This is a genomic window from Pseudomonas sp. GW821-FHT02A11 (genome assembly GCF_059421985.1).
Window position 1 is genome coordinate 199,780 of the sequence record NZ_JBWKWB010000002.1, and the last position, 115,343, is coordinate 315,122.

The following is a 115,343-nucleotide window of genomic DNA, read 5'->3' on the forward strand; positions in this document are numbered from 1 at the left end:
AATGCGGTGGCTCAGCTACATCAATGCCGCCTGACACACCGCGTTCGCGGCCGTCGTAACCTCCGACTGCTCCTACAGGGAACTGCGGCGTGCCTGCAATGGCTGACAGACTTGAAGGCTTTATTCAAACGTGAACATCGACACCCGCATCAAATTTCGTCATCTGGTGTGTTTCCTCGAAGTGGCGCGTCAGGGCAGTCTGGCCAAGGCGTCGGACAAGCTCGCGATCAGCCAGCCGGCCCTGTCCAAAACCCTCAAGGAACTGGAGGGGCTGCTGTCGGCGAGCCTGTTCGAGCGCAGCAAAAGCGGCGCCGCGCTGACCGAGGCCGGCGTGGCCTTTATGCGTTATGCCGGGCCCAGCGTGCAGGCGTTGCGCGAGGGGGTTAACAGCTTGCGCTCCGGTGAACATGAGCCGGTGGCCGTGCGCCTGGGCGTGCTGTCCACTGTCGAAAGTCTGTTGGTGCCTGAGGTGATCTGTCGCCTGCATGCGCGTCACCCGGCGCTGGTGGTCAGCGTCGCCACCGGGCCCAGTGCCTATCTGTTGTCGCAGTTGCGACTGGGCGAACTGGATCTGGTGGTCGGACGCATGACCGACAGTCCGCAGATCCTGGGCTTGAGCTTCGAGCACCTGTACAGCGAATCCATGACCCTGGTGGTCCGCGACGGCCACCCGCTGCTGGCGGGCGGTGACAGTCGCGCCTCGCTGGAGGACTTCCCGCTGGTGTTGCCGTCGGCAGGCACCACCATCCGCAAATTCGCCGACAGCCTGTTCGTGCAGCACGGCATCAACCCGCCTCGTCAGCGTCTGGAAACCCTGTCGCTGACCCTCAGCCGTCGCTACGTACAATGCAGCGACGCCGTGTGGATCGCGCCGTTCGATGCTGTGCGACAGGACCTGACCCGTGGAGAGCTGGTGGAACTGGAGTTGGGCATTCGCGAACCGGGCGGTTCGGTAGGGCTGTGCAGCAACCCGGCTTTACCGCTGTCGCTCGCCGCGCAGTGGTGCGTGGACGTGCTGCGGGAAGTGGCACAGGCCTATCGGGAAGGGGCTTATCCATAACCATTTGGTTATGGATGGTCGCGTTAATTTCAGTTTTAGCCGGGGCGAGCGCGGGAGACACTGGGGTCATCGCCTGCTGAAGCTTCAGACAGGCGCGACCTCCAATAATGACAACAGGAGACTGGCATGTCTGACGCCCACGACAGCCGTTTCGCCATTCGCGACCGTAATTGGCACCCCAAAGCCCTGACGCCCGACTACAAGACCTCGATCCTGCGCTCGCCGCGCCAGGCGTTGGTCAGCATTGCGCAATCCGCCTCGGAAACCACCGGCCCGGATTTTTCCCACCTGCAATTTGGTCGCCATGACGCCGACCTGCTGCTGAACTTCAACAACGGCGGCCTGCCCATTGGCGAGCGCATCATCGTCGCCGGTCGAGTGATCGACCAGTACGGCAAGCCGATCCCGCACACCCTGGTGGAGATGTGGCAAGCCAACGCCGGCGGGCGCTATCGCCACAAGAAAGACGCCTATCTGGCGCCGCTGGACCCCAATTTCGGGGGCGTTGGCCGTTGCCTCACCGACCGCGACGGCAACTACATCTTCCGCACCGTCAAACCCGGCCCATACCCATGGCGCAACGGCCCCAACGACTGGCGGCCGGCGCACATCCACTTTTCCATCAGCGGCCCGTCGATTTCCACCAAGCTGATCACCCAGCTGTATTTCGAAGGCGATCCGCTGATCCCGATGTGCCCGATCGTCAAGTCCATTGCCGATCCTGAAGCGGTGCAGAGCCTGATCGCCAGACTCGACATGAGCATGGCCAATCCGATGGATTGCCTGGCTTATCGCTTTGATATCGTCCTGCGCGGCCAGCGCAAGACTCACTTCGAAAACGTCTGAGGAGGGTTGCCCATGCCCGTTCAAATTCTGCCGGAAACCCCTTCCCAGACGGCTGGCCCTTACGTGCACATTGGTCTGGCCCTGGAAGCCGCCGGCAACCCGGCCCGCGAGCAGGAAATCTGGAATGAAATGGCCAAACCCGGTGCACCCGGCGAGCACATTGTGCTGCTGGGGCACGTCTACGACGGCAACGGCCACCTGATTCGGGACTCCTTCCTGGAGCTGTGGCAGGCCAATGCCGACGGCGAGTACGACAGCCAATACAGCCTGAGCAAACCCTTCAACAGTTTCGGCCGCACCGCCACGACGGATGAGGGCGAATGGGTGGTCAAGACCATCAAGCCGGGTGTGGTGCGCAACGCTGCCGGTGTGCCGATGGCGCCCCACATCAACGTGTCGCTGTTCGCCCGGGGCATCAATATTCATCTCCAGACGCGCCTGTATTTCGACGACGAAGCACAGAGCAACGCGGTGGACCCGGTGCTGAACCTGATCGAGCAACCGGCGCGCAGGCAAACATTGGTGGCCAAACGGAGCACGGTGGACGGCAAAGTCGCCTATCGTTTCGACATCCGTGTGCAGGGCGAAGACGAGACCGTGTTCTTCGATTTCTGACCACGACAGGATGAACGCTATGGACGAGTCGTCAGGAGCAGTACGTTGAGCAGATCCGGTAACCAACTCTTCGACCGATATTTCACCCAGCAGGCCATGTCGCAGATCTTCTGCGATGAAGGAAGGGTGCAAGGCATGCTCGATTTCGAGGCTGCGCTGGCGCGGGCAGAAGCCGCTGTCGGGGCGATTCCCGTCGAGGTGGTCGGCGACATCGTGGCCGCCTGCGATGCCTCGCTGTATGAATTCGACGCCCTGGCCGTGGCCATCGGCAACGCCGGCAATTCGGCGATCCCGCTGGTCAAGGCGCTGGGCAGGCAGATCGCCTCGCGCAACGAACACGCCGAACGCTACGTGCACATGGGCGCCACCAGCCAGGACGTGATGGACAGCGGGCTGGTGCTGCAACTGCGCAACGCGATGAACCTGCTGGAACAGGACCTGGCCAACCTCGCCGAAGGCCTGGCGCAACAGGCCCAGCGCCACGCCGGTGTGCCCATGGCCGGGCGTACCTGGCTGCAACAGGCCACCCCGGTGACCCTCGGCGCGAAAATCGCTGGCTGGCTGGGCGCGGTCACGCGTCACCGCCAGCGCCTCAAAGAACTCAGGCCGCGCCTGTTGTGCCTGCAGTTCGGCGGGGCATCGGGCAGTCTTGCGGCGTTGGGTGAAATGGCGTTTCCCATCGCCGAAGCGCTGGCCAAGGACCTCAAGCTCAACCTGCCGGACCAGCCCTGGCACACCCAGCGCGACCGTCTGGTGGAGTTCGCCAGCTTTCTGGGCCTGATCGCTGGCAGTCTGGGCAAGTTCGGCCGCGACATCAGCCTGTTGATGCAGACCGAGGCCGGTGAGCTGTTCGAGCCTGCCGCAGCGGGCAAGGGCGGCTCATCAACGATGCCGCACAAACGCAACCCAGTGGGCGCGGCGGTGATGATCGCGGCAGCGACCCGCGCGCCAGGGCTGGTGGCAACCATGCTCAGTGCCATGCCCCAGGAGCACGAACGCAGCCTGGGCCTGTGGCATGCCGAATGGGAAACGCTGCCCGAGCTGTGCTGTCTGGTCTCGGGCTCGCTGCAACAGGCACTGGCGGTCATTCCCGGGCTTGAGGTGGATGCCCAGCGCATGCTGCACAACCTCGACCTGACCCACGGCCTGGTGCTCGCTGAAGCCGTCAGCATGGCCCTGTCTGGACGCATCGGCCGCGACGCCGCGCACCATGTCGTCGAGCAGTGCTGCCGCCGGGCGGTGGAGCAGGGCAAGCACTTGCGTGAGGTATTGGGCGCCGAGCCCGGTGTCACGGCGCAGCTGTCGGCATCCGCGCTGGACAGCCTGCTCGATCCCACGCATTACCTGGGTCAGTCCAGGCGTTGGGTCAAACGCGCGGTGGCTGATCATCAGGCATTCAATCTTCGTTAATCCGACTGGACCGAAAATGGACGAGAAACAACGTTACGAAGCGGGCATGAAAGTGCGCCGCGAAGTGCTGGGCGATGCCCACGTGGACCGCAGCCTGGAAAAACTCACGCCATTCAATGGCGAGTTCCAGGAAATGATCACCCGCCACGCCTGGGGCGACATCTGGACCCGTCCGGGCTTGCCGCGCCACACCCGCAGCCTGATCACCATCGCCATGCTTATTGGCATGAACCGCGAAGGCGAACTGCGCCTGCACCTGCGCGCAGCCAGGAACAACGGCGTGACCCGCGATGAGATCAAGGAAGTGCTGATGCAGAGCGCGATCTACTGCGGGATTCCGGCGGCCAATGCGACGTTTCACCTGGCCGAAGAGGTGTGGAACGAGCTGGGGGTTGAGTCGTTGCAGGAATAAAGGTTTAGGTGTTCGCAATCTGAGGCGGGCACTGTACCCGTGGGAGCGAATGAATTCGCTCCTACAGATGAATGCGGTCCCCCCTGTGGGAGATGAACGCGGTCACCCCTGTGGGAGCGAAATTCATCCGCAAATCGGTTTGTCGGCAATGCCTCTCCAGCGGACGTGCCGCGCTCTCGCGAATGAATTCGTCCCACAGGGGCTCTGCGAATGACAAAATCGACATCGGATAGCTCACGATCAACCGGTTTTCGTCGAACGAATGGGTGCTGAAGCCCCGGCGCATGGTCAAGTTGCGCCAGCGCACCGACAGGTTCTTGAAACTCCCCTGCCGGAATCACGTACCCCAGCTCCGACTCCCGCGCCCATTCGTCGCCATCGGTAATACTGCCGGTGTGCACGTTGTCGCCCTTGATGTAGCGATTCATCAGGGTCGGCCCCGGCACGCCCAGGGCTGCGAAGTCGAAGTCGTGACGCCCCTGCCAGGAGCGCTCTTTGGCGTTGTCGAAACTCAATTATGGTTTTTCTATGCTCGTGGGTTTTTTTCACACTGGACGGGCAATGGCTAAACGACCCGCTACTGAGCGTTCAGAAAAATGACCAAATGTGTCAGGTATGTTTGGTTATCTGACGACGCCTTCTATATGCTTTCTGTGTCTACCCTAATGCCCGGAGAGGCAGCGGACCGACCACGCACTCACGCAAGGCCAAAGGACAGCTGATGAGTACCACCAGCACGCCGCTCTCCGGCGTCAACAAGCCGCTCAAGGGCATCGCATTGATTGTCCTGGCGACGTTCCTGTTTTCCAGTCACGACACCCTCTCCAAATACTTGTCCGGCATTTACCCGATCATGATGGTGGTGTGGGTTCGCTACGTGGTGCACACCGCGCTGATGGCCTGCATCTTCATGCCCTCGTCCGGCCTGCGCGTGCTGCGCACGAAAAAGCCGGGCTTGCAGGCTTTGCGAGCGGCTTGCTTGCTGGGCACCAGCCTGTTGTTCACCAGCGGGCTGATGTTCATCCCGATTGCCGAGGCCACGGCGGTCAACTTTCTTGCGCCTTTGCTGGTGACAGCTTTGTCGGTGCCGCTGCTCAAGGAAACCGTCTCGCGCGGGCAGTGGATTGCCGTGCTGGTGGGGTTCAGCGGGGTGATGGTGATCGTCCATCCAGGCGGTGAGCTGTTCACGCCGGCGGTGTTGCTACCGCTGGGTTCGGCGTTGTGTTTTGCCTGTTATCAGCTGCTGACCCGTTTGGTCGCGGCCCATGACAGCCCGACCACCAGTAACTTTTTTGCGGGGCTGTTCAATAGCCTGTTGATGAGCGCGATCGTGCCGTTCTTCTGGCAATCACCGCAGTGGCAGCACATTCCGTTCATGCTGGCGCTGGGCACCTGCGGGATGGTGGCGCATTTGATGCTGACCCAGGCGTTTCGCTTTGCCGCGCCGGCGTTGCTGGCGCCGTTCGGCTATTGCCAAATCGTATTTGCAGGGCTTTGGGGGTATGTGGTGTTCAATCACGCGCCTTCGCTGACGGCGCAGGCGGGGATTGCGATTATTTGTTTGAGTGGGTTGGCGGCGGCTTGGCAACAGAGGAGGTCGGGGGGATAAGGGACGCGTTGGCTCGCAGGTTTGGGTGTATATCCATCGTCTCGGGTGGCGCTGATATGGGTTCCGCCCTTACAGCAGGTTCTGCCGTTAGGCAGAATCCGATCAGCATCACCACCGCCAACGGATATACACACAAACCCACCCCCAAACAGCAAAAAACCGCGCCATCTCTAGCGCGGTTTTTGCCAACGATTCAAACCCTCACTCCAACTCAACCTTACGCGGCGCCATAAAGTACAACCAGGTCAAGGCAATGAAATACATCGCCGGAATCAACGTAAACAACACGTTGTAGTTATTGTTCGTCGCCGTCAGGATCGCCCCGACAATCTGCGTCATGAACATCCCGCCAATCGCCGCACACATCCCGCCAAAACCGAACACCGTGCTCATCATGTGCTTGGGCGTGTAATCCATCACCAGACTCCAGATGTTCGCCGTCCACGCCTGATGCGCACCCACCGCCAGCGCGATCGCTGCCACCGCCACCCACAACCCGCTGGCGTTGGCCGCGAACACCACACAAATGATCGTCAGCGCGAAAATCAGCATCGACACCAAGCGCGACGTGGTCGCACGCATGCCACGGCCAATCAGCCAGGACGACAGAATCCCCCCACCGATGCTGCCGAAGTCCGCCGTCAGCCAGATCAGAATCAGCGGAATGCCCATCTGCGTCACGCTGATGCCCAGGCTGTATTGCTGATTGAGGAACGGCGGCAGCCAGTACAGGTAGAACCAGAACACCGGCGCGGTCATGGCGTAGGCCAGGGCAAAGGCCCAGGTGCCGCGCATTTTCAGGATTTTCGAGAACGGGACCTTTTCCTCAACCGGCTCCGGCTCGTTGCCCTGATTGATGTAATCCAGTTCGCTCTGACGCACGGTTGGGTGTTCTTCAGGGTTGTAGTACTTCAGACGCCAGGTGATCACCCAGATCAGCCCCAGCGAACCCATGCAGATGAACGCCGCTTGCCAGCCCCAGACCGTCAGGATCAAGGGCAGCAGCGCAGGCGTGACCATCGCGCCAACGTTGGTGCCCGCGTTGAAAATACCGGTCGCAACGGCACGTTCACCGGCCGGGAACCACAACCGTGTGGTCTTGACGCAGGCCGGGTAGTTGGCCGCTTCCGTCAGGCCGAGGATGAAGCGGCAGACCATGAAACCGACCGCCGAGGTCGCCAGGCCGTGGGCGCCGGTGGCGAAGCTCCACAGCAGTACGGCGAGGAAGAACGCGCGCTTGACGCCGACCCGGTCGATGAACCGGCCCTGGAGTACGAAGCCGATCGCGTAACCGACCTGAAACCAGAAGTTGATGTTGGCGTAGTCCATCGCCGTCCAGCTCATTTGTTTGGCCAGGATCGGCTGCATCACGCCCAGTGCGGCGCGGTCGATGTAGTTGAGGGTGGTGGCGAAGAACACCAAGGCCAGCATGCCCCAGCGGGTCTTGCCGATGGCGAGGGCGCCGCGGATCTTTTCACCGATCCCGGCGTGAGGGTGCGCCGGCGTGGCGGCGGTGGGCGCAGGGGAAGCAGGGTATGAGCGCATGAGCATTTAACCTGTCTTGGAATTGTTATGGTTGTTGTCTGTGTAACGCTTGAACCGATGCAAGGCGGCATCGGTGTAACGCTGAGCCTTGTCCGACAATGTGAGGACGATGGTGGAGCGCGTCGGTAGGGGCGTCAATTGACTCACGGCACTTCTGGGCGATTATCGAACACAATACTAACCAGTCCGTACATTTAAATTGCGATCACAGAACACCGGGAGAATAATCGCTTTACACCTGAACATCAGCCACAGAACTGCCCGCCGGGTGCCTTTACCCAGGAGTCAGATGATCATGCAACGCTCGATTGCCACCGTTTCCTTGAGCGGAACCCTGCCGGAAAAACTCGAAGCCATTGCCGCCGCCGGTTTTGATGGCGTGGAAATCTTCGAAAACGACCTGCTGTACTACGACGGCAGCCCGCGCAACGTACGCCAGATGTGCGCCGATCTGGGCATCGCCATCACCTTGTTCCAGCCATTTCGCGACTTCGAAGGGTGCCGCCGTGATCGCCTGCAACGCAACGTCGACCGCGCCGAGCGCAAGTTCGAGCTGATGCAGGAACTGGGTACTGACCTGGTGCTGGTGTGCAGCAACACGGCTGCGGACTCCCTGGGTGAAGAAAACATTCTGCTGGGCGACCTCGCGCTGCTGGCCGAACGGGCGGGCGCGCGCAAGCTGCGAGTGGGTTATGAGGCGCTGGCCTGGGGCCGCCATGTCAACACCTGGCAGCAGGTGTGGAAGCTGGTAAAGCAGGTCGATCATCCCGCGCTGGGCGTGCTGCTCGACAGCTTCCACACCCTGTCACTCAAGGGCGATCCGAGCGCGATTGCCGACATTCCGGGCGACAAGATCTTTTTCGTGCAAATGGCCGATGCGCCGATTCTGGCCATGGACGTGCTGGAGTGGAGTCGTCACTTCCGTTGCTTCCCGGGCCAAGGTGAGTTCGACCTGCCGGGCTTTTTGGCGCCGATTCTGCGCAGCGGCTACATCGGCCCGCTGTCGCTGGAGATCTTCAACGACGGTTTCCGCGCCGCGCCACCACGGGCCAACGCCGCCGATGGCCTGCGTTCGCTGCTGTACCTGGAAGAGAAAACCCGCGACCTGTTGGCCAAAGAGGCCCAGCCGGTTGCGCCCGAGTTGCTGTTCAGTCCTCCGCCTGCCAGCACGTACGACGGGGTCGAGTTTCTCGAATTCGCAGTTGATGACGCCCAAGGCGCGCGCCTTGGCACCTGGCTGCAGAGCCTGGGTTTCGCCAAGCTGGGCCAGCACCGCTCCAAGGCCGTGAGCCTGCTGGGGCAGGGCGATATCAAGATCGTGCTCAACGCCGAACCCTACTCCTTCGCCCACAGCTTCTTCGAATCCCACGGCCCGTCACTGTGCGCCACGGCCTTGCGCGTCGAGAACGGCAACGCGGCGCTGGAGCGCGCGCGGCAGTACAAGGGCCAGCCGTATCGTGGCCTGGTCGGGCCGAACGAGCGGGAGATTCCGGCAGTGCGCGCGCCAGATGGCAGCCTGATTTATCTGGTCGAGCCTGCTGCGCCGGGGCAGTCGATCTATGACAGCGATTTCAACATCAGTGCCACGTCCAATACCAATGGCGGCCTGCAGCGCATTGACCACATGGCCATGGCGCTGCCTGCCGACAGTCTCGACAGCTGGGTGCTGTTCTACAAAAGCCTGCTGGATTTCGAGGCCGACGACGAAGTGGTGCTGCCAGACCCGTACGGCCTGGTCAAAAGCCGCGCATTGCGCAGTCGCTGCAGCACGGTACGTCTGCCCTTGAACATTTCGGAGAACCGCAACACCGCCATTTTCCACGCGCTGTCGAGCTATCGCGGCTCGGGCGTGCACCACATTGCCTTCTCCTGCGAAGACATTTTCGCTCAAGTGGCGCGGGCGAAAGAGGCAGGCGTGCAGCTGCTCGACATCCCGCTCAACTACTACGACGACCTGGCGGCGCGCTTCGATTTCGATGATGAATTCCTCAGCGAGCTGGCCTATTACAACGTCCTCTACGACCGCGATGCCAACGGTGGCGAGCTGTTTCACGTCTACACCGAAGCCTTCGATGACCGCTTCTTCTTCGAAATCCTGCAACGCAAGAACGGTTACGTTGGTTACGGCGCGGCCAACGTGGCGGTGCGTCTGACGGCGATGGCCAAGTCGCGCAGTGGGGTGTCGCGGCAGGCGCGATTGTGACGGGCTGATGGCATGCTGGCATATGCCGCTTCCGTAACAGGGCGGCGCGGCTCATAATCGCGCGATTCCACCGTGGTCGTGAGCCAAGTATGAAAACTGTCGACGACACTCTTCTCCAAGCATCCGTAGAGACGCCACGAAAGAGCCGCAAGAACAACCCCGAGAAAACCCGCGACGGCATCCTTCAGGCCGCCGTCGCCGAGTTCGTCGCCCAGGGCCTGTCAGGCGCCCGGGTCGACGCCATCGCTGAACGCACGCAAACCTCCAAACGGATGATCTACTACTACTTCAACAGCAAGGAACAGCTGTACAGCGAAGTACTGGAGAAGTTGTACGGCGACATTCGCCATACCGAAAGTGGCCTCAATCTCGATGTGCTGTCGCCGATGGAGGCGATCCGGCGGCTGGTGGAATTCACCTTCGATCACCACGACCGCAACGTCGATTTCGTGCGCATCGTCTGCATCGAGAACATCCACAACGGCGAAAACGTCAAGCAATCACCGACGATCCGCGCGCTCAGCCAGCATGTGCTGCTGGCGCTGGACGAGACGCTACGTCGCGGGGAAAAGGCAGGGGTGTTCCGTCAAGGCGTGCAGGCGGTCGACCTGCACATGCTGATCAGCTCGTTCTGCTTCTATCGCGTGTCCAACCGTCACACCTTCTCGGAAATCTTCCAGATCGAACTGGAAGACGCCGAGGTCAAGGCGCGGCACAAGGAGATGGTCTGTGATTCGGTGACGCGCTACCTGGCGCCCTGAGTCCGATCCGTGGGGCTCGGTCGGACGAGCCTCTGTAGGAGTAACTGGAGCTGTGCGACAGTCGCGAAAGCGGTCTTACTGACCCACCGCATTCGCTGCCGTCGTAACCTCCGACGTCTCCTACAGGTTCTGTAGCGACTTCAGGCATCCAGCGATCTGAAAAACGCCTGCATCCGCGCTGCATCGGCCTGCTCACCGGTAAACAGCTCGAACGCCTTGACTGCCTGAAACACTGCCATGGTGCTGCCATCCAGCGTGCGGCAGCCCAGGCGTCGGGCGTGGGCGAGCAGTTCGGTTTCCAGTGGGAAATAGATGATTTCCGCGACCCACAGTTTTACGTGCAGCAGTTCCGGCGGCAGCGGTATGCCGGGCAGTTTGGCCATGCCCACCGGCGTGGTGTTGACCAGGCCATCGGCAATGGCCATCGCTGATGGCAAATCATGACCCACGCGCGCGCGCCCGGCACCGAAGTGGGCGTTGAGGTTATCCACCAGACTCTGGGCCCGGGCCGGGTCGACCTCGAATACGCTCAATTGCTCGACGCCCTCGGCCAGCAGGGCATACGCCACCGCTGCGCCCGCACCGCCGGCACCCATCTGCACCACGCGTCCTCGCGCGACCTCACCCAGGCCACGGCGCAACCCTTCGGCAAACCCCAGGCAATCGGTGTTATGGCCGATACGCTTGCCATTTTTGAACACTACGGTATTGACCGCGCCGATGCTGCGCGCCTCGTCCGACAATTCATCGAGCAGCGGCATGACCGCCTGCTTGCATGGGAAGGTGATGTTCAGGCCGGTAAAACCGCAGCGTTGAGCGCCGTCGATCAATTGGGGCAGGGCGGTGACGTCGAGCTTTTGCGCGTCCAGATCGATGATCCGGTACAGGTAGCGCATGCCTTGGGCGTCACCCTCGTGTTCGTGCAGTGAAGGGGTACGGGAGGCCTGGATGCCTGCGCCGATAAGGCCTGCGAGGATGGAGGGTTTCGGGGTGAATGACGTCATGACGATGGGCTCTTGTTATGGGGCTGCCGGTGGCGGAAGCCTTATATGAGCAAAATGTACCAGATAGTTAATTCCGCAGAAGTACCTCTGGGCCATTCATTTGCCAATCTGTTCGGTAATCGCCCAATTCCTTGGCGCGCTGAGCACTGAGGTCATTTCGCCGTGCGCGTAATACCTTGAAACAGATACCCTAGAGCGCTGTAAGCCGTTTTCGGATCAAGGAATGCCGCCGATGTCGCAACGCCAATCGACGCTGATCGCTCTGCTGGTCGCGGTTACGTTCTTCATGGAAAACCTCGACGCCACGGTAATCGCCACCGCCCTGCCACAGATGGCCGGGACCTTTGGCGTCGCCGCGGTGGACCTGAACATCGGCATGAGCGCCTACATGCTCGCGATTGCTGCGTTCATTCCCATCAGCGGCTGGCTGGCCGATCGTCTGGGGTCGCGTCTGGTGTTTGGCGGGGCGATCGTGCTGTTTACCGCTTCCTCGCTGTTGTGCGGCATCAGCACCAGCCTCGAAGCCTTCGTTGCCGCCCGGGTATTGCAGGGCATCAGCGGGGCGATGATGGTCCCGGTCGGGCGCCTGGCCGTGATGCGCGGGACTGAAAAGAAGGACCTGGTGCGGGCGATTTCGCTGATCACCTGGCCAGGCCTGGTGGCCCCGGTGCTTGGCCCGCCGCTGGGCGGGTTGATCGTCACCCACGCCTCCTGGCCGTGGATTTTCTACCTGAATTTGCCGCTGGGTATTCTGGCGCTGATCGCCACCTGGGTGCTGATCCCCCGGCGTAACGAGGTCAGCCAGCGCGCCTTCGATTTCGGCGGTTTCGTGCTGGTGGGCGTGGCCTGCATGGCGATCCTGTACGGCATGGAAATGCTCGGTCAGGGGCGCGCCAGTCAATGGCCGGGCCTGTTGTTGACGGGTGTCGGGCTGGTCAGTGGCGCTCTGGCGTGGATGCACATGCGCAGGCGCAACGAGCCGCTGATGAACGTGGCGGTGATCAGCATTCGCACCTTTAGCGTCAGCCTGCTGGGCGGGTCGCTGTTTCGCATCGCCATCAGCACCTTGCCGTTTCTGCTGCCGCTGATGTTTCAGCTTGGTTTTGGTCTGTCTGCGTTCGACGCCGGTTTGCTGGTGCTCGGCGTGTTCGCGGGAAATCTGGCGATGAAGCCTTTTACCAGCGCGATCATGCAACGCTGGGGTTTTCGCCCGGTGCTGATGGTCAATGGCTTGATTGGCGTGGTGGCCATTGCCGCCTGCGCGCTGCTCGATGAGCGCATGGGCTGGCCTTTGATCCTGCTGATCCTTTTTGTGGGCGGCCTGTCTCGCTCCATGCAGTTCACCGCGTTTAACACCTTGGGCTTTGCCGACGTGCCCAAGGCGCAGATGAGCGATGCTTCGACGATGTTCAGCATGTTCTTTCAATTGAGCATGGGATTGGGGGTGGCGATTGCGGCGTTGTTGCTGCGCGGCTCGATGTTGTTGCACAGTAATGCAGGGCAGGCACAGACCGCGGATTTCCAGCTGACGTTTGTCTGGGTGGCGCTCATTGCGCTCTTGGCGTTGCTGGATAACCGACGGCTGTCGGCGCAGTCGGGGGAGGCCGTGCTGCAGCGCAAGGCGTGATTTAGCTGCCGCGACGCAGATCAATCGCTGTGGGAGCGAACTCATTCGCCAGAGGCCAATACAGCCGAGAAACAGGCGTCGGATGTACGAATGTCTTGCGAATGAATTCGCTCCCACCGAATCGACTGCCGATCTGATGTGGCTAAAACCGTCACCCGGGTTGCGCGCTTTGACTATTGCCCATCGCCGCAGCAGGGCGGAGTATTTCCTCACTCAAACAATAAAAGTGTAAGGAAGCCACAATCATGCAGATCGAAGGCAAGGTGTTTCTGGTCAGTGGCGGCGCTTCGGGCCTGGGCGCGGCGACGGCGCAGATGCTGATCGAGGCGGGTGCCAGGGTGCTGCTGGTGGATGTCAATGCCCAGGCGCTCGACGCGCAGGTGCAAACGCTCGGCGCCAATGCCCGCGCCAGTGTCACCGACATCACCGATGAACAGGCGGCCAAGGCAGCGGTCGACAAGGCACTGGCCGAGTTCGGTCAGGTCAACGGCCTGATCAACTGCGCAGGCATCGTGGGTGCCGAAAAAATCCTCGGCAAGGAAGGCCCTCACGGTCTGGAGAGCTTCAGTCGAGTCATCAACGTCAACCTGATTGGCAGCTTCAACCTGCTGCGTCTGGCTGCTGCAGCCATGGCCGAAGGCACCCCGGATGGAGACGGCGAGCGTGGGGTGATCATCAACACCGCGTCGGTCGCCGCGTTCGATGGCCAGATTGGCCAGGCGGCTTACGCGGCGTCCAAAGGCGCCATCGCCAGCCTGACATTACCTGCCGCCCGTGAACTGGCGCGCTTCGGCATTCGCGTCATGACCATTGCCCCCGGCATTTTCGAAACACCGATGATGGCCGGGATGACCCCGCAAGTGCGCGAAAGCCTGTCTGCCGGTGTGCCGTTCCCGCCGCGCCTGGGCAAACCCGACGAATACGCCGCGCTGGCGCGCCATATCATCGAGAACAGCATGCTCAACGGTGAGGTGATCCGTCTCGACGGTGCCCTGCGCATGGCTGCCCGCTAATCGAGGACGTTCCATCATGAGTTTGAACCCCCATCAACACGACCCGGTTGTTATCGTCAGTGCAGTGCGCACGCCCATGGGCGGCTTTCAGGGTGACCTGAAGAGCCTCACCGCGCCGCAACTGGGCTCAGCGGCCATTCGCGCCGCCGTTGAACGCGCCAGCCTCCCGGCCAGCGAGGTCGAGCAGGTGTTGTTCGGCTGTGTGCTGCCTGCGGGGCTGGGCCAGGCGCCAGCCCGTCAAGCGGCCCTTGGCGCGGGCCTGGGCAATGGCACCCTGTGCACCACGTTGAACAAGATGTGCGGCTCGGGCATGCAGGCGGCGATCATGGCCCACGACCTGTTGCTGGCTGGCAGCGCCGACGTGGTAGTCGCCGGGGGCATGGAAAGCATGTCCAACGCCCCGTACCTGCTGGACAAGGCGCGCAGCGGCTACCGCATGGGCCACGGGCAGGTGATCGACCACATGTTCTACGACGGTCTGGAGGACGCCTACGAGCGCGGACGTCTCATGGGCACGTTTGCCGAAGAGTGTGCGTCGTTCGAGGGTTTCAGTCGTGAGGCGCAGGACGCCTTCGCCGTCGCTTCCCTGACCCGCGCCCAGGAAGCGATGAAGCAAGGCCGGTTCGAGGCCGAAATCGTGCCGCTTGAAGTGACCGTCGGCAAAGAGCAGAAGAGCATCAGCCAGGACGAGCAGCCGCCCAAGGCCAGGCTGGACAAGATTCCCCAGCTCAAACCGGCCTTTCGTGAGGGCGGTACGGTGACCGCAGCCAACTCCAGCTCGATCTCCGATGGCGCCGCTGCCCTGACCCTGATGCGTGAGTCAGAAGCGCAACGGCGAGGCTTGACGCCACTGGCGGTGATTCGCGGGCACGCCGCTTACGCCAGTAAACCCGGCCTGTTCCCGACCGCCCCCATCGGCGCCATTGAAAAGTTGATGAGCAAGACCGGCTGGTCGCTGGGCGAGGTCGATCTGTTCGAGATCAACGAAGCCTTCGCCGTCGTCGCGTTGGTGACCATGAGCAAGCTGGCGCTCTCCCACGAGAAGGTCAACGTCAACGGCGGCGCCTGCGCGCTGGGTCACCCCATCGGTGCCTCAGGAGCGCGAATACTGGTGACGCTGCTGTCTGCTCTTAAACAGCGTGGATTGAAGCGTGGCGTGGCGGCGATCTGCATCGGCGGCGGTGAGGCGACAGCGATGGCGGTTGAGATTTATTAATTTATAAAAATCAATCGCTTAAAAGCACTTGTTAAAGCTGGATAACATAGTTTCGAGATGCGCAACCAGTCCACTAAATGGATAAATAACAATGAGTTACAAAACAATCCTAAAAGAAGTCAAAGGTCGCGTTGCGCTGCTTACGCTCAACCGTCCGCAGGCACTTAATGCCCTGAACGCACAGTTGATCAGCGAACTCAACCACGCCCTGGAGGAGCTGGAGCAGGATCGTGGGGTGGGCTGCATTGTCCTGACCGGCTCCGCCAAGGCCTTCGCCGCGGGTGCGGATATCAAGGAAATGGCCGAGCTGACCTATCCGCAGATTTACCTTGACGACCTGTTCAGCGACAGCGATCGCGTCGCCGCCCGACGCAAACCGATCATCGCGGCGGTGTCGGGTTTCGCCTTGGGTGGCGGCTGTGAGCTGGCGCTGATGTGCGATTTCATTCTGGCGGCCGACAACGCAAAATTCGGCCAGCCGGAAATCAAGCTCGGCGTGTTGCCGGGCATGGGCGGCACCCAGCGCCTGACTCGTGCTGTCGGCAAGGCCAAGGCCATGGAAATGTGCCTGACCGGGCGCATGATCGATGCCATCGAAGCGGAGCGTTCGGGACTGGTTGCGCGCATCGTGCCCCAAGAGCAACTGCTCGAAGAGGCCCTGAAGGTCGCCGAGGGCATCGCCGCCAAGTCGCTGCCGGTGACAATGATGGTCAAGGAGAGCGTCAACCGTGCCTTCGAAGTCAGCCTGTCCGAAGGTATTCGTTTCGAGCGCCGCGTGTTTCATTCAGCGTTTGCCAGTGAAGATCAGAAAGAAGGCATGGCGGCGTTCATCGAAAAGCGCGAACCGGTGTTCAGACATCGTTGATCACGCGTCCTTGGTGGCCAAGGGGCTGTAATGAACGCCGCCTTCTGTGATGTTCAGTGTGGCTTTGGCGCTTCTGAGCCTCAGCGGCCTCTGGCTGTCGATGCTCAGTCCCGCCGTTTGGGGCGTCTGTGGCGTGGGCGCGGCTTCGTCCAGCACGCCACACACCAGCGGTTGGTCGGGGTCACCCTCGAAAAACCGCACGCTGAGCCTGGCTCCCGCAGGCTGGCGATCCAGGCGACTGACCGTTCGGGCGTGGCTGGCCTGGGGAGCATCCTCGGTTTGCCAGTCATAGCGGATTCGCACACGGCCCGTGCGGTCGGGTTCGTCGCCCAGTTGCATGGCCCGCTCCGCGCCGGTGGCCAGCGCTTTGGGATGGTTCAAGGCCGGACGAAACGGCATCGTCCATGGAAGGACCTGAAAATGATTCTCGTAATGCGCAAGCGGCGATTTCATCCCGGCAGGCTTGAGCGCCAACACGCCGGGGGTGCCTTTGATGGCGCTTGCAGACGCCATCGCCTGCACCATGTGCATCACTTCGCGGGCCGAACACCTGCGCAGTGGCGCCAGTTGCCAGGCCGTGTGCCGTACGCCAGTCAGCAGCCATTGGTCGTTGAACAGCGGATCAGGGTGATGTTCGACCCGAATCACCTGACCACTGCGCAGGGAGGGCTGAACACTGCTCCCGATGATGTCCCGGCGCTCGCAGCGTAGACGCTCCAGCAAGCGCCCGCGCACCTGCCCCAGCCGCTCGGGGGAGGTATTCAGCCCGTAGGGCATCCAGCGTTTTTGGTTGTCGGCGTCCGCCTTCGCTGACGTGGCGCCTGTGCTGGGCGGGGAGTAATACTCGCCTGCGTGAGTGCTGTAGCAGTCGCGTGCCGAAAGACGCTCGGCAAGATGGTCCACCGCTGTGGCAGCGGGCCATTCAGGAAACCCTGTCGGGTCATCGGAAAACACCAGCACGTGGCGATCGGGAGCGTGTTCGAAGCGAAAGCTGATGCCTTCTTCCTCACACAGTCGACAGAGAAAGTGCATGTCGCTTTCGTCGTATTGCAGGCAGTGTTCGCGCGGTGGATAGACGCCGAAAAAACGCTCGAAGCGAAAGCCGCTGTCAGGAAGCTGGTGATGATGTAGCAACGTGGCAATGATGTCGGGCACGCTCAGGCCGTTGAACACTTGGCGCCGGGGCGCTCCGGCCAGGTGTTGCAAGGCGGGCATCAACAGCAGGCGATACAGGCTCAGCGGCTGACCTGCGTGTAACTGATGCATCTGCTGAATCCGTCCGTGTATGCCGTCGCCAACGTCGTCACCGCGAGCCAGTTGCAGCCAGGCACTGCGTTGCACAAACGAGTGGCAGGCCAGCGCAGGGGCAGCGCTCACCAAGTCGACCTCGAAGCAGAACGGTGCGTTCAGTTGATCGCGGCCGTTGACCCCGATGACCTGGAAATCGTGCGGGCCGCCGTCGATGGCCAAGGTCATTGTCACGTGCGAGTCGTCGCGCATCTGCTGGTACACCCTGAAATTTCGAGGTGCAGAGGGTACGTAAAGCCACAGAGCAAAAGGGCGCATTCTCGATTTTCGGAAATGGCCTACAGGTCGGATCGACTAATCTCGGCCGTTGCGGCGATGTTTTCCTCGAAACTTATTGGCCTCTGCTTGATCGATGGCAGCACGTCGGGGGTTTCATCTGGCGCCCGCGCGTATAAAATGCGGCGGGCGCCCGATTTCGTCGTGGCGCGTCGACGTACCGATCACCCTATTCAGCATTAATCGTCTGCTGTCCTGCGCGCCACGCAGGGCGCATCGCGACGGTCAATCGCCATTGAGACAAGAGAGCAATCATGGGCGCACAGTGGAAGGTCAAACACAAAGAAGCAGCAGCCAACGCCAAGGGCAAGATTTTCGGCAAGCTATCCAAGGAAATCATGATTGCCGCGCGCGCCGGTGCCGACCCGGACATGAACTCCCGTCTGCGTCTGGTGGTCGAACAGGCGAAAAAAGCCTCGATGCCCCGTGAAACCCTGGAGCGTGCGATCAAGAAGGGCGCGGGTTTGCTGGGCGAGCACGTTCACTTCGAAAAACTCACCTACGAAGGCTTCGCGCCGCACCAGGTGCCGGTGATCGTCGAGTGCCTGACCGACAACGTGAACCGCACCGTTGCCGAGATCCGCGTACTGTTCCGCAAGGGCCAACTGGGCGCTTCGGGTTCCGTGACCTGGGATTTCGAACACCTGGGCATGATCGAAGCCACTGCCACCAAGGCCGACGCCGATCCGGATGAAGCGGCGATCGAAGCCGGTGCTCAGGACGTCGAAGCCGGTGATGATGGTGTAACCCTGTTCTACACCGAGACCACCGACCTGGACGCCGTGTGCAAGGCGCTGCCTGATCAGGGTTTTAACGTGGAGTCGGCAAAAATCGGCTATCGCCCGAAAAATCCGGTGTCGGGCCTGAGCGATGAACAAATGGCCGAGGTCGAGGCGTTTTTGGAGGCCATCGACAGCCATGATGACGTGCAGGAATTCTATGTAGGTCTGGCGGGCTGATTCGACTTAGATCGATCGTTTTCTGTGGGAGCGAATTCAGTTGCGAAAAGGCTCCAGACACCAGTGATGTGTCGCCGGAACTGCCTTCTCGCGAATGAATTCGCTCCCACAGGTTACGCGTCCGTTGTATCGGTTCAGGGTCCACGTCAGGGAGCCAGCAGGCCTTCTATTTCTGCAAAGGCCGGGCGCCCCATTGGCGCTGACTGAACACAGCTCGCCTGCAATTCCCGTAGCGCTGCGGTTTGCTCATCCGTCCCGTCGCAACACGTCAGCAACTCCCCCAGCAAGATTCCGAATGCTTGCACCTCGATGCGCTCGAGCAGCAATCCCGTATCCGCATCGGGATAAAACGCCGCCGCGCCAAAGTCTCCCAACAGACTCTCGCCGCTTTCTTCCCACAGCACGTTGTGGGCGTACAGGTCGCCGTGATTGATGCCGTGGGCATGCAAATGGCGGCAGGCCGAAGCGATCCCACGAACCATGCGTCTTAAGGTCGGCACACTCAGCCGCGTGCCGTTGTAGACATCCCGGGTGCAGGATTCCAGGCTCGGCGGCCGGGCCAGGGTGAGAAAGCTTGGGGAGATCAGCTGCATCACCAGTCCGCGCGCCTGCTGCGGATGACCGAATACCTGGCCTTCGACCGGGATCAGATTCGTGTGCTGGCCTGCCGCGATGCAGGCGGCCATCTCGTTCGAAGGCGTGCCATCGCTGGTCAGCTCGCCCTTGTAGAGTTTGACGGCCACTTGCTGCGCAATGCCGTCTTCATCGAGCCACTGAGCTTGCTGAATCACCCCTGAAGCCCCTTCGCCGAGCAGTTTGTGCAGCGTCAGTTGCTGCCAGGGAATCTGCCGGATCGGTGCTTCGGTGTGGATGTCATTGAGCGGGTTGCCGGAGAAGGCCAGCCAGGCGAGGGAGGGCATTTGCAGCAGCCACCGCGGCAATTGGCGAATCCGGTTGGAGGCGATGCGCAGCAGTTCAAGACGCGTGCAGTGTTGCAGGGATTGCGGCAGCTGCTGCAGGCGATTGCCCGAAAGCATGAGCTTTTGCAGGTGCCTGCACTGGCCCAGCTCGTCCGGCAGCGACTCGAGGCGGTTGTCGGTCAGTACCAGGGAGCTCAGGCTGGGCGGCAGGGCGCGAGGGGACACCTCGCTGATGCGGCAGGCCTTGAAGCCGATGAAAAACAGATTCTCGCACTGACCGAGGGCTTCCGGCAGCCGGGTGAACGGGTTGTTGGAGCAGAACAGGATTTTGAGATGCTTGAGCCGGTGCAGATCGGCGGGCAAGTCGGTCAACTGGTTGTCGGTCAGGTTCAGCACTTCCAGCGAGTCGCTGAGGCTGAAAATCTCGTCAGGAAATGCCGTGAGGCCGCAGCTGAGGTCCAGCCGCTTGATGCCCGCCAGTGTGCCGGCGCGCAGATCTGCGAGGGTGTGCATAAGGGTGAGGCCCCCAGAGTCCGTTGGCCCGCCATCATAGCGAGTTGGCAGCGTTTGCGCTCAGCCCAGGCAGCGATCAAGCAACTGGTGCATGCGTGCAAGAGTAGGGGCCGACTCGGCGTAGAGAATGCGGTAAACCATCGGCGCCACCACGGCGTCGATCAATTCATCGGCGCATGGGCTGCGTTCGCCGCGCAATTGCGCACGATCGATGATGATTTGCAGCTGATCGCGGACCATGTTCAGGCACTTGCCCGAGCACAACGTGGCGCTGCTGGCCACCACATCGCGCATCATTTCTCGGCCCGGCGCCGAGTTGGTCTCTTCCAGATAGACCTCGACCCAGGTGCGCAGGTCGTCGCGCAGGTTGCCGCAATCTACCGGTTCGTCAGGGCGAAGGCGCTCGACTGCGGCATCGGCGAGCAATGAAGTGAGGTCGCCCCAGCGCCGGTAAATGGTCGACGGCGTCACGCCTGCGCGGGCAGCAATCATGGGCACGCTGAGCGCCGAACGCTCCTGTTCCTGCAGCAGATCGCGCACTGCGGCGTGGATCGATGTCTGCACCCGGGCGCTGCGCCCGCCAGTGCGTATACCTTCTTTGATAGCCATGGAGCGGACCTTAACACAAAGTATTTGCTTTAAGCAGAATCTGCTCGCACACTCTCTAACGCAAATTCGTAGCTTTTGTGGTGTGCTTTTTCGGGAGAGTGTACTCGTGTCTGATTCTTTGCAGAACCCGCAACACGATGGTCGGGGCCCAAGCCACCTGGTTTACCTGGCGTTCGTGATGCTGTGCTTTTTCGCCGCCTCCAGCGCGCCGACGCCGCTTTATCACGTTTACCAACAAGCCTGGGGCTTTTCCTCGGCTCTGCTGACGCTGATTTTTGCCGTGTATGCCTTGAGCCTGCTGGCGACGCTGCTGGTGTTCGGTTCACTCTCGGATTATCTGGGGCGGCGTCCGGTGATCTTCGCGGCGCTGGTGCTGGAGATTGTGTCCCTGCTGCTGTTTATCAGCGCCACCGATGTCAGCTGGTTGATTGCTGCTCGCGTGTTGCAGGGCATCGCCACGGGGATCGCCACCAGTGCCCTCGGCGCTGCAATGCTCGACACCTCGCAAACCCAAGGGCCGCTGATCAACAGCATCGCGCCCATGTTCGGCATGGCGTTGGGCGCGCTCGGCACCAGCGCACTGGTGCAATACGCGCCGTGGCCAATGATACTGGCGTACGCGTTGCTGCTGGCGGCGTTCGTTGGGCAGTTGCTATACCTGTGGTGGGTGCAGGAAACCGTGACGCCGCAGCCCGGTGTGCTGAGAACCCTGAAGCCGGCGCTGTCGGTGCCGCAAAGGGCGCGCAGCACCTTGCTGCTGGTATTGCCGGCGGACATCGCGGCGTGGGCGCTGGGAGGCTTCTTCCTGTCGCTGGCGCCTTCATTGCTGGCGGCGGCCACTGGGTCGACCTCGGTGCTCAACGGAGGCCTTGCCGTGGCCGCGCTGACGATCAGCGGTGCGATTTCGATCATGAACCTGCGCCTCAAGGCGCCGCGGCTGGCGCTGTTGGTCGGCTGCAGTTTCCTGGCGGTCGGGGTTTCGGTGGTGCTGGTGGCAGTGGATCTGGGCTGGCTCTGGCTGTTCTTCACTGGCGCCGTGGTGGCAGGCATCGGTTTTGGCGCAAGCTTTCTCGGGGCGCTGCGTCTGTTGCTGCCCCTGGCTCATGCTCACGAGCGGGCCGGTCTGATGTCGGCGTTCCTGGCGCTGAGTTACCTGGCGTTCTGCATCCCGGCGTTGCTGGCGGGGCTGGCGGTCAAGACCGAAGGCCTGATCGTCACCACCAACGTTTACGGCGCTGTCGTGGTCGTGCTGGCCCTGCTGGCGCTGGGCGGTCTGCTGATCCGCCGCAGTGCAGACGCCAGGGCGGCCTGATCTGGCGTGGCGGGCGCTCGAGCTTCTGCTAGTTTCTTTGCTGTGTTGTCAGCCCTCATAAAAACAATCACAGGGAACCACGGATGAATGACAGAAGCGACGCGCCCGCCAGCGCGCATTACACCCGGCATCATCAGCAGTCCATTGAGGCCCCCGAAGCCTATTGGGCCGAGCAGGCACGGCAGGTGGCCTGGTACCACGCCCCCACACAAACGCTGCAGGCCATGCCTGACGGCACCCATCGCTGGTTCGCCGACGGCCAGCTCAACAGTAGCTATCTGGCGCTGGATCATCAGATCGAGTTGGGGCGCGGCGACCAACTGGCGCTGATCTACGACTCGCCCGTCACTGACCATCAGGCCAGTTTCACCTTTGATCAATTGCGTGACGAGGTCGCACGGCTGGCTGGGCTGCTGCGCCAGATGGGCGTGGAGAAGGGCGACGGCGTGATCATCTACATGCCGATGATCCCCCAGGCGGCCATGGCCATGCTCGCCTGTGCACGGATCGGTGCGGTGCATTCCGTGGTGTTTGGCGGCTTTGCGCCCCACGAACTGGCCCTGCGCATCGATGACCTCAAACCCCGTTTGCTGCTCACCGCGTCCTGCGGGCTGGAGTTCGACCGGGTGATTCCTTACAAGCCTTTAGTCGACAAGGCCCTGACCCTGACGCGGTTTCAGCCTGAACACATGCTGCTCTGGCAGCGCCCGCAATGCGTCGCGCCGTTGCAGGCGGGCAGGGATCTGGACTGGCAACAGGCGCTGGAAGGTGTCGAGCCGGTGGGGCCTGTGCCGGTATCGAGCCTCGATCCGCTTTACATCCTCTATACCTCCGGCACGACCGGCAAACCCAAAGGCATCGTGCGCGAAAACGGCGGCCATGCCGTGGCAATGCGCTACACCCTGAATCAGGTGTACGGCATGCGCGCCGGGGACGTCTGGTGGGGGATTTCCGATGTGGGCTGGGTGGTCGGTCATACGCTGATCGTCTACGGGCCGCTGATGGCTGGTTGCACGACGATTTTCTACGAAGGCAAACCGATCCGGACCCCGAATGCCGGGGCGTACTGGCGTATTATCGAGCAGTATCGGGTCAATGCGCTGTTCTGCGCCCCGACCGCGATGCGCGCGATTCGCAAGGAAGACCCCGAAGGGCGCCTGCTTGAGGGGCGTGACTTGAGTTCGATTCGCCAGCTGTTTCTGGCCGGGGAGAAACTCGACTCCAGCACCCACCACTGGCTTGAACGGCTGACCGGCAAGCCGGTGCTCGATCACTGGTGGCAGACCGAAACCGGCTGGCCGGTGACCGCGCCGTGCCTGGGCCTGGAAGGCCATGAACCGGCTCCGGGGTCAAGCAATCGCGCTGTGCCGGGTTATGCCGTTCAGGTGGTCGATGAAGAAGGACGCCTGCTCAAACCGGGCGAACAGGGCTCGATCGTCATCGCCTTGCCCTTGCCGCCGGGCTGCAGCCAAACGCTATGGGGCGACCATTCGCGCTACCTGCAGGCGTACTTGCAAACCTTCCCCGGTTACTACAACACCGGAGATGGAGGCTTCATCGACGAGCAGGGTTTCGTCTACATCATGGGGCGCACGGATGATGTGATAAACGTCTCGGGGCATCGCTTGTCCACGGGCGAGATGGAAGACTTGGTCGGCCAGCACCCCGCAGTCGCAGAGAGTGCGGTGATTGGCGTACACGACGAGATCAAGGGTCAGGTGCCGCTGGCGTTGGTGGTGCTCAAGGATGGTGTGGAGCAGGGTGCAGAAGAGGTACAGCGAGAACTGATCGCACGGGTGCGTGAACGTATCGGCGCGCTGGCCTGTTTCAATCGGGTGGTCATCGTCAAGCGCTTGCCAAAAACCCGCTCGGGCAAGACCTTGCGTGCGGTGCTGCGCAAGATCGCCGATGGCGAGGCGTACACGGTGCCCGCGACCATCGACGATCCGGCGATTCTGGGGGAAATCGCCAGCGCTCTGGCTTGAGCAGGGGTTTGTAGAAAAATGTGTCACGGACGATACATTTGCTTCAAGTTGTCATGGCGGCGGCCGACATGCTTGGCAGGACAATAACGATCCGTTCAAGCATGGAGCTGCCATGACAGCGATTTCTTCGATCTCGGCCACGCAACCCCTGGTTGTTGCGAACACAGCGGCGACCACCCCGGTAGTCAGCGCGTTCGCCGAATCTGCAAGCACGGCTGCCTCACCCTCGTCGGTCGTGACCCTGGGCGAAGACACCCGCGTCGCCGCTGCCCAGACCTACAGCGTGCGCAGCCTGTTCGCCAATGCCGCCGTGGCGCCTGCCTGGGAATACACCCGGCAGGACAAGGTCTCGCTGAACATGATGGGCAACTTCAACACCACGTATGGCGCTGCCCGCTTTCAAGGGCTGGGAGCAACGCTGCTCACTCAGCTTGCGCAGACCGGCCAGAACATTTCCCAGTCGGTGATTCGCTCAACCACCGGTTCGGCGCTGGAGCCTGCCGAGCTGTCAGCCGCCCAGGCAAAATTGCGCAGCGACACTCCTGACAACAACACCATCAGCCTGACCCTCAAGACCGCCAGTGGCAAAGCCGTGCAATTGACCTTGTCCGCCAGCGACAACGGCCTGGCGGTCAAGACGGATGTCAGTGGTGGCGAACTGAGCGATGATGAACTTCAGGCCTTGGGCAAGATGGCCGATGGTTTTCAATCGGCCATCGACGGCCTGACGGCCAAGCCGCCGCAACTCAAGCTCGACGCCTTGACCCAGTTCGACAGCCAGGTGTTTTCGTCGATCGACCTGAACACCCGCTTCAAGCTCGACGACGGCAGCATCCAGACCTTCTCGCTGCAGGCCGATGAAGACCAGCGTTCGGTGCGCCTGAGCGGGCCGTCCGGGGACCTGGATGTGTCCGTGGACCTGAAAAATGCCGCGATCATCGGCAACAGCGACCAGCAGGACAAGGCGTTGAAGGGGTATGTCAGTCAGATCGAGGCGGCGCGCAAGCGAGGCGACGGCGATCCTGCGCTGTTGTCCATGTTCGAGGATGCCTTCAAGACCCTGCACAGCCACTACCCAGGCGTGCGCGAGTCGACCGCGCCACAGACGGTCAACTCGATCCAGCTTACCGACACCGATCACGGCCTGCTCACAGGCCTGGCCGACTTCAGCGCGTCGGTCAAAGAGAAAACCGAAGCCAGCAACCCGGCGCGCCCCGACGAGCTGGACAGCTTTGCTTATGATCTGTCGCAGAAAACCCAAGCCAAGGGCCGTGATCAGCTCAACCGCACCGTGGTGCAGGACCAGCAGTCGCATCTGGTCGCGGCTTATCACAAGCCGCTGACAGCCGGGCAGAAGCTGGAATTGAGCCGCGACCCGAAATCGCAGAACTACCTGTATTACGAGATCAACGATTCTGCCAGCAGCAAGGCCAGCATCGGCTACGACAAGGGAGCGCTGGTGCAGGCGTCTGTCACTCAGTCGGCGAGTCAGTCCACGCGTATTTCCAAATATGTGATGGGTCATCTGGAGAGTCAGACCCTGACTCCATCGTCGTCGAATAAAACCCGTAACTTCCTCAGCGTGCTGCAACAGGCGCTGCAGCAAGACAAGGAAGCGAAACTGGGGCGGGGCACGTCGACGCTCAAAGAGACCCTGGCCGGGATTCAAAGCCAGGTGCTGCTGCAGAACGATCCGGGCAAGCTCGATAGCTGAGGTTGAGGTACGGCCAGCACATTGATTTCTGAACTCGCCAATCCCTGTGTAGCGAATTCATTCGCGAGAGGACGGTACAGCCGACACATCTCTGTCAGCCGTACCATTTTTCGCGAATGAATTCGCTCCCACAGGGGCGTGCAAATTCTGTCAGATAGCAGGCGCAGCGATACCGCTTCTTCAGATCGGCTGCTTCAACGCCTGACGCGCCGCCTGGGCGGCCGGGTCATCCGCAGGCCCGACCACCGCATAGTTGTAACCCCCTCCTGACCAGTAATTGGCCTGTAACTCGCCATCGCGGCGCGTCCCCGGTGGCAGCAGATGATTGTTCGCACCCGGCGGACGGATGTAGAAGCTCAATGTGCGCCCCTGCTCATCCTTGTACACCACCATCGCCGCCGCGCCCTGTTCGGTGCTGATCAGGCGTCCGCTCACCGGTTTGAAACCCGCCGATTCCAGATCGGGCAGGCGATTGGCCTGGGCGAAGTTCTTGTCCAGCCAGACCTGCACGTTGTTCGGTTTGGCAGTGTTCCAGTCGCTGGCCATGTTGTCGTTGACCGCAAACATGCGATACGCCTGCACCGCGTCGGCCATGGGCAGCACGTTGTTGGCCAGGGTCATCTCTCGGGCCTGCCAGCCGCTCAGGCCGCCGACGCTGACGGCGATCAGCAACACCGCGGCCATTGCCAGGTGTCGCGTACGGTTGCGCCGCAGACGCTGGCGGATGTAGGCCGGGTCCAGTTCCGGGTTGACCGGTCTATGCAGCTCGCCGCTGAGGCCGGCGCGCAGATTCTGTGCGTCCAGCTGCCAGGCCAGCACCTGTCTGGCCATCTCCGGGTTGGCCGTCAGCCAGGTTTCCATGGTTTGTTGATCGGCATCGTTGAGCAGGCCATCGACGTAGGCGTGCAAGTCGCGTTCGCTGGGGGGCAAGGTGATCATTTCAGTATCCGCAGGGCAGGGGTGGTGATTTCGCCTTCGCTGAGCAGGCGCAGGGCCTGACGCGCGCGAGACAGGCGGGACATGACGGTGCCCACCGGGACGTCGAGGATTTCTGCGACCTGGTTGTAGGTCAGGCCTTCGACCGTCACCCACAACAGCAGGGCGCGCTGTTCGGTGTTGAGGCGCTCGAACGCCTGCAAGGTGGTCTGGGCCACCACCGTACGCTCCACGGAAGGCTCGTAATGCTCCTCCTTGCCCCCCGTGAACAGCTCGAGCATGCGGCTGTATCGGCGCGAACGTCGATGAGCATCGAGAAATTGCCTATAAAGAATGGAGAAAAGCCAGGCACGCAGGTCTCCGTCCGGCCGTTTGCTGTCCCAGGCTGACAAGGCTTTTTCCAGGCTCGACTGCACCAGATCGTCAGCGCTGCTGTAATCGCGGGTCAGCGATACCGCGAAGCGGCGCATTCGCGGCAGCAGTTCCCGGAGTTGATCGTCGACATCGTTCATTGCAGGGTTTCCAGGTCGATCGGCAGGATCGCTCGAATCGTAGACCTGCCAGACGCTCGCCAGTGCAGGTTATTCCGCTGCAGAAAAAATAAATATCGATCGCTGGAATAAAGCTTCGCGCACTACGTCCCACCGCAACATCTATTGACAGAGGCCCAAGGCCCGGAGAATGACCGATGATTGACCGTGAGCCGCCGTATCCCCGCAAGCCACCCCTGAGTACCCCGCAGAAACTCGTGCGCCTGGCCGGCATCGGCCTGGTCGTGCTGGTGGCAGTCGGGGCGTTTGCCTACGTCAATGGCAGCCTTGACCCACAGCGTCTGACGCCTGCGCGCGTGGTCGACGTGTTCGAGCACAACAACGGCATCCACCCCGGTTACCGCCGCAATCACCCCAAAGGCATCTGCGTGGCCGGCTACTTCGAGAGCAATGGCGCTGCGGCCAACCTGTCCAGGGCGCAGGTGTTCGCCAGCGGCAAGACCCCGGTCATTGGCCGGCTGGCCTTGCCCACGGGCAACCCGTATTCACCCGACAGCGCCGCGCCCATCCGCAGCTTTGCCGTGCAGTTCACCCAAGCCAACGGCCAGCAATGGCGCAGCGGCATGAACAGCATGCCGGTGTTCCCGGTGGGCACGCCTGAAGCGTTTGTCGATCTGCAGAAAGCCACGGCGCCCGATCCCAAGACAGGCAAGCCCGACCCGGCCAAGCCACCTGCGTTCTTCGCCGCGCACCCCGAAGCCCAGCCGTTTCTGGCCTGGGTCAAGAACGCCAAGCCGTCGGCCAGCTTCGTGACCGAAACTTACAACAGCGTCAACGCGTTCGTACTGGTCGATGGTCAGGGCAAGCGCCAAGCGGTGCGTTGGAGCCTTGTGCCTGAGGCCAAGGGCGATGCCCCGGCGCCGGATGCCAAGGATTACCTGCAGCAGGATCTGAGCGACAAACTCGCCAGCGGCCCGCAGCGCTGGAGCCTGGTGCTGACCCTGGCCAACGCGCAGGACCCGACCAACGATGCGTCCAAGGCGTGGACCGGTGAACACAAGACCGTCAACGCCGGGACGCTGGTGGTGGAAAGCGACAGCGCGCAACTGGACGGCAATTGCCGCGACATCAACTACGACCCGCTGGTGCTGCCAAGCGGCATCGAAGGCTCTGACGATCCGCTGCTGGCGGCGCGCTCTGCGGCCTACGCCTCGTCCTACATGCGTCGTACCAGTGAAGTCGATCAGTTGAAAGCCGCGCCTGCACAGGAGAAACAGCCATGAATACGCCAACTACGCATTTCTCGCCGCTGGCCCGGGCGCTGCACTGGCTGATGGCGCTGATGGTCATCGCCATGTTGTTTATCGGCGCCGGCATGGTGGCTTCGGTGTCCGAGCGCCACGAGTGGCTGTTGAACCTGCACAAACCCTTGGGGATCGCCATTCTGGCGCTGGTCATCGTGCGCCTGATCGTGCGCTTCACCACGCGTACGCCACCGCTGCCTGCCGACCTTCCTGCGGTGCAGGTGCTTGCGGCCAAGCTCTCGCACTACCTGCTGTATGCGCTGATGCTGGCGATGCCCTTGATTGGCTGGGCGATGATTTCAGCAGCGGGTGATCCGGTGATGCTGGGCAGTTCAGTGCGTCTGCCCTCGATTGTCGCTGCCCACGCGGAAACCTTCGCGTTTTTGCGCAAGGCTCATCGGTATCTGGCGTATCTGTTTTTCCTGACCATCCTCGCGCACCTGGCGGCGGCGCTGTTTCATGGATGGGTGCGCAGGGATGAGGTGCTGGACAGCATGTTGCGGGGCAAGACGCGGGGTTGAGGTGTTACGCAGCCCTGGACGGTGTGGAATCTGTGGGAGCGAATTCATTCGCGAGAAGTTGATACAGACCACGCAGCTCTATCGGCAGTACCATTTTTCGCGAATGAATTCGCTCCCACAGACCTCAGGTCACATCTGGCAGGTCACGGGTTTGCGTGCGGCTGCGTTGAATCTGTAGGAGTTGTACCTGTGGGAGCGAATTCATTCGCGAGAAGTTGGTACAGACCACGCAGCTCTGTCGGCAGTACCATTTTTCGCAAATGAACTCGCTCCCACAGACCTCAGGTCACATCTGACAGGTCACGGGTTTGCGTGCGGCTGCGTTGAATCTGTGGAGTTGTACCATTTTTCGCGAATTCATTCGCGAGAAGTTGGTATAGACCACGCAGCTCTGTCGGCAGTACCATTTTTCGCGAATGAATTCGCTCCCACAGACATCAGGTCCCATCTGACAGATCACGGGTTTGCGTGCGGCTGCGGTCCGGTTGTCAGCGCAGCACCGAAACCATCTGCCCCAGCACGGTCAACACATCCCGTGCCAGTTGCATCGAGCGTTTGCCCGACCATCCCGTAACGACATCCGGCGCGTCGTCGTTGTCCTTGAACGGCATTTCCAGGGTCAGCGCCAAGCATTTGTAGCGCTCGCCGACGCTGTTGCAGGCCAGGTTCATGTTGGCCTTGCCAGGCGCCGCCTTGGGGTAGCCGTAACGGGTCTGGAAGTCCTTGGTCAGCCCGCTCAGGCGTGTGCGGAAGTCAGCTTCCAGGGCCTTCTGCTGCTCGGTATAGCCCGGATTGCCCTCGCAAGCAGCGGTGAATACGTAGGGGATTTCCTCGTCACCGTGTACGTCGAGGAACATGTCCACGCCGTACTTTTCCATCTGCTCCTTGACGAAGAACACCTCCGGGCTCAGCTCCGGCGTCGAATCCTGCCAGGCGCGGTTCAGGTCCTTGCCCTGCGCATTGGTACGCAGGTGGCCGTGGAACGAGCCGTCGGGGTTCATGTGCGGGACCAGATACAGATCCGCCGAAGCGAGCAGGGCCTGCAGTTCGGCGTCGTTCTGTTGCAGGCGCTCGATCACGCCCTCCATGAACCACTCGGCCATGTGCTCGCCGGGGTGCTGCTGGGCGATGATCCAGATCTTGCATTTGCCCGGTACGCCGTCGCCTTTGCGCAACAACGGAATGTCGCGGCCTTCGACGCTTTTGCCGCTGGCCAGCAACTCCGTGCCGGCCTTGTTCAGTGCCTGATCGATCAGCCAGTCGTGGCGTTCGCGGCTGTAGGGTTCGAAGTAGGCGAACCAGATCTGCGGTTGCTCGGGGGCGAGTTCGAAATTCAGCGCCTTGCCATCAAAGCTGCTCGGCACGCGGAACCAGGTTTTCTGGTCATAGGAGGCGGCAGCGTTGTAGCCGGTCCAGGCGCGGTTGTAGCTCGATTCGCTGGCGTTGGTCAGGCTGAAGGCGTGGGGCTGGCCGATCTGCATGCCCTCGACCTTGAAGTGAAACCATTGGAAATGCGGGCTGCGGGTGTCCGGGCGAATGGCCAGTTGCACGTTCTGCGCGTTGCTCGCATCGAGCACGACGATGTTGCCACTGTCGAAGTCGCAGGTGATGGAAAGGGCGGTCTGAATCACGGAAAGGTCCTGAGTACGTTAATGCCGACGCAACGCCATTCAATGGCTGTTATGGCAGCTACTTTACACGCATCACAAACCCGGACGGCGACAGAAACGGTTGACGATGGGACTCAGCATCGGCTGGCCGCCTCAGGTAAAGGCTTCTGCCGTGACCAAGAGGCTGCACAGGAACGCCGTCAGCATCAGCCAGCCGATGTACAGCCGACGCTTGCGCCGATGCCAGCCGCTGGCGCCCATCACCGCCGCCGGAGCCTGAAGCCGACGCCACGAGCGTTCGACGTTCTGGAAGCCATCCAGATGAAGAGGGTTGGCGTCCAGCCAGTGGCGAAACTCGATACGCTGACTGGGCGTGGCGCGGGGGCTTTGCAGGTGTACGTACCAGCGCAGGGCCTGCAGATTGATCGCCTCGGGAACGCTTGGGGTGTCGTCGCTGCACTGTTCGAGCAGACGCACCATAGAACGCTCAACGGACTTCACATCCACCTCAAGCAGCTGAGCGATGTCGGCGTAGGAAAGTTGATCAAGACGACTGAGCAGAAACACCTGCTGGGTGCGCCGCGGCAGCTTCTGTATGCGACGGCGATACGTGTCGGTCTCCTGGCTGACGGGGAGGTCAAGCGGGTGAGTAGGCGGCGAAAACGCAGAGGAGATCTGATGGGTCATGGCATGTCACTCGCAGTCGTCCGTGGGCCATCCTAAGGGAGAGGAGTGGGGGCATCTTCCGTGACGCGAACCGATGTTAGTGCGTATGAGATTCGTTCTCAAGAAATAAGCGGGTTTACTGATGATTTTTTTACCAGATATGTCACTTTTGACCTCGCGGGCAGTTCAGCACTCATTTTTCTTTTGCTATGATGCGCGCCATCGCAAAGGCGACCGCTCTTCATTAGCCTGAAGATCGCAACACCCCGACCCAAGCAGAAAAAACGAATCAGACCCTTCAAGGGCACGAAAAAAAAGACCCGGCAAAAAGCCGGGTCAAAAACCGTGATTAGCCTGATGAGGAGATAATCCGGAAGCCGACCTAAGGCTTCTGGGTTACCCAACCGATCTTTCGATCGGTTGCGCTCAATAATAATCATTATCATTTGCACGTCAATGGTTTTTTTGCGTATTCGCGAAAAGATTTTTCGTGCCCCGTAACACATCCCTTCGCTACTCAATCCAGCGGCAACTCTGTCGTGCGCTTCACCACGCTCATCGCAATGTTCGAATGCGCCTCCTGCACGTGCGGACTTTGCAGCAGGTGATCGCGCAGAAAGCGCTCGTAGCTGGCGATGTCCTGCACCACGACCTTGAGCATGAAATCCATGTCCCCGGCCATGGTGTAGCACTCCAGCACCTCGGGGTAGCCGGTGATGGCGTCTTCGAATTCGGTGAGATAGCGCCGCCCGTGGCCCGACAGCTTCACATCGACGAACACCGTCATGGTCAGCCCCAGCTTGGCGGGGTTGAGCAGGGCGACCTTGCGTTCGATCACCCCTTCTTCCTGCAGACGATTGATCCGCCGCCAGCACGGCGACTGCGACAGCTCCACCCGCTCGGCAATTTCGGCGGCGGACAGGTCGGCATCGTGCTGCAACAGGCGAAGGATTTTGCGATCGAGGAGGCTTAGCTTGACCTGCATGAATTGACCCTTTTTTATTCTTGAATGGAAACAGGCATGCAGGATATGAGCAGATTTCGGCCAAATTAGAAAGAAAAAGCCTGCGCGGCACAGGCAGTATTGAATCCGTGAGCGCCGGGTTGAACCGTCCCGGCGATCGAGCAGCAGGACTACGGTCCACAAGGCCTGCGACGCCACTGCTCGCCACATTCAAAACGCACTAATAAAAACAAAGGAGTGCCTGAATGTCTTTGGCTGATATTCGTCTGGACGATAAGTACCGACTCGCAACCGGCAATCTGTACCTGACCGGAACCCAGGCGTTGACCCGCTTGCCGATGCTGCAAAAACAGCGCGACGAGGCCCGTGGTCTTAACACGGCAGGTTTCATTTCCGGCTACCGCGGCTCGCCTCTGGGCAATCTCGACAAGAGCCTCTGGGACGCCAAGGATTACCTTCAAGAGAACGCCATCCATTTCCAGCCCGGGGTCAACGAAGAGTTGGCGGCCACGGCTGTTTGGGGCAGCCAGCAGGTCAATCTGTTTCCCGAAGGCAAGTACGATGGCGTGTTTGCGTTGTGGTACGGCAAGGGCCCGGGCGTTGATCGCTGCGGTGACGTGTTCAAGCACGGCAATTCGGCAGGGTCGGCGAAAAACGGCGGGGTGCTGATCCTCGCGGGTGACGATCATGGCTGTAAGTCGTCGACCATCGCCCACCAGAGCGAACACGCGTTCATCGCCTCGATGATCCCCGTGCTCAACCCGAGCAACGTTCAGGAAATCCTCGATTACGGCATCATCGGCTGGGAGCTTTCCCGTTACAGCGGATGTTGGGTGGCGATGAAAACCATTGCCGAAAATGTCGACTCCTCTGCTGTTGTCGAAGTCGATCCGCTGCGCATCGAAACGAAGATCCCCGAAGACTTCCAGCTGCCCGAGGACGGCCTGCACATTCGTTGGCCCGACCCGCCGCTGGCCCAGGAAGCACGCCTCAACACGTATAAGATCTACGCCGCCCGGGCCTTCGCCCGCGCCAACCACCTGAACAAGGTCGTCATTGACTCGCCACAGCCACGGCTGGGCATCATCACCACCGGCAAATCTTATCTCGACGTGCGTCAGGCCCTGGAAGAACTGGGCATCGACGAAGAACTGTGCGCGTCAGTGGGCATTCGTGTGCTCAAGGTCGGCATGAGCTGGCCGCTGGAACCGGTATCGGTCCATGACTTCGCCGAAGGCCTGGACGAGATCCTGGTGGTTGAGGAAAAACGCAGCGTCATCGAAGACCAGTTGACCGGCCAGTTGTACAACTGGCCGGTGGATAAGCGCCCTCGTGTTGTCGGCGAGTTCGACGAAGAAGGGCGCTCATTGCTGCCCAACCTGGCTGAATTGACCCCGGCCATGATCGCCCGGGTCATCGCCAAACGCCTGGCGCCGATTTACTCCAGCGCAAAAATCGAAGCGCGCCTGCAGTTCCTGCAAGACAAGGAAAAAGCTCTGGCCGCGCCGCTGTTCAAGACCCAGCGCACACCGCATTTCTGCTCCGGTTGCCCGCACAACACCTCGACCAAAGTGCCGGAAGGCAGCCGCGCGCTGGCGGGGATCGGCTGTCACTACATGACCATTTGGATGGACCGGGAGACCGACACCTTCACCCAGATGGGCGGCGAGGGCGTGACCTGGATCGGCCAAGCGCCTTTCACCGAAACGCCCCATGTGTTCCAGAACCTGGGCGACGGCACCTATTTCCACTCGGGCCACCTGGCGCTGCGAGCGGCGGTGGCGTCCAAGGTCAACATCACTTACAAGATTCTTTACAACGACGCGGTGGCGATGACTGGCGGCCAGCCCATCGACGGCATCCTGCGGGTCGATCAGCTCAGCCGGCAGGTGTTCAACGAGGGTGTGCAGCGCATCGCGCTGGTGTCGGACGACCCGGACAAATACCCGAGTCGCGAGGCGTTTGCGCCCATCACCACTTTCCACCATCGCCGCGATCTGGACAGCGTGCAGCGCGAATTGCGCGAGTTCAAGGGCGCCTCGGTGATCATCTACGACCAGACCTGCGCCACCGAAAAACGCCGCCGTCGCAAGCGCGGCACGATGCTCGATCTGGACAAGCGCGCGATCATCAACCCGGCTGTGTGCGAGGGCTGCGGCGATTGCGGCGCGAAATCAGGCTGCCTGTCGATCCTGCCCAAGGAAACCGCACAAGGGCGCAAGCGCGAAATCGATCAAAGCGCCTGCAACAAGGACTTCAGCTGCGTCGAAGGTTTCTGCCCAAGCTTTGTAACGGTGCATGGCGGCAAGCTGCGCAAACCTCAATTGCCGAAGCAGGCGCAGGCGTTTGCCGAGCTGCCTGAGCCGACACTGCCGAGCCTGGATCAACCTTTCAACATTCTGTTGCCTGGGGTTGGCGGCACCGGTGTTACCACTGTCGGTGCGATGCTGGGTTACGCCGCGAACCTGGAAGGCAAGGGCTGCAGCGTGCTTGATCAGGCCGGGCTGGCGCAGAAGTTCGGCCCGGTGGTGAGCCACATCCGCATCGCCGCGCGTCAGGACGACCTGTTCGCTGTGCGCATTGCGGCGGGTGAGGCACATCTGCTGCTGGGCTGCGACCTGTTGGTGGCTTCCGGCCCCGATGCCATCGCCAAGCTCAACAGCGCGAAATCCCACGCTGTGGTCAACAGCCAGCAAACGCCGACTGCGGAATTTACTCGCAATCCGGACGCTGAATTCCCGGCCGACGCGATGATGCAGACCATTCGTGAAGCAGTGGGCGAAGACAAAACCCACTTCGTACCTGCTACTGATCTGGCCACCAAACTGATGGGCGACAGCATCGCCAGCAACCTGTTCATGCTCGGCTTTGCCTTCCAGAAGGGCCTGATTCCGCTGACCTCGGCAGCCATTGAAAAGGCCATCGAGCTGAACGGCGTGGCGGTAAATCTCAACCAGCAGGCGTTCCTGTGGGGCCGTCGTGCCGCGTTTGATCTGGCAGCCGTTCAGGCGGCGGCCAACCCTGAAGCGGTTGAGGTGTTCGAGCCAGAGGCCTTGAGCCTGGAGCAGCGCCTGGCCAACAACAGCAAGACCCTGGGCGACTATCAGAACCGTGCCTACGGCGAGCGTTATCTGGCGCTGGTCTACAAGGTGCGCGAAGCGGAAAGCCGTCTGTTCCCCGGCGAGCAACTGGCGCTGACCGAAGCGGTGGCGTTCAACTACTTCAAGCTGCTGGCCTACAAGGATGAGTACGAAGTCGCACGGCTTTACAGCAACGGCGAGTTCACCCGTCAGTTGCAGGCGCAGTTCGAAGGGGATTACCGCCTGGAGTTTCATCTGGCGCCGTCGTGGCTGGCCAAGCGCGATCCCAACAGCGGCGCGCCGCGCAAACGCAGTTTCGGGCCGTGGATGCTGAAGGCATTCGATGTCCTGGCAAAATTCAAGTTTCTGCGCGGGACCGCGTTCGACCCGTTCGGTCGCAGCCTGGAGCGGCGTCAGGAGCGCGAGTTGATCGACAGCTATGTCGGTGACATCGAGCTGATCCTCACTCATCTCACGGCCAACAATCGTCACACCGCCCTGAGTCTGGCGCGCTTGCCTGAGCGTATTCGCGGATATGGTCACGTCAAGGAAAGCGCGATGAAGGCTGCGGCCCTGCAGGCGGCACGGATGCGTCAAAGCCTGGTGAGCGGTGAGGTTGAGCTGCCAAAGCTGTATGAGGTGGCGGCTTAAAGTACAAAAGGCCGCGAGGATCATTGATTCCGCGGCCTTCGCATATCCAGTGCCGAACGTGATACCTGTAGGAGCGAATTCATTCGCGAGGCGGTGGTACATCCGTTGAAGATGTATCGGTTTCGCCACCGTCTCGCGAATGAATTCGCTCCCACAGGTTTTGCGTATTGCTCAGGAACCGGTGAGTTCGACCAACACGGTTCCTTCACTGACCATTTCGCCCTCGGCGCAATACAGCGCCGCAACTGTCCCGGCCTGAATGGCGCGAATGCTGTGTTCCATCTTCATGGCTTCCAGCACCACCAGCGGCGTATCAGCCTCCACTGTCTGCCCAACCTTGACCAAGACCCGCACGATGCTGCCGTTCATGGGTGCGCTGAGGCCGCCTTGCTGGGTATGGCTCGCCTCGACTGCGGCAATCGGATCGAGGCGCGTAACGGCGTACAACTCACCCTGCCACTGCAAGTACAAGGTGCCTTCGCGGCGGAACGCCCGCGCCTGACGACGCACGCCATCCTGTTCCAGCGTCAGCTGTTCACCTTGCAAATGAATTGTGGGTGACGCTCCGCGCAGGGGCACCTTACGGGTTTCGCCGGCGCAACTCAGGTGCAGGTCGACCTCGGCCAGAAGGCCCAGACGCAACCCTGTCACGCCGGACCAGGGTGAATGAGGATCATCTTCACGCACAGGGTTTGACGCGCTTTGGCGATAGGCCTCGGCGGCCAGGCTCCAGAATTGCTCGGACAAATCCTCGGCGGGCGGCAGCAGATCGGCCTGGTAACGCGGAATGAAGCCGGTATCCAGTTCAGCCTCAGCGAATGCAGGGTGCGCGATGATCCGGCGCAGAAACGCCAGGTTGGTGCGCAAACCGCCGATGGCGAATTCATCGAGCATGGCCAGCAAACGCAGGCGCGCCTGTTCGCGGTCTTCGCCCCAGGCGATAAGCTTGCCGAGCATCGGGTCGTAAAACGGCGAGATTTCATCACCTTCATCTACGCCACTGTCGACACGACGGCCCGGCCCCGGCGTCGATTCGCGATACACCTTTAAGGTGCCGGTGGCGGGCAGGAAATCATTGGCCGGGTCTTCGGCGTACAGGCGCACCTCGATGGCGTGGCCTTTGAGCGGCACCTGATCCTGGGAAACCGGCAGGGGTTCGCCCTGCGCCACGCGAATTTGCCAGGCCACCAGATCAAGGCCGGTAATGGCTTCGGTGACCGGGTGCTCGACCTGCAGGCGTGTGTTCATTTCCATGAAGAAGAACTCGCCGCGAGCATCCAGCAGAAACTCCACCGTGCCCGCGCCCACGTAGCCAATAGCCTGGGCGGCGCGCACAGCCGCTTCGCCCATGGCCCGGCGCAGTTCGGCGCTCAGGCCTGGGGCAGGGGCTTCTTCGACGACTTTCTGGTGGCGGCGCTGAATCGAACAGTCACGCTCGTTCAGATACAGGCAGTTGCCGTGCTGGTCGGCGAACACCTGTATTTCCACGTGGCGCGGCTTGAGCACGTACTTTTCCACCAGCATGCGCGAGTCGCCAAATGACGACTGCGCCTCACGCTGCGCCGAGGCCAGGGCGTCAGCCAGATCCTCGTCGCGTTCGACCACTTTCATGCCCTTGCCGCCGCCACCGGCCGTGGCCTTGAGCAGTACCGGGTAGCCGATGCCCGCTGCAGCTTCGCGGAAGGTGGCGGCGTCCTGGGCTTCGCCGTGATAGCCCGGCACCAACGGCACGCCAGCGGTTTCCATCAGGGATTTGGCCGCTGATTTACTGCCCATGGCGTCGATGGCTGAGGCGGGCGGGCCGAGGAAAATCAGGCCGGCCCGCTCGACGGCGCGGGCGAACCCTGCGTTTTCCGAGAGAAAGCCGTAGCCCGGATGAATCGCCGAGGCGCCGCTGGCTTTGGCGGCGGCGATTAATTTGTCGATTTGCAGGTAACTGTCGGCAGCCTTGCTGCCGCCCAGGTCGACGGCGATGTCGGCCTCGCGCACGTGCCGCGCGTTGCGATCGGTGGCGCTGTGAACGGCCACGGTGGTCAGGCCCATGGCTTTGGCCGTGCGCATCACGCGGCAAGCGATTTCGCCGCGGTTGGCCACCAGCACAGACGTCAGGGCAGTGTTGTTCGGGCCGCTCATCAGCATGATTCTCCATTGTCACTAGGGGCTGCGCGCCAGGCCGGTTCGCGTTTGTGCAGAAAGGCGCGCAAGCCTTCCTGGCCTTCGGGGCTGACGCGGATGCGCGAGATGGCGTTTTCGCAGTAGCGGCGCAGGGCAGGGCTCAGCTCGCCGTGGCCGACTTCACGCAGCAGTTCCTTGCTGACGCGCATGGCTTGCGGGCTGTTGAGCAGCAGGTTCGAAACCCATTGCTCGACCTGCTGTTCCAGTTCAGCGACCGGGTAGGACTCAGCCAACAAGCCGATCTCCCGCGCCCGCTGGCCGCCGAAACGCTCGGCGGTCAGGGCGTAGCGGCGGGCGTGGCGCTCGCCAATGGCCTGAGTGACGAAGGGGCTGATCACCGCCGGCGCCAGGCCGATTTTCACTTCAGAAAGGCAGAACTGCGCATCGTCAGCGCCGATGGCCATGTCGCAGCAACTGATCAGCCCCAGCGCGCCGCCATAGGCTGCGCCTTGCACCACGGCGAGCGAAGGCAACTTGAGCTTGGCGAGGTTGTACATCAGCTCGCCCAGCTCCCGGGCGTCGCCCAGGTTGGTGTTGTAGTCCAGGTTGGCGGATTCCTGCATCCAGGCCAGGTCCGCGCCTGCACTGAAGTGCCGGCCTCGCGCACGCAGCAGCATGAAGCGCAGGCTGGCGTCGCCCTGAATACGGTCGAGGGCGATGATCAGCTCGCGAATCATCTGGGCGTTGAAGGCATTGTTCTTTTCCGGGCGGTTGAGCCACAGGGTGACGAAACCGCGCGGGTCGTGTTCGAGTTCCAGCGTGTCGAAATCGGTCATGGTCAGGTCCTCGGGTCACATGCGGAACACGCCGAAACGCGTCGGTTCGATGGGGGCGTTGAGGGCGGCGCTGATGGCCAGGGCGAGGATGTCGCGGGTCTGCGCCGGGTCGATCACGCCGTCGTCCCACAAGCGGGCGCTGGAGTAGTAAGGGTGACCCTGATGTTCGTACTGATCGAGGATGGGCTGTTTGATTTCGGCTTCCTGCTCGGTGCTGAAGGCCTGACCGTTACGTTCAGCCTGCTCGCGCTTGACCTGCACCAGCACCCCCGCGGCCTGTTCGCCACCCATCACGCCGATGCGCGCGTTGGGCCACATCCACAGAAAGCGCGGGTCGTAGGCACGGCCGCACATGCCGTAGTTACCGGCGCCAAAGCTGCCACCGATGATCACCGTGAACTTCGGCACGTTGGCGCAGGCCACGGCGGTGACCAGTTTGGCGCCATGCTTGGCGATGCCGCCAGCCTCGTATTTCTGGCCGACCATGAAACCGGTGATGTTCTGCAGGAACAGCAACGGAATGCCACGCTGGCAGGCCAGTTCGATGACGTGCGCGCCTTTCTGCGCGGCCTCGGCAAAGAGGATGCCGTTGTTGGCGAGAATCGCGATCGGGTAGCCGTTCAGGTGCGCAAAACCACAGACCAGGGTGGTGCCGAACAGCGCCTTGAATTCATCGAACACCGAGCCATCCACCAGGCGCGCGATCACTTCGCGCACATCGAATGGCTGTTTCGGGTCCGCTGGAATCACGCCATACAGCTCATCGCTGGGGTACAAAGGCGCGACCGGGGTGCGTACCTGCAGTTGGCCCTGCTTGCGCCAGTTGAGGTTGGCGACGCTGCGTCGCGCCAGTTCCAGCGCGTGTTCGTCGCTGCCGGCGTAATGGTCGGCCACCCCGGAAATCTTGCAGTGCACGTCGGCGCCGCCCAGTTCCTCGGCGCTGACCACCTCACCGGTGGCAGCTTTCACTAGGGGCGGGCCGGCGAGAAAAATCGTCGCCTGCTGGCGCACCATGATCGCTTCATCGGCCATGGCGGGCACGTAGGCGCCGCCGGCGGTGCAGGAACCCATGACCACGGCGATCTGCGGGATGCCCTGGGCGCTCATGTTGGCCTGGTTGAAGAAGATGCGACCGAAGTGCTCGCGATCGGGGAACACCTCGTCCTGGCGCGGCAGGTTCGCACCGCCTGAGTCCACCAGATAAATGCACGGCAGGCGATTCTGCTGGGCGATGGTCTGGGCACGCAGGTGTTTTTTGACCGTAAGGGGGTAGTAGGTGCCGCCTTTGACCGTCGCGTCGTTGGCGATGATCATGCATTCGACGCCCTCGACGCGGCCAATCCCGGCGATGACGCCTGCTGCGGGCACGTCTTCGCCATACACCCCGTGGGCGGCGAGCTGGCTGATCTCAAGGAAGGGCGAGCCGATATCGAGTAGGCGGTTGATGCGCTCGCGGGGCAACAGTTTGCCCCGCGAGGTGTGGCGTTCCTGAGCCTTGGCGCCGCCGCCTTGGTGCACCTGAGCGAGCAGTGTGTGCAAGGCGTCGACCTGGGCGCGCAGGCTTTCGCTGTTGGCGCAAAACTGCGCCGAGCGCGGGTTGATGCGGGTGTGCAGGGTAGTCATGCAGCCTCCGATGCGCTCAGCGGGTTTCGTTGAACAATTCGCGACCGATCAGCATGCGACGGATCTCGCTGGTCCCCGCGCCGATTTCGTACAGCTTGGCGTCGCGCAGCAGACGTCCGGCGGGGAATTCATTGATGTAGCCGTTGCCGCCGAGGATCTGGATCGTGTCCAGGGCCATCTGCGTCGCACGCTCGGCGCTGTAGAGGATCACCCCGGCGGCGTCCTTGCGCGTGGTCTCGCCGCGCTCACACGCCTGGGCCACGGCGTAGAGGTAGGCGCGGCAGGCGTTGAGTTGGGTGTACATGTCGGCGACCTTGCCCTGAATCAGCTGGAATTCGCCGATGCTCTGGCCGAACTGTTTACGGTCGTGGATGTAAGGCAGCACCACGTCCATGCAGGCCTGCATGATCCCGGTCGGGCCGCCGGAGAGCACGACGCGCTCGTAATCCAGGCCGCTCATCAATACCTTCACGCCGCCGTTGAGGGTGCCCAGCAGGTTTTCTTCCGGGACTTCCACGTTATCGAAGAACAGCTCGCAGGTGTTGGAGCCACGCATGCCCAGCTTGTCGAACTTGTTGCTGCGCGAGAAGCCTTTCCAGTCACGCTCGACGATGAACGCGCTGATGCCGTGAGGGCCTTTTTCCAGATCAGTCTTGGCGTAGATTACGTAGGTGTTGGCGTCGGGGCCGTTGGTAATCCAGGTCTTGCTGCCGTTGAGCACGAAGCGGTCGCCACGTTTGTCGGCGCGCAGTTTCATCGACACCACATCGGAACCGGCGTTGGGTTCGCTCATGGCCAGCGCACCGATGTGCTCGCCGCTGATCAGCTTGGGCAGGTACCGAGCTTTCTGTTCAGGGTTGCCGTTACGGTTGATCTGGTTGACGCACAGGTTGGAATGCGCGCCGTAAGACAGCGCCACCGACGCCGAGGCCCGGCTGATTTCTTCCATCGCCACCACGTGTGCCAGATAGCCCAGGCCCGCGCCGCCGTACTGTTCATCAACGGTAATGCCGAGCAGACCCATCTCGCCGAACTTGCGCCACATGTCGGCGGGAAACAGGTTGTCCTTGTCGATTTGCGCCGCGCGGGGTGCCAGTTCAGCGGCGACAAAGGCGTGTACCTGGTCACGCAGCATGTCGATGGTTTCGCCGAGGCCGAAATTGAGGGTGGGGTAATTCATGAGACTGCGTTCTCTTGTTGTTTTTGGAGGGGCTGTCAGAGGGCAATACTCTGTATCACCTTTACGTTAACGTAAACCTGCGGGCGTGAGGATGTCAACGAGGGCCGATGAAGGGGGAGGATTGAGACTCGCTCTTGTAGCAGCACGGCTTGCCGGCGGCAGCGATTGTGCAGACGCCACCGCCGGCAAGCCGTGCAGCTGCAGCGAGGGAGTTCAGCAAAGAGGGGATTTTACAAACGCCAGACAGCACGAAGGGGAGCCAGGGCTCCCCTCCAAGTTATTTCAGTTGCATGCTCTTTTTTGTTTTTAGGCGGCCTGTTGTTGTTTTTGGTGGCCAAACCTTTTTTGCTTTTTTGAGCGACCCCCATCCGGGGTCAAGAGCAAACGTATTTTTTTGAGCGCTGATGCTTTGATCTTGCGATTCATCCGGTACGGGAGCGACCTGAAGGTCGTTTTATTGTTCTCTGCCCGGTCGAGAGGCCTGAGCCTCACAAAGCGATCCACTCCAAAAAAATCAGTTAGCTGCGTCTCTGTCCGTCTTGTTCTTGTTATGGCAGAGCCGATACGTCGTGTTTTTATTGGGTTACTGCGATTTTTTATTTTTGTTGTACGTAAGACATAGCAGAAGCCATGCCAATTTTTACGATGGCCCGGAAACCGTGGCTTCCAGAGAAACGGCCCGATCAGCTCATCACCGAAATCATGATCGGTGTTTCCGTGTTACCCGTTTCCCGCGCTTCAATGCCAAGCAGGGTAACACTGTGTGACAACTTGTCGCACATCAGCCCGACAAACGTGCCTTCGCCACTCGTGAGCCGTTGGCACGGCCCAGCACGTCGCTGATGCGCTGACCGGCAGCAATCAGCTTTGCGAGATCGACGCCGGTGCCGATACCTAGGCCATCGAGCATGTACAGCACATCTTCTGTCGCGACATTGCCTGTCGCGCCTTTGGCATAAGGACAGCCGCCCAGCCCTGCGACCGAGCTGTCGAACACCTGGATGCCCTCCAGGAGGCTTGCGTAGATATTGGCCAGCGCCTGGCCATAGGTGTCATGGAAGTGCCCGGCCAGCCTGCCTCGGGGAATCTGCCCGGCCACGGCGTCGATCAACTCCCGGGTGGCGCCCGGTGTACCGGTGCCAATGGTGTCGCCCAGTGACACTTCGTAACAGCCCATGGCGTACAGCTCGTTGGCCACCGAGGCCACCTGTTTCGGCGCCACGGCGCCTTCGTACGGGCAGCCCAGCACGCAGGACACATACCCACGCACCTGGATGCCGTGCAGGCGCGCGGCTTCCATGATCGGCAGGAAGCGATCGAGGCTTTCGCTGATCGAGCAGTTGATGTTGCGCTGAGAAAACGCCTCGGACGCCGCGGCAAACACGGCCACTTCCTTCACCCCCGCAGCGAGGGCATCTTCGAAACCGCGCAGGTTGGGCGCCAAAGCGGCATAGGTCACCTCGGCCTTGCGTTGAATGCCGGCAAACACCTCGGCGGAACCGGCCATCTGCGGGACCCATTTGGGCGATACGAAACTGCCGACTTCAATGTAGGAAAGGCCTGCCTCGGTGAGGTCGTCCACCAGACGGACCTTGTCCGCCACCTCGATGGGGCGGGATTCGTTCTGCAGGCCATCGCGGGGGCCAACTTCGACCAGGCGTACGCGTTGTGGGAGCGGCATAGCGGGTTTCACCTCGAATCGATTTCAGGTATGTGCTTTATCATGTTGTTTTTAAAGGCAATGACTAAGCGCAGCCTTGCAGCGCTCTTCGGCGGTGTCCAGCTCCAGCTGCATCTGCTGAATGTCGAGCAACTGCTGATCGAGCTGCGCGCGGCGTTCGGCGATTTTTTCCAGCATGGTGGTGAGCTGCTTCTGGTTATCGCCGGTGGGGTCGTACAGGCCGATCAGGTCGCGGCACTCGGCGAGGGAGAAACCGATGCGTTTGCCTCGCAGGATCAGCTTGAGGGTGACCTTGTCTCGCGCGGAGTAGACACGCTCCAGCCCGCGCCGCTCGGGGCTGAGCATGCCTTGCTCTTCATAAAAGCGAATGGTGCGAGTGGTGATGTCCAGCTCGCGGGCCAAGTCGGAAATGCTGTAGGTCGGGTGGCTCATGGGAAGGCTCGAACTGAGGAGGCATCGAGCTAACGTACGGCGACCTTGACGTTAACGTCAAGGTATAAGGCGTATTCCGAACGGTCATGACCTGTGGGAGCGGTGCAGGTCGATTATTTGACTGCGACTTCAAGCTCTTTCTCAAGCTTGCGTTCCTGCGCCACCACTTGTTGACACAACTCGATGATCTGCTCGCGCATCCAGCGATTGGCCGGGTCTTGGTCAGTGCTTTCATGCCAGTACAGGTGGGTTTCCACGCTAGGCACGTCGTTGACCGGCAGCTGCACGAAATGCAAGTCGTTGCGACGGGCAAAGCGTTCCGGAACGGTCATGACCATGTCGGTCTGATGCAGCACCTGGGAGGCCATCAGATAGTGTTGCGAACGCAGGGCAACCTTGCGCTGGATGCCCATTTTGCCCAATGCCAGGTCGACGTAACCCAAGCCGCTGCGACGGCTGGAAATGTGGATGTGCGCCACCGATAGATAATCGTCCAGGGTGATCGAGCCTTTTTGTGCCAGTGGATGGCCCTTGCGCATGGCGCAGACATAGCTGTCTTCCATCAACTTGACGTGACGCACCTGTGGGTCGGTGTTGAGCGGCGCATCCACGGCAAAGTCCAGACGCCCGGCGGCCAACTCTTTGGTGGTTTCCCGGCGTTTGGACAGGAAGCTTTCGATGGTCACCGCCGGGGCCAGGCGGCGCAGGCGCTGAAACAGCGCGGGCAGGATAATCGCCTCGGTAAGGTCGGTCATGCTGATGCGGTAATTCTTGTTCGCCTGCTGGGGGTTGAAAATCCGGCTTTCCTGCACCGACACCCGCAACAGCGACAGGGCGTTGCGCACCGGGCCGATGATGTTCTGCGCCATGGGCGTTGGCACCATGCCTTGAGCGGTGCGTACGAACAACGGATCGTTGAAGGTTTCCCGCAGGCGGGCCAGCGCGTTGGACACGGCGGGCTGGGTGATGCCGACAATCTGACCGGCGCGGGTCAGGTTGGCTTCGGTGTAGATGGCGTCAAAGACAATAAAGAGATTGAGATCGACCTTGCTCAGGTTCATTGCTGTGCGCCTCACGCTGTTTTTGTTGTTGGGACTTTCGTACAGAAACGGGTCGATCATATATCAGTGATGAATGTTAATACACGCCGAGAATAGGTTAGATAAATAGAGAGCCCTCATCTAGCATCCTCGTCATGTCTTGAAACACCTCACCAGAAGGTAGCTGCCCATGGATTTCGCTTACTCCCCCAAGGTCCAGGAACTGCGCGAGCGCGTCACGGCGTTCATGGACGCCTATGTCTATCCGGCCGAGCCGGTATTCGAGCGTCAGGTGGCTGAAGGGGATCGCTGGCAGCCGACCGCAATCATGGAAGAGCTCAAGGCGCGTGCCAAAGCCGAAGGCCTGTGGAATCTGTTTCTGCCGGAGTCGGAGCTGGGGGCAGGGCTGACCAACCTGGAATACGCACCCCTGGCCGAAATCATGGGTCGGTCGCTGCTGGGGCCTGAGCCCTTCAATTGCTCCGCGCCCGACACCGGCAACATGGAAGTGCTGGTGCGTTACGCCAGCGAAGCGCAGAAACAGCAGTGGCTGGAGCCATTGCTGCGCGGGGAGATTCGCTCGGCTTTTGCCATGACCGAACCGGATGTCGCCTCGTCCGACGCCACCAACATGGCCGCCCGTGCCGTGCGCGACGGCGACGAATGGGTCATCAATGGCCGTAAATGGTGGACCTCTGGCGCCTGTGACCCTCGCTGCAAGATCATGATCTTCATGGGCCTGAGCAACCCTGACGGGCCGCGTCATCAGCAACATTCGATGATTCTGGTGCCCACCGATACGCCTGGCGTGAAGATTGTGCGGCCACTGCCGGTGTTCGGCTATGACGACGCCCCCCACGGTCACGCCGAAGTACTGTTCGAAAACGTCCGCGTGCCGTACGAAAACGTACTGTTGGGTGAAGGCCGGGGCTTCGAAATCGCTCAGGGGCGTCTTGGGCCGGGGCGGATTCATCATTGCATGCGCTCCATCGGCATGGCTGAACGGGCGCTGGAATTGATGTGCAAACGTTCGGTGCAGCGCACGGCGTTCGGTCGTCCGTTGGCGCGTCTGGGCGGCAACATCGACAAGATCGCCGACTCGCGCATGGAAATCGACATGGCGCGCCTGTTGACCCTGAAAGCGGCCTACATGATGGACACAGTCGGTAACAAGGTGGCCAAAAGCGAGATCGCGCAGATCAAGGTCGTCGCCCCGAACGTGGCCCTACGGGTGATCGATCGGGCGATCCAGATCCACGGCGGCGCCGGGGTGTCGGGGGATTTTCCGCTGGCCTACATGTACGCCATGCAGCGCACGCTGCGTTTGGCGGACGGCCCGGATGAAGTGCACCGCGCAGCGATAGGCAAGTACGAAGTGGGCAAATATGTGCCCAAAGAGCTGATGCGTAGCGAGCATCACTAAAACCTACGCAGTGTAAAAACTGTGGGAGCGAATTCATTCGCGAGAGGCCTGTCCAGCCGATGCAGATGTGTCGACTGAAGGATTTTTCGCGAATGAATTCGCTCCCACAGATTCATCGGTGTTGGCTGCTTCGATTTGTCTGCCTGCTACTCCACCCACACCTCGACCCGGCGGTTCTTGATTCGTCCCTCATCGGCATCGTTCGCCGCCACGGGCATTTCGTCGCCGAAACCGCTTACATCACGCAGGATTACGTTGTCTTTGAGCAACTCCCGCCGCACGGCCATCGCACGCAATCTGGACAGCAACTGTGCCCGTGCGGGGTCGCTTTTCGCATCGCCAAAACCCACCAGCGTTACTTTCTGATTCAGTTTGTCGTTCGCCTTTAGGTAGTCCACCACCCGCTTGAGATCCAGGCGTGCCTTGGTGTCCAGCGTGGCGCTGCCCTGGGCGAAGCGGAAATTCACTGAGAGGCGCTCTGCTTCACGGGTCAGCTTTTGATAATCGGCCGGCATATCGGAAGTGGCGCGCACCTTCATCGCCTGAACGGTCTGCGCGACAAAGCCATACTGCGCGACGATTGACTGCCCCTGCGGGCTCTGGGCGAAGCGCACCAAGGCGTTGGCCCAGCGCTGTTTCGCGTCGGGCGGCAGGTAAAAATACAGCCGTCGCGACAGGGGGTAGTCTTCGGTGGCGATGAGGCTGATGGTCGGCAGCATCGGCTTCGATTCGCCATCGACGATTGCCACCGCCCGGGCCCGGCGCACATAGGGCAGGCCGATGAAACCGATGGCTTGGCGGTCCTGGCTGACGTCGTCGGACAGCGCTTCGCTGGATTCGAACCGCTTGGCATCCTGGGCAAGCTTCTTGCCGGACTTGGCCAGGACCAGTTCATTAAAGGTGTCGAACGTACCGGATTGTTGATCACGTGCGTACAGGTGAATCGCGCCACTCGCGCCACCCAATTCCGCCCAGTCACGTATCTCCCCGGAAAATACCTTGGCCAGTTGCGCGATGCTCAGCTCGCGAAGCGGGTTGGACGGGTGCAGGATCACTGCCACGCCGTCGATGGCGATCACTTGCTCGGCGTCAGGGCCACGTAGATCTCCAAGGTTCGCCAGTTCGTTGGCTTCGCTGGTCTTGATCGGGCGGGAGGAGGCGGCAATATCCGCGTGACCGGCTTTGAGCGCCGCGAAACCGGTGCTGGAGCCATGGGCCGCCACGTCGATGCTGACTTGCCCGGAAGGCAGGCCACCGACGATGCGCATCTCGTTGGGTTTGGCCCCGGTTTGCAGCTGAATGCCTTGCGCGCCTTGCTGAGCCAGCAGGCCCATGACCAGCGCCGGCCCCAACTGTGCGCCAAGGGTGTTTGAGCCCTGAATGCGTAGCGCGGGCGTGCCGTCGGCAGGTGCGGGCAGGGCAGCCGCACAGGCCCAAAGCGGGAGGAAAAAGGTCAGAAGTCCTGCATGGAGGGAGCAGAAAAAGCGGGTGCGCTGCATGGGCGGCATCTTATTAATGGCCGAAAGTGGCCGGAGAATAAGACAGATGCGTTACCGGTATATGACAAATGCTTTCATGCTCTGTCGGGAGCTGCATGTGATTCTGGCCGGAGGCCGTAGGGGTTCAGCTTGCTGACAATCCAGCGCGAAGTGGTAGTAGCACCTTCACTCCGCGCTTGTTCAGATACACCGCATTCGCCGGTTTCACCGCTGCTGCGCAGCGCATCGTCGGCAAGCCAGACGCCTACGCCCTTCGGGCAGAAGCAATCAGCTCAATTCAAGCCAGATCGGCGCATGATCCGAAGGTTTTTCCATGCCGCGCAGATCGTAATCCACGCCCGCCGCCTTGATGCGCGGCTGCAGGCCGTGGGAGGCCAGAATCAGGTCGATACGCAGCCCGCGCTTGGGCTGGTCCTCGAAACCGCGGCTGCGGTAGTCGAACCAGCTGAACTGATCGATCACTTCGGGGTAGAGATGGCGGAAGCTGTCGACCAGACCCCAGTTCTTCAGTTTGGCCATCCACTCGCGCTCCTCGGGCAGAAAGCTGCATTTGCCGGTTTTCAGCCAGCGTTTGGCGTTGTCAGGGCCGATGCCGATGTCGCTGTCTTCCGGAGAGATGTTGACGTCACCCATGACCACCAGCGGTTGGTCATTACGGAAACGTGTTTCCAGAAGTTGCTGAAGATCGGCGTAAAACTTGGTCTTGGCCGGGAATTTGGTCGGGTGGTCGCGGCTTTCACCTTGGGGAAAATAGCCATTCATGACCGTCACCGGCAGGCCGTTGCGATCGGCGAAGGTGCCCCAGATGAAACGGCGCTGAGCCTCTTCGTCATCGGTGTCAAAACCCTTGTGCATGCTCAGCGGCGCCTGGCGCGAGAGCAGGGCGACGCCATAGTGGCCTTTCTGGCCATGGAAGTGCACGTGGTAGCCCAGCGCTTCGATCTCGGCCTGGGGAAACTGATCGTCCGAGACCTTGGTTTCCTGCAGGCCGATGACATCAGGCTGGTGTTTTTCAATCAGCGCCGCCAGTTGATGCGGACGGGCGCGCAGGCCGTTGATGTTGAAAGACACAATTTTCATAGACGGCAGTCCTGGCAAAAATCAAACAGCGATGCTAGCTGACCTGCCTGTCGACGGCCAGCGCTGCAAGCCAATCGACCTGAGCAGCGGGGCTGCTACGCTGAATGCAACGACCGCAGAATTCGCTGGAACTGTCTTTACGGGCTACCACTCGAACCCCTTGACGCCATACCGCTTGCCTGCCACCGCGAATCCGCCCGAACGAGGCGGTCGGTTACTGAAAGGAACTCGATCCCATGCCTGAATCCGCCCACGCACCGGCCCAGATTCGCCAGCTGGACAGCGGCTACTTCCGCGAGTCGCGCTCGCTGCTGTATCAGGCCTATCGCCATGAGCCGAGCTTCGCTTATCTGTTTGAATCCGGGCGCTCGGGTTACGAGCAGCGAGTGCGCGCAACCATTCGAGAACTGGTCAAACAGCATTTTCTGCAGGACATGCCGGCGCTGGGGCTGTTCGTTGAAGACCGCCTGGTAGGCGTGGCACTGATCGCGCCGCCCCAGCGCCGACTGGGCATCACCGAAAGCTGGGCGTGGCGTCTGCGCATGGTGATGGGCACGGGGTTGCGTTGCACCCAACGGTATCTGGAGTACTACCAGGCCGTGCTGGCTTGCCTGCCGTCAGACGCCGTGCATGTGCTGCCGCTGTTCGGCATTCATCCGGATTTTCAAGGGCAGCACTACGGCGAACAGCTGTTGCAGGCTCTGCATGACTGGTGCGCGGTGGATGAGCATTCCCAAGGCATTGTTCTGGACACGGGCAATGGACATTACCTTGAGTTCTACAAGCGACAGGGCTATGAGGAAATCGGCGAAATCGCTGTAGGACCTATCCGCGAGCACGTGTTTTTTCACCCCAACCCCCAGGCTTCATTGGGTTCGATGGCTTGAACGCGCGCCATCTCACTCCTTTTGCGGGTTCCAGACGTCCCCGCCGTACGTGTTAGCATCCGCGCCTATGAAGTTTCCCGGTCGATTCACCAGCGGTTTTCTCCTGATGTTGTCCAGCTGTGCGGCATTCGCCGATGCCCAGCTGGACGTGCGGATCAAACCCTCCAACTCCGAGCTCAAATCCAACATTGAAGGGTACGTGGGCAGCCTTGGCGAGCGTGATGAGCAGGCGCTCGAGCGTTTCAGCGTGGGCGCCGTCGAGCAGGCGCAAAAAGCCGCCCAGGCCCTTGGCTACTACCAGGCGCAGATCGACAGCGAGGTCAAGCGCGTCGACAAGGACCTGCACCTGGTCCTGACCGTGCAGCCCGGCGAGCCGGTGCACCTGCGCAACGTCACGGTGCGCATCGAGGGCCCTGCCAGCCAGTTGAAAGCCTTCAAAGTCCCAAAAAGCGACGCGCTCAAATCAGGCGCGGTGCTCAATCACGGTCACTACGACGATGCAAAAAAGCTGATCCAGAATCAGGCGGCGCGTTATGGCTTCTTCAACGGCCGCTTCGTGACCCAGCGTCTGCTGGTTGATCCACGCGCCGGGGTGGCTGACATCGAGCTGATCTACGACAGCGGCCCGCGTTTCTCGTTGGGCAAGGTCACCTTCAGCGGCGATGCGCCTTTCGACGAAGACCTGCTGCTGCGCATGGTGCCGTTCAAGCAGAACACCCCTTACGATTCCGAGCTGATCGCCGACCTCAATCAGGCCATGCAGTCCAGCGGCTATTTCGAGGGCGTGCGCGTGGATGCGTCGCCCACCGCCGCGCAAGGTCAGGTGATTCCGGTCGATGTCCAGTTGCAGACACGCAAGCCCCGCACCATGGGGCTTGGCGTGGGGTACTCGACCGACGTCGGGCCACGGGTGAAGGCCAACTGGACGCGGCACTGGGTCAATCCGCAGGGCCACAGCTACGGCATCGAATCGGAGCTCTCGGCCCCTCGGCAGAATGTCGGGCTGTTCTACGACATCCCGCTGGACCCGCCGCTCACCGACAAACTGCGCTTTGCCGGCGGCTATCAATATGAAGAAATCGCCGACACCGACAGCCTGAGCAAGCTGCTGACCGTGGGGCCGGAGTGGCACAGCAAATTGCCCAGTGGCTGGGAGCGGGTGATTTCCCTCAAATGGCAGCGTGAAGAATACCGGCTGGGCAATGACGAAGGGCTGAGCACCTTGCTTATGCCCGGCATCAGCTATTCCTACCTGCGCAGCGACAACCGCATCGACCCACACAACGGCTATCGCCTGCAATTCGAAAGCGAGGTCGCCAAAGAAGGGCTGGGGTCAGACGCCAATGTGCTGCATGGCACTGCACTGATCAAAGGCCTGACGACGATTGCGCAGAATCATCGCTTGCTCGGCCGGATTCAGGTGGGCGGCACGGCCACCAACGGTTACAAATCCATCCCGCCGTCGTTACGGTTCTTCGCCGGTGGCGATCAGAGCGTGCGCGGCTATGACTACCAGTCGCTGTCCCCGGAGAACTCCGACGGCGATAAGATCGGCGGTCGCTACATGGTCGCCGGCAGCGCCGAGTACCAGTATTCGATCGCTGAAAAGTGGCGCGTCGCAGCTTTTGTCGATCAAGGCAACTCCTTCAACTCTCTGGACTTCCCCAGCCTGAAAACCGGCGTCGGTATCGGTGTTCGCTGGGTTTCGCCCGTTGGCCCTCTGCGTCTGGACCTGGCTCACGCACTGGACGACGACGGCGGTATACGTCTGCATTTCTCGATGGGACCTGAACTGTGACGCGTACGGCACTGTTGAAACGTATTGCTGTTTATTTCGCGCTGGGCCTGCTCGGGCTGGTGCTGTTGATTGCGCTGACACTCTGGGTCGTACTGGGCACGCAACCTGGCAGCCGCTGGGCGTTGGAGAGGGTGCCAGGTTTGCAGGTGCAGAACTTCTCCGGGCATCTGGGCGGCCAGTGGCAAGCCGATTCGCTGGTCTGGCAGCAGGGTGACAGCAAAGTGGAAGTGGACGCGCCGGTGTTCGCCTGGTCGCCGTCTTGCCTGGCGCGCATGACCCTGTGCATCGACAATCTGCAAACCGGCGACATTCGCCTGCACTTCGCGCCGTCCGCGGGCGAAGAGAGCAGCGGCCCGATCACGCTGCCCGACCTCAAGTTGCCCGTGGCACTGGAGCTGGGGCGTGTGCAGGTGGGCAGCCTGTATCTGGATGGCACCGAGCAGGTGCGCGATGTGCAGCTGGCTGCGCACTGGACCGCCGACGGGCTGAAGATCGATTCGGTCCACGCGCAACGGGACGACATCGTGCTTGACCTGACAGGCCTGCTCAAACCGATCGCCGACTGGCCATTGACGGCTCAGGGCCAGGTCAAGCTGCCGGATGTCGATGGCCAGCCGCTTTCGCTGACCTTGAACGTCGACGGCGACCTGCTCAGGACCCTGAACCTGAACGCCCAGACCCACGGCTACATCGACGCCAGGCTGGTGGGCCAATTGCAGCCACTGGTGGAAAACCTGCCTGCGCAACTGGCGATCACCAGTGACAGCTTCAAGCCGAGCGCGGACCTGCCGGACACCCTTCAGCTCAACACCCTGACGCTGAACGCCACAGGGGATATGGCCCATGGTTACGGGATTGTCGGCAACGCGACGCTGCCCGCCGAACAAGGCCCGGTTAGCCTGGCATTGCAAGGCCGCGTCGATGCTAACGGCGCGGACATCGCCACGCTGGATCTGACTGCCAGTCCGGAACAGCGCCTGAAAGTGAGCGGCAAGGTCGACTGGCAAAAGGGGCTGAGCGCCGACGCTAAAATCGACTGGCTGGACTTCCCGTGGCATCGCCTGTACCCGGTGATCGACGAACCACAAGTCAGCATTCATACCTTCACCGGCGAAGTCTCCTACACCGACGGCAAATACCTCGGCAACTTCGCCGGGGCATTCAAGGGGCCTGCCGGACCGTTCAGTCTGACCAGCCCGTTCAGTGGCGACCTGAAACAGATCTTCCTGCCACAACTGGAGTTGGTCGCGGGGCAGGGCAAGGCCAGCGGTCACGTCAACGTCGGCTTTGCCGATGGCGTGTCCTGGGACACCGCGCTGGACCTCAGTGCCATCGATCCTTCGTTCTGGGTGGGCGAATTGCCGGGGTCGCTGGCAGGCCCGCTGCGCAGCAAGGGCGCGTTCAAGAACGAGCAACTGAACCTCAATGCCGATCTTGACCTCAAGGGCCGTCTACGGGGCCAGTCTGCGGTACTGCAAGCCAAGGCCGACGGCGCGGGAGACAAATGGAACCTCAGCGCGCTGGATATTCGCCTGGGTGACAACCGCATCCAAGGCAGCGGCAGCCTGCAACAGAAGCTAGCCGGCCAACTGGACCTGAACCTGCCGCATCTGGGCCAGCTATGGCCACGCTTGCAAGGTCAGGCCAAGGGCCGTCTGGATCTGGCGGGTACATTGCAGGCGCCTCAGGGGCAGCTTGCCCTGCAAGGCTCCCAACTGGCCTACGAGGCCAACAAGCTGCAAAGCCTGACCCTGGCGGCAAAACTGGACGGCGCTCAACGGGCGAATATCGATTTGAAAACCACCGGCATCCAGACCGGCGACACCGCGTTGGGCACGCTGACGGTCAACGGCCAGGGCGATATCAAAAAGCAACAGCTGAAGCTGGACCTGCAAGGCCCGCTGCTCAAACTCGCACTGGCGCTTGACGGCACGCTGGACAAGGGCAACTGGCGCGGGCGTCTGACCAGTGGCGATATCCAGACTGGCGGCCAGGACTGGAAGCTGCAACAACCGGCCAGACTGGAGCGTCTGGCGGACGGCAAGATCAATTTTGGCGCCCATTGCTGGGCGTCCGGGCCGGCCAGCCTGTGTGGCGAAGATCAGCGCCTGATGCCTGACCCGCGCCTGCGTTATCACCTCAAGCAGTTCCCGCTGGAAAGCCTGGCGCAATGGCTGCCCAAGGATTTCGCCTGGAAGGGCTCGCTCAACGCCGACGTTCAACTGGACGTGCCAGCGGCAGGCCCCAATGGCCAGATCGTGATCGACGTCAGCGGCGGCACCCTGCGGGTCAAGGACAAGGATCGGTGGCTGGATTTTCCCTATCAGACGCTCAAGCTGACCAGCAGCCTGACGCCGAAAAAGGTCGACTCCAGCCTGGACTTTCGTGGCGGCAAGCTCGGTGATCTGCTGGCGCGGTTGACCATCGACCCGCTGGCCAAAAACAAGCCGGTCAGCGGCGATTTCAACCTGAGCGGGCTGGACGTGTCGGTGGCGCGACCCTTCGTGCCGATGATCGAGAAGCTCAACGGCAAGCTCAATGGCAGCGGGCGTATTTCCGGCACGCTGCTGGCGCCGCAGGTCAACGGCAACGTCGCCTTGAGCGGCGGCGAGGTGTCGGGTCCGGAACTGCCGATCAGCCTGGAAAAACTCAATGTGCAGGCGTTGATCGCAGGCGAGAACGTGCAGCTCAAGGGCAACTGGACCAGCGGGCCGACTGGGCAAGGCAGCATCGGCGGGCACATTGGTTGGGCCGAGGCGCTGGACGTTGATATCAGTCTGCAGGGCTCGCGGCTGCCGATCACCGTCGAGCCCTATGCCAAGCTGGAAGCGGCGCCGGATCTGAAAATCACCCTGCAGGGCGACAAGCTCGCGGTGTCCGGCAAGGTGCTGATCCCCAAAGGCGAGATCACTGTTCGCCAGTTGCCGCCGTCAACGGTCAAGGTGTCAGACGACACCGTGATCGTCGGCGCGCAGACCAAAGAGGGCAAACCGCCGATGGCGATCGCCATGGACGTCAACGTCGAGGTCGGTCAGGAAACGCTCAGCTTCAGTGGTTTCGGGCTGACAGCCAATCTGGCGGGGCACGTGCACATCGGTGACAACCTCGACACCCGAGGCGAGCTGAGCCTCAATGACGGCCGGTATCGCGCCTACGGCCAGCGCTTGACCATCCGCAAGGCGCGACTGCTGTTCGCAGGGCCGGTGGATCAGCCTTACCTGGACATCGAGGCGATACGTCAGACCGATGACGTGATTGCCGGTATTCGCCTGAGCGGCAGCGCCGAGCAACCCACGACAACGGTGTTCTCGGAACCGGCCATGAGTCAGGAGCAGGCGTTATCGTATCTGGTGCTGGGTCGCCCATTGAGCACCAACGGCGAGGACAACAACATGGTCGCCCAGGCGGCACTGGCGCTGGGGCTGGCGGGCAGCTCGTCGACGGCAGGCAAACTCGCGTCGGGCCTTGGGATCAAGGATTTCGATCTGGACACGTCGGGCAGTGGCGACAAGACCGCGGTGGTCGCCAGCGGCAAAATCACCGACAAACTCAGCCTGCGTTATGGGGTGGGGGTGTTCGAACCGGCCAACACCATTGCCTTGCGCTACATGCTGAGCAAGAAGGTTTATTTGGAAGCGGCGGGTGGCGTGGCGAGCTCGCTGGATATCTTCTACAAACGGGATTTCTAGGCGTTCAGGCTCTGATGCGCAAGCGCGCTTGTCCGCGATGTGAATAACCCGACACCCCACTGATGTCTGGCACAACATCATCGCGGGCAAGCGCGCTGCTACAGACGGATTCAGCCATTCACCAGCTTCATCGCCGCTTCCGGATAACGCCCACCGGCTACTGCGGCGACCGGGAACAGCGCCTTCAACGCCTGCAGTTCCGCCGCGCTGAGCGTTACGTCCAGCGCCGCAACGTTCTCCTCCAGATACTTGCGCTGCTTGGTGCCCGGAATCGGGATCACGTCATTGCCCTGAGCCAGCACCCAGGCCAATGCCAGTTGGCCTGCGCTGACGCCTTTGTCTGCGGCCAGTTGCTGAACCTTTTCCACCAGCAACAGGTTCTTGGCAAAGTTCTCACCCTGAAAACGCGGGCTGCTGCGGCGATAGTCGTCGGCAGCAAAATCATCCGGGCTTTTCAGGGTGCCGGTGAGAAAACCGCGTCCCAGCGGGCTGTAAGGCACGAAAGCGATGCCCAAGCGACGGCAGGTTTCCAGCACGCCGTTTTCCTCGGGTTCACGGCTCCACAGCGAATATTCGGTTTGCAGCGCAGCGATCGGGTGGACTTTCTGCGCCCGTTTCAGGGTATTCGCCGAGGCCTCGCTGAGCCCCAGGTACCGCACCTTGCCTTCCTTGACCAGATCAGCCAGCGCGCCGACCGACTCCTCGATGGCTATCTTCGGGTCGATGCGGTGCTGGTAATACAGGTCCAGGGTGTCGATCTTCAGTCGCTTCAATGTGCCGTCGATAGCGTTGCGAATGTATTCAGGGCTGCCGTCAACGCCTCGGGCCGCGGCGTCGCCGGGTGTGCGCACGATGCCGAACTTGCTGGCGATGAACGCCTGATCCCGCTTGCCCGCCAGGGCTTTGCCCAGCAGTTCCTCGTTGGTGTGGGGGCCGTACATGTCGGCGGTGTCGAACAGCGTGACGCCCAACTCCAGCGCGCGATGGATCGTGGCGATGGCTTCCTGGGTGTCGCCGCCTGTGGTGTAGAAATCGGTCATGCCCATGCAGCCCAAGCCGATGGCCGACACGTTGGGGCCGTTTTTGCCGAGTTGACGCGTTTGCATGAGGGGTTCCTTCTGGCTGTTGTAGACAGGATTCGATACCTGCCCATTGTTGCCTCTCGACAGATTCGGGATAAACCGGCTAAAAGTGCTTTCACTATTCTTATTTTCTAAATAATGACCCCACCAGGAGCCGGCATGGACCGATTCAACGCCATGCGCGCCTTCACCCGCATCGTCGAACTGGGCGGTTTCGGCAAGGCTGCAGACAGCCTGCACATGCCCCGCGCCTCGGTGACCATCCTGATCAAACAGCTCGAAGCCCACCTCGGCGTGCAGCTTCTCCTGCGCACCACCCGGCAGGTCACGCCGACGTTGGACGGCCAGGCCTATTACCAGCGCTGCGTCAGCCTGCTTAACGATCTGGATGACACCGAGTCGGTGTTCTCTTGCGTGGCGAAAGCGCCGGAAGGGGTGCTTCGGGTCGACATGCCTGCGGGGTTCGGGCGTCTGATTCTCATGCCGGCGCTGCCCGAGTTCACCGAGCGCTACCCCGGGCTTGAGCTGGAAGTGGGCATGACGGATCGCCCGGTGGACCTGATTCGTGAGGGTTTCGATTGCGTGATTCGCGGCGGTCAGGCGCTGGATCACTCGCTGGTGGCGCGCCCGCTGGCGCAGATGCGCCAGGTGGTGTGTGCCAGTCGCGGCTACCTCGAACGCTACGGCACGCCTTTGACCCTTGAGGACCTGGCGCGGCACAGGGTCATCGAATATTTCTCCAACACCACCCATAAACGCTATGGCCTGGAATTCGTCATAGAGGGCAGGGAGCAGGAACTGAGCCTGCCCAAGAGCCTGGCCACCAACAGCGCCGATGGTTATCTGGCGGCGTGCAGCGCGGGGTATGGCCTGGTGCAGACGCCGTATTACCACGTTGCCGAGCCTTTGCAGCGTGGCGAGCTGATCGAGGTGCTGGCCGAATATCCGCAAACCCGGCTGCCCCTGACCGCGCTGTACCCGGCTCATCGGCAGATGTCGCGGCGGGTGCGGGTGTTCGTCGATTGGCTGGTGGAGCTGTGTGCCCGGCCGGGGTTGCTGGACAAAGCCGGGGCAGGGCACCACAACGGACAATAAATTCATGTACAGCGGTAGGTGGCTTGTCTGTTTCGTGGTTAACTTCCGGTCTTGATCGCAAACCCGCAACCTCAAGAATAAGGACTCAGCTCATGGCTCAAGTGACTCGTAGAGGCTCCCCGGTACAGATCAGCGGCGAGCTGCCGAAAGTCGGCAGCAAGGCCCCGGCCTTCAAACTGGTTGGCGCGGACCTGTCCGACGTGACTCTGGAAACCTTTGCCGGCAAGCGCAAAGTGCTGAACATCTTCCCAAGCGTCGACACCCCGACCTGCGCCACCTCGGTGCGCAAGTTCAACGCCCAGGCCAACGATCTGAACAACGCCGTGGTCCTGTGCATCTCCGCCGACCTGCCGTTCGCCCAGGCCCGTTTCTGCGGCGCTGAAGGTCTGGAAAACGTGAAAAACCTCTCCACCATGCGCGGCGCCGAGTTCCTGGAGAGCTACGGTGTGGCCATCGCCGACGGCCCCATGGTTGGCCTGACCACCCGCGCCGTGGTGGTGCTGGACGAAAACGATACCGTCCTGCACAGCGAACTGGTTCCGGAGATCGGCCAGGAGCCGAACTACGAGGCAGCACTGGCTGTTTTGAAGTAACACGCTGTCGGTTGCGTATTGACCCAGCTTGCGGCAATACATGGCAACATATTACGGCCTGATCTGATCAGGCCGTTTTTATTTGCAGTTCAGCACCTTACCCAAGTAAGCACTCGGTAAATTGCCGGTAAAGGCCCTTTGCTTGGCACGTAACTATGCTTATTGTTCAGCCTCCCGAAGACGCTCACGCGCACACTGGTTGACTTATTCATGCAATCGTCTGGTCCTCGTAACTCCCGTCGCTGGCTTATCAGCCTGCTGGTTCTATTGATTGTCGCGGGTGTCTGCTGGCATTACTGGCCAGGCTCAGCCAGCAAAACCGAGCCCACCGCACAAAATGGCGAGACCCCACGCAAGGGCGCCAGCCGCAGTGGCGGTGCCGGCAAAGTGGCCGGTGCCGCGCGTCCGGGCTTTGGCGGCTCGACGGGTCCTGTCCCCGTGCGCGTGGCGGCGGCGACCACTGGCGAGTTTGCGATCTACTACAAGGCGCTGGGCACCGTGACTGCGTTGAACACCATCAACGTGCGCAGTCGCGTAGCGGGCGAGCTGGTCAAGATCAACTTCCAGGAGGGTCAGCAGGTCAAGGCTGGCGACCTGTTGGCGGTGATCGACCCGCGCAGTTATCAGATCGCACTGCAACAAGCCGAGGGCACGCTGATGCAGAATCAGGCGCTGCTCAAGAATGCGCAGATCGACGTACAGCGTTATCGGGACCTGTATAAAGAAGACAGCATCGCCAAGCAGACCCTGGACACCGCCGAGTCCCAGGTCGGCCAGTACCTGGGCACCATCAAGACCAACCAGGCCGCCGTGGGCGATGCCAAGCTCAACCTCGACTTCACCCAGATTCGCGCCCCGATCTCCGGGCGTATCGGCCTGCGTCAACTGGACGTGGGCAATTTGGTCGCGGCCAACGACACCACCGCGCTGGCCGTCATCACCCAGACCAAACCGATTACCGTCAACTTCACCCTGCCGGAAAAAGACCTGGCCGACGTGCTCAGCCACTACCGCAACGGCGACAAACTGCTGGTGGAAGCCTGGGATCGCGGCGACACCAAACTGCAGGCTCGGGGCGTGCTGGCGAGCATCGACAACCAGATCGACATCACCACCGGCACCCTGAAATTCAAGGCGCGCTTCGATAACAACGATGAAGCGCTGTTCCCCAATCAGTTCGTCAATGCGCGCTTGCTTGCCACCACGATGAAGAACGTCGTGCTGGTGCCTTCGGCGGCGGTGCAATTTGGCGTCAACGGCACCTTCGTGTACGTCATGGACGGCGAGAAGAAAGTGCGCATTCGTCAGCTCAAGACTGGCCCGGCCGATGAAAACTCCACCGTCATCACCGAAGGCCTGGCCGCAGGCGATCGCGTAGTGCTGGAGGGCACCGACCGCCTGAAGGACGGTAGCGACGTCGAGATCGTCAACGACAGCAAGCAAGTGCCGACCACGCCAGGGCAGAAACTGCAGGGCAATCCGTCGAAAGCGTCCAGTGAGTCGGCGGACGCAACGCCGGTGAAGAAAGGCAACGTATGAACCTGTCACGCCTTTTCATCCTGCGGCCGGTCGCTACCACGCTGAGCATGCTGGCCATCGTTCTGGCCGGCCTGATCGCCTACACCTTGTTGCCGGTGTCGGCCTTGCCACAGGTGGATTACCCGACCATTCGCGTCATGACGCTGTACCCCGGTGCCAGCCCGCAAGTGATGACCAGTGCCGTGACCGCGCCGCTGGAGCGCCAGTTCGGGCAGATGCCGGGGCTGACACAGATGGCCTCGACCAGCTCCGGCGGCGCCTCGGTGATCACCCTGCGCTTCAGCCTCGACATCAATATGGACGTTGCCGAGCAGGAGGTGCAGGCCGCGATCAACGGCGCCACCAACCTGCTGCCCAATGATCTGCCAGCGCCGCCGACCTACAACAAGGTCAACCCGGCGGACACCCCGGTGCTGACCCTGGCGATCACCTCCAAGACCATGCTGCTGCCCAAGCTCAACGATCTGGTCGACACGCGCATGGCGCAGAAGATCGCCCAGATCAGCGGCGTCGGCATGGTCAGCATCGCCGGCGGTCAGCGCCAGGCGGTGCGCATCAAGGTCAACCCCGAGGCGCTGGCGGCCAACGGTCTGAACCTGTCCGACGTACGCACGCTGGTCAGCGCCTCCAACGTCAACACACCCAAGGGCAACTTCGACGGCCCGACCCGGGTGTCGATGCTCGACGCCAACGACCAGCTCAAGTCCCCCGAGGAATACGCCAACCTGATTCTCGCCTACGCCAACGGCGGCCCGCTGCGGCTAAAAGACGTGGCGCAGATCGTCGATGGCGCGGAAAACGAGCGTCTGGCTGCCTGGGCCAACGAAAACCAGGCCGTATTGCTGAATATTCAGCGTCAGCCGGGGGCCAACGTCATCGAGGTGGTCGACCGGATCAAGGCGCTGCTGCCGAGCATCACCGACAACCTGCCCGCCGGGCTCAACGTGGTCGTGCTCACCGACCGCACCCAGACCATTCGCGCGTCGGTCAGCGATGTGCAGCACGAATTGCTGATTTCCATCGTGCTGGTGGTGCTCGTCACCTTCCTGTTTCTGCGTCGCCTGAGCGCGACGATCATCCCGTCGGTGGCGGTGCCGTTGTCGCTGATCGGCACTTTTGGCGTGATGTACCTGGCCGGTTTTTCGGTGAACAACCTGACGCTGATGGCCATGACCATCGCCACCGGCTTTGTGGTGGATGATGCGATCGTCATGCTGGAGAACATCTCCCGCCACCTGGAGGAGGGTGAGACCCCGCTGCAGGCCGCGCTCAAGGGCGCGAGGCAAATCGGCTTCACACTGGTGTCATTGACCCTCTCGCTGATTGCGGTGCTGATCCCACTGCTGTTCATGGCGGATGTGGTGGGGCGCTTGTTCCGCGAATTCGCCATCACCCTGGCCGTGGCGATCCTGATTTCCCTGGTGGTGTCCCTGACCCTCACGCCGATGATGTGCGCGCGCTTGCTCAAGCGTGAGCCCAGGGAAGAGGAGCAGGGGCGTTTCTACCGTGCCAGCGGCGCGTGGATTGACTGGCTGATCGCTGCCTATGGGCGCAAGTTGCAATGGGTGCTCAAGCACCAGCCGCTGACTCTGCTGGTGGCCATTGCGACGCTGGGCGTCACCGTACTGCTGTACCTGGCGGTGCCCAAAGGCTTCTTCCCGGTGCAGGACACCGGGGTGATCCAGGGCATTTCCGAGGCGCCGCAGTCGGTGTCGTTCGCTGCCATGAGTGAGCGTCAACAGGCGCTGGCGAAGATCGTTCTGCAAGACCCTGCCGTGGCCAGCCTGTCGTCCTACATCGGTGTCGACGGCGACAACGCCACGCTCAACAGCGGGCGCATGCTGATCAACCTCAAGCCCCACAGCGAACGGGATGTATCGGCGACGCAGGTGATTCAGCGCCTGCAGCCGGAAGTCGATCAGCTGTCCGACATCCGCCTGTTCATGCAGCCGGTGCAGGATCTGACCATAGAAGACCGCGTCAGCCGCACCCAGTACCAGTTCAGCATGTCGTCGCCCGACGCCGAGTTGCTCAGCGAGTGGAGCGGCAAGCTGGTGGACGCCCTGGCCGAACGCCCGGAGCTCACCGATGTTGCCAGCGACCTGCAGGACAAAGGCCTGCAGGTGTTTCTGAACATCGACCGCGACGCCGCCAGCCGCCTCGGGGTGAACGTGTCGGCCATCACGGATGCGCTGTACGACGCCTTCGGTCAGCGGCAGATTTCCACCATCTACACCCAGGCCAGCCAGTACCGTGTGGTGCTGCAAGCGGCGGCCAGTAATGATCTGGGCCCGCGTGCACTGGAGCAGATTCACGTCAAGACCACTGACGGCGGGCAGGTCAAGTTGTCGAGTCTGGCCACCGTCGAGCAACGTCAGGCGCAGCTGGCGATTGCCCACATGGGCCAGTTCCCGTCGGTGATGATGTCGTTCAACCTCGCGCCGGGCGTGGCGCTGGGGCAGGCGGTGCAGGTGATCGAGCAGGTGCAGAAGGACATCGGCATGCCGATTGGCGTGCAGACCCAGTTCCAGGGTGCCGCCGAAGCGTTCCAGGCCTCGCTGTCCAGCACCTTGCTGCTGGTGCTGGCGGCCGTGGTCACCATGTACATCGTGCTCGGCGTTCTTTACGAGAGCTACATTCACCCGATCACCATCCTCTCGACCCTGCCGTCGGCGGCCATCGGAGCGCTGTTGGCGCTGATCCTCAGTGGCAACGATCTGGGCATGATCGCGATTATCGGCATCATCCTGCTGATCGGCATCGTCAAGAAAAACGCGATCATGATGATCGACTTCGCCCTGGACGCTGAGCGCAACCGCGGTGTCGATCCACAAACGGCCATTTATGAAGCCGCGTTGCTGCGTTTCCGGCCGATCCTGATGACCACCCTGGCGGCGTTGTTTGGCGCGATCCCGCTGATGTTCGCCACCGGTTCCGGCGCTGAACTGCGTCAACCGCTGGGTCTGGTCATGGTGGGCGGGCTGCTGGTGAGTCAGGTGCTGACCCTGTTCACGACGCCGGTCATCTACCTGTATTTCGACCGGTTGGGGCGCCGGTTTCGTCGAACCGGTGACATCGAGGTGGTGGTATGACCGGCAGCTTCGAGCTTCGAGCTGCAAGCTGCAAGCTGATCGGCGCTGCGGCTTTATCTTGCAGCTTGCAGCTCAAAACTCGGAGCTGCTTCTAATGAACCTTTCGGCTCCCTTCATTCGCCGGCCAGTGGCGACCATGCTCCTGAGCCTGGCGATCATGCTGCTGGGCGGCATGAGCTTTGGTCTGCTGCCGGTGTCGCCGCTGCCGAACATGGACTTCCCGGTGATCGTGGTAAGCGCCTCGCTGCCGGGCGCGAGCCCGGAGATCATGGCGTCCAGCGTCGCTACGCCACTGGAACGGTCCCTGGGCACCATCGCCGGGGTCAACACCATGAGCAGCCGTTCCAGCCAGGGCAGCACGCGGGTGATTCTGCAGTTCGACATGGACCGCGACATCAACGGCGCCGCGCGGGAAGTGCAGGCGGCGATCAACGCTTCGCGTAACCTGTTGCCGAGCGGGATGCGCAGCATGCCGACCTACAAGAAGGTCAACCCGTCCCAGGCGCCGATCGTGGTGCTGTCGCTGACCTCGGATGTGCTGGAAAAAGGCCAGCTGTACGACATGGCCTCGACCATCCTGTCCCAGAGCCTGTCCCAGGTGAATGGCGTCGGCGAGGTGCAGATCGGCGGCAGTTCGCTGCCTGCCGTGCGGGTCGAGCTTGAGCCCAAACTGCTGGACCAGTACGGCGTGTCGCTCGATGAAGTGCGCACGACGATATCCGGCTCCAACGTGCGCCGCCCCAAGGGTTTCGTTGAAAGCGCCGAGCACAACTGGCAGGTCCAGGCCAACGATCAGTTGGAGAAAGCCAAGGACTACGAGCCCCTGATAATCCACTACCAGAACGGCGCGGCGTTGCGTCTCAAGGACGTGGCCAAGGTCAAGGATTCGGTCGAAGACCGCTACAACAGCGGCTTCTTCAACGACAAGGCCGCCGTACTGCTGGTGATCAACCGTCAGGCGGGCGCCAACATCATCGAAACCGTGGCGGCCATCAAGGCGCAGCTTCCGGCGTTGCAGGCCGTACTGCCGGCCAGCGTCAAGCTGGACCTGGCCATGGACCGCTCGCCGGTGATCAAAGCCACGCTGCATGAGGCGGAAATGACCCTGCTGATCGCCGTGGTGCTGGTGATCATGGTGGTGTTCCTGTTCCTCGGCAGTTTCCGCGCCTCGCTGATCCCGACCCTGGCTGTGCCGGTATCGTTGGTGGGCACGTTCGCCATCATGTACCTGTACGGTTTTTCCCTGAACAACCTGTCGCTGATGGCGCTGATTCTGGCGACGGGGCTGGTGGTGGACGACGCCATCGTGGTGCTGGAGAACATTTCCCGGCACATCGATGAGGGCGTGCCGCCGATGGAAGCGGCGTATCGCGGGGCCAAGGAGGTGGGGTTCACGCTGCTGTCGATGAACGTCTCGCTGGTGGCGGTGTTCCTGTCGATCCTGTTCATGGGCGGGTTGGTCGAGAGCCTGTTCCGCGAGTTTTCCATCACCCTGTCGGTGTCCATCGTCGTGTCACTGGTGGTCTCGTTGACCCTGACGCCGATGCTCTGCGCGCGTTGGCTGAAACCCCACGTGCCGGGCACTGAAAACCGCCTGCAACGCTGGAGCCAGCGGGTCAATGACCGCATGGTGGCCGGCTACGACCGCAGCCTGGGTTGGGTCTTGCGTCATCGTCGCCTGACCCTGCTGTCGCTGGCGGCTACCATTGGCGTGAACATCGCGCTGTACGTGGTGGTGCCGAAAACCTTCCTGCCGCAGCAGGACACAGGTCAGTTGATGGGCTTCGTGCGCGGCGACGACGGCCTGTCGTTCTCGGTCATGCAACCGAAGATGGACATCTTCCGCAGCGCGATCCTCAAGGACCCGTCCGTGGAAAGCGTGGCCGGCTTCATCGGCGGCAACGGCGGCACGGGCAACGCCTTTATCATCGTGCGCCTCAAGCCCATCAGCGAACGCAGGATCGGCGCCGAGCAGGTGGTCGAGCGCCTGCGCCAGGAAATGCCGAAAGTGCCGGGCGCGCGCCTGTTCCTGCAGCCCGACCAGGATCTGCAACTGGGCGGCGGTCGCGAGCAGACCACCTCGCAGTACCAGTACATCCTGCAAAGCGGCGATCTGGAGAGCCTGCGCTTCTGGTACCCGAAAGTGGTCACCGCGCTCAAGTCGCTCAAGGAACTGACCGCCATCGACGCCCATGACGGCGGCGGTACCCAACAGGTGACGCTGGTTGTCGATCGCGACGCAGCCAAGCGCCTGGGCATCGACATGAGCATGGTCACCACGGTGCTGAACAACGCTTACAGCCAGCGTCAGGTGTCGACCATCTATGACCCGCTGAACCAGTATCAAGTGGTAATGGAGGTCAACCCGAAATACGCCCGCGACCCCGTCACCCTTGAACAGGTGCAGGTGATCACCGCCGACGGCGCGCGGGTGCCGCTGTCGACCATCGCCCATTACGAGCGCAGCCTGGAAGACGACCGGGTGACCCACGACGGCCAGTTCGCCTCGGACAACGTGTCGTTCGACCTGGCCGACGGCGTGACCCTGGATCAGGCCACGGCCGCCATCGAGCGGGCAGTGGCCGCGGTGGGGTTACCCGAAGATGTGATCGCCAAGATGGCCGGTACCGCCGATGCCTTTGCCGCGACCCAGAAAAGCCAGCCGTGGATGATTCTCGGCGCGCTGGTGGCGGTGTACCTGGTGCTGGGCATCTTATATGAAAGCTACATCCACCCCCTGACTATTCTGTCGACTCTGCCGTCGGCCGGGGTCGGGGCGCTGTTGAGCATCTACCTCACGGGCGGTCAGTTCAGCCTGATTTCCCTGCTGGGGCTGTTCCTGCTCATCGGCGTGGTGAAAAAGAACGCGATTCTGATGATTGACCTGGCGCTGCAACTGGAGCGCGGCAGCGGCATGACGCCGCTGGAATCGATCCGCAATGCCTGCCTGCAACGCCTGCGGCCGATCCTGATGACCACGCTGGCGGCGATTCTGGGGGCAGTACCGTTGCTGCTCAGCAGTGCCGAAGGCGCGGAAATGCGTCGCCCGCTGGGCCTGACCATCATCGGCGGGCTGGTGCTGAGCCAGATTCTCACGCTGTACACCACGCCTGTGGTTTACCTTTACCTTGACCGTCTGCGCCATCGCTTCAATAAATGGCGCGGTGTGCAGACGGATGCCTCTTTGGAAACGCCGCTATGACCGACGCTTTTAACCCTTGCGCACGCGCCCTCGACTTGCCGTATCGGCGCACGTTCGGCGTGGCCCTGTGTGCGCTGCTGCTCAGCGCCTGTGCCGTCGGGCCTGACTACAAAAAGCCGGACGTCACCACCCCGGCGCATTTCAAGCAGGCAGAGGGCTGGACCCAGGCCAACCCCAGCGACGCACTGACCCGCGGCACTTGGTGGGAAGTCTACGGCGACGCACAGCTCAACGGGCTGGTCGAGAAACTCAACACCTCTAACCAGACCGTCGCCCAGTACGAGGCGCAGTACCGTCAGGCTGCGGCGTTGGTGCGCAGCGCCCGGGGAGCCTTCTTTCCGACCCTGGACCTGACCACCAGCAAGAACCGTTCGAGTCAGGGCACCGGCAGCAGCAACTCCAGCCTGAGCAGCGCCAGCAGCGGCATTCGCGACACCTACAACGCGCAGTTGGGGGTGAGCTGGGAGGCCGACGTGTGGGGCAAGTTGCGTCGCGGGCTGGAAGCAGACAAGGCCAGCGCCCAGGCCAGCCTTGCCGACCTGGCGTCGATGCAACTGAGCCTGCAGTCGCAACTGGTGCAGAACTACCTGCAGTTGCGGGTGATCGATGAACAGAAGCGTTTGCTCGAAGCGACGGTCGAGGCCTATCAGCGCTCGCTGAAACAGACGGAAAATCAGTATCGCGCCGGCATTTCCGGGCGTGACGCCATTGCCCAGGCCCAGACTCAGCTCAAAAGCACCCAGGCCGATCTCATCGATCTGGCCTGGCAGCGCGCCCAGTTCGAGAGCGCCATCGCCGTATTGATGGGCCAGGCGCCAGCCGATTTCAGCCTGGCACCGACGACAACGGTGCCGAGCCTGCCGCAAATCCCGGCGCAGCTGCCTTCGCAATTGCTGGAGCGTCGCCCGGACATCGCCGCCGCCGAACGTTCGGTCATGGCCGCCAATGCCAACATCGGCGTGGCCAAGGCCGCGTATTACCCCGACCTGACCCTGAGCATGAACGGCGGCTACAGCAGCAGTACCTTCAGTAACTGGCTCACCTTGCCCAACCGCTTCTGGTCGGTCGGCCCGCAGTTGGCCATGACCCTGTTCGACGGTGGTCAGCGCGGCGCCGAGGTGGATCGTACCGAAGCGGTCTACGATCAAACTGTGGCGCAATATCGCCAGACCGTGCTCGACGGCTTCAAGGAAGTCGAGGACTACATGGTGCAACTGCGCGTCTACGAGCAGGAGGCCGGTGTGCGTGCCGAAGCGCTGCAGGCGGCCCGCGATTCGCTGCGTCTGACCAGTAACCAGTACAAGGCCGGATTGATTGGCTATCTTGATGTAGTCAACGTGCAAACCACGGCGTTGAGCAACGAACGCGGCGTACTGACATTGTTGCAAAGCAGGCTGATTGCCAGCGTTCAGTTGATCGCGGCATTGGGCGGTGGATGGAGCGCCGAAACAGGCCTGTCGCGGGATCCGGAGATATCCAGACGATAAGCATGGAGCAAATGGCTCAAGGCCATTATTTCGACGGAGTGACGCGACATTTTTGCCGAAATCGGTAGAATCGCCACCGAATTCATTGGGCTGTGAAGCCTTGGTCGTTGAGTCTTGAGTCGCGCCCCATGTTGATTGGACACTACACGTTGTCGCTGGTCCTGGTTTCCATCCTGGTGGCGATTCTGGCGTCTTACACCGCCTTGGACCTGGCTGGCCGCGTGGCCACCTCGCGGGGCAGGGCGCGGACCATGTGGATCGGCGGCGGCGCGCTGTCCATGGGCATTGGCGTGTGGTCCATGCACTTTATCGGCATGCTCGCCTTCAAGCTGCCGATCGATCTTGGCTTCGACCTGTCCCTGACTCTCATTTCCCTCCTGGTGGCCGTACTGTCCTCGGGCTTTGCCCTGTGGCTGGTCAGCCATGACCGGGTGCCGCTGCTGCATGTGCTGTTCGGCGCGCTGGCCATGGGCGTCGGAATCAGCACCATGCATTACACCGGCATGGCCGCCTTGCGCATGACGCCTGGCATCGACTACGACCCGACCCTGTTTGGCGCCTCCTTGCTGATCGCGGTCAGTGCGTCGGGTGCAGCCTTGTGGATCGCCCTGCGTCTGCGCAAGGAAACCCCTTGTGTGCGCTTGCTTCGCGGTGGCGCGGCAGTGGTCATGGGCTTTGCCATCGTCGGCATGCACTACACCGGCATGGCGGCGGCCAACTTCCTCGACGGCAGCTTCTGTGGCGCGTCGGTCACCGGCTTGCGCACCGATGGCCTGGACAAACTGGTGCTGGTCACCACGCTGGCGGTGCTGGCGATCACTTTGCTCACCTCGGTGCTCGACGCTCGTCTCGAAGCGCGCACCGCGCAACTGGCCCGTTCCCTGAGCGAAGCCAACCGCGAACTGACCCAACTGGCGCTGCACGACACCCTGACCGGTCTGCCGAACCGGATTCTGCTGGCAGACCGCATCGAACAGGCCATGCGCAAGGTCGACTCCCAGGGCGGCCTGTTTGCTCTGATGTTCATGGACCTGGACGGCTTCAAGCCGATCAACGACGCCTTCGGCCACCATGTCGGCGATCAGTTGCTGCGCGAAGTCGCACTGCGCATGCGTGAAAATTTTCATCGCCACGACACCCTGGCACGCATCGGCGGCGACGAATTCGTGCTGCTGGTGGAGCTCGAAGAAATCGACGACGCCACCACCGTGGCCTCGCGGCAGGTCGCGCTGGTCAGCAAGCCGTTCAACGTGCAGGACCACGACCTGCAAGTGACCGTGAGCATCGGCATCAGCTTGTATCCGGGCAACGGGCGCACGCAGCAGGAGCTGCTGATGAACGCCGACGCGGCCATGTACCACGCCAAAAGCGCGGGCAAGAACGGCTACAGCTTCTTCGATGCCTCGATGAACACCAACGCGCGCAATCAGTTGCAGCTGCTGCAGGATCTGCGCGCGGGTTTGCGCGATGGCGAGTTCTGCCTGCATTACCAGCCCAAGTTCGCAGCAGGCTCGGGTGAGCCGGTGGGGGCCGAAGCGCTGGTGCGCTGGAATCATCCCGAGCACGGGCTGTTGATGCCGGACAAGTTCATCGGGTTGGCGGAAAAGACCGGTCTGATCATCAACATCGGCGAATGGGTTCTCAACGAGGCCTGTCGGCAGATGCGCGTCTGGTACGACGCGGGTTACGCCCACTGGCGCATCGCCGTGAACCTGTCGGCCTTGCAGTTCTGCCACGCCGGACTGGTCAAGACGGTCGCCCGCGCGCTGGCCGCCCACGGTTTGCCTGCCAACTGCCTGACGCTGGAAATCACCGAGACCACCGCCATGAACGATGCCGATGTCAGCATGACGGTATTGCAGCGCCTGTCGGACATGGGCGTTGACCTGTCCATCGACGATTTCGGCACCGGCTATTCGAGCCTGATGTACCTCAAGCGCCTGCCGGCCAATGAATTGAAGATCGACCGCGGCTTCGTCCGTGATCTGGAACACGACAGTGATGACGCGGCGATCGTCTCGGCCATCGTCGCCCTGGGCCAGGCGTTGAACCTGCGCATCGTCGCAGAAGGCGTGGAGACCAGCAGTCAGCAGAGCTTTCTGACCGAACTGGGTTGCGATTCGCTGCAGGGCTATCTGCTGGGTCATCCGTTGCCAGCGGACCGCTTCATGGCGGATATTAGCGCGGCGCACAAACGCGTCTCCGAACACACACATTGACGTTTCACGCTTTGCATAACACGGGGTCCGCCCGGTGAGTCGGCACGCGCGGCCAGACTGGCTGCGGACCTGGAAAAAAAGATTGAGCATTGATTCGGACATCCCATGGAAAAAAACCTCCTCATCACTGGCGGCTCCAGAGGTATTGGTGCTGCCACCGCAGTTCTGGCGGCGTCACAAGGTTATCGCGTTTGCATTAACTACCTGTCCGATCACGACGCCGCCGAGCGCGTCTGTGGGCAGATCCGCGAAGCGGGAGGGCATGCCATTGCCATCCAGGCGGACGTGAGCAACGAAGACGAAATCATTCGTCTGTTTTCCCGGGTGGATTCCGAATTGGGGCGCATCAGTGCGCTGGTCAACAATGCAGGGACCGTGGGCGAGACCTCGCGGGTCGAGAACATGTCCGAGTTCCGCATGCTCAAGATCATGATGAGCAATGTCGTCGGCCCGATGCTGTGCAGCAAACACGCGCTGCTGCGCATGCTGCCCCGTCACGGCGGGCACGGCGGCAGCATTGTTAACGTGTCGTCGGTGGCCGCGCGCCTGGGTTCGCCGGGCGAGTACGTCGACTACGCCGCGTCCAAGGGGGCTATCGACACCTTCACCCTGGGCCTGGCCAAGGAAGTGGCGGGCGAGGGCGTGCGGGTCAACGCGGTGCGTCCTGGCTACATCTTTACCGAGTTCCACGCCCTGAGCGGCGATCCGCAGCGGGTGAGCAAGCTGGAGCCGACCATCCCCATGGGCCGCGGCGGGCTGGCCGATGAAGTGGCCGAGGCGATTTTGTGGCTACTGTCGGACAAGGCCTCGTATTCGACGGGGACGTTCGTTGATTTGGGTGGGGGTCGCTGAGGCCTCCACACATCGCCGCCTGACTGACGCGGCGATCTTCTGTGGGAGCGAATTCATTCGCGAAACGAGCCCTGCCGGTGATCGTGTATCGGCTGCACTGGCGTATCGCGAATGAATTCGCTACCACAGATCATGTGTCCATCGCCGCGATCGCATTCATGCTGCCTGCATGGCGTGGATGGGCCTATCAACCACCCATCATCGACCGAACGATCTTGCCCAATGTCTCCATTGCCCGCTCGGACGTCTCGCTCCACGGGCTGCCGTAGTTCAGACGAATGCAGTGCTGGAAGCGTCGCGTCGGCGAGAAGATCGGCCCCGGTGCGATGCTGATACCTTGCGCCAGGGCTACCTGAAACACCTTCAGCGAATCGATCTGCTCCGGCAGTTCCAGCCACAGGAAGTACCCGCCCGAAGGCTGGCTGACCCGCGTTTGCGGCGGGAAGTAGCGCGCCACGGCGCCGAGCATCGCGCGCAGTTGGTCTTCCAGGCTGATGCGCAATTTGCGCAGGTGCCGGTCGTAGCCGCCATGTTGCAGGTAATCGGCAATCGCCGCCTGAGCGGGCATCGACGCGCACAGCGACGTCATCAGCTTCAGGCGCTCGACCTTCTGCGCATAACGCCCCGCGGCGACCCAGCCCACGCGATAACCGGGGGCCAGGCTCTTGGCGAACGAGCCGCAGTGCAGCACCAGCCCCTCGGTGTCGAACGCCTTGGCCGGTTTCGGCGCGTGCTGACCGTAATACAGCTCGGCGTAGACATCGTCTTCGATCAACGGCACATCGTGCTTGCGCAGCAGCTCCACCAACACGCGTTTGCGCGATTCCGAGACGCTGGCGCCCGTGGGGTTCTGAAAGCTGGTCATGCTCCAGCAGGCCTTGATCGGATAGCGCTCCAGCGTCTGTTCGAGGACATTCAGGTCGATGCCGGTTTGCGGGTGCATGGGGATTTCCACGGCCTTGAGTTTCAGGCGCTCCAGCACTTGCAGGCAGGCGTAGAACGCCGGGGCCTCGATGGCCACCAGATCACCGGGCTCGGTCACCGCTTGCAGGCACAGGTTCAGGGCTTCCAGCGCGCCGTTGGTGATCAGCAGCTCTTCCATGGGCAGCATTTGCCCGGCGACCATGTAGCGCAGGGCGATCTGCCGACGCAACGTTGGGTTGCCGGGGGACAGGTCACTCACCACCATGCTCGGGTCCATGTCCCTCGTCGCGCTGGCCAGCGAGCGGGCAAGACGCTGCAGCGGGAATAGACCGGCGCTGGGAAAGGCCGAGCCGAAGGGTACGGTGTTCGGGTCCTTGATCGATTCCAGCACGGAAAACACCAGTTCACTGACGTCCACCTCAGTGGATTCGCTGACCTGCGCTTGCCCCACGGATTCCAGCGCTGGCGGCACGTCGAAGCGTTGAGCAGCAAAGGTTTCGTTGATCAGGCTGTCATTGACGAAATACCCCGAACGAGGCCGCGCGCGAATCAGGCCGCGTCGCTCCAGCAAGTAATAAGCCTGAAATACCGTGGAAGGGCTGATGCCATGGGTCTGGCTGGCGTAGCGCACCGAGGGCACCCGTTGGCCTGCGGCCAGCACGCCGGAACGAATCAGCTCGGCAATATCGTCGGCAAATTTTTCATAACGCTTCATGAAGGGCTCGCTAATGTCCGGAGCAGGGCAGAGCCACGCTCTATCAGCCCCGGACTATGCGCTTGCGAGGGCTTTCAGTACAGGTGCAGATTTTTCGATAAAAAGCGGATCAGATGGCCCCGTTCACCTCACCAACTCAGATCACTGGCGAATCTTCACCCGGCTCCACGCCGATGGTGTGATGGCGCAGGTCTTTGGCTTTGTACACCGTCAGAACATCAGCTTCTGCTTCGGTGATCGGCACCTTCTTGCCGCCAATATCGGCCTCGGACATGTGCGTGGCGTCGTTGGTGGTGATCACCACATCAACCACCGCGCTGCGGTAAGTCGTGCCGTCCACTACGGCTGAGCAGTGCTGATTGGTGCTGTCGAATTCGAGAGGCATGGTCGTACTCCTTGCCAGGGGTTATGAGGGTACGACTTCGTGGGTGGGTGATCGTTTCGATGTTCCGACGTGGGGAGCGTCAATCACATTGCGGTTAACCGACACACTGCATTCGCTGCCGTCGTAACCTCCGACGTCTCCTACAGGGAACGCGAAGCTTGCGCCGCATTAGCACTCCTGCCGCTGGTTGCGGTCCATTGCTCACGGCACCCCGCACAAGGAACACCCCCCATGAACGCCTGGTGGCAAGAAGTCGTCAACACGCTGCGCGAGGAATTTTCGGATATCACCGATGCCTCGCAACTGACGCGAGTGACGGTGCGGCTGGCGATCGCCGCTGTATTGGGCGGGATACTGGGCTTTGAGCGAGAGCGCAAGGGCAAGGCCGCCGGGGTTCGAACCCACATGCTGGTGTGCATGGGCGCCGCATTGTTTGTGCTCGTGCCTCGGTTGGCGGGGGCGGACGATGCAGCGCTAAGCCGCGTGGTGCAGGGCATCGTTGCCGGCATCGGCTTTCTCGGCGCTGGCACCATTCTCAAGGGGGACAAACTCAACACCCATCAGGTCAAGGGGCTGACCACCGCCGCCGGTTTGTGGATGACCGCTGCCATCGGCATCGCCGCGGGCATGGGTCGGGAGGCGACGGCGGTGCTGAGCACGATTCTGGCGCTGGGTATTTTCAGCCTGATGCCGATGATCGTCGACCGCTTCGATTCACCCGAAGACAAAGTCAAAGACCCTTCACGCAACAGCGGCGGCGACTCTCACGAACCTTGAGTACACCGCTGCGCCGATGGGCTATTTCGGAAACGAGTCGCCCAGTACGGCTGGCGGCTCCTGACTGGGCGGGTCTCCTTTGGGCGGCTCGATTACCGGTGGCATGGTCGGTGGTGGTGGTTCTTCGCTCGGTGGCACCGGCAACTTCGGGTCATCGATGTTCGGATCGGGCGTTTCTGCAGGGATGGGAATGTTCATGGTTTCACCTTCCTTCAGCGCTGAGTGAGTCGAACGGGTCGAGTGCATGTGGGGCTGAATCGTCAGGGCACTCGCAGGGTTCGACACTGCGTGGCTTTGAATGATTCAGCGCATTTTCGGGCGCTTTTACCCGTGGCGTCTAGGCTGGCAACGGATCGATTCTTACGGCACAAGCTCTTTGAACTTTTCCCCGAGGCAGGCGTTCGGAACCTATGCGGCCATGTCCGGATGCGTTCAGTCCGGTGGCCTCCCTCTGTTTATATCGACATGGATCAAATGTGGATGAACGGATTCTCAACACGGAGCGTCCCTGGGGCGTGAGGAGTGATGCTCGATGAATGTGACTGCTGATCAGCCATACGGCCCGGACTCTCTGGCCACCGATGTACCGCACCCAACCCAGCCTTTGACCCTGACCCAGGCCTTGCAGCTGCCGCGCATCGTCATCGAAGACACGCAGCCTGTGATCGAGTCCGGGCAACTGGCGGCCAAAGCCATCATCGGCCAGCCGGTGACGGTCACCAGCAAGGTGTTCGCCGACGGGCACGACAAGATGTCAGTGCGTATTCGCTATCGCGCTGCCGACGAGCAGGACTGGCACCAGGCGCCCATGCGCGAACTCGGCAACGACAGCTGGATCGGTGAATTTACCCCGACGTCTGTCAGTCGCTACCTGTTTCGGCTCGAAGCCTGGATCGATCAGTTCGGCAGCTATCGCTACGAATTGGAGAAAAAATATTCCGCTGGCGTGCCCATCGGCCTGGAACTGGAAGAAGGGCGCCTGCACTTGGTGCATGCCTCCGAGCGCAGCCAGCATGAGCTTAAAGGGCAGATCGACAGCCTGTTGCAGCGCCTGGCAGAGAACACCGAGCACGAGGCGCAGGTTGCCTTGCTGCTGCACAGCGAAACGGCGGCGGTCATGGCCCAGGCCGATAACCATGCGTTTCTGAGCCGCAGCCTGGAATTTCCGCTGGATGTCGAACGTGAACTCGCTCAGTTCGCCAGTTGGTACGAGCTGTTTCCGCGCTCCATCACCGACGACAAACATCGTCACGGCACCTTCAACGACGTTCACAGCCGCCTGCCGATGATTCGCGACATGGGTTTCGACGTGCTGTATTTTCCGCCGATTCACCCCATCGGTCGCGCCCATCGCAAAGGGCCGAACAATTCACTGAAAGCCGGGCCTGACGATCCGGGCAGCCCCTACGCCATCGGCAGCGCCGACGGTGGCCATGATGCGATTCACCCGCAGCTGGGCACTCGAGAGGACTTCCGCAACCTGGTCGCCGCAGCGGCTGAGCACGGCTTGGAAATCGCCCTCGACTTCGCCATCCAATGTTCGCAGGATCACCTCTGGCTCAAGGAGCATCCGGGCTGGTTCTCCTGGCGCCCGGACGGCACGATTCGTTATGCGGAAAACCCGCCAAAGAAATATCAGGACATCGTCAACGTCGATTTCTACGCGCCAGACGCCATTCCGAGCCTGTGGCTGGAGCTGCGCGACGTCGTAGTGGGCTGGGTCGAGGAGGGCGTGAAGATTTTCCGCGTCGACAACCCGCACACCAAGCCGCTGCCGTTCTGGCAATGGCTGATCGCCGACGTGCGCAGCCAGCACCCGGACGTGATGTTCCTCGCCGAGGCGTTCACCAAGCCGGCGATGATGGCGCGTCTGGGCAAGGTCGGGTACTCCCAGAGCTACACCTATTTCACCTGGCGCAACACCAAGGCGGAGCTGGCCGAGTATTTCACCCAGCTCAACGAGTCGCCGTGGCGCGAGTGCTACCGGCCGAACTTTTTCGTTAATACGCCGGACATCAATCCCTACTTCCTTCACGACTCAGGCCGCGCAGGCTTTCTGATCCGTGCGGCACTGGCGACCATGGGCTCAGGGCTGTGGGGCATGTATTCGGGTTTCGAGCTTTGCGAGTCGGCGCCGGTGCCCGGCAAGGAGGAGTACCTGGATTCGGAGAAATATGAGATCCGGCCACGCGACTTCACGGCGCCGGGCAACATCATTGCCGAGATTGCCCAGCTCAACCGCATCCGTCGTCAGAACCCGGCGCTGCAGACTCACTTGGGCCTGCGCATTTATACCGCCTGGAATGACAACATCCTGTACTTCGGCAAGCGCAGTTTCGATGGCAGCAACTTCGTGCTGGTGGCGGTCAGCCTTGACCCGCACAACGCTCAGGAAGCGCATTTTGAGCTGCCGCTGTGGGAGATGGGCCTGCCGGACGATGCCGCGACACTGGGTGAAGACCTCATGACCGGTCACTCCTGGACCTGGTACGGCAAGACGCAGTGGATGCGCATCGACCCGAGTTATCAGCCGTTTGGCATCTGGCGCATCAAGGCCACACATCAATAATTCAAAGGAAGTGGTCATGGCAAAGAAACCCCGGAACGCTGCCTTTATCGACGACCCGCTCTGGTACAAGGATGCGGTGATTTACCAGGTTCACGTGAAGTCGTACTTCGATTCCAATGACGACGGGATCGGTGACTTCCCTGGCCTGATCGCCAAGCTCGATTACATCGCCGGGCTTGGCGTCAACACCATCTGGTTGCTGCCGTTCTACCCTTCGCCCCGTCGGGACGACGGCTACGACATTTCCGATTATCGGGGGGTGCACAGCGACTACGGCAACATGTCCGATGCCAAGAAGTTCATCGCCGAGGCGCACAAGCGCGGGCTGCGGGTAATCACCGAGCTGGTCATTAACCACACCTCGGATCAGCACCCGTGGTTTCAAAAGGCCAGGCACGCGAAGAAGGGTTCTAAAGCTCGGGATTTCTATGTCTGGTCCGATGACGATCAGAAATACGACGGTACGCGAATCATCTTCCTCGACACCGAGAAATCCAACTGGACCTGGGACCCGGTGGCCGGCCAGTACTTCTGGCACCGGTTTTATTCGCACCAGCCGGACCTGAACTTCGACAACCCGCAGGTGATGAACGCGGTGCTGGAAGTCATGCGGTACTGGCTCGACATGGGCATCGACGGTCTGCGTCTGGACGCGATCCCTTACCTGATCGAGCGCGACGGCACTAACAACGAAAACCTGCAGGAGACCCACAACGTCCTCAAGCAGATTCGTGCCGAGATCGACGCCAACTACCCCGACCGCATGCTGCTGGCCGAGGCGAACCAGTGGCCGGAAGACACCCAGCTGTATTTCGGCGATCGCAAGGGCAAGGACGGCGACGAATGTCACATGGCCTTTCACTTCCCGCTGATGCCTCGCATGTACATGGCCGTGGCGCAGGAAGACCGCTTTCCGATCACCGACATCCTGCGCCAGACCCCGGAAATTCCGGAAAACTGCCAGTGGGCGATTTTCCTGCGCAACCACGATGAACTGACCCTGGAAATGGTCACCGATCGTGAACGCGACTATTTGTGGAACTACTACGCATCTGATCGCCGCGCTCGAATCAATCTGGGGATTCGCCGTCGACTGGCACCGCTTCTGGAACGCGATCGCCGCCGCGTAGAGCTCCTCAACAGCATGTTGTTGTCCATGCCAGGTACGCCGACCCTGTATTACGGCGACGAAATCGGCATGGGTGACAACATTTATCTCGGCGACCGCGACGGCGTGCGCACACCGATGCAGTGGTCCATCGACCGCAACGGCGGCTTCTCCCGAGCGAACCCTGCCAGCCTGGTGCTGCCGCCGATCATGGACCCGCTGTACGGCTATCAGTCGGTAAACGTCGAAGCCCAGGATCACGACCCGCATTCGCTGCTGAACTGGACCCGGCGCATGCTCGCCGTGCGCAAGCAGCAGAAGGCGTTTGGGCGCGGCACACTGAAAATGCTCTCGCCAAGCAACCGCCGGATTCTCGCTTACACCCGCGAATACACGGGGCCCGACGGCAAGACCGAGATCATTCTGTGTGTCGCCAACGTTTCCGCCGCTTCTCAGGCTGCCGAACTCGAGCTTTCCCATTACGCCGGCACGGTGCCGGTGGAGATGCTCGGCGGCAGTGCCTTCCCACCTATTGGCCAGCTCAACTACCTGCTGACGTTGCCGCCTTACGGCTTCTACTGGTTCTTGCTGGCCGCGGAGAATCAGATGCCCAGTTGGCACGTTGAACCGGCGCAGAGCCTGCCGGACTTTCCGACCCTGGTGCTCAAACAGCGGCTGGAAGAATTGCTTGACCCACCGCTGCGCAAGACGATGGAGCAAACTTCCCTGGCGGCGTACCTGCCGAAACGCCGCTGGTTTGCGGGCAAAGGCAAAGCGCTTGACAAGGTGCACATCGCTTACGCGGTCCGTTTCGGCACCACCGTGCGTCCGGTCCTGTTGAGCGAAATCGAGGTCACGTCTGGCGATGAAGTGGTCCGCTATCAGTTGCCTTTCGGCTTGTTGCCAGAAGACGACATCAGCAGCGCCTTGCCTCAACAACTGGCGCTGGCTCGTGTTCGACGAGGACGGCAGGTCGGCCTGATCACCGATGCCTTCACGCTTGAGCCGTTCATTCGAGCGGTCATCAAGGGTATGCAGGAGCAGACGGTCCTGGAGACCTCCGATGGCGAGCTGCGCTTCCAGCAAAGCTCGAAGCTGGCACCGGTGGGCCTGAACGATGATGCGGAAGTGCGCTACCTGTCTGCCGAGCAGTCCAACAGCTCGGTGGTCGTCGGCAAGGCACTGGTGCTGAAGATGATTCGTCGCGTCGCGGCGGGCACCCACCCCGAACTGGAGATGGGGGCCTACCTGACCGAAGCCGGATACGAACACATCTCGCCGCTACTCGGTGCCGTAGTGCGGGTCGACAACGCCGGGGAAAGCAACCTGCTGATGATCGCCCAGGGTTACCTGAGCAATCAGGGCGACGCTTGGGAGTGGACGCAGAACAACCTGGAACGGGCGGTTCGCGATGAGATGGCCCACGGTCAATCCAGCGTCGAACAGCACGCAAATGCACTGGTGGAGCTGAAGGATTTCGCCGGTTTGCTCGGTCAGCGTCTGGGCGAGATGCACGTCGTGCTCAGCCAGCCCACCGACAACGCGGATTTCAAAACCGAGGTCACCAGCGTCAAGGACAGCCAGGCTTCAGCGAAAAGCGTGGGGGCGCAGATTGAACGCGCGCTGGATTTGCTCGAACAGCATCGCGATACATTGGAACCCGCCGATCAGCAACTGGTCAGTGAATTGCTCGGAAAACGCAAACCGTTGCTGGCCCAGGTGCAGACCTTGGCCAAACAGTCAGTCGGCGGACTGCGCATGCGGGTCCATGGTGACTTGCATTTGGGGCAGATGCTGGTGGTCAAGGGTGATGCGTATCTGATTGACTTCGAAGGGGAACCGGCTCGCCCGCTACAGGAAAGACGGGCCAAATACAGCCCGTTCAAGGATGTCAGCGGCGTGTTGCGATCTTTCGACTACGCTGCCGCCATGGCCATGCGAAATGCACAGAGCGCCGATAGCTCGGAGCAAGCCACCGCAGCGCGTAAACATGTCGCCGAGACGTATTTGAGACAGGCGCGGGAAGCGTTTCTGGCAGGCTATAAAAAGGCCACCGTCGACGTTGCTCACGCCTTTAAAGATGCCAAGGGAGAGGCGGCCGCGCTGGCGCTTTTCACCCTGGAAAAAGCCGCTTATGAAGTGGCCTACGAGGCCGAAAATCGGCCGACCTGGTTGTCGGTTCCGCTTCAAGGCTTGCGCGGGCTGCTGGACTTGTCTGATGGAGAATCAAAATGAGTGCGTCTGACCTATTCGGTAAAGGCAACCACCAGCTGTTGCCCAACGCCGTCGATATGGACGCGTTGATCCGCGCCGAACACCGTGACCCGTTCTCCATGCTCGGCCCCCACAGCGATGGCAAGGATGGCCAAGTGATCCGCGCGTACCTGCCCAATGCATTGGGTGTGCGGGTCTTGTCTCGGGATGGCGAGCGTGACCTGGGCGAACTGACCATGAGTGACAAGCCCGGCTTTTTCGCCGGGCATTTTCCGGTCCGCGAACCCTACCTGCTGAAAATCAACTGGGCCACCGGCGAGCAGATCACTGAAGATCCGTACAGCTTCGGCCAATTGCTTGGCGAAATGGACCTGTATCTGTTCGCCGAGGGCAACCACCGCGACCTCAGCAGCGCGCTGGGTGCGCAAGTTAAAAATGTCGATGGTGTCGACGGCGTGCGTTTCTCGGTGTGGGCGCCCAATGCCCGCCGCGTGTCCGTGGTCGGTGACTTCAACAGTTGGGACGGTCGCCGTCACCCGATGCGCTTGCGTCACCCAACCGGGGTGTGGGAGATCTTCATTCCGCGTATCGGCCCAGGCGAAGCCTACAAGTACGAAATTCTCGGTCAGCATGGCGTCTTGCCGCTGAAAGCCGACCCCATGGCGCTCGCGACCCAATTGCCGCCCGACACTGCGTCAAAGGTCGCCAAGCCGCTGACTTTTCAATGGCAGGACAACGAGTGGATGCAGTCTCGTGGGGACAAGCACGACATCCACAAGCCACTGTCGATCTATGAGCTGCACGCAGGCTCCTGGAAATGGCACCACGGCGGCGAAGACGAGCCTGATCGCCCGTTCAACTGGCACGAACTGGCCGAGCACCTGATTCCGTACATCAAGGATCTGGGTTTCACCCACATCGAACTGATGCCGATCATGGAACACCCCTTCGGAGGTTCATGGGGCTATCAACTGCTGTCGCAATTCGCACCGAGCGCTCGCTATGGCTCGCCGGAAGACTTCGCGGCTTTCGTCGATGCCTGTCACCAGAATGACATCGGCGTGATCCTCGACTGGGTGCCGGCGCATTTTCCGACCGACACCCATGGTCTGGCGCAATTCGACGGCACTGCGCTCTACGAATATGGCAACCCGCAAGAAGGCTTTCACCAGGATTGGAACACGCTGATCTACAACCTGGGCCGCACCGAGGTGCACGGCTTCATGATCGCCTCGGGCCTGCACTGGCTGAAGCATTTCCACATTGACGGCCTGCGGGTCGATGCTGTGGCCTCCATGCTATACCGCGATTACTCACGCGAGGCTGGCCAATGGGTGCCGAATCGCTACGGCGGCCGCGAGAACCTTGAAGCGATCGACTTCCTGCGTCATCTGAACGACGTGGTCGCGCTGGAAGCGCCGGGTGCGCTGGTCATCGCAGAGGAGTCGACTTCCTGGCCAGGGGTGACGCAACCGACTCAGCAGGGTGGGCTGGGGTTCTCGTACAAGTGGAACATGGGCTGGATGCACGACACGCTCAAGTACGTCGAGCAGGACCCGATCCATCGCCAGCATCACCATGACCGGCTGAGTTTTGGCCTGGTGTACGCATGGTCCGAGCGTTTCATCCTGCCGATTTCCCATGACGAAGTGGTGCACGGCAAGCATTCATTGATCGACAAAATGCCGGGCGATCGCTGGCAGAAGTTTGCCAATTTGCGGGCATACCTGGCGTTCATGTGGACCCATCCGGGCAAGAAGCTCTTGTTCATGGGTTGCGAGTTTGGCCAGTGGCGTGAATGGAATCACGACACCGAGCTGGACTGGCATTTCCTAAATTATGAGGATCACAAGGGCGTGCACACGCTGGTGGGTGATCTGAACCGCTTGTATCGCTCGGAGATGGCGCTTCACGAGCAGGATTGCCAGCCGCAGGGATTCCAGTGGGTGATCGGCGATGACGCCGGGAATAGCGTGTATGCGTATCTACGCTGGAGCAAGAAGAGCGAGCCGCTGTTGGTGGTTGCCAACCTGACGCCGGTACCGCGTCATGGCTATCGGGTGGGCGTACCGTTCAGTGGCAAGTGGGGCGAGCTTTTGAATACCGATGCCCAGGTGTATGCGGGGTCCAACATCGGGAACGGCGGGGCGGTTATGGCTGAGGAGATCAAAAGCCACGGGCAGGCGTTTTCCGTGGCTCTGAATCTGCCGCCGCTGGCGGTGGTGGTGTTCAAGCCAAGTCAAGATTGATGACTCGATAGGCGCCTGGATTAGGGGCACCTCTTTTAAGTAGGGGTGCTTAACGTCTGATTGGCTTCGACGGGGGTCGAAAATCTTTTACGCTGGCGACGCTCCGTAGATCCGCCGCCATCCGCCATCCATGGCGATGGCGGCTTCGCCTTTCTGCCGCTCGGCACAGTTGAAGCAGGGCCCTGGCCGTGCTGCCAATTCCTCGTCGAGATACCGGTACGTCCGCCTCAGGTCTGCCGTGTGAAACATTATTGGCGAATGCATTCGCTCCATCAGGGAATCGCCTGACGACATGCGAACAAAAGACGGGGTTTCACCAGCCCCGCCAGACGAACGTCACCTCCTAACAATGAACCCCGCCCCCGTTTTCAATGTCTGTTGACCACGTTTTGTTCATTGCATGGGTCCATCCGGCCTTTATTTTTATTTTTTGTCGAAGAATCTTCATGTCGCCATCACGTTCCGCTTCGGTTTCCACCCCTCTTTTCTCCATGCTGCCGGGCGCTCGACGCCGTTTGCTCAGTGCCGGCCTGTTGGGAACACTGCTCACCGTTGGCCTCTGCACCCAAGCCCTGGCCGAAGGCAAGGACCGCTGGGTCAGCGACACCCTCAGCACTTACGTGCGCAGCGGCCCCACTGACGGCTACCGCATCATCGGCAACCTCAAGTCCGGGCAGAAGGTCGAGCTGCTCACCACCCAGGGCGACTACAGCCAGGTGCGTGGCAGTTCAGGCGACTCGGTCTGGATTCCCTCCAGTGAACTGCAGGATGTCCCCGGCCAGGCCGAGCGTCTGCCGCAACTCACCCAACAGGTCGCCGACCTCAGTGGCCAGCTGAAAACCATCGACGATGACTGGAAGACCAAGGTCCAGGGCATGCAGGAAACCCTCGACTCGCGCAAGAAACTGGTCGACGAACTGGAAGCCCGCACCAAAGACCTCAACGCCCAGCTGACCGATGCCCAGTCGGAGCTGCGCGCCACCCAGGCCAAGCTCGGCGACGAGAACAATCAGGTGCTGATGCGCTACATGGTCTATGGCGGCAGCATCGCTGGCGCAGGGTTGCTGGTGGGTCTGATCCTTCCGGCACTGACCCGCGGTCGCAAACGCAATGACCGTTGGTTCTAACGCCCCCCTGTGGTAGCGAATTCATTCGCGAGACGTTAGCAGGGTTGAAAACTCTGTGTCTGTAACGCCGCCTCGCGAATGAATTCGCTCCCACAGTCATTTTTTTCTGACGGTCTTTTCAATCCGCTGAAATATCTTGTAATTGGCCCTAGGTCGATTCTTCTTTGTGCGCTAGTTTGGTGCGGCGCCCCGGTGCTGTCGTGGACCGGGGCACGTCGTAAAAGCGCCATCCAATGTGCATCTGCAGTCGCAAGGATGCCGGGCGAATGTTGAGAGGGTGCGTCCCCATCAACGCTCGACCCGCCAATGCTGTTCCACATTCACAAGAACAAAGAGAGTCGACACATGAAGTACGAACCCTTGGCCAAGTCGCTGATAGCGACAGCGCTCACGTTTGCGTTTTCTTCCTCTTATGCAGCTTCCGTTGCCCCTGTTGCCGCTGAAAACGGCATGGTGGTCACCGCGCAACACCTGGCGACCCACGTGGGCGTCGATGTGCTCAAGTCCGGTGGCAACGCCGTGGATGCCGCCGTGGCCGTGGGCTACGCGCTGGCAGTGGTTTACCCGGCAGCGGGCAACCTGGGCGGCGGTGGCTTCATGACCATCCAGCTCGCAGACGGGCGCAAGACCTTTCTCGACTTCCGCGAAAAAGCCCCTCAGGCGGCCACTGCCAACATGTACCTGGACAAGGACGGCAATGTCGTACCTGACCTGAGCGCCAAAGGCCACTTGGCCGTTGGCGTACCGGGCACGGTGTCCGGCATGGAGCTGGCACTGAGCAAATACGGCACCAAGAAGCGGGCTGAAGTCATCGCGCCGGCGATCAAGCTGGCCGAGAACGGTTTCCCGCTGGAGCAGGGCGACATTGACCTGCTGCACACCGCGACAGATGAATTCAAGGCAGACAAGGACCTGGGCCCGATTTTCCTGAGCAAGGGCCAGCCGATGAAAGTCGGCGAAAAACTGGTGCAAAAGGACCTGGCAAAGACCCTCAAGGAAATCTCCGCCAAAGGCAGCGACGGTTTCTACAAAGGCTGGGTGGCCAAGGCCATCGTCGATTCGAGCAAGGCGGGCAAGGGCATCATCGTCCAGACTGACCTGGACAAGTACAAAACCCGCGAGCTGGCGCCGATCGAGTGCGATTACCGTGGCTATCACGTGGTGTCGGCGCCGCCTCCAAGCTCCGGCGGGGTGGTCATCTGCGAAATCATGAACATCCTCGAAGGCTACCCGATGAAGGAGCTGGGCTATCACTCGGCCCAAGGGTTGCACTACCAGATCGAGGCCATGCGTCACGCGTACGTGGACCGCAACAGTTACCTGGGCGACCCGGACTTCGTGAAAAACCCGATCGACCATCTGCTCAATCGTGACTACGCCGCCAAACTGCGCGCCGCCATCGAGCCGCAGAAAGCCGGCGATTCCCAGGCCATCAAGCCGGGTGTCGCGCCCCACGAAGGCAACAACACCACCCACTATTCGATCGTCGACAAGTGGGGCAACGCGGTTTCCGTCACCTACACCCTCAACGACTGGTTCGGCGCGGGCGTGATGGCGAGCAAGACCGGGGTAATCCTCAACGACGAAATGGACGACTTCACCTCCAAGGTCGGCGTGCCGAACATGTACGGCCTGGTGCAGGGTGAGGCCAACGCCATCGCACCGGGCAAAACGCCGCTGTCGTCGATGAGCCCGACCATCGTCACCAAGGATGGGAAGGCCGTGATGGTCGTCGGCACGCCGGGTGGCAGCCGCATCATCACCGCGACCCTGCTGACCATGCTCAACGTCATCGACTACGGCATGAACATTCAGGAAGCGGTCGATGCGCCACGTTTCCACCAACAGTGGATGCCGGAAACCACCAATCTTGAGAACTTCGCGGTCAGCCCTGACACGCAGAAGATCCTCGAAAGTTGGGGCCACACGTTCGCCGGTCCACAGGACGCCAACCACCTGGCGGCGATTCTGGTCGGTGCGCCTTCGCTGGGCGGCAAGCCAGTGGGCAATAACCGTTTCTACGGTGCCAATGATCCCCGTCGTAACACCGGCCTTTCCCTGGGGTATTAAGCGCTCGGCGTAATGGCTGACACCGTAGATGAAACTGTGGGAGCAAATTTCATTCGCGAAAGGTCTTCCAGACGCTAGAGATGAATCGTCTTCACCGGCCAATTGCGAATGAACTCGCTCCCACAGCAATCCGCAGTCGCTGCGAAATGCAAGGCCAGACCCGGATCCAACTGTGGGAGCGAATTTCATTCGCGAAAGGTCTTCCAGACGATAGAGATGAATCGTCTTCACCGGCTAATCGCGAATGAATTCGCTCTCACAGCAATCCGCAGTCGCTGCGAAATGCAAGGCCAGACCCGGACCCAACTGTGGGAGCGAATTCATTCGCGAAAGGTCTTCCAGGCGATAGAGATGAATCGTCTTCACCGGCTAATCGCGAATGAATTCGCTCTCACAGGTTTGAGCTCGGCAGGCCATGCCCCTGCGCGGTGGGTGTTTGAAGCGTGACTTATAGATGTTATGTTATAACGCTATGAGAGAGCGATTCTGCTCGCATGCTTCGAGAACTTTTCCCACGATGAACACACCACTTCCCGACGTTGCCGCCTCCGAATCGTCCCGATCCTTGTTGCCTCTGGACTGGGTCGGCATGCAAGGCATCGACATTCCGCTGATCCTCGACGAGCCCGGCGTCGATGTCCCTGTTCACGCCCGTGCCGATTTGCAGGTCGATCTGCCGATGCCGCAGATCAAGGGCATTCACATGTCGCGGCTGTACACGCTGCTGGATCGCTTTGCCGAGCACCATGCAGTGAGTCCGGCGAGCCTGGCGGCATTGCTGGAGTTGATGGTCGACAGCCACGCCGATTGCCATTGCTCCCAGGCACGCTTGCGCCTGAGCTTTGAGCTGCTGTGCAAACGGCCAGCGCTGGTCACCCAAGGGCTGAGCGGCTGGAAGTCCTATCCGGTGGTGGTCGATGCGCAGTGGCAGCAGGGTCGTTTGGCGCTCACTGTCAGCGCAAGCGTCACCTATTCCTCGACTTGCCCGTGTTCGGCGGCGCTGTCTCGGCAATTGCTGGAGCAGGCGTTTGTCGCCCACTTCGGGGCAGGCCCGGTGGACAGCGCCGAGGTGGCGCAGTGGATCCGCCAGAACGGCTCCCACGCCACGCCCCACAGCCAGCGCAGCATCGCGCGGGTTCAGGTGCGTGTCGATCAGGACGCCGAACGCCTGGGTTTGCTCAGCCTGATCGACCTCATCGAAGGCGCCCTCGGCACGCCCGTGCAAACTGCCGTGAAGCGCGCCGATGAGCAGGCCTTTGCGCGGCTCAATGGGCAAAACCTGATGTACGTCGAAGATGCCGCGCGCAAGATTCAGCAGGCACTGGTGGGCCGCTACCCGATCAACAACATTTCGGTGCAGCACCTTGAGAGCCTGCATCCTCACGATGCGGTCGCCTCGTCCTCCAGTGGCAGTGCGTTGCTCGCGGGAGGGCGTTTCTCATGACCCGTGCCGGTGGACAGTGTTTCCTGTGTCGCGCCATCAAGGATTGAGCAGGGCGCGCTCCATGCGTGCCAGCGCCTCTTCGAGCATCGGCCGTGGGCAGCCGAAGTTCAGACGTACGAACTGACCGCAGTCGTCGCCAAACTCCAGGCCGCAGCTCAGGGCGACCTTGGCCTCGCTGAGGAAGAACTGCTGGGGGTGCTGGATGTCCAGCGCCGAGCAGTCCAGCCACGCGAGATAGGTGCTTTGCGGCAGGTGCATGCGAATGCCGGGGAAGCGGGTTTCAAGGGCGTGGGCCAGATAGTCGCGGTTGTCCTGCAGGTAGGCATTGACCTGCGCCAGCCACTCGGCGCTGTCGCGGTAGGCAGCTTGCGTTGCCTCAAGGCCCAGCGCGTTGACGCTGTCCACCAGCCCCAGGCGGCCCGCGTTGAAGCGCTCGCGCAATTCGGCGTTCTGCACCACGGCAAAAGCGGTCTTCATGCCGGCGATGTTCCAGGCTTTGCTGGCGGACATCAGGGTCACGCTGCGCACGGCGATTTCCGGGCTCAGGGAGGCAATCGGGGTGTGACGACGGCCATCGAACAGAATGTCGGCGTGGATCTCGTCGGAGATGATCAGCACGTCATGCTGCACGCAGGCCTCGCCGATGGCGCGCAGCTCGTCGCGCTCGAAGACCTTGCCCAGCGGATTGTGCGGATTGCTCAGCAGCAGGGCGCGTGACTGCAGCAACGCGTTTTGCAATGCAGCGATGTCGGTGGGGTATTGGCCATTGGCGTCGGCGTGAAACGGCAGGTCGACTCGGGGCAGCTTCCAGTTCGCCGGGGCGTGCAGCAGTGGCGCGTAATTGGGCGTCTGCACCAGCACGCCGCTGCCTGCGGGCACCAGGGTGTTGAGCGCCATGTTCACGCCGGGTTCGACGCCGGGCAGGAACACCAGGTCTTCGGGTTGAATCACCCAGTCGTAGTGACGGGCCAGGTGCGCCACGAGCGTCTCACGCAGGCTGTCCTGCGCCACCGAGTAGCCCAGCAGCGGGTGTTCAAGACGGTTTTTCAGCGCTTGGACGATCGGCTCGGCCACCGGGAAATCCATGTCCGCCACCCACATCGGCAACACGTCCTGCGGGTACTGGCTCCACTTCTTGCTGCCGGTGTTCAGGCGCTGATAAACGCTGTTCAGGTCCATGCTCGTGACGGTCTCGACAAAAACGATGGGCGATTGTGCCAGAGAGCCGAGGCCAAGTTCACCTGGGTGCCCGTTGCCTAGAAAAGTAACCTCTAGAGGTTACTTTCGTAAAAGTAACCCTTTTAGGTTACATTTCGCTGTTTTCCCCTATAGTGGTCTGCATCTCATGCGGGTTGCAGGACGTTTCCATGACCATTAAAGCGGTATTGACCGGCGATCTGATGCACTCGCAAGCCGTCACCGACACCCAGGGTTACGTCGAAGGGCTGAAGCGGGTACTGAGTGCGCTGAACACACATTACGGGCTCGACACCGACACTTTTCGCGGCGACGGTTTTCAAGTGGTACCCAAGGACGCTTCACAGGCTTTCGAGTGCGCGCTGGCGATTCGCGCGGGCTTGATTGCGGCAAGCCCCGACGGTGAGCGCTGGGATGCGCGCATCGCCATTGGCATCGGCGCGTCGAGTGCCGGGCGTAACTATGGTGAGGCCTACGTGTTGTCCGGGCAGGGGCTCGACGGCATGAAAAAACTCAGCCTGGCAGTGTTCAGTCAGGAGGCCTCGTTCCTACGGTGTACCGAGCTGGTGACCGAATTCGTCGCCGCCATCCTCGATAAATGGACCGTCGTCGAGGCCCAAGCCTATTACGCCCATCTGTTAGGCGTGGGCGATCAGCAGAGCATCGCCGAGAACCTGGGCAAATCCCGAGTAGCGATCAACAAGGCCTTGCAGCGCGGGCAGGCGCGTTTGCTGGATCGGTATCTGGCCAGTACGCGGCAATGGGTCGGGGAGTTGGGCAATGCGTGACGCGTCGGTGGTGTTGCTGGTGCTGATCCTGCTGAACATGCTGCTGGACTACGGATTCAGCGGTTGGCGAGCACGCTCCAGGCCCGACAGTGCGAGGGGGCAGACGCTATTGATGAGTCTGCTTCAGGGCCTGGCCGTCGTCCCGGTGGTGTACTGGGCCACCCTCAGTGCGCTGCCGGCTGTGGTCGCCGGTGTAGCGTTTGCCGTGGGTTGGGGGCTGGTGCGTTGGGTCATGGACAGCGTCGCGTCGGCCTACGCCTTTATCTGGCGGTTCGCGTTGCAAGTCGCGTTGTTGCTGGTGATCTGGCTGAGCGTCGAGGGTTACTGGGGTTGGGCCGCAGAAGAGGGCAAAACGCTGTTCAGCGCGCACAACCTGTTGGTGCTGCTGGCGTATGTGCTGGTGTGGCGCCCGGCCTCTGCGGTGATCGGCGCGGTGCTGACGCCCTTCATGGGCGGCGTGCAAGAAAGCAGCCGGGTCTCGCTGAAAAAGGCCGGCACGTGGATCGGCTATCTGGAGCGAACCCTGATCCTGACCTTTGTGCTGATGGAGCAGTGGGAGGCCATCGGTTTTTTGCTTACCGCAAAAAGTATTCTGCGCTTCAACGACATCAAGGGCGCTGAGCAGCGCTCCCTCAGCGAATACGTGCTGCTGGGCACGCTGGTGAGCTTCACGGTCAGCATCGCCATCGGCCTGGCGGTGCTGAAACTGTCCGGAAAGTAACCCCGAGAGGTTACTTTGCCGAATGTAACCTCCAGGGGTTACTTTGCTGAACGATCAGCCACGGGCGATCACCAGAAGGTGGTCGCCTGGCTGTTCAAGCGACCCGCAATCACTGCAATCGCCTTATCGACATCTGCCGCCTCAGTGTAACGGCCCAGGCTCAAACGCAAGCTGCTGCTGGCCAGCGCCGGGCTCAGACCCATTGCCAACAACACGTGAGACGCACCGCTGCTGGCCGAGTTGCAGGCCGATGTCGACGACACGGCCAGATCGCTGGACAGGCTCATGGCATTGAACCCGGCCTTGTCGACGCAGATGTTCAGCGTGTGCGGCACGCGTTGCAGCGGATCGCCATTGAGGCTCACCCCCGGCAGTTGCAGCAGGCCGTCACGCAGACGGGCCGACAGCGCGCTGATGCGCTGCACTTCTTCCTGCATCTCGGCGCTGGCCAGCGCGTAGGCTGCGCCCATGCCGACGATCTGGTGAGTGGCCAGGGTGCCGGAACGAAAGCCCTGTTCGTGGCCGCCGCCATGCATTTGCGCTTCCAGCAACGGGCGCGCACGTTCGCCGACGTACAGCGCGCCGATGCCTTTCGGCCCGTAGGTCTTGTGGGCAGAGAACGACATCAAATCCACTGGCAACGCGTTCAGGTCGATGCCGACTTTGCCTGCGCCTTGCGCCGCGTCGACGTGGAAGAGGGCGCCATGCTCGCGTATCAATTTGCCAATGGTGGCGATGTCGGTGAGGGTACCCAGCTCATTGTTGACCAGCATCAAGGAGACCAGCAGCGTGTCGTCGCGCAGGGCTTGGAGAACGGCTTCAGCCTGGATAAGGCCCTGATGGTCAGGTTCAAGCCAGGTCACGGGAAAGCCCGCTTGCTCGAGCTGGCGCACGGTGTCAACCACGGCCTTGTGCTCGATGCGGCTGGTGATCAGGTGGCGGCGCGGCCCGTTGGCGCTTTGCGCGATGCCTTTGATGGCGAGGTTGTTGGATTCGGTGGCGCCGGAGGTCCAGATCAGCGAGTCGGCGCTGCAGCCGACCAGTTCGGCCACCTGACGCCGGGCCAGCTCGACCGACTGGCGGGCCAGATTGCCGTAAGCGTGTGAGTTGGAAGCGGGGTTGCCAAACGTGCCTTCGCGGCCTAGGCAGGTGACCATGGCCTGGATGACGCGGTCATCGACAGGGGTGGTGGCTGCGTAGTCGAAGTAACAAGGAAGTGTGCTCATAGGGGGGAGAAATCCGCGCTGTCCGTGATGGGAAAATACTACTAGCGCGAGACTGAAAAAAAATTGATTACTGAACGCTGATCTCAGTCATGGATAGATTATTTTTCTACGTGCTCCTTTATTTGGAGAATATGATTTCGACAACCGCTGCTATTGGCTTATCTTTATCGCCACCGGTCATAACGACACCTCTAAGGCAACGTTCTCCATGGACAAATTCGACCAGGCCATCCTCGGCATTTTGCAGGCCGATTGCACCCGACCCATCGCGGAAATCGCCGACAGCATCGGCCTTGGCAGCACGGCGTGCTGGCGGCGGGTGCAAAAGCTCGAAGAGCAGGGGCTGATCAAGGGCAGGGTGGCGCTGCTCGACCCCGCATTGCTGAACGTTGCGGTCACCGTATTCGCCGCCATTCGTACCAACCAGCACAACGCCCAGTGGCTCGGCCGCTTCCATGACCTCATCGAAACCTTGCCCGAAGTAGTGGAGTGCTATCGCATGGCCGGGGATACGGATTACATGTTGCGTATCGTCGTACCGGACATCGCCGGTTATGACGCGGTGTACAAGAAGCTGATTCAGCTGTCGGGCATCACCGATATCAGTTCCAGCTTTGCGATGGAGCGGATCAAGTCCACCACGCAATTGCCGCTGACCTACACCGCTTGAACGTTTTTCTCTGCGGCAAATGCGCTCTTTTTCTCCCTGTGGGAGCGAATTCATTCGCGAGACGCAGTACAACCGATGGAGATGTGTCGGATGTACCGGCCCCTCGCGAATGAATTCGCTCCCACAGGGAACGCGTTGACCCTGCGCTCTAACCTTATGCCCAAACGGTATTTCCCAGCTGCTGCTTAAGCTCATTAACATCACGTCATAACTCGTTATGACAAGTGATGCCCATGACTGAAACCGCCAAAACCCTTTCGCCGCTTTCCAGCGTGCCGTTGCACAGCCAGCTGCGTGATCTGCTGCGTGGCCGCATCCTCGATGGCGAGTACACACCGGACAGCCAAATGCCGTCGGAAAGCGAACTGGGGGCGATGTTCAACGTCAGCCGCATCACTGTGCGTCAGGCGTTGGGCGACCTGCAAAAAGAAGGGCTGATCTTCAAGATCCATGGCAAAGGCACCTTCGTTTCCAAACCCAAAACCTTCCAGAACGTCAGCACCTTGCAAGGGCTGGCCGAATCCATGACCGGCCGTGGCTATGAAGTGATCAACCGCCTGCGCAGCTTCCGTTTCGTGCCGGCCGACAAGCTGGTGGCCGAGCGACTGAGCGTGGCCGAAGGGGAAATCGTCGCGCAGATTCGTCGGGTGCGGCTGATCAACCGCGAGCCGGTATCGCTGGAAGTCACCTGGTTGCCCAAACACTTGGGCGAGCGCCTGGAAACCGCTGATCTGGTGACCCGCGACATCTTCCTGATTCTGGAAAACGACTGCGGCCTGACCCTGGGCCATGCGGACCTGGCCATTGACGCCGTGCTGGCTGACAGCGACCTGACCCAGGCGCTGGACGTGGAAACCGGCTCGCCGATCATGCGCATCGAGCGTCTGACCCACACCGCCGACGGCACGCCAGTGGATTTCGAACACCTTTATTACCGGGGCGATGCGTTCCAGTACCGCCTGCGAATCGACCGTCACCGGGAGGCTCAGTGATGACGCGCCAACTGCTAGAACAGGAATACGATATTGTGGTGATCGGCGGCGGTACGGCCGGTCCCATGGCCGCGATCAAGGCCAAGGAGCGCAACCGCAACCTGCGGGTGTTGCTGATCGACAAAGCCAACGTCAAGCGCAGCGGCGCCATCAGCATGGGCATGGACGGCTTGAACAATGCGGTGATCCCCGGCCACGCCACCCCTGAGCAGTACACCAAGGAAATCACCATCGCCAACGACGGCATCGTCAATCAGGCGGCGGTCTACGCCTACGCCACGCACAGTTTCGAAACCATCGAGCAACTGGACCGCTGGGGCGTGAAATTCGAGAAGGACGAAACCGGCGATTACGCGGTCAAGAAGGTCCACCACATGGGCGCCTACGTGCTGCCGATGCCCGAAGGCCATGACATTAAAAAGGTGCTGTACCGCCAGTTGAAGCGGGCGAGGGTGACCATCACCAATCGCGTGGTCTGCACTCGTTTGCTCACCGACACCGAGGGCGCGGTGAATGGCGTGATGGGTTTCGACTGCCGCACCGCTGACTTCCACGTGATCAAGGCCAAGGCAGTGATCCTCTGTTGCGGCGCGGCGGGGCGTCTGGGTTTGCCATCGTCGGGTTACTTGATGGGCACCTACGAAAACCCGACCAACGCCGGCGACGGTTACGCCATGGCCTATCACGCCGGGGCTGAGCTGGCGAACCTGGAGTGCTTCCAGATCAACCCGCTGATCAAGGACTACAACGGCCCGGCCTGTGCCTATGTCACCGGCCCGTTGGGCGGCTACACGGCCAACAACAAGGGCGAACGCTTCATCGAGTGCGATTACTGGAGCGGGCAGATGATGTGGGAGTTCCACCAGGAACTGGAAAGCGGCAACGGCCCGGTGTTTCTCAAACTCGATCACCTGGCCGAAGAGACCATTCAGAACATCGAAGATATCCTGCACAGCAACGAGCGCCCCAGTCGCGGCCAGTTTCACGCCAATCGCGGCACCGATTACCGCAGCCAGATGGTGGAAATGCACATCTCCGAGATCGGCTTTTGCAGCGGGCATTCGGCGTCCGGCGTGTGGGTCAATGAACGCGCAGAGACTTCGGTCAAGGGTCTGTATTCGGCGGGCGACATGGCTGCAGTGCCGCACAACTACATGCTCGGCGCCTTCACCTACGGCTGGTTCGCTGGTCATAACGCCGCCGATTACGTGGCCGAGCGGGATTTCAGCGACGTCGATGCGCAGCAGATCGAACGCGAACAGGCGAGGGTCTACGCGCCACTGGATCGCGAGCACGGCCTGCCGCCAGCCCAGGTGGAATACAAGCTGCGGCGCTTCGTCAATGACTACCTGCAGCCGCCGAAAGTGACCAAGAAGATGCAGATTGGCCTGCAGCGGTTCAGCGACATCGAACGCGATCTCGATCAACTCAAAGCCAACAACGCCCATGAGTTGATGCGCGCCATGGAAGTCAGCGTGATCCGCGACTGCGCTGAAATGGCCGCCCGCGCCTCGCTGTACCGCGCCGAAAGCCGCTGGGGCCTGTACCACCATCGCGTCGATCATCCGCTGCGCAACGACCGCGACTGGTTCTGCCACACGCACCTGAAAAAGGACGAAGAGGGGCGCATGGTCAGCTTCAAGAAAGCGGTTGAGCCCTACATCGTTGCCTTGGACGCCGAAGAAATGGCCGCCTACGACCGCCTGCGCGTGGGGGCTGACGCAGCCTGAACCCGCATCGCCTGCACCTTTAGACAGAGAGCGCGACACGCGCCAAGGACACCGTGAAATGGCTTACCAGCCCCAGGAAATCTTCTTCCGCTCCAACGCCCCGGTCACCGTGGACGAAGACAAGTGCATCGCCGACAAGGGCTGTACGGTGTGCGTCGACGTCTGCCCGATGGACCTCTTGGCCATCAATCCCGCCACCCAGAAGGCCTACATGGCTTTCGACGAGTGCTGGTATTGCATGCCCTGCGAAAAGGACTGCCCGACCGGCGCGGTCAAGGTGGAGATCCCGTATCTGTTGCGCTGAGAACCCGGCACGTCGGAAGGTTCCTGTGGGAGCGAATTCATTCGCGATGATGCGTGAGGCGATGGAGATGCGTCGGTTGTGCCGGCCTCTCGCGAATGAATTCGCTCCCACAGGGATCTCTGAGAACACCCGAAAGCCATCCGCCAACCCCGGACGCTGATTCACCCAGCACCCCTCGTTTCCCACCGCGCCCGATCGCGGCGGAGACGACTTCCTATCAATGATTCGAGGGGATACATCCATGCTATTGCGCGCCACTCTGGCCGGCTTCGTGCTGGCTTCGCTGAGCCTGTCGGTGCAGGCCGAAACCATCCGGATTGCCATCGGCACCCAGGACACCACCATCAATTGCGCGGCCGGCGGGCTGCTGATTCGCGAGCTGGGGCTGCTCGACAAATACCTGCCCCACGACGGCAAATACAAGGACGCGCAGTATCAGGTGGAGTGGAAAAACTTCACCAGCGGCGCGCCGCTGACCAATGAAATGGTCGCCGGCAAACTCGATTTCGGCGCCATGGCCGACTTCCCCGGCGCCTTCAATGGCGTGGCGTTCGAGACCGCAGGCAAGCACAGCCTGTTCATCAGCGTGCTGTCGGGCAACATCAAGGGCAGCGGGAATGGCATCGTGGTGCCGACGTCGTCCACCGCTCAGTCGTTGGCAGATCTGAAAGGCAAGACCATTTCCGTGCCGTTCGCCTCCACCGCCCACGGCATGTTGCTGCGCGCCGTCGCCGCTCAGGGTTGGGACCCGCTCAAGGACGTCAACATCATCGCCCAGGCCCCGGAAGTCGCGGGTTCTGCCCTGCAAGCCGACAAGATCGACGCCCACGCCGACTTCGTGCCGTTCGGCGAACTGTTCCCCAATCGTGGCTTTGCTCGCAAGATCTACGACGGCTCGCAATCCAACGCCCCGACCTTCCATGGCGCGCTGGTCGACGAAAGCTATGCCAAGCAATACCCGGAAATCGTCGTCGCCTACCTGCGCGCCGGCATCGAGGCCAACCAGTTGTTGGCCGCCGAGCCCGAGAAGTACAGCGAGCTGATCGAAAAGGTCACCGGTATCGAGGCCGAAGTGAATTACCTGTTCCACGGCCCGCTGGGCCTGCAGACCCGCGATCAGAGCTGGAAACCCGAATACCGCCAGGCCGTCGGCACGGCGATCGACACCCTCAAGCTGCTGAAAAAGGCCGATCGCGGCCTGGATCTGAACACCTTCATCGACGACCGGTACATCCGCGCGGCCTACAAGGCCTCGGGCCTGGACTACAGCGCGCAACTGGCCAACTACGCGCAGTCGCCGCTCAAGGCCAACGACGCGCTGACCGGCAAACCGATCACCGACTTCAAACACGTTGCTGAAATCTGGGTCAAGGGCGAGCCGAAAGTACGCCATTACGCCTCCGCTGAATCGGCCTTCACGGCGTTGCAGGCGCTGATCAAGGAAGGCAAGGCTGTGCGTGCCGTGTATGCCCAGGCCGAGGACAGCGGCATCAAGCTGCTGGCCAGCCAGGCGTGGTTCGCCAGCGACAGCAAGGGGCGCCTGAGCGCCTTCTTGCTCAAGGGCCAGGCGCAGCAATACGCCCAGGCCCAAGGCGGCAAGGTGCTGGACTTCACGGACGCCAGTGCCCATGCCGCTGTGGCCAGCCGCTGATGACGTGTAGGAGCGCGCTTGCCCGCGAAAAGGGCCCGTCTGCAACCTCAGTAGCTAATGGGGACGCGCAATCGCGGGCAAGCGCGCTCCTACGTGAACACAAAACCCGGGAGATCCTGTCCATGCCCTCTCTGCGCTGGATTCCACGTTTCGTATCCGTGCTGCTGTGCCTGCTGTTCTGGCAACTGGCCGCGAGCAACCATTGGAACCTGGGGCTGGTGACCTTTGCCAACGTGCCGACGCCGCTCTCGGTGATCGACGCGGCAGCGGGGCTGGTGGATTCCGGCCGGCTGATGCAGCACCTGACGGCCAGCCTGAGCCGCGTGTTCGCCGGCTACATGGCGGCGCTGCTGATCGGGATGGGGTTGGGCGTCATCATTGGCCGTTCGCGCTGGGCCGAAGACCTGCTGCTGCCGCCACTGGAAGTGCTCCGACCGATTCCAGCCGTGGCGTGGATTCCGCTGGCGATCCTGATGTTCCCGTCGTCCGAGCTGTCGATAGTGTTCATCACCTTCACCGGCGCACTGTTTCCGATCCTGCTCAACACCGTGCATGGCGTTGAAGGCGTCGATCCGCGGCTGATCGCGTCGGCGAGAAGTTTGGGGGCAGGGCGCCGGGCGATTCTGCTGGAGGTCGTCCTGCCGGGCGCGGCACCGAGCATTATCACGGGGCTGGCCATTGGCATGGGCACCTCGTGGTTTTGTCTGGTGACGGCCGAGATGATCTCCGGGCAGTTCGGCATCGGCTATTACACCTGGGAGTCGTACACCATCCAGAATTACGCCGACATCGTCGTCGGCATGCTGCTGATCGGCCTGCTGGGCATGGGCAGCAGCCTGTTGATCAAACGCCTGGGGCAGTTGTTCACCCCTTGGCATCGACCACGAGGAAAAGCCTGATGAACGTTGCAACCAGCCCTGCCGGCCGCGTCGACATACGCGGCATCACCATCGCGTTGGGCGAAGGACAGAACGCTTTTCAGGCCGTACAGGCGCTGGATTGTCAGATCGAGCCGGGCCAGTTTGTCTGCATTCTCGGGCCATCCGGCTGCGGCAAGTCGACCTTGCTTGGCGCGCTGGCCGGGCACCTGCAACCGGTCGAGGGCAGCCTCAAGGTCGATGGCGTGGCCGTCCAGGGCCCATCGCCCCAGCGCGGCATGGTGTTTCAACAGCACACATTGTTTCCTTGGCGCAGCGTGCGCGAGAACGTCGCCTTCGGTTTGAAGATGAGCGGCGTGGGCAAGACCGAACGCCTGGCCGCCGCCGATGAAATGCTGGCGCTGGTGGGCCTGGAGGGCTTCGCCGGGCACTGGCCGAATCAACTGTCCGGCGGCATGCAGCAGCGGGTGGAGATCGCCCGGGTGCTGATCAATCGCCCGCGCCTGTTGCTGATGGACGAACCCTTCGGCGCGCTGGACGCCCTGACCCGCATGAAGATGCAGGAACTGTTGCTGGACATCTGGACGCGCATCCGCACCACCGTGGTGTTCGTCACCCACGACATCGACGAAGCGCTGTTTATGGCGGACCGGATTCTGGTGATGAGCTCGCGCCTCGGGCGCTTCATCGAAGACCTGCAACTGGATTTCCCGCGCCCGCGCAGCACCGAACTGGTGACCCGCCCGGAATTTTCCCGCTTGAAGCGCCATTGCCTCGAGCTGCTGCACCACGAGGACGGTCGGCAACTGCCGCGCCTGAACCCCCTCGGGCTCCCCAACGATCACGACGGACTGCGACTGGCCCTATGACTGAGCTGACTAGCTATTTTGACGACATCGACCACCCCGACATTCTCGCGCTGCAAGCCAGGCTCCAGGACCCGGATGCCGGCGTTCGGCGCATTGCTCTGATCGAACTGGCCGATCTGGAAGACCCCGAGGGCCTGGACTGGCTGATTCACTCGCTGGCATCGGACCCTTCAGAGCAAGTGCGCGCCCAGGCAGGGGCCTTGCTCGAAGCTTGGGAAGAGCCAAAAGTGGTGCAGGCTCTGTGCCAAGCACTGACCGATCCTGAGCCTTCTGTACGCGATGCTGCGGCGCAAAGTCTCAGCGTGCTGAAGACCGTTGAGGCGGGCAGGGTGATTCTGCCGTGGACCACCCACACCGAGGTCAGCGTGCGCACCGCAGCGTTTCGCGCCTTGCGTGAGTTGCGTCTTGAGGAAGCCGCACCCGCCGCCTTGCAGGCGCTGGCCGATGACGACGCTGCCGTGCGCCGCGAAGCCGTAGGTGTGCTGGGCTGGCTGAAACGCACCGACGCCCTGCAAACCCTCGCCACGCTGGCGAGCAATGACCCCGACAGCGAAGTGCGTCGGGCTGCCACAGGCGCGCTGGGATTGGCCAGTAACGCCGAAGTCTTGCCTGCCTTGCGCAAGGCCTTGCAGGACCATGCATGGCAAGTGCGCGAAGAAGCCGCGACGACGCTGGGCAAGGTCGGGCATCAGGATGCCGGGCCTGCTTTGATCGACGCGTTGAGCGATGAATACTGGCAGGTGCGCCTGCGTGCGACCCGCAGCCTGGGCCGTTTGCGGCGTCCCGAATCACTGTGGCCGCTGGTCGAGACCCTGACCCACAACATCAGCAACCTGCGCAAGGAAGCGGCGCTGGCCCTGGGCGAACTGGGCGACAGCCGCGCCAAACCCGCCTTGCAGCAACTGGAACACGATGGCGACCCGGAAGTGCGCAAGGCCGTGCGTATCGCCCTGGCGCAACTGCCATGATCGCCGCGCCCGTTGCCATCGGCAATTCCCGGGAGCTGCAGCGGCTGCGCCTGAGCTGGGCCGATGGTCGCGAGCAGCACATCGATCACGTGCTGCTGCGCCAGCAATGCCCCTGCTCGCAATGCCGGGCGTTTCGTGTGCGGGGGATGAAGCCGGTGGTAGCGGGGTCTGTGCATGTGGTGCAGATCAACCCGCAGGGCTACGGGTTGCAGCTGGTATTCAGCGACGGGCATCAGCGGGGGATTTATCCGTGGGCGTATTTGGCGGGGTTGGAGCAATTTGGGCTATATCAGCAGGCCGCTCACCTGGATTGAAATCCAATCCCCAACTGTGGGGAGCGAATTCATTCGCGATGGGGTTGGCAGATCCGAAACATATCTGGCGGATGTGCGGGCCTCTCGCGAATGAATTCGCTCCCACAGGAGAGACCTCATTGGGTTTGACGACTCAATACCGCGCCTTATCAATCCACTCCAGCGATGTGCGCCAGATACAGATCCCCAGAAAATACGCCGACATCGCCAGCCATACGCTCAGCACCCAAGAGCCGTTATAAGGGTGGTTGAGCACCAGCAGAAAACTGCACAGAAACCACACGCTGGTCACGGCAATGTTCAGCGGCATGAAGCGCCGCACGCGAAACGGGTGCAGAAACTTCATCCGCGTCACCGTCAGCAGCGCCAGGCAAATCACGGTAATGAACGTCAGCCACGGCGCTGGCGACAGGATGTAGACGCACAGCGCGACCACGTTCCAGGCCGCGGGGAAGCCCACGAAATAGTTGTCCTTGCTTTTCATTTCGGTGTTGCAGAAGCAGAACAGCGACGACACCAGCATGATCGAGATGGTCAGCAGCAAGGTGTAGTCGGGCAGGGGGATATAGCGGTAGATGAACAGCGCCGGGATGAAGACGTAGGTCAGGTAGTCGATCACCAGGTCCAGCACCGAACCGTCGAAATGCGGCAGGACCGACTGCACGTTGAGCTTGCGCGCCAGCGAGCCGTCCAGCCCGTCGACGATCAGGGCGATGCCCAGCCACAACAGGCAGGCCTTGGGCTGGTTGTCGAACAGGGCTATGGTCGCCAAAAATGCAAGGACGACGCCGGTGGCCGTGAAACCATGGGCGCCCCATGCTTTGAGCCAGGCGATGCGTTGAATTGGAATCATGGACGGTCCTTCTGGAAATAAAGCTGGCCCGAGCCACTCATCGCAGCGATGAACGGTAGACCCGGCCAGAGGTGCAACTATCGACCGACCATCGGTCGATAAGGTTCACCCTCAACCTCTACACGGTAGCAGGCGGCGCGGGCTTTCGTCGCTCAATTATCAGAAGGCCAGCAGGATTTGCAGCGCAAAGCGTGTCACCGGTCGGCTCGGGAGGAAAAGAGGCATTTTGCTGGCCCCTCAGACTCGCCAGTCTCGGCACAATCGCAGACCTGTCAGGGAGTTAGCCAAGGATTTGCATGCGGATTATCAAGTTTGTGCTGGCGTTTTGTGCACTCGTAGCCCTCGACACTCCGGCGTTTGCGCGGGATTTGAGCAAGAACGAACGCGACCTCTGCACCTGGGGTGCGGGCATTGCAGGGACGGCGCAAAGCTACAAGCTGGCAGGGCTGACCCTCTACGGCGCGCGGAACAAACTCCAGGCCCGGCACTTCCCCCAGCAATGGATGCGCATGAGCGCGCTGGGCATTACCGAACAGACCTACGACAGCCCCTCACGCCTGCGCCCGGAGAGCGTCAGGCAGGTGTATTACGAAGGGTGCACTCGGCACGAACTGGCACGCCGGTAACCCCTGGCTGTGTCACGACAGCCGCTGCATCAGATAAGCCTCACCCCTGACCCGGATCATCGGGTGCGGCGTGATCTGGCAGGTTTTCACCACGGTAAAACCGTGACGCTCATAGAAGCGGCGGGCGCCGGTGTTCTCGGCGTAGTCGATCAGGCTCAGGCCTCTAAGCTGCATGGCGTCGGCGCGCTGTTGCGCATGCTGAAGGAAGCTCAAGCCCAGCCCCTTGTTCCGCCAGCCTTCGTGCAACGCCAGGCTCGAGATGTACAGCGTGTGGGGGATTTCCATGTCGGCGTAGGGCGCCAGCACCGGATCAGTCACCGGCGACGGGTCAAGGTCCTCGCGCATCGCGTAGCTGTGCATCATGCCGATGACTTCGCCATGGGCTTCGGCGATCAGACAGTTCTGGTAGGAAAAATCCACATCTTCCCGGGCATAACGCTGAGCGCCGACATCGAGCAACGCCTCTCCCGATTCCGCCAACTGGCTCCAGATGTAGTCCGAGGCGCCTTCCGAGGTGATCTGAAACAGACGGGCAATTTCACGGGCATCCGCCGCCGTGGCCGGACGAAACTCGACAGTCATTCGCAAGGCTCCGCAAGACATTGGGCGCCCGTTATAGCGTGGAAATAAAAGCGCTCGCCAATGCGTAACCAAGCTGCGTCGCTATCAGGCTGACGGCCGTCGCTATTGGTTGTCGAGAAGGAGAGAAGGGTAAGAAAGACCGGTCGAGCGCGCCTTTGCGGCGCGCTCGATCCAGACTCAGTGTGGCGCCCGAGGAATGGTTTTCATCAGGTCCGCAGGGCTGATATGCCCGACCACCGGCGCGCTGCCCGGTTGTGGCAGGTTGAGGATGTGGCCTTTCATCTTGCCGATGATGTGCATCTCGCACGGTTTGCAATCGAACTTCAGGGTCAGCACCTCATCGCCGTGGATCAACTGCATCGGTGCCACTTTAGTCTTCACGCCGGTGACGCCCTTGGCCTGTTTCGGACACAGGTTGAAGGAAAAGCGCAGGCAGTGTTTGGTGATCATCACCGGCACTTCGCCTGCTTCTTCGTGAGCTTCGTACGCAGCATCGATCAGCTTGACGCCATGACGGTGGTAGAAGTCGCGGGCCTTCTGGTTGTAGACGTTGGCCAGGAACGACAGGTGCGCTTCCGGGTACACCGGTGGCGGGTTGGTCTCGGCCTTGCGCCCACCGCGAGGGTGCGCGGCGACGCGGGCAGCCGTGAGGGCCTCGATAACTTCGCGGCGCAAGGCCTTTAGTTGCGAGTTGGGAATGAAGAATGCCTGGGGCGCATCCAGCTTCACGTCGGTGGCGTGGTACTGGGTGGTGCCGAGCTGACAGAGCAGGTCGCGCAGTTGTTCCAGTGCCTGTTCCGGCTTGTTGGCCGCGCCGAACGGACCGTCCAGCGAGACACCGGCGCTGATGCCTTCTTCGCTGGTGGCGGTGACATCAAGACGGGCCTCACGCAGCTCAACCTGCCACGACACACCGATACGGCGCTCAGCAGAGGTCTTCTGCAGGGCTTGCTGCCAGTTGTGGTCCAGGTTGCGGTTGAGCGGGTGATTCGGACGGGCCTTGTGCAGGTCCGCCGGCATTTCGTTGGGCTCAACGCGATAGCGGTAACGCTTCTCGCCGTCTTCCTCGAACTCGCCTTTGGGCTCGGCGATGTTGGCGCGAAAACCCACCACTTCGCGTTTGATCAGCACGTTGAGGCCGTCGCCGTTGGTCAGCGGATCATGGGTGACCACTTGCAGGTCACGCTTGCTGACTTTTTCCACGATGCCCACCGGCAAACCGGTGAAGGTCGGGGTGTCGAAAGCGCCGATGTCGATCTTGCGATCAGTGACGAAATAATCGGTGCTGCCGCGGTGGAAGGTCTTTTCCGGGTCCGGCAGGAAGAAATGCGCGGTACGGCCGCTGGAGGCGCGGGCGAGATCCGGGCGGTCTTCGAGCACGTCATCCAGACGCTGACGGTAGTAGGCCGTGATGTTCTTCACGTAGCCCATGTCCTTGTAGCGGCCCTCGATCTTGAACGAGCGCACGCCCGCTTCCACCAACGCGCGGATGTTGGCGCTCTGGTTGTTGTCTTTCATCGACAGCAGGTGTTTCTCGAACGCCACGACACGGCCCTGATCGTCTTTCAACGTGTAGGGCAGGCGGCAGGCCTGTGAGCAGTCGCCGCGGTTGGCGCTGCGGCCGGTCTGGGCGTGAGAGATGTTGCACTGACCGGAAAACGCCACACACAGTGCGCCATGAATGAAGAATTCGATGGCGGCATCGGTTTCGTCGGCGATGGCGCGGATTTCCTGCAGGTTCAGCTCACGGGCCAGTACCAGCTGCGAGAAACCGGCCTGATCGAGGAACTTGGCCCGCTCCAGGGTGCGAATGTCGGTCTGGGTGCTGGCGTGCAACTCGATCGGCGGGATGTCCAGTTCCATGACGCCCAGATCCTGAACGATCAGCGCGTCGACACCAGCGTCGTAGAGCTGGTGGATCAGCTGGCGCGCCGGTTCCAGTTCGTTGTCGTGCAGGATGGTGTTGATCGTGGTGAACACGCGGGCGTGGTAGCGATGGGCGAATTCAACCAGCTCGGCGATATCGCTCACTTCGTTGGACGCATTGTGGCGCGCGCCGAAGCTCGGGCCGCCGATGTAGATGGCGTCAGCGCCGTGCAGAATGGCCTCGCGGGCAATGGCCACATCGCGGGCAGGGCTGAGCAATTCCAGATGATGCTTGGGTAGGGACATGTTTTTTTAGTCGGATCGTCACGGTCAAGGCGCGCATTGTAGCGGCGAAACGTGCGACCGGCATCCATCGACTGCCCGATGGCGGTGAGAGGGCAGATAAGTCGCCCACCCCATTGGCCGCCGCCGAACCTGCGACGTCTCCCACAAGGGATTTGTGGCGTGCCATGGATGTAGGGTTTTAGCTGAACCTGTGGGAGCTGCCGGAGCTGTGCGACAGCGGCGAAGGCGCCGGGTCAGACAACTCGTCTTAACCTGACCCACCGCATTGGCTGCCGCCGAACCTGCAACGTCTCCCACAAGGATTGCGAGGCTGCCAGGGAGAGTGTCAGCCCTTGGCAGCCATCGCCGTCACTTCGACACGCATGCCTTCAACCGCCAACGCAGCGACGCCCACCGCCGCACGCACCGGCCAGGGTTGGGCAAAGAAGCGTTTGTACACCTCGTTGAAGGCGGCGCGATCGGCCATGTCGGTGAGGTAGATGGTCAGGTGCATCACACGGTTCATGGAGCTGCCGGCACGTTCCAGCGCGACTTTCAGGGCCTGCAGCGTGCATTCGCTCTGGGCGGTGACATCGCCCAGTTCAAGGCTGCCATCGGCGCGGGTGGGGACCTGGGTGGAAACCATGATGCCGCCAAAGGTGGCGACGTCGGAGGAGATGGAGTCGGCATCTGGGTCGGGCAGGAAGATGAGGTCTTGGCTGGACATGAGAATCTCTGGCTGGAAGGACAAGGCGCCAGATCTGCTCCAGCGCCGTGAAGACACTCATGATAAAGCACATCCCAGTTGAGGCAATCCGCCGGGGCGTTCAACCCACCGATCAGTAACTTTCGAGCAGTTTCGTATCGAGCTTGCTCTTGATAGCGCTAAGTCGCATTGGCATCGTCGCTGAATCTGACAGGGGTGTAGCCAAAGGCTTACACGCGATTGCGAGAACCTGCCGTATACACCCTCACGGGAAAGCCTTAAATTGGATCCATCGACTGAAGCGCAGGATGCACTTCAGAGGTCAAGGATGATCTGCCATTTGCCTGGAACGCGACCGACAGGACGTTGGAATGGTCTTGATAGAAAAGAACCCGCCTCGGCGGGTTTTTTATTGTCTGCGATTGGGCGTCAGACGGCACCGGTCACTCTTTGACGTCCATGAACTCTTTGGCCCAGGCCACGTAGCTTTCCGGCAGGGTGTAGGTGTGGGTCAGTTCGGTGGCGCTGAGGTTTTCAGTGCTGTGGGTCACCTGACGCTGGGCGCGCAGGCTGTCGTAGGTGGCCTTGATCGCCGCGAAGTACGCCGCGTGACCGGCAACGATCACTCGTACACCCAGTTTCGCCAGGCGCGAGTAGTCGCTCAGATTAGGGTTGCCGTAGGTGACCAGCATCAGCGGCACGGTGAGTTTTTCGGAAATCTGCTCCAGGTGGTCGAAATCCTTGATGCCGACCATGCAGATGCCATCGGCGCCGGCTTTTTCGTAGGCCTGGGTGCGCTCGATGATGTCCTTGACCGGCAGCACGCCAGCGTTGGTGCGGGCGATGATCGACAGCTCCGGGTCGACGCGGGCTTCCAGCGCGGCCTTGACCTTGCCGATGCCTTCTTCGATGGATATCAGGTCGGTGGATTTACGACCGAATTGCGCGGGCAGCAGCGTGTCTTCAATGGTCAGGGCGGCCACACCAGCGCGCTCCAGTTCTTCGACCGTGCGCATCACGTTCAGGGCGTTGCCATAGCCGTGGTCGGCGTCGGCGATGAACGGCAGCTGGGCCACGCGGCCAATGCGCGTGGCCTGCTCGACGAACTCGCTCAGGGTGATCAGGGCAAAGTCAGGGGCGGCCAGTACCTGCAACGACGCGACGGAACCGCCAAGGATGCCGACTTCAAAACCCAGGTCCGCCGCGATACGAGCAGACATTGGATCGAATACGGAAGCGGTTTCATAGGCCGCGCTGGCGGCGAGCAATTCGCGGAATTTACGGCGCAGAGCAGTGTGGGACATTCTGGACATGAGGCTTCCTGTTTCTGGCCGTCATCGAAAATAACGATCTACGCCTGTTCATAAGAAGCCGCGAGACTATCATGCGGAATATTCCGAAGTTATGTCGTTTTGGCATGCCCCATGCGCCAAGTACATAAAGGTGCATAACTGCCTGAAAATGGGGCGCCTAATACTGGTCGGCCCCAGTTTGGGGCAGGTTGCCTATGCCATTTGTGACGGATTTCAGACAAAAAGGGTGGGGCGCAAGGTAAACGCATCCGCCAAAGTCAAAGATAGAAAGAAAATAAAGCCATCGTTTCATAAATGAAGAATGGCCGTTCAGGTCTATGCGCGGGGCCAACGCCACGCCGGGTCGCCTAGGTGTTCGGCAAAGAAATCGGAAAGTGCCTTGATCTTCGCCGGGCGGGTTCGCGCCGAAGGAGTGACGAAATACAGCCCGCCGCGGGTCATGTTCCATTCCGGCAGCAGCGCTTCGAGCCTGCCATCGGCCAGGTATTCGCTGGCCATGAATTCCGGTAATTCGGCGATCGCCAAGCCCTCCAACAGCACCGGAATCAGCGCGTCGGAGTTGGTCACTCGCAGTGGGCCGTTGGGCACCACGTCCTCTTCGGTGCCGTCCTCATGGGTAAAGCGCCAGACCTGACTGCGTGCCCTGTAGGCATAACTGAGGCAGGGGCGGCTGGCCAGGTCGCGAGGGTGTAGGGGGCGACCGTGTTCGGCCAGATAGCCGGGGGAAGCGACAAGGTACTGCGTGACCGCACACAAACGTCGAGCCACCAGCGAGGAGTCGGGCAGTTCGGCAATCCGCAGCGCGGCGTCGAAACCCTCGGCGATCAGGTCCACCGAGGCGTCGGACAAATGCAGATCCACCGAAATTTCAGGGTACTGACGCAGCAGCTTTGGCAGCAGCGGCGCGACCCAACGCAAGCCGAATGACATTGGCAAGGCAAGTCGCACCTGACCCCGTGGCTGTACGGAAAGGTCCTGGGCCTCGCTTTCGACCTCTTCGGCCTGCCGATAAATGTCGCCAGCCTTGGCCACCATGCTGGCGCCGAACTCGGTCAGTGCCAGTTGCCGCGACGTGCGGTTGAACAATCGACCGCCCACGCGCTCTTCAAGGCGCGCAACGGCGCGAGAAACCGTGGGTACCGAAACGCCCATGATCCGTGCGGCCGCCGCGAACGAACCTTCTTCCGCCACCTTGGCGAACATGGCAAGACCTTCGAAATCGGGAAGTTTGCTCATTTCATTTCTGCAACGATGGATTGCGGATGATTCTATTTTGAATAGATACCAGTCGTCGATAAGCTTTTCCTCCCATTCATTGGGCAATCATCATGAAAATATCCACTATCACCGCGTTGAAGGACACGTGATCCGTCTGTGCTGATCACGGTTTATTGTTTCAGGTGCGGAACTGCGTCACCAGGCCATTGAGGCTCACCGCCAATTGCGACAGCTCGCCGCTGGCGGCGGCGGTCTGATTGGCGCCGGCCGAGGTCTGCAGCGACAGGTCGCGGATGCTGGTGAGGTTGCGGTCCACTTCACGGGCAACCTGGGCTTGTTCCTCGGTGGCCGAGGCAATGCTGATGTTGCGCTCGTTGATCTGCACGATGGCCGTAATGATCTGCTCCAGCGCACGGCCGGCGGCACGGGCCACCTCCAGGCTGGCGCGAGCACGGTCGCTGCTCAGGTCCATGGCTGACACCGCTTTGTCGGTACCGCCCTGAATCGACGCGATCATCTTCTCGATCTCGGCGGTCGATTGCTGGGTGCGATGGGCAAGGGCGCGGACTTCATCGGCGACCACGGCAAAACCCCGTCCGGCTTCACCAGCGCGGGCGGCTTCGATGGCGGCGTTCAAGGCCAGCAAGTTGGTCTGATCGGCAATGCCGCGAATCACATCCAGCACGCCGCTGATGCTTTGCACCTGGCCGGCGAGGCCGTTGATCTCGGTGGCCGTGGCGCCCACGGCCTGATGCAGTTCGTTGATGACGCTGACGGTTTCGTCCACTCGCTGACGGCCGTTTTCAGCCGATTCGCTGGATTCGCGGGCAGCGGTGGAAGCCAGCGCCGCGTTACGCGCCACTTCTTCAACCGCTGCGCTCATCTGGTTGATGGCCGTGGCGGCCTGATTGATTTCATCGTTCTGACGCTGTACCCCGCGCAGGGAATCTTCAGTCACGGCGGTCATTTCCTCGGAGGTCGACGCCAACTGGCTGGAAGAATCGCCCAGCTCCGACAGAGTGCGGCGCAGGTTCTGCTGCATGACCGACAGCGCCTGCAGCAAACGCCCCGGCTCGTCCTTGCCATCCACCTGAATGGGCTTGCTCAGGTCGTTGCCAGCGATCTGCTCGGCCACAGCCAGGGCCTCGGCGATCGGGGCGACCAGGCTGCGGGTGAACAGAGCGGCCAGGCTGAGCGTCGCGATCAGCGCAATGACAATGGCGGCAATGACGACGTTGCGCGATTGCTCGTAGCTCGCCTCGGCAGCGACGTCCGACGCTTGCATCTTCTGGTTGGCCAGATCGGAAATGGTGGCGATGTCCTTGGTCAGCACGTCGGCGGCGCGGGTCTGCTCACCGGACGGCTGGGTCATGGCCGTGACCAGGTCGTCACGTTTCTGCGCAAAGGCTTCCAGATAGCGCGCATGCACAGCCAGATACGCCTGCATGTCACGCTCCATGTCCTGATAAGCGGCGATGCCGCGTTCAGTGACCAGCATGGATCTCAAGCGTTTGACGTCTTTTTCCAGATCGGCACGGCCCTGGTTGATGCGCTTGCGCGCGGCGTCTGCACTGTCAGCGGTATCCGCGGCGCGCAGGCTGGTGTTGCCCAGACGGATCGTCAGTAGATCGGTCTTGATGTCGGCAATGGCCATGAGGGTTGGCAGCACGTTGTTCTGCAGCATGTCGCGGGCATCGCGCAGCTTGACCGATTGCAGCAGCGAGAACAGTCCGACAGCGGAAATGAGAATGGCGAAAAAGCCGAAGAAAATCAGCGATCGAGGGGCGATATTCAGGCTTCTGAGGTTCATGCAGGGGATATCCGTGGAAAAGATAGCAATATGATATCATCATGAATCGTTTCAGCTTGAGTCAAATTGTCATGTTTTTGGGCTGAAATCCTTTGTTCTGCCCAACGACAACCTTAACCCTCAAAGAAGAGAGTAACCGCTACCGACGCAACTTGGGCCTCACCACCTTCAGCCGGGCCAGCGCCAGGTTGTGCAGGTACTGCCTGACCGCATCGTGGTGGTCAACGCTGACGTGGTAACAATCCAGCAGCCCCAGCAAATAACCCTCGGCCATGGCGTGGTAGCGCGAGATGCCTTCCTGGGTGTTGCTGGTTTTCAGCTTGATAATCAGCTCGTCGATCCGGGCGCGGTTCTCATTGGAAAGCCAGCCGTCCTGGGGAGGCGAACCTGCTTCATCGGCAAACGTCTCGTCCAACACGCGATCTCCTGACTTGATTCGTTTGAGGCGCCACCTCAGTCGCGCCCGATCACTTATAGTGGCTTGCGACTGGGCAGCACAAGGCTCGGGGGCTGCTCGATCACGATCATTACCGACGCGGGCTGCTGCAAACCAGCCGGCAGTTAGAGCAGGAGCGAGGAGCTGCTGCAGTGGATCGAATCGCCCCATGAAGACGACTGGCAGCATTCGCTGTGGTCGATCATGGCGCCGCACGGAAAGCCCGCGTTTGCACGATGCCAACCTGCGTACCCGCTAGGGGCAGAGCGTGCCTGCCGACCCACGGCAACACCGTCGAAGACTGATGCGCGCGGCGGATTCAGCCATGTATGATGCCAAGCGTTGCGCAAAAGGGCAGTATCGCTTTGCGCCCAATTGACCTGCCCGTCGACGCGGCACAATTGCCTCTTAGAAGACTCCCGCAATGCCTTCAGCACTGATACGCCCAACCCCCGCCCCCCATCTGGCTCCCGGCGAAACCGTCGTGCTCTTCGACGGGGTCTGCAAACTGTGCAACGGCTGGGCAAAATTCCTGATTCGTCACGACCGCTTCCAACGTGTCCGACTGGCCACAGTGCAATCGCCGGAAGGGCAGGCGCTGCTGGCGTGGGCGGGATTGTCGCTGGAGGCGTTCGACACCATGGCGGTGATTCGCGACCGACAGTACTGGGTGAGGTCTGACGCATTTTTTGAGGTTGTCGCGCGCTTGCCCGCGCCTTGGCCAGCCTTAGGCGCGCTGCGCCTGATTCCCCGCGTGCTGCGCGACTGGTTCTATGATCGCATTGCGCTTAATCGCTATCACCTGTTCGGCAAACATGATGTGTGTCTGCTGCCGACGGCTGATCACCAGCGGCGCTTTCTCAAGGCGCAGTCGTAACGACGTTGTTGCCAGATGCACTGCCCAAACGGGTGATGAAACGCGAGCCGACCAGAGGGCACGTTGGAATCTGGCGTAAGTTTGAAGACTGGCCATACTGATGAGCCCCAAAACCCTATGCTGACCTCGTTGCTGTCCGGTTTTCTTCGAGGCCCGATTGATCATCCGAAGGAGACCTGCCCATGGTTATCACGATCGAAAAGGCTGTTTGCGGTACGGACTGGCTGGTGATTCTGAATGACTATCCTGTGACCTTCAGCAGCATGGAAGCGGCGCAGTCGTTCGTTGACCGCCTCAGGGCAAGGATTGAAGCACCCCACATCATTCCCGTCTATTGATGCCAAGCACTGCCTGGTCAGCGGCAGGAACATCACGTTGATCAGGTTGAGCTTGCGCAGCGCCAGGTTCATGCCGATGGCCGGACTGACCATCGGCGCCGGCGGGTTTTCGCCGTCATCAGACCGACACTTTTGCAGCGCACTATGGTCGGAGCGTCGTAAGCCTTTTTTTCGATGTCTACACGACGTGATGCAACTGCCGACGGGATGAACGATGAGTGCCACGCAAGCAAGTGCGGCCAAGCACAAGGGATTGAAACGCCGCGCCACGGTGATCTATCGCCGTGATGGCGACATTCTCTTCGTACGCAAGCGACGCTCCAAATGGAACCTGCCAGGCGGGCGTGTCGAGCGAGGAGAGACGCCGCTGCAGGCGGCCAAGCGGGAGATGTCCGAGGAAACCGGCCTGCAATTCGATCGGCTGACCTACGTCTCCGAATACCGGCAGAACAAGGTCGTGCATTTCCTCTTCGAAGCTCGACGCACGCTGTCCAAAAAGCCACGCCCTGGCAATGAAATCGACCATTGCTGCTGGATCAGCGCCAAGCGGCTGGGCAAACGCAATGTGCGTGAGCCCATCCGGGATCTGCTCAAGCGCTGGGCGAGCGACCTTTAAACAGTCATCGGCCTCTCGGCTCGTCAATCCCCTCAGGATTGTCCAGAGCGCAATAGATTCCGCTGCACGCGCCAGACCAGGTAACCCGCCACCAGCGTGGTCGCGACCAGAACGTAACCCACCACATCGAAATGCAGCAGCTTGCCGTCGGCACCGATCAGCACGATATGCCCGGCCAGCAAGGAGGCATAGCCTCCCGACAGCATCTTTACCGGCCAGCCGTCACTTTCATCAGCACCTGCGAGAGTTGATCGATGGAGTAAGGCTTGTTGAGCAGCTCGAAACCATCCGAACCTTTCTCGGCGAGTACGTGGCTGTAGCCGGATGTCAGCACAACGGGCAGGGTCGGATGACGCGCGCGAAGCGCGTGAGCCAGCTCGATACCGCTCATGCCCGGCATGACCACATCGGAAAACACCACATCGAAGTGTTCATTGCCCACGCTCAGTCGCTCCAGCGCATCCTGCGCGCTTGCAGCCAGTACCGGCTGATAGCCCAGTTCGGCCAATGCCTGAATGGCGAAGGTGCCGACATCGACGTTGTCTTCCACCACCAGCACGCGCGTGCCGTGGCCATCCTGCATCGCGCAGGGAGCCAGTGCATTGGTGGCGGCGGGGAACTGGCCCTCGACCCGTGGCAGGTAGAGGGTGAACGTGGCGCCTTTGCCCAAATCACTGGCCACTGCCACTTCGCCGCCCGATTGCTTGGCAAAGCCAAATACCTGACTGAGCCCGAGCCCCGTGCCTTCGCCGATCCCCTTGGTGGTGTAGAAGGGCTCGAAGATCTTTTCCAGCTGGGTGGCGGGAATGCCTGTTCCGGTATCGGTAATGGAGATCGCCACAAACGGGCCGCTGACGGCAGGGTGAAGTCGCACCAAAGGCATCGACTCGACAGGGCGCACGGCGATCGAAAGCTTGCCTTCGCCCGTCATCGCATCCCGGGCGTTGGCGACCATGTTCACCAGCGCCGTATCGAACTGACTGGGATCGGAGTTCACGAAACAAGGGGCGTCTGAAAGGTCGATCACCGTCTCGATGCGCGAGCCTGTCAGCGTACCGATCATGCCGGTGATGGCGCGCAGATTGTCACACACGTCAAAAACCGCTGGCTGCAGCGCTTGCCTGCGGGCGAAGGCGAGCAGTTGGCCGGTGAGTCTGGATGCGCGATCAACGGTTTCGGAAATGGCGGTGATGTACCTCAGTCTTCGCTCATCGGTCAGGCTGGGCCGCAAAAGAAGGTCAGTGGATGAGCGAATGACGGTCAGCAAGTTGTTGAAGTCGTGGGCGACGCCACCGGTCAGTTGCCCCACGGCTTCCATCTTTTGTGACTGACGCAGGGCCTCGGCCTGTTCCCTCTCTGAGGTGACATGCCGGCCTGCCGCATAGATCCGGCCATCCTGAAACGACCCCGTCCAGCTGAACCACTTATAGCCACCATTCTTGTGCCGCAGGCGGTATTCGTAAGGCGTGACCAGCGGGTGATCGAAAATCCCGGTAAACGCTGTGATAGCCCCGGCAAGATCATCGGGATGGGTGAAGTCGGAAAATCTGGCGCCGACCAGTTCATCCTCCGACCAGCCCAACTGTTCTGTCCAACGCCCGTTCACTTCATCCAGCATGCCGTTGGGGGAGGCGATGACCAGCAATTCCTGTGAGAGACCCCAGGCCCGGTCTCGCTCACGAGTACGCAGGGCGAGGTTGGCGGTCTGTTCTTTCTCGGCCGTGACGTCGCGCGCGCTGCAATAGACCTTGCCGTCCTCAAGCACAGCGACCCATGACAACCAGCGGTAGCTGCCGTCGCGATGCCGGTAGCGATTCTGGAAGCGCGAGACAGGGCGCCCCTTGATGGCTTTGTTGAAGATCGCCTGGCTGTTACGCAGGTCATCCGGGTGCACCAGGGACAACAGATTGGTATGCAGCTCTTCAGGCGACCAGCCCAGGGTAATCGTCCAGGCAGGGTTCGACGCCTCAATCATGCCCTCGGCATTGATGACCGACAAAAGATCCGGGCTGAGCAACCACGTGCGGCTGCGTTCGGTGGCTCGCTCATTGACCTTGCTTTCGAGTTCGGAGTTGAGGTCACGCAGTTCGTCCTGGCTGCGCCGTAATCTGAGATCGGAACGGTGCCGTTCGATGGCCAGCGCGGTGGTCTGCGCAATGACGGCGATGGCCTCGACGTCACTGGCTGAAGGCGAGCGAGGTTCTGCGTAATAAACGGCGAATGTGCCCAACACCGTGCCGTCCGCGGCTTTGATAGGCATTGACCAACAGGCCCGCAAACCGTTGGAAACGGCAAGCTCGGTGTAGCCTTCCCACAGAGGGCTGGTAGCGATGTCGTCGACGTAGACCGGCGCTCCCCGGGCAGCGGCAGTCCCGCATGAACCAATACCCTCGCCGATGGCGATACCGTGGATCGCTTCGTTGTAGACCACCGGCAGGCTGGGCGCGGCGCCGTGCAGCATGTATTGCCCGTCGTCGCTGAGCAGAAGTACCGAGGCCATCACCCCGGGACTTTGCGCTTCAACGGCCAGCAACAGATCAGTGAGCACTTGGGCCAGTGGGATGCCGGCTGCAATCTGGCCCAGCACTTTCCTTTCACGCTCGATCAATGCGACGGGCGAGTAGGTTCCGCCGAGCAGACTCAGATCGATGGAGGGTTGAGTATCGGATGGGTCAGGCACTTTCTTGGGTTCTCAGCATGAGGGATCGCTTCGGATAGTGAGCGGCGTCCAGCAACGCCTGTGATCAGCCAACACGCCGTCATTCATTCTCGACAGGGGGGGATCACGTAAAGTTGCATATTGTTCCACGGCTTGAAGCAAACGATGTCGTTTTGATAAAGTTGTAACCAGACATTGCGCTGTATGGCGCTCTGCGTAAGCGTTAACGTCAACCAACGCAACCATGGGACCACTGCGTCCTTACGTTGCGCAGGTGCTTATGACGTCCTCCTGACCGACCGTTCGCGTCGGAACATCTCCATCCGCCAGCAAGAGCGGTCAACGCTCTTTTTTAGTACTGGCTGCCGATATTCCTCTTTCGAAAACAGAGCACTTTTAATGTCTATTCAGCAAACACCCGATCACGTTTTGCCTGCCCGTGCCGCAGCCAGAATGGAAGCCGCCATGGCCGTGGGCAGCTTCGCCATCGGCACGGGCGAGTTCGCCATCATGGGCCTGATGCCCGACATCGCCAGCAACCTGCATCTGAGCGAGCCGCAAGTGGGCCACGCCATCAGTGCCTATGCCCTGGGCGTCATGGTTGGCGCGCCGTTGCTGGCGATCCTTGGCGCGAGGATGCTGCGCAAGCACTTGCTGATCCTGCTGATGGTGCTTTACGCGATCGGCAACATCGCCACAGCGTTCACGGCAACCTTTGGCAGCCTCGTGGCATTCCGTTTCATCAGTGGTCTGCCCCACGGCGCCTACTTCGGCATCGCAGCCGTGGTGGCCTCCAGCATGGTGCCAGCCAACAAACGCGCGGGAGCCGTGGCGCGCGTCATGATGGGTCTGACCCTGGCCATGCTGCTGGGTAACCCCGTCGCCACCTTTCTGGGGCAGTTCTTCGGCTGGCGTTCGGCTTTCGGACTCGTGAGCGTCATCGCCGTTGCCACCATTGCGCTGGTCTGGTTTTTTGTACCGCATCGTCAAGACGAAGCCCGCAGCGATCCTCGCAAAGAGCTGCGCGCTTTCAAAAAACCGCAGGTGTGGATGGCGCTGTCAATTGCCGCCATCGGCTTTTCCGGCATGTTTTCGGTCTTCAGCTACCTGGCACCGACGATGCTCGACGTCACTCGAGCCTCCCCGGAAATGATTCCATTTGGCCTGGCGGCCTTCGGCATGGGCGGCATCATTGGCAATATCGCCGGTGGCAAACTGTTCGACCGCCTGCAATTTCGCGCCGTTGGCGCAGTGCTGATCTGGTCGATCGCCGTATTGCTGTTCTTCCCGCTTGCGGCAGGGTCCATCTGGGGCGTGATGCTGGGCATCGGCCTGGTCGGGACGATGATCGCACTGGCAGCGCCCCTGCAAATCCGTCTGATGGACATCGCCCATGAAGCGCCGAGCCTCGCAGCGGCGTCCAACCACGCGGCCTTCAACCTGGCCAACGCCTTGGGCCCATGGCTTGGCGGCATGGCGATCACCGCAGGGTTTGGCTGGACCAGCACCGGCTATATCGGCGCGGCCACGGCACTCGCGGGGTTGGTGCTGTACGTGATCGCACGGCGTATGAAGGGCGGGGATTGAGCCTTTCTCGTCCAAGTGAAAGCTGCCGTTGAGCGACCTTGCGTCGCTCGATGGCCTACCTTAGTTGCGCTCTTTCATCGGCAGACGCTTGATCGAGTACGCCCGTTTCTCATCCTCGGAGTTGTAATAGACGTTCTGAGTCGTGCTCAGGCTGTTATGGCGCAGATCGACCTGCAAATCCTTCATATCCCGATGCGGCGCATCGAAGGTCGCCGAGGTGTGCCGTAGCCAGTGTAGGGACGCGGCGCGCAAGCGGTTGACGTCTTCATCTGACCAGCCCTCGGCCTGCATACGCTCCAGCGCACGGTCGAAGACCTCCTGAAGCAACAGACGGATGTGCCGATCCGACAAGCCCGCGCGCCCACGGCGGGTGGCGATCAGCGGCGTGGTTTCCCGGAAGCCGGGCAGGGGAGTGAGGCCCTGGTGCAGACGCCAGCGCTTGAGGTAATGCTCTATATAGTCGTCGCGCACGCTGATCTTCGCCGTTTTGTTGCCCTTGCCAACCACGTGATACCACCAGTTACCGGCGCCATCCTTGCGCATGTCGCCCATGCTCGGCGTCCAGTTATCGCGACCGACAAGATCGGACACGCGCAGGTACATCGCAAAAATCGTCGCAACTATGAACAGCGTGCGCTCGTATTTAGGGTCCTGGTCCGCCAGACGTTCCGCTGTCTCCAACACGAAATCCCACTGCAACGATGTCAGGATGCGGGTGTCCTGATCGTCAGTGTTCCGTTCCTTGTATTTGCTCTTTTGCTTCACGGCGCGAAACGGATTGTGCTCACAAAAACCTTCGTCCGTTGCATGCTGAAAGAAACTGCCGCACACGGCGAAAACCTGCGCGATAGAGCCTTGCGCGGGACGATAAGGCTCCTGAAGGGCAGGTCGGCTCTGCTCGATGGCGCGTTTACGTTCTTCCTTGGAAACTGTCTGACTGAAGGGTTTCCAGTTGGGGTTCAACACGTAGGTATCGGTGGCGATTTTCTTGCGCGCACCCACGCGATTGAAGCGCGATTTCACCACCGGTCCAACCCAGGCAGGGTCTGGCGCCAGGCAAAATTCCATGAAAGCCTCGGCGTGAGTACGGCGTATTTCGAGCAGGGGGACCCTGGATTTAACAAGCGTCCACAGCAACAGCCGCTCAACGTGCGTGCGGTAGGAATTAAACGTAGACTCATTGCCCGCGTAGGATTTCAAGAACTCGCGCACAGCCCGATAGCCTTCGACAG

90 protein-coding genes and 1 pseudogene (1 of these 91 running past the window's edge) are annotated in these 115,343 nt (G+C 61.3%); 54 read left to right on the forward strand and 37 right to left on the reverse strand.

Annotated elements, in window-relative coordinates; all coding sequences use genetic code 11:
• Positions 1-130 precede the first annotated feature (130 nt).
• The 5 genes from pcaQ to pcaC all read left to right on the forward strand — a co-directional run bounded on the left by pcaQ (position 131) and on the right by pcaC (position 4,343).
• The gene (gene pcaQ, locus AC07V9_RS03415) at positions 131-1,060 is read left to right on the forward strand and encodes a pca operon transcription factor PcaQ (RefSeq protein ID WP_495014288.1); all 930 of its coding nucleotides are present in this window, start codon (positions 131-133) and stop codon (positions 1,058-1,060) included.
• 126 nt (positions 1,061-1,186) lie between these two features.
• Entirely contained in the window at positions 1,187-1,906 is a 720-nt protein-coding gene (gene pcaH / locus AC07V9_RS03420; protein WP_495014289.1) for a protocatechuate 3,4-dioxygenase subunit beta, read from the forward strand.
• Between the two features lie 12 nt (positions 1,907-1,918).
• Positions 1,919-2,521 carry a protocatechuate 3,4-dioxygenase subunit alpha gene (gene pcaG, locus AC07V9_RS03425; RefSeq protein ID WP_495014290.1) on the forward strand — a complete coding sequence of 201 codons (603 nt, stop codon included), beginning with the start codon at positions 1,919-1,921 and terminating at the stop codon, positions 2,519-2,521.
• Between the two features lie 45 nt (positions 2,522-2,566).
• Positions 2,567-3,931, forward strand: coding sequence for a 3-carboxy-cis,cis-muconate cycloisomerase (locus AC07V9_RS03430; protein WP_495014291.1), 1,365 nt, complete (start codon positions 2,567-2,569; stop codon positions 3,929-3,931).
• A 16-nt stretch (positions 3,932-3,947) separates the two neighbouring features.
• Positions 3,948-4,343, forward strand: coding sequence for a 4-carboxymuconolactone decarboxylase (pcaC, locus tag AC07V9_RS03435; protein WP_495014292.1), 396 nt, complete (start codon positions 3,948-3,950; stop codon positions 4,341-4,343).
• A gap of 214 nt (positions 4,344-4,557) precedes the next feature.
• Here the strand turns inward: pcaC and AC07V9_RS03440 are convergent.
• Positions 4,558-4,855: pseudogene (locus AC07V9_RS03440) on the reverse strand (OprD family outer membrane porin); the annotation flags it as partial.
• Positions 4,856-5,064: 209 nt separating this feature from the next.
• Between AC07V9_RS03440 and AC07V9_RS03445 the strand changes: the two are divergent.
• Positions 5,065-5,952, forward strand: coding sequence for a DMT family transporter (locus AC07V9_RS03445; RefSeq protein ID WP_495014293.1), 888 nt, complete (start codon positions 5,065-5,067; stop codon positions 5,950-5,952).
• Between the two features lie 201 nt (positions 5,953-6,153).
• On the opposite strand, the gene AC07V9_RS03450 is transcribed toward AC07V9_RS03445, so the two are convergent.
• A complete protein-coding gene (locus tag AC07V9_RS03450; protein ID WP_495014294.1) occupies positions 6,154-7,497 on the reverse strand; it encodes an MFS transporter in 1,344 nt (447 codons plus the stop codon).
• A 295-nt stretch (positions 7,498-7,792) separates the two neighbouring features.
• Here AC07V9_RS03450 and quiC point away from each other — a divergent pair, with 295 nt between their 5' ends.
• On the forward strand, positions 7,793-9,700 hold the full coding sequence (quiC, locus tag AC07V9_RS03455) for a 3-dehydroshikimate dehydratase QuiC (RefSeq protein WP_495014295.1): 1,908 nt from the start codon (positions 7,793-7,795) through the stop codon (positions 9,698-9,700).
• Between the two features lie 89 nt (positions 9,701-9,789).
• Positions 9,790-10,461, forward strand: a complete 672-nt coding sequence (locus AC07V9_RS03460) for a TetR/AcrR family transcriptional regulator (RefSeq protein ID WP_495014296.1) — start codon at positions 9,790-9,792, stop codon at positions 10,459-10,461.
• A 140-nt stretch (positions 10,462-10,601) separates the two neighbouring features.
• On the opposite strand, the gene AC07V9_RS03465 is transcribed toward AC07V9_RS03460, so the two are convergent.
• Positions 10,602-11,465, reverse strand: coding sequence for a shikimate dehydrogenase (locus AC07V9_RS03465; RefSeq protein WP_495014297.1), 864 nt, complete (start codon positions 11,463-11,465; stop codon positions 10,602-10,604).
• 232 nt (positions 11,466-11,697) lie between these two features.
• Here AC07V9_RS03465 and AC07V9_RS03470 point away from each other — a divergent pair, with 232 nt between their 5' ends.
• The 4 genes from AC07V9_RS03470 to AC07V9_RS03485 all read left to right on the forward strand — a co-directional run bounded on the left by AC07V9_RS03470 (position 11,698) and on the right by AC07V9_RS03485 (position 16,186).
• Positions 11,698-13,092, forward strand: a complete 1,395-nt coding sequence (locus AC07V9_RS03470) for an MFS transporter (RefSeq protein ID WP_495014298.1) — start codon at positions 11,698-11,700, stop codon at positions 13,090-13,092.
• A 245-nt stretch (positions 13,093-13,337) separates the two neighbouring features.
• Positions 13,338-14,105 (forward strand): SDR family NAD(P)-dependent oxidoreductase, encoded by a 768-nt coding sequence (locus AC07V9_RS03475; protein WP_495014299.1) that lies wholly within the window; start codon positions 13,338-13,340, stop codon positions 14,103-14,105.
• A gap of 16 nt (positions 14,106-14,121) precedes the next feature.
• Positions 14,122-15,321 (forward strand): acetyl-CoA C-acyltransferase, encoded by a 1,200-nt coding sequence (locus AC07V9_RS03480; RefSeq protein WP_495014300.1) that lies wholly within the window; start codon positions 14,122-14,124, stop codon positions 15,319-15,321.
• A 91-nt stretch (positions 15,322-15,412) separates the two neighbouring features.
• Complete coding sequence (locus AC07V9_RS03485) at positions 15,413-16,186, forward strand: enoyl-CoA hydratase (RefSeq protein WP_495014301.1); 774 nt, start codon at positions 15,413-15,415, stop codon at positions 16,184-16,186.
• On the opposite strand, the gene tssI is transcribed toward AC07V9_RS03485, so the two are convergent.
• Positions 16,187-17,686, reverse strand: a complete 1,500-nt coding sequence (gene tssI, locus AC07V9_RS03490; RefSeq protein ID WP_495014302.1) for a type VI secretion system tip protein TssI/VgrG — start codon at positions 17,684-17,686, stop codon at positions 16,187-16,189.
• A 338-nt stretch (positions 17,687-18,024) separates the two neighbouring features.
• Between tssI and AC07V9_RS03495 the strand changes: the two genes are divergently transcribed.
• The gene (locus tag AC07V9_RS03495; RefSeq protein ID WP_495014303.1) at positions 18,025-18,729 is read left to right on the forward strand and encodes a YebC/PmpR family DNA-binding transcriptional regulator; all 705 of its coding nucleotides are present in this window, start codon (positions 18,025-18,027) and stop codon (positions 18,727-18,729) included.
• Between the two features lie 146 nt (positions 18,730-18,875).
• Here the strand turns inward: AC07V9_RS03495 and AC07V9_RS03500 are convergent, their stop codons facing one another.
• Complete coding sequence (locus AC07V9_RS03500) at positions 18,876-20,162, reverse strand: leucine-rich repeat-containing protein kinase family protein (protein ID WP_495014304.1); 1,287 nt, start codon at positions 20,160-20,162, stop codon at positions 18,876-18,878.
• Positions 20,163-20,222: 60 nt separating this feature from the next.
• Positions 20,223-20,771 (reverse strand): TetR/AcrR family transcriptional regulator, encoded by a 549-nt coding sequence (locus AC07V9_RS03505; protein ID WP_495014305.1) that lies wholly within the window; start codon positions 20,769-20,771, stop codon positions 20,223-20,225.
• Between the two features lie 106 nt (positions 20,772-20,877).
• Between AC07V9_RS03505 and AC07V9_RS03510 the strand changes: the two genes are divergently transcribed.
• The 3 genes from AC07V9_RS03510 (at position 20,878) to AC07V9_RS03520 (ending at position 25,782) form a co-directional block, all read left to right on the forward strand.
• Positions 20,878-22,083, forward strand: a complete 1,206-nt coding sequence (locus AC07V9_RS03510; protein WP_495014306.1) for an MFS transporter — start codon at positions 20,878-20,880, stop codon at positions 22,081-22,083.
• 83 nt (positions 22,084-22,166) lie between these two features.
• Complete coding sequence (locus tag AC07V9_RS03515) at positions 22,167-24,068, forward strand: propionyl-CoA synthetase (protein WP_495014307.1); 1,902 nt, start codon at positions 22,167-22,169, stop codon at positions 24,066-24,068.
• A 112-nt stretch (positions 24,069-24,180) separates the two neighbouring features.
• A complete protein-coding gene (locus tag AC07V9_RS03520; RefSeq protein ID WP_495014308.1) occupies positions 24,181-25,782 on the forward strand; it encodes a lactate dehydrogenase in 1,602 nt (533 codons plus the stop codon).
• 180 nt (positions 25,783-25,962) lie between these two features.
• On the opposite strand, the gene AC07V9_RS03525 is transcribed toward AC07V9_RS03520, so the two are convergent.
• Together AC07V9_RS03525 and AC07V9_RS03530 are read right to left on the reverse strand one after the other, a co-directional pair.
• Positions 25,963-26,721 carry an anti-sigma factor family protein gene (locus AC07V9_RS03525; RefSeq protein ID WP_495014309.1) on the reverse strand — a complete coding sequence of 253 codons (759 nt, stop codon included), beginning with the start codon at positions 26,719-26,721 and terminating at the stop codon, positions 25,963-25,965.
• Positions 26,718-27,230, reverse strand: coding sequence for a sigma-70 family RNA polymerase sigma factor (locus AC07V9_RS03530; protein WP_495014310.1), 513 nt, complete (start codon positions 27,228-27,230; stop codon positions 26,718-26,720). Before AC07V9_RS03530 ends, AC07V9_RS03525 begins: the two co-directional genes overlap by 4 nt.
• 176 nt (positions 27,231-27,406) lie before the next feature.
• Here AC07V9_RS03530 and AC07V9_RS03535 point away from each other — a divergent pair, with 176 nt between their 5' ends.
• Both AC07V9_RS03535 and AC07V9_RS03540 read left to right on the forward strand, forming a co-directional pair.
• Positions 27,407-28,492, forward strand: a complete 1,086-nt coding sequence (locus AC07V9_RS03535; protein ID WP_495014311.1) for a catalase family peroxidase — start codon at positions 27,407-27,409, stop codon at positions 28,490-28,492.
• Positions 28,489-29,034, forward strand: a complete 546-nt coding sequence (locus tag AC07V9_RS03540) for a cytochrome b (protein ID WP_495014312.1) — start codon at positions 28,489-28,491, stop codon at positions 29,032-29,034. The genes AC07V9_RS03535 and AC07V9_RS03540 overlap by 4 nt, the downstream gene beginning before the upstream one ends.
• Positions 29,035-29,522: 488 nt before the next feature.
• On the opposite strand, the gene AC07V9_RS03545 is transcribed toward AC07V9_RS03540, so the two are convergent.
• The 3 genes from AC07V9_RS03545 to AC07V9_RS03555 form a co-directional block, all read right to left on the reverse strand.
• A complete protein-coding gene (locus AC07V9_RS03545) occupies positions 29,523-30,662 on the reverse strand; it encodes a M14 family metallopeptidase (RefSeq protein ID WP_495014572.1) in 1,140 nt (379 codons plus the stop codon).
• 135 nt (positions 30,663-30,797) lie between these two features.
• Positions 30,798-31,331 (reverse strand): sigma factor-like helix-turn-helix DNA-binding protein, encoded by a 534-nt coding sequence (locus AC07V9_RS03550; RefSeq protein WP_495014313.1) that lies wholly within the window; start codon positions 31,329-31,331, stop codon positions 30,798-30,800.
• A gap of 496 nt (positions 31,332-31,827) precedes the next feature.
• Positions 31,828-32,295 (reverse strand): Lrp/AsnC family transcriptional regulator, encoded by a 468-nt coding sequence (locus AC07V9_RS03555; protein ID WP_495014314.1) that lies wholly within the window; start codon positions 32,293-32,295, stop codon positions 31,828-31,830.
• A gap of 224 nt (positions 32,296-32,519) precedes the next feature.
• Here AC07V9_RS03555 and AC07V9_RS03560 point away from each other — a divergent pair, with 224 nt between their 5' ends.
• Positions 32,520-36,005: an indolepyruvate ferredoxin oxidoreductase family protein gene (locus AC07V9_RS03560; protein WP_495014315.1), complete on the forward strand. Its 3,486-nt coding sequence runs from the start codon at positions 32,520-32,522 to the stop codon at positions 36,003-36,005.
• A gap of 171 nt (positions 36,006-36,176) precedes the next feature.
• On the opposite strand, the gene AC07V9_RS03565 is transcribed toward AC07V9_RS03560, so the two are convergent.
• From AC07V9_RS03565 to AC07V9_RS03595, 7 genes are all read right to left on the reverse strand, one after another.
• Positions 36,177-38,138: an acetyl/propionyl/methylcrotonyl-CoA carboxylase subunit alpha gene (locus AC07V9_RS03565; RefSeq protein WP_495014316.1), complete on the reverse strand. Its 1,962-nt coding sequence runs from the start codon at positions 38,136-38,138 to the stop codon at positions 36,177-36,179.
• On the reverse strand, positions 38,138-38,956 hold the full coding sequence (locus AC07V9_RS03570; RefSeq protein ID WP_495014317.1) for a gamma-carboxygeranoyl-CoA hydratase: 819 nt from the start codon (positions 38,954-38,956) through the stop codon (positions 38,138-38,140). The genes AC07V9_RS03565 and AC07V9_RS03570 overlap by 1 nt, the downstream gene beginning before the upstream one ends.
• A gap of 15 nt (positions 38,957-38,971) precedes the next feature.
• On the reverse strand, positions 38,972-40,579 hold the full coding sequence (locus AC07V9_RS03575) for a carboxyl transferase domain-containing protein (RefSeq protein ID WP_495014318.1): 1,608 nt from the start codon (positions 40,577-40,579) through the stop codon (positions 38,972-38,974).
• A gap of 16 nt (positions 40,580-40,595) precedes the next feature.
• The gene (locus tag AC07V9_RS03580; protein WP_495014319.1) at positions 40,596-41,759 is read right to left on the reverse strand and encodes an isovaleryl-CoA dehydrogenase; all 1,164 of its coding nucleotides are present in this window, start codon (positions 41,757-41,759) and stop codon (positions 40,596-40,598) included.
• A gap of 781 nt (positions 41,760-42,540) precedes the next feature.
• On the reverse strand, positions 42,541-43,440 hold the full coding sequence (locus tag AC07V9_RS03585) for a hydroxymethylglutaryl-CoA lyase (protein ID WP_495014320.1): 900 nt from the start codon (positions 43,438-43,440) through the stop codon (positions 42,541-42,543).
• 51 nt (positions 43,441-43,491) lie between these two features.
• Positions 43,492-43,872, reverse strand: a complete 381-nt coding sequence (locus tag AC07V9_RS03590) for a MerR family transcriptional regulator (RefSeq protein ID WP_495014321.1) — start codon at positions 43,870-43,872, stop codon at positions 43,492-43,494.
• Positions 43,873-43,985: 113 nt separating this feature from the next.
• A complete protein-coding gene (locus AC07V9_RS03595; RefSeq protein WP_495014322.1) occupies positions 43,986-44,933 on the reverse strand; it encodes a LysR family transcriptional regulator in 948 nt (315 codons plus the stop codon).
• A 169-nt stretch (positions 44,934-45,102) separates the two neighbouring features.
• Here AC07V9_RS03595 and AC07V9_RS03600 point away from each other — a divergent pair, with 169 nt between their 5' ends.
• Complete coding sequence (locus AC07V9_RS03600; protein ID WP_495014323.1) at positions 45,103-46,335, forward strand: acyl-CoA dehydrogenase; 1,233 nt, start codon at positions 45,103-45,105, stop codon at positions 46,333-46,335.
• Positions 46,336-46,481: 146 nt separating this feature from the next.
• Here AC07V9_RS03600 and AC07V9_RS03605 read toward each other — a convergent pair whose 3' ends face one another.
• Both AC07V9_RS03605 and xthA read right to left on the reverse strand, forming a co-directional pair.
• Complete coding sequence (locus AC07V9_RS03605; protein ID WP_495014324.1) at positions 46,482-47,834, reverse strand: substrate-binding domain-containing protein; 1,353 nt, start codon at positions 47,832-47,834, stop codon at positions 46,482-46,484.
• A gap of 267 nt (positions 47,835-48,101) precedes the next feature.
• On the reverse strand, positions 48,102-48,914 hold the full coding sequence (gene xthA, locus AC07V9_RS03610) for an exodeoxyribonuclease III (protein ID WP_495014325.1): 813 nt from the start codon (positions 48,912-48,914) through the stop codon (positions 48,102-48,104).
• A 236-nt stretch (positions 48,915-49,150) separates the two neighbouring features.
• On the opposite strand from xthA, the gene AC07V9_RS03615 reads away from it, so the two are divergent.
• The 3 genes from AC07V9_RS03615 (at position 49,151) to AC07V9_RS03625 (ending at position 55,288) form a co-directional block, all read left to right on the forward strand.
• A complete protein-coding gene (locus tag AC07V9_RS03615) occupies positions 49,151-49,801 on the forward strand; it encodes a GNAT family N-acetyltransferase (RefSeq protein WP_495014326.1) in 651 nt (216 codons plus the stop codon).
• Between the two features lie 67 nt (positions 49,802-49,868).
• On the forward strand, positions 49,869-51,599 hold the full coding sequence (locus AC07V9_RS03620; protein WP_495014327.1) for an autotransporter assembly complex protein TamA: 1,731 nt from the start codon (positions 49,869-49,871) through the stop codon (positions 51,597-51,599).
• Between the two features lie 14 nt (positions 51,600-51,613).
• Positions 51,614-55,288, forward strand: a complete 3,675-nt coding sequence (locus AC07V9_RS03625) for a translocation/assembly module TamB domain-containing protein (protein WP_495014573.1) — start codon at positions 51,614-51,616, stop codon at positions 55,286-55,288.
• Positions 55,289-55,398: 110 nt separating this feature from the next.
• On the opposite strand, the gene AC07V9_RS03630 is transcribed toward AC07V9_RS03625, so the two are convergent.
• Positions 55,399-56,394 carry an aldo/keto reductase gene (locus AC07V9_RS03630; RefSeq protein ID WP_495014328.1) on the reverse strand — a complete coding sequence of 332 codons (996 nt, stop codon included), beginning with the start codon at positions 56,392-56,394 and terminating at the stop codon, positions 55,399-55,401.
• Positions 56,395-56,529: 135 nt separating this feature from the next.
• On the opposite strand from AC07V9_RS03630, the gene AC07V9_RS03635 reads away from it, so the two are divergent.
• The 8 genes from AC07V9_RS03635 (at position 56,530) to AC07V9_RS03670 (ending at position 70,449) form a co-directional block, all read left to right on the forward strand.
• Entirely contained in the window at positions 56,530-57,465 is a 936-nt protein-coding gene (locus AC07V9_RS03635) for a LysR family transcriptional regulator (RefSeq protein ID WP_495014329.1), read from the forward strand.
• Between the two features lie 92 nt (positions 57,466-57,557).
• Positions 57,558-58,058, forward strand: a complete 501-nt coding sequence (gene tpx, locus AC07V9_RS03640) for a thiol peroxidase (protein WP_495014330.1) — start codon at positions 57,558-57,560, stop codon at positions 58,056-58,058.
• A gap of 195 nt (positions 58,059-58,253) precedes the next feature.
• Positions 58,254-59,597: an MdtA/MuxA family multidrug efflux RND transporter periplasmic adaptor subunit gene (locus AC07V9_RS03645; RefSeq protein ID WP_495014574.1), complete on the forward strand. Its 1,344-nt coding sequence runs from the start codon at positions 58,254-58,256 to the stop codon at positions 59,595-59,597.
• On the forward strand, positions 59,594-62,689 hold the full coding sequence (locus AC07V9_RS03650) for an MdtB/MuxB family multidrug efflux RND transporter permease subunit (RefSeq protein ID WP_495014331.1): 3,096 nt from the start codon (positions 59,594-59,596) through the stop codon (positions 62,687-62,689). Before AC07V9_RS03645 ends, AC07V9_RS03650 begins: the two co-directional genes overlap by 4 nt.
• Positions 62,690-62,783: 94 nt before the next feature.
• A complete protein-coding gene (locus AC07V9_RS03655; RefSeq protein WP_495014332.1) occupies positions 62,784-65,891 on the forward strand; it encodes an efflux RND transporter permease subunit in 3,108 nt (1,035 codons plus the stop codon).
• The gene (locus tag AC07V9_RS03660; RefSeq protein ID WP_495014333.1) at positions 65,888-67,378 is read left to right on the forward strand and encodes an efflux transporter outer membrane subunit; all 1,491 of its coding nucleotides are present in this window, start codon (positions 65,888-65,890) and stop codon (positions 67,376-67,378) included. The genes AC07V9_RS03655 and AC07V9_RS03660 overlap by 4 nt, the downstream gene beginning before the upstream one ends.
• Positions 67,379-67,506: 128 nt before the next feature.
• The gene (locus AC07V9_RS03665) at positions 67,507-69,597 is read left to right on the forward strand and encodes a putative bifunctional diguanylate cyclase/phosphodiesterase (RefSeq protein ID WP_495014334.1); all 2,091 of its coding nucleotides are present in this window, start codon (positions 67,507-67,509) and stop codon (positions 69,595-69,597) included.
• Between the two features lie 105 nt (positions 69,598-69,702).
• Entirely contained in the window at positions 69,703-70,449 is a 747-nt protein-coding gene (locus AC07V9_RS03670) for an SDR family oxidoreductase (protein WP_495014335.1), read from the forward strand.
• A 187-nt stretch (positions 70,450-70,636) separates the two neighbouring features.
• Here AC07V9_RS03670 and mapR read toward each other — a convergent pair whose 3' ends face one another.
• Together mapR and AC07V9_RS03680 are read right to left on the reverse strand one after the other, a co-directional pair.
• The gene (gene mapR, locus AC07V9_RS03675; protein WP_495014336.1) at positions 70,637-72,088 is read right to left on the reverse strand and encodes a GntR family transcriptional regulator MpaR; all 1,452 of its coding nucleotides are present in this window, start codon (positions 72,086-72,088) and stop codon (positions 70,637-70,639) included.
• Between the two features lie 136 nt (positions 72,089-72,224).
• Positions 72,225-72,473 carry a DUF3203 family protein gene (locus tag AC07V9_RS03680; RefSeq protein ID WP_495014337.1) on the reverse strand — a complete coding sequence of 83 codons (249 nt, stop codon included), beginning with the start codon at positions 72,471-72,473 and terminating at the stop codon, positions 72,225-72,227.
• A 231-nt stretch (positions 72,474-72,704) separates the two neighbouring features.
• Here AC07V9_RS03680 and AC07V9_RS03685 point away from each other — a divergent pair, with 231 nt between their 5' ends.
• The gene (locus AC07V9_RS03685; RefSeq protein ID WP_495014338.1) at positions 72,705-73,250 is read left to right on the forward strand and encodes an MgtC/SapB family protein; all 546 of its coding nucleotides are present in this window, start codon (positions 72,705-72,707) and stop codon (positions 73,248-73,250) included.
• 21 nt (positions 73,251-73,271) lie between these two features.
• Here the strand turns inward: AC07V9_RS03685 and AC07V9_RS03690 are convergent, their stop codons facing one another.
• The gene (locus AC07V9_RS03690) at positions 73,272-73,448 is read right to left on the reverse strand and encodes a hypothetical protein (protein ID WP_495014339.1); all 177 of its coding nucleotides are present in this window, start codon (positions 73,446-73,448) and stop codon (positions 73,272-73,274) included.
• 334 nt (positions 73,449-73,782) lie between these two features.
• On the opposite strand from AC07V9_RS03690, the gene AC07V9_RS03695 reads away from it, so the two are divergent.
• The 6 genes from AC07V9_RS03695 to folE2 all read left to right on the forward strand — a co-directional run bounded on the left by AC07V9_RS03695 (position 73,783) and on the right by folE2 (position 86,031).
• Positions 73,783-75,819, forward strand: coding sequence for an alpha-1,4-glucan--maltose-1-phosphate maltosyltransferase (locus AC07V9_RS03695; protein WP_495014340.1), 2,037 nt, complete (start codon positions 73,783-73,785; stop codon positions 75,817-75,819).
• 16 nt (positions 75,820-75,835) lie between these two features.
• Entirely contained in the window at positions 75,836-79,162 is a 3,327-nt protein-coding gene (gene treS, locus AC07V9_RS03700) for a maltose alpha-D-glucosyltransferase (RefSeq protein WP_495014341.1), read from the forward strand.
• The gene (glgB, locus tag AC07V9_RS03705) at positions 79,159-81,390 is read left to right on the forward strand and encodes a 1,4-alpha-glucan branching protein GlgB (protein ID WP_495014342.1); all 2,232 of its coding nucleotides are present in this window, start codon (positions 79,159-79,161) and stop codon (positions 81,388-81,390) included. The genes treS and glgB overlap by 4 nt, the downstream gene beginning before the upstream one ends.
• A 446-nt stretch (positions 81,391-81,836) precedes the next feature.
• Positions 81,837-82,517 (forward strand): TIGR04211 family SH3 domain-containing protein, encoded by a 681-nt coding sequence (locus tag AC07V9_RS03710; RefSeq protein ID WP_495014343.1) that lies wholly within the window; start codon positions 81,837-81,839, stop codon positions 82,515-82,517.
• A 345-nt stretch (positions 82,518-82,862) separates the two neighbouring features.
• Positions 82,863-84,587 carry a gamma-glutamyltransferase gene (ggt, locus tag AC07V9_RS03715; RefSeq protein WP_495014344.1) on the forward strand — a complete coding sequence of 575 codons (1,725 nt, stop codon included), beginning with the start codon at positions 82,863-82,865 and terminating at the stop codon, positions 84,585-84,587.
• A 517-nt stretch (positions 84,588-85,104) separates the two neighbouring features.
• Complete coding sequence (gene folE2 / locus AC07V9_RS03720) at positions 85,105-86,031, forward strand: GTP cyclohydrolase FolE2 (RefSeq protein WP_495014345.1); 927 nt, start codon at positions 85,105-85,107, stop codon at positions 86,029-86,031.
• Positions 86,032-86,067: 36 nt separating this feature from the next.
• Here folE2 and AC07V9_RS03725 read toward each other — a convergent pair whose 3' ends face one another.
• Entirely contained in the window at positions 86,068-87,210 is a 1,143-nt protein-coding gene (locus tag AC07V9_RS03725) for a MalY/PatB family protein (protein ID WP_495014346.1), read from the reverse strand.
• A 188-nt stretch (positions 87,211-87,398) separates the two neighbouring features.
• On the opposite strand from AC07V9_RS03725, the gene AC07V9_RS03730 reads away from it, so the two are divergent.
• Together AC07V9_RS03730 and AC07V9_RS03735 are read left to right on the forward strand one after the other, a co-directional pair.
• On the forward strand, positions 87,399-88,016 hold the full coding sequence (locus AC07V9_RS03730) for a hypothetical protein (RefSeq protein WP_495014347.1): 618 nt from the start codon (positions 87,399-87,401) through the stop codon (positions 88,014-88,016).
• Positions 88,009-88,737: a hypothetical protein gene (locus AC07V9_RS03735; RefSeq protein WP_495014348.1), complete on the forward strand. Its 729-nt coding sequence runs from the start codon at positions 88,009-88,011 to the stop codon at positions 88,735-88,737. The genes AC07V9_RS03730 and AC07V9_RS03735 overlap by 8 nt, the downstream gene beginning before the upstream one ends.
• A gap of 68 nt (positions 88,738-88,805) precedes the next feature.
• Here AC07V9_RS03735 and AC07V9_RS03740 read toward each other — a convergent pair whose 3' ends face one another.
• Positions 88,806-89,963 (reverse strand): aminotransferase class V-fold PLP-dependent enzyme, encoded by a 1,158-nt coding sequence (locus AC07V9_RS03740; protein WP_495014349.1) that lies wholly within the window; start codon positions 89,961-89,963, stop codon positions 88,806-88,808.
• A gap of 208 nt (positions 89,964-90,171) precedes the next feature.
• Between AC07V9_RS03740 and AC07V9_RS03745 the strand changes: the two genes are divergently transcribed.
• From AC07V9_RS03745 to AC07V9_RS03785, 9 genes are all read left to right on the forward strand, one after another.
• Positions 90,172-90,633, forward strand: coding sequence for an Lrp/AsnC family transcriptional regulator (locus AC07V9_RS03745; RefSeq protein ID WP_495014350.1), 462 nt, complete (start codon positions 90,172-90,174; stop codon positions 90,631-90,633).
• Positions 90,634-90,866: 233 nt separating this feature from the next.
• Positions 90,867-91,625, forward strand: coding sequence for a GntR family transcriptional regulator (locus tag AC07V9_RS03750; protein ID WP_495014351.1), 759 nt, complete (start codon positions 90,867-90,869; stop codon positions 91,623-91,625).
• On the forward strand, positions 91,625-93,355 hold the full coding sequence (locus AC07V9_RS03755; protein ID WP_495014352.1) for a fumarate reductase/succinate dehydrogenase flavoprotein subunit: 1,731 nt from the start codon (positions 91,625-91,627) through the stop codon (positions 93,353-93,355). Before AC07V9_RS03750 ends, AC07V9_RS03755 begins: the two co-directional genes overlap by 1 nt.
• Before the next feature lie 58 nt (positions 93,356-93,413).
• Complete coding sequence (locus AC07V9_RS03760) at positions 93,414-93,659, forward strand: 4Fe-4S dicluster domain-containing protein (RefSeq protein WP_110950700.1); 246 nt, start codon at positions 93,414-93,416, stop codon at positions 93,657-93,659.
• 241 nt (positions 93,660-93,900) lie between these two features.
• Positions 93,901-95,310, forward strand: a complete 1,410-nt coding sequence (locus tag AC07V9_RS03765) for an ABC transporter substrate-binding protein (protein ID WP_495014353.1) — start codon at positions 93,901-93,903, stop codon at positions 95,308-95,310.
• A gap of 122 nt (positions 95,311-95,432) precedes the next feature.
• Positions 95,433-96,209: an ABC transporter permease gene (locus AC07V9_RS03770; protein WP_495014354.1), complete on the forward strand. Its 777-nt coding sequence runs from the start codon at positions 95,433-95,435 to the stop codon at positions 96,207-96,209.
• Positions 96,209-97,057 (forward strand): ABC transporter ATP-binding protein, encoded by an 849-nt coding sequence (locus tag AC07V9_RS03775; RefSeq protein WP_495014355.1) that lies wholly within the window; start codon positions 96,209-96,211, stop codon positions 97,055-97,057. The genes AC07V9_RS03770 and AC07V9_RS03775 overlap by 1 nt, the downstream gene beginning before the upstream one ends.
• Positions 97,058-97,062: 5 nt before the next feature.
• On the forward strand, positions 97,063-98,025 hold the full coding sequence (locus tag AC07V9_RS03780; protein WP_495014575.1) for a HEAT repeat domain-containing protein: 963 nt from the start codon (positions 97,063-97,065) through the stop codon (positions 98,023-98,025).
• A complete protein-coding gene (locus AC07V9_RS03785; protein WP_495014356.1) occupies positions 98,022-98,339 on the forward strand; it encodes a DUF971 domain-containing protein in 318 nt (105 codons plus the stop codon). Before AC07V9_RS03780 ends, AC07V9_RS03785 begins: the two co-directional genes overlap by 4 nt.
• A 133-nt stretch (positions 98,340-98,472) precedes the next feature.
• Here the strand turns inward: AC07V9_RS03785 and pcsA are convergent, their stop codons facing one another.
• Positions 98,473-99,192, reverse strand: a complete 720-nt coding sequence (gene pcsA / locus AC07V9_RS03790) for a phosphatidylcholine synthase (RefSeq protein ID WP_495014357.1) — start codon at positions 99,190-99,192, stop codon at positions 98,473-98,475.
• Between the two features lie 296 nt (positions 99,193-99,488).
• Here pcsA and AC07V9_RS03795 point away from each other — a divergent pair, with 296 nt between their 5' ends.
• Positions 99,489-99,818 carry a hypothetical protein gene (locus AC07V9_RS03795; protein WP_495014358.1) on the forward strand — a complete coding sequence of 110 codons (330 nt, stop codon included), beginning with the start codon at positions 99,489-99,491 and terminating at the stop codon, positions 99,816-99,818.
• Between the two features lie 12 nt (positions 99,819-99,830).
• Here the strand turns inward: AC07V9_RS03795 and AC07V9_RS03800 are convergent, their stop codons facing one another.
• The 7 genes from AC07V9_RS03800 to AC07V9_RS03830 form a co-directional block, all read right to left on the reverse strand.
• A complete protein-coding gene (locus AC07V9_RS03800; protein WP_495014359.1) occupies positions 99,831-100,400 on the reverse strand; it encodes a GNAT family N-acetyltransferase in 570 nt (189 codons plus the stop codon).
• 177 nt (positions 100,401-100,577) lie between these two features.
• Positions 100,578-102,572, reverse strand: coding sequence for a peptidase U32 family protein (locus tag AC07V9_RS03805; protein ID WP_495014360.1), 1,995 nt, complete (start codon positions 102,570-102,572; stop codon positions 100,578-100,580).
• Between the two features lie 325 nt (positions 102,573-102,897).
• Positions 102,898-103,278, reverse strand: a complete 381-nt coding sequence (locus AC07V9_RS03810) for a RidA family protein (protein WP_495014361.1) — start codon at positions 103,276-103,278, stop codon at positions 102,898-102,900.
• Positions 103,279-103,700: 422 nt separating this feature from the next.
• Positions 103,701-104,570, reverse strand: a complete 870-nt coding sequence (locus AC07V9_RS03815; protein WP_495014362.1) for an isocitrate lyase/PEP mutase family protein — start codon at positions 104,568-104,570, stop codon at positions 103,701-103,703.
• Positions 104,571-104,885: 315 nt separating this feature from the next.
• Positions 104,886-105,806 carry a LysR family transcriptional regulator gene (locus AC07V9_RS03820; RefSeq protein WP_495014363.1) on the reverse strand — a complete coding sequence of 307 codons (921 nt, stop codon included), beginning with the start codon at positions 105,804-105,806 and terminating at the stop codon, positions 104,886-104,888.
• A gap of 160 nt (positions 105,807-105,966) precedes the next feature.
• Positions 105,967-107,598: a methyl-accepting chemotaxis protein gene (locus tag AC07V9_RS03825; RefSeq protein ID WP_495014364.1), complete on the reverse strand. Its 1,632-nt coding sequence runs from the start codon at positions 107,596-107,598 to the stop codon at positions 105,967-105,969.
• A 139-nt stretch (positions 107,599-107,737) separates the two neighbouring features.
• On the reverse strand, positions 107,738-108,016 hold the full coding sequence (locus tag AC07V9_RS03830; RefSeq protein WP_495014365.1) for a hypothetical protein: 279 nt from the start codon (positions 108,014-108,016) through the stop codon (positions 107,738-107,740).
• 442 nt (positions 108,017-108,458) lie between these two features.
• On the opposite strand from AC07V9_RS03830, the gene AC07V9_RS03835 reads away from it, so the two are divergent.
• From AC07V9_RS03835 to AC07V9_RS03845, 3 genes are all read left to right on the forward strand, one after another.
• The gene (locus AC07V9_RS03835) at positions 108,459-108,911 is read left to right on the forward strand and encodes a thiol-disulfide oxidoreductase DCC family protein (RefSeq protein WP_495014366.1); all 453 of its coding nucleotides are present in this window, start codon (positions 108,459-108,461) and stop codon (positions 108,909-108,911) included.
• Between the two features lie 182 nt (positions 108,912-109,093).
• Positions 109,094-109,249 carry a hypothetical protein gene (locus tag AC07V9_RS03840; protein ID WP_495014367.1) on the forward strand — a complete coding sequence of 52 codons (156 nt, stop codon included), beginning with the start codon at positions 109,094-109,096 and terminating at the stop codon, positions 109,247-109,249.
• A gap of 214 nt (positions 109,250-109,463) precedes the next feature.
• Positions 109,464-109,865, forward strand: a complete 402-nt coding sequence (locus AC07V9_RS03845) for an NUDIX hydrolase (protein WP_495014368.1) — start codon at positions 109,464-109,466, stop codon at positions 109,863-109,865.
• 32 nt (positions 109,866-109,897) lie between these two features.
• Here the strand turns inward: AC07V9_RS03845 and AC07V9_RS03850 are convergent, their stop codons facing one another.
• Together AC07V9_RS03850 and AC07V9_RS03855 are read right to left on the reverse strand one after the other, a co-directional pair.
• Positions 109,898-110,071, reverse strand: coding sequence for a hypothetical protein (locus tag AC07V9_RS03850; protein WP_495014369.1), 174 nt, complete (start codon positions 110,069-110,071; stop codon positions 109,898-109,900).
• 2 nt (positions 110,072-110,073) lie between these two features.
• Positions 110,074-112,545 (reverse strand): PAS domain-containing protein, encoded by a 2,472-nt coding sequence (locus tag AC07V9_RS03855; RefSeq protein WP_495014370.1) that lies wholly within the window; start codon positions 112,543-112,545, stop codon positions 110,074-110,076.
• A 378-nt stretch (positions 112,546-112,923) separates the two neighbouring features.
• On the opposite strand from AC07V9_RS03855, the gene AC07V9_RS03860 reads away from it, so the two are divergent.
• Entirely contained in the window at positions 112,924-114,111 is a 1,188-nt protein-coding gene (locus AC07V9_RS03860) for an MFS transporter (protein WP_495014371.1), read from the forward strand.
• A 60-nt stretch (positions 114,112-114,171) separates the two neighbouring features.
• Here the strand turns inward: AC07V9_RS03860 and AC07V9_RS03865 are convergent, their stop codons facing one another.
• On the reverse strand, positions 114,172-115,343 hold the 3' portion of the coding sequence (locus tag AC07V9_RS03865; protein ID WP_495014372.1) for a tyrosine-type recombinase/integrase. Its footprint extends 133 nt past the window's final position; 1,172 of the gene's 1,305 nt are visible here — the last part of the coding sequence; the start codon falls outside the window, past its right edge; its stop codon occupies positions 114,172-114,174.

Excerpts from the sequence above, each read along its gene's own strand:
- pcaC (WP_495014292.1), top strand. The coding sequence starts at position 3,948 with ATGGACGAGAAACAACGTTACGAAGCGGGCATGAAAGTGCGCCGCGAA.
- AC07V9_RS03495 (WP_495014303.1), top strand. The coding sequence starts at position 18,025 with ATGGGCGCACAGTGGAAGGTCAAACACAAAGAAGCAGCAGCCAACGCC.
- AC07V9_RS03800 (WP_495014359.1), bottom strand. The coding sequence starts at position 100,400 with ATGACTGTCGAGTTTCGTCCGGCCACGGCGGCGGATGCCCGTGAAATT.
- AC07V9_RS03470 (WP_495014298.1), top strand. The coding sequence starts at position 11,698 with ATGTCGCAACGCCAATCGACGCTGATCGCTCTGCTGGTCGCGGTTACG.
- AC07V9_RS03660 (WP_495014333.1), top strand. The coding sequence starts at position 65,888 with ATGACCGACGCTTTTAACCCTTGCGCACGCGCCCTCGACTTGCCGTAT.
- pcsA (WP_495014357.1), bottom strand. The coding sequence starts at position 99,192 with ATGATTCCAATTCAACGCATCGCCTGGCTCAAAGCATGGGGCGCCCAT.
- AC07V9_RS03755 (WP_495014352.1), top strand. The coding sequence starts at position 91,625 with ATGACGCGCCAACTGCTAGAACAGGAATACGATATTGTGGTGATCGGC.
- quiC (WP_495014295.1), top strand. The coding sequence starts at position 7,793 with ATGCAACGCTCGATTGCCACCGTTTCCTTGAGCGGAACCCTGCCGGAA.
- AC07V9_RS03600 (WP_495014323.1), top strand. The coding sequence starts at position 45,103 with ATGGATTTCGCTTACTCCCCCAAGGTCCAGGAACTGCGCGAGCGCGTC.
- xthA (WP_495014325.1), bottom strand. The coding sequence starts at position 48,914 with ATGAAAATTGTGTCTTTCAACATCAACGGCCTGCGCGCCCGTCCGCAT.
- AC07V9_RS03530 (WP_495014310.1), bottom strand. The coding sequence starts at position 27,230 with ATGAACGATGTCGACGATCAACTCCGGGAACTGCTGCCGCGAATGCGC.
- glgB (WP_495014342.1), top strand. The coding sequence starts at position 79,159 with ATGAGTGCGTCTGACCTATTCGGTAAAGGCAACCACCAGCTGTTGCCC.
- AC07V9_RS03795 (WP_495014358.1), top strand. The coding sequence starts at position 99,489 with ATGCGGATTATCAAGTTTGTGCTGGCGTTTTGTGCACTCGTAGCCCTC.
- AC07V9_RS03710 (WP_495014343.1), top strand. The coding sequence starts at position 81,837 with ATGTCGCCATCACGTTCCGCTTCGGTTTCCACCCCTCTTTTCTCCATG.
- AC07V9_RS03590 (WP_495014321.1), bottom strand. The coding sequence starts at position 43,872 with ATGAGCCACCCGACCTACAGCATTTCCGACTTGGCCCGCGAGCTGGAC.
- AC07V9_RS03575 (WP_495014318.1), bottom strand. The coding sequence starts at position 40,579 with ATGACTACCCTGCACACCCGCATCAACCCGCGCTCGGCGCAGTTTTGC.
- AC07V9_RS03785 (WP_495014356.1), top strand. The coding sequence starts at position 98,022 with ATGATCGCCGCGCCCGTTGCCATCGGCAATTCCCGGGAGCTGCAGCGG.
- AC07V9_RS03450 (WP_495014294.1), bottom strand. The coding sequence starts at position 7,497 with ATGCGCTCATACCCTGCTTCCCCTGCGCCCACCGCCGCCACGCCGGCG.
- AC07V9_RS03605 (WP_495014324.1), bottom strand. The coding sequence starts at position 47,834 with ATGCAGCGCACCCGCTTTTTCTGCTCCCTCCATGCAGGACTTCTGACC.
- AC07V9_RS03850 (WP_495014369.1), bottom strand. The coding sequence starts at position 110,071 with ATGCTGTCGGGAGGCTATGCCTCCTTGCTGGCCGGGCATATCGTGCTG.
- AC07V9_RS03540 (WP_495014312.1), top strand. The coding sequence starts at position 28,489 with ATGAATACGCCAACTACGCATTTCTCGCCGCTGGCCCGGGCGCTGCAC.
- AC07V9_RS03500 (WP_495014304.1), bottom strand. The coding sequence starts at position 20,162 with ATGCACACCCTCGCAGATCTGCGCGCCGGCACACTGGCGGGCATCAAG.
- AC07V9_RS03750 (WP_495014351.1), top strand. The coding sequence starts at position 90,867 with ATGACTGAAACCGCCAAAACCCTTTCGCCGCTTTCCAGCGTGCCGTTG.
- AC07V9_RS03550 (WP_495014313.1), bottom strand. The coding sequence starts at position 31,331 with ATGACCCATCAGATCTCCTCTGCGTTTTCGCCGCCTACTCACCCGCTT.
- AC07V9_RS03695 (WP_495014340.1), top strand. The coding sequence starts at position 73,783 with ATGAATGTGACTGCTGATCAGCCATACGGCCCGGACTCTCTGGCCACC.
- AC07V9_RS03655 (WP_495014332.1), top strand. The coding sequence starts at position 62,784 with ATGAACCTTTCGGCTCCCTTCATTCGCCGGCCAGTGGCGACCATGCTC.
- pcaG (WP_495014290.1), top strand. The coding sequence starts at position 1,919 with ATGCCCGTTCAAATTCTGCCGGAAACCCCTTCCCAGACGGCTGGCCCT.
- AC07V9_RS03835 (WP_495014366.1), top strand. The coding sequence starts at position 108,459 with ATGCCTTCAGCACTGATACGCCCAACCCCCGCCCCCCATCTGGCTCCC.
- AC07V9_RS03485 (WP_495014301.1), top strand. The coding sequence starts at position 15,413 with ATGAGTTACAAAACAATCCTAAAAGAAGTCAAAGGTCGCGTTGCGCTG.
- AC07V9_RS03820 (WP_495014363.1), bottom strand. The coding sequence starts at position 105,806 with ATGAGCAAACTTCCCGATTTCGAAGGTCTTGCCATGTTCGCCAAGGTG.
- AC07V9_RS03810 (WP_495014361.1), bottom strand. The coding sequence starts at position 103,278 with ATGTCCAGCCAAGACCTCATCTTCCTGCCCGACCCAGATGCCGACTCC.
- AC07V9_RS03515 (WP_495014307.1), top strand. The coding sequence starts at position 22,167 with ATGAATGACAGAAGCGACGCGCCCGCCAGCGCGCATTACACCCGGCAT.
- AC07V9_RS03775 (WP_495014355.1), top strand. The coding sequence starts at position 96,209 with ATGAACGTTGCAACCAGCCCTGCCGGCCGCGTCGACATACGCGGCATC.
- ggt (WP_495014344.1), top strand. The coding sequence starts at position 82,863 with ATGAAGTACGAACCCTTGGCCAAGTCGCTGATAGCGACAGCGCTCACG.
- AC07V9_RS03475 (WP_495014299.1), top strand. The coding sequence starts at position 13,338 with ATGCAGATCGAAGGCAAGGTGTTTCTGGTCAGTGGCGGCGCTTCGGGC.
- AC07V9_RS03730 (WP_495014347.1), top strand. The coding sequence starts at position 87,399 with ATGACCATTAAAGCGGTATTGACCGGCGATCTGATGCACTCGCAAGCC.
- AC07V9_RS03680 (WP_495014337.1), bottom strand. The coding sequence starts at position 72,473 with ATGCCTCTCGAATTCGACAGCACCAATCAGCACTGCTCAGCCGTAGTG.
- AC07V9_RS03760 (WP_110950700.1), top strand. The coding sequence starts at position 93,414 with ATGGCTTACCAGCCCCAGGAAATCTTCTTCCGCTCCAACGCCCCGGTC.
- AC07V9_RS03565 (WP_495014316.1), bottom strand. The coding sequence starts at position 38,138 with ATGAGCGGCCCGAACAACACTGCCCTGACGTCTGTGCTGGTGGCCAAC.
- AC07V9_RS03725 (WP_495014346.1), bottom strand. The coding sequence starts at position 87,210 with ATGGACCTGAACAGCGTTTATCAGCGCCTGAACACCGGCAGCAAGAAG.
- AC07V9_RS03520 (WP_495014308.1), top strand. The coding sequence starts at position 24,181 with ATGACAGCGATTTCTTCGATCTCGGCCACGCAACCCCTGGTTGTTGCG.
- AC07V9_RS03570 (WP_495014317.1), bottom strand. The coding sequence starts at position 38,956 with ATGACCGATTTCGACACGCTGGAACTCGAACACGACCCGCGCGGTTTC.
- AC07V9_RS03690 (WP_495014339.1), bottom strand. The coding sequence starts at position 73,448 with ATGAACATTCCCATCCCTGCAGAAACGCCCGATCCGAACATCGATGAC.
- AC07V9_RS03770 (WP_495014354.1), top strand. The coding sequence starts at position 95,433 with ATGCCCTCTCTGCGCTGGATTCCACGTTTCGTATCCGTGCTGCTGTGC.
- AC07V9_RS03745 (WP_495014350.1), top strand. The coding sequence starts at position 90,172 with ATGGACAAATTCGACCAGGCCATCCTCGGCATTTTGCAGGCCGATTGC.
- AC07V9_RS03765 (WP_495014353.1), top strand. The coding sequence starts at position 93,901 with ATGCTATTGCGCGCCACTCTGGCCGGCTTCGTGCTGGCTTCGCTGAGC.
- AC07V9_RS03670 (WP_495014335.1), top strand. The coding sequence starts at position 69,703 with ATGGAAAAAAACCTCCTCATCACTGGCGGCTCCAGAGGTATTGGTGCT.
- AC07V9_RS03840 (WP_495014367.1), top strand. The coding sequence starts at position 109,094 with ATGGTTATCACGATCGAAAAGGCTGTTTGCGGTACGGACTGGCTGGTG.
- AC07V9_RS03595 (WP_495014322.1), bottom strand. The coding sequence starts at position 44,933 with ATGAACCTGAGCAAGGTCGATCTCAATCTCTTTATTGTCTTTGACGCC.
- mapR (WP_495014336.1), bottom strand. The coding sequence starts at position 72,088 with ATGAAGCGTTATGAAAAATTTGCCGACGATATTGCCGAGCTGATTCGT.
- AC07V9_RS03620 (WP_495014327.1), top strand. The coding sequence starts at position 49,869 with ATGAAGTTTCCCGGTCGATTCACCAGCGGTTTTCTCCTGATGTTGTCC.
- AC07V9_RS03480 (WP_495014300.1), top strand. The coding sequence starts at position 14,122 with ATGAGTTTGAACCCCCATCAACACGACCCGGTTGTTATCGTCAGTGCA.
- folE2 (WP_495014345.1), top strand. The coding sequence starts at position 85,105 with ATGAACACACCACTTCCCGACGTTGCCGCCTCCGAATCGTCCCGATCC.
- AC07V9_RS03825 (WP_495014364.1), bottom strand. The coding sequence starts at position 107,598 with ATGAACCTCAGAAGCCTGAATATCGCCCCTCGATCGCTGATTTTCTTC.
- AC07V9_RS03460 (WP_495014296.1), top strand. The coding sequence starts at position 9,790 with ATGAAAACTGTCGACGACACTCTTCTCCAAGCATCCGTAGAGACGCCA.
- tssI (WP_495014302.1), bottom strand. The coding sequence starts at position 17,686 with ATGCGCGACGACTCGCACGTGACAATGACCTTGGCCATCGACGGCGGC.
- treS (WP_495014341.1), top strand. The coding sequence starts at position 75,836 with ATGGCAAAGAAACCCCGGAACGCTGCCTTTATCGACGACCCGCTCTGG.
- AC07V9_RS03860 (WP_495014371.1), top strand. The coding sequence starts at position 112,924 with ATGTCTATTCAGCAAACACCCGATCACGTTTTGCCTGCCCGTGCCGCA.
- tpx (WP_495014330.1), top strand. The coding sequence starts at position 57,558 with ATGGCTCAAGTGACTCGTAGAGGCTCCCCGGTACAGATCAGCGGCGAG.
- AC07V9_RS03465 (WP_495014297.1), bottom strand. The coding sequence starts at position 11,465 with ATGACGTCATTCACCCCGAAACCCTCCATCCTCGCAGGCCTTATCGGC.
- AC07V9_RS03615 (WP_495014326.1), top strand. The coding sequence starts at position 49,151 with ATGCCTGAATCCGCCCACGCACCGGCCCAGATTCGCCAGCTGGACAGC.
- AC07V9_RS03445 (WP_495014293.1), top strand. The coding sequence starts at position 5,065 with ATGAGTACCACCAGCACGCCGCTCTCCGGCGTCAACAAGCCGCTCAAG.
- AC07V9_RS03805 (WP_495014360.1), bottom strand. The coding sequence starts at position 102,572 with ATGTCCCTACCCAAGCATCATCTGGAATTGCTCAGCCCTGCCCGCGAT.
- pcaH (WP_495014289.1), top strand. The coding sequence starts at position 1,187 with ATGTCTGACGCCCACGACAGCCGTTTCGCCATTCGCGACCGTAATTGG.
- AC07V9_RS03585 (WP_495014320.1), bottom strand. The coding sequence starts at position 43,440 with ATGCCGCTCCCACAACGCGTACGCCTGGTCGAAGTTGGCCCCCGCGAT.
- AC07V9_RS03815 (WP_495014362.1), bottom strand. The coding sequence starts at position 104,570 with ATGTCCAGAATGTCCCACACTGCTCTGCGCCGTAAATTCCGCGAATTG.
- AC07V9_RS03525 (WP_495014309.1), bottom strand. The coding sequence starts at position 26,721 with ATGATCACCTTGCCCCCCAGCGAACGCGACTTGCACGCCTACGTCGAT.
- AC07V9_RS03560 (WP_495014315.1), top strand. The coding sequence starts at position 32,520 with ATGTCTTTGGCTGATATTCGTCTGGACGATAAGTACCGACTCGCAACC.
- AC07V9_RS03580 (WP_495014319.1), bottom strand. The coding sequence starts at position 41,759 with ATGAATTACCCCACCCTCAATTTCGGCCTCGGCGAAACCATCGACATG.
- AC07V9_RS03555 (WP_495014314.1), bottom strand. The coding sequence starts at position 32,295 with ATGCAGGTCAAGCTAAGCCTCCTCGATCGCAAAATCCTTCGCCTGTTG.
- AC07V9_RS03845 (WP_495014368.1), top strand. The coding sequence starts at position 109,464 with ATGAGTGCCACGCAAGCAAGTGCGGCCAAGCACAAGGGATTGAAACGC.
- AC07V9_RS03635 (WP_495014329.1), top strand. The coding sequence starts at position 56,530 with ATGGACCGATTCAACGCCATGCGCGCCTTCACCCGCATCGTCGAACTG.
- AC07V9_RS03740 (WP_495014349.1), bottom strand. The coding sequence starts at position 89,963 with ATGAGCACACTTCCTTGTTACTTCGACTACGCAGCCACCACCCCTGTC.
- AC07V9_RS03505 (WP_495014305.1), bottom strand. The coding sequence starts at position 20,771 with ATGGCTATCAAAGAAGGTATACGCACTGGCGGGCGCAGCGCCCGGGTG.
- AC07V9_RS03630 (WP_495014328.1), bottom strand. The coding sequence starts at position 56,394 with ATGCAAACGCGTCAACTCGGCAAAAACGGCCCCAACGTGTCGGCCATC.
- AC07V9_RS03735 (WP_495014348.1), top strand. The coding sequence starts at position 88,009 with ATGCGTGACGCGTCGGTGGTGTTGCTGGTGCTGATCCTGCTGAACATG.
- AC07V9_RS03665 (WP_495014334.1), top strand. The coding sequence starts at position 67,507 with ATGTTGATTGGACACTACACGTTGTCGCTGGTCCTGGTTTCCATCCTG.
- AC07V9_RS03650 (WP_495014331.1), top strand. The coding sequence starts at position 59,594 with ATGAACCTGTCACGCCTTTTCATCCTGCGGCCGGTCGCTACCACGCTG.
- AC07V9_RS03535 (WP_495014311.1), top strand. The coding sequence starts at position 27,407 with ATGATTGACCGTGAGCCGCCGTATCCCCGCAAGCCACCCCTGAGTACC.
- AC07V9_RS03685 (WP_495014338.1), top strand. The coding sequence starts at position 72,705 with ATGAACGCCTGGTGGCAAGAAGTCGTCAACACGCTGCGCGAGGAATTT.